At 72.4% G+C, this 115343-nt stretch carries 88 protein-coding genes and 1 tRNA gene (2 of these 89 only partly in view); 47 read left to right on the top strand and 42 right to left on the bottom strand.

Going from position 1 to position 115343, the window contains the following annotated elements:
• Together FH608_RS10275 and FH608_RS10280 are read left to right on the top strand one after the other, a co-directional pair.
• Positions 1–312, top strand: the final stretch of a protein-coding gene (locus FH608_RS10275; RefSeq protein ID WP_193318333.1) for an amylo-alpha-1,6-glucosidase. 963 nt of this gene lie to the left of the window's left edge; only the last 312 of its 1275 coding nucleotides appear in the window; its start codon lies beyond the left edge, outside the window; it ends in the stop codon at positions 310–312.
• A complete protein-coding gene (locus FH608_RS10280; RefSeq protein WP_139630191.1) occupies positions 309–785 on the top strand; it encodes a hypothetical protein in 477 nt (158 codons plus the stop codon). Before FH608_RS10275 ends, FH608_RS10280 begins: the two co-directional genes overlap by 4 nt.
• A 189-nt stretch (positions 786–974) precedes the next feature.
• On the opposite strand, the gene FH608_RS10285 is transcribed toward FH608_RS10280, so the two are convergent.
• On the bottom strand, positions 975–1292 hold the full coding sequence (locus FH608_RS10285) for a YtxH domain-containing protein (protein WP_139630428.1): 318 nt from the start codon (positions 1290–1292) through the stop codon (positions 975–977).
• 125 nt (positions 1293–1417) lie between these two features.
• Here FH608_RS10285 and FH608_RS10290 point away from each other — a divergent pair.
• A tRNA-Asn gene (locus FH608_RS10290) sits at positions 1418–1489 on the top strand.
• Positions 1490–2066: 577 nt separating this feature from the next.
• On the opposite strand, the gene FH608_RS10295 is transcribed toward FH608_RS10290, so the two are convergent.
• Together FH608_RS10295 and FH608_RS51365 are read right to left on the bottom strand one after the other, a co-directional pair.
• Complete coding sequence (locus FH608_RS10295; RefSeq protein WP_139630192.1) at positions 2067–2564, bottom strand: hypothetical protein; 498 nt, start codon at positions 2562–2564, stop codon at positions 2067–2069.
• A 232-nt stretch (positions 2565–2796) separates the two neighbouring features.
• Positions 2797–2979 (bottom strand): hypothetical protein, encoded by a 183-nt coding sequence (locus FH608_RS51365; protein ID WP_153261696.1) that lies wholly within the window; start codon positions 2977–2979, stop codon positions 2797–2799.
• Positions 2980–3055: 76 nt separating this feature from the next.
• Between FH608_RS51365 and FH608_RS10305 the strand changes: the two genes are divergently transcribed.
• The 4 genes from FH608_RS10305 to FH608_RS10320 all read left to right on the top strand — a co-directional run bounded on the left by FH608_RS10305 (position 3056) and on the right by FH608_RS10320 (position 6942).
• Positions 3056–4195 carry a sensor histidine kinase gene (locus FH608_RS10305; RefSeq protein ID WP_193318334.1) on the top strand — a complete coding sequence of 380 codons (1140 nt, stop codon included), beginning with the start codon at positions 3056–3058 and terminating at the stop codon, positions 4193–4195.
• A complete protein-coding gene (locus tag FH608_RS10310) occupies positions 4183–4794 on the top strand; it encodes a response regulator transcription factor (protein WP_139630194.1) in 612 nt (203 codons plus the stop codon). Before FH608_RS10305 ends, FH608_RS10310 begins: the two co-directional genes overlap by 13 nt.
• A gap of 251 nt (positions 4795–5045) precedes the next feature.
• Entirely contained in the window at positions 5046–6125 is a 1080-nt protein-coding gene (locus FH608_RS10315; protein WP_226899246.1) for a nitric oxide synthase oxygenase, read from the top strand.
• Between the two features lie 43 nt (positions 6126–6168).
• On the top strand, positions 6169–6942 hold the full coding sequence (locus FH608_RS10320) for an enoyl-CoA hydratase-related protein (protein WP_139630196.1): 774 nt from the start codon (positions 6169–6171) through the stop codon (positions 6940–6942).
• Between the two features lie 40 nt (positions 6943–6982).
• On the opposite strand, the gene galK is transcribed toward FH608_RS10320, so the two are convergent.
• Positions 6983–8095: a galactokinase gene (gene galK / locus FH608_RS10325; RefSeq protein WP_139630197.1), complete on the bottom strand. Its 1113-nt coding sequence runs from the start codon at positions 8093–8095 to the stop codon at positions 6983–6985.
• Positions 8096–8140: 45 nt separating this feature from the next.
• Between galK and FH608_RS10330 the strand changes: the two genes are divergently transcribed.
• Entirely contained in the window at positions 8141–8980 is an 840-nt protein-coding gene (locus FH608_RS10330; RefSeq protein WP_139630198.1) for a 1-aminocyclopropane-1-carboxylate deaminase/D-cysteine desulfhydrase, read from the top strand.
• Here FH608_RS10330 and FH608_RS10335 read toward each other — a convergent pair.
• The 3 genes from FH608_RS10335 to FH608_RS10345 form a co-directional block, all read right to left on the bottom strand.
• Positions 8914–9585, bottom strand: a complete 672-nt coding sequence (locus FH608_RS10335; RefSeq protein ID WP_139630199.1) for a DUF6766 family protein — start codon at positions 9583–9585, stop codon at positions 8914–8916. The two genes, FH608_RS10330 and FH608_RS10335, sit on opposite strands and share 67 nt — an antisense overlap.
• 79 nt (positions 9586–9664) lie before the next feature.
• Positions 9665–10045: a hypothetical protein gene (locus tag FH608_RS10340; protein WP_139630200.1), complete on the bottom strand. Its 381-nt coding sequence runs from the start codon at positions 10043–10045 to the stop codon at positions 9665–9667.
• A 33-nt stretch (positions 10046–10078) separates the two neighbouring features.
• Positions 10079–10627 (bottom strand): hypothetical protein, encoded by a 549-nt coding sequence (locus tag FH608_RS10345; RefSeq protein ID WP_139630201.1) that lies wholly within the window; start codon positions 10625–10627, stop codon positions 10079–10081.
• A gap of 157 nt (positions 10628–10784) precedes the next feature.
• On the opposite strand from FH608_RS10345, the gene FH608_RS10350 reads away from it, so the two are divergent.
• The 3 genes from FH608_RS10350 to FH608_RS10360 are packed head-to-tail and all read left to right on the top strand — an operon-like array spanning position 10785 to position 19045.
• Positions 10785–15797, top strand: coding sequence for a tetratricopeptide repeat protein (locus tag FH608_RS10350; protein ID WP_226899317.1), 5013 nt, complete (start codon positions 10785–10787; stop codon positions 15795–15797).
• Positions 15798–15842: 45 nt separating this feature from the next.
• The gene (locus tag FH608_RS10355; protein WP_139630203.1) at positions 15843–16568 is read left to right on the top strand and encodes a TetR/AcrR family transcriptional regulator; all 726 of its coding nucleotides are present in this window, start codon (positions 15843–15845) and stop codon (positions 16566–16568) included.
• Positions 16565–19045, top strand: a complete 2481-nt coding sequence (locus tag FH608_RS10360; RefSeq protein WP_139630204.1) for a PEP/pyruvate-binding domain-containing protein — start codon at positions 16565–16567, stop codon at positions 19043–19045. The genes FH608_RS10355 and FH608_RS10360 overlap by 4 nt, the downstream gene beginning before the upstream one ends.
• Positions 19046–19331: 286 nt before the next feature.
• Here the strand turns inward: FH608_RS10360 and FH608_RS10365 are convergent, their stop codons facing one another.
• Together FH608_RS10365 and FH608_RS10370 are read right to left on the bottom strand one after the other, a co-directional pair.
• Positions 19332–19808, bottom strand: a complete 477-nt coding sequence (locus tag FH608_RS10365) for a nitroreductase family deazaflavin-dependent oxidoreductase (RefSeq protein WP_139630205.1) — start codon at positions 19806–19808, stop codon at positions 19332–19334.
• 13 nt (positions 19809–19821) lie between these two features.
• Positions 19822–20391: a TetR/AcrR family transcriptional regulator gene (locus FH608_RS10370; protein ID WP_139630206.1), complete on the bottom strand. Its 570-nt coding sequence runs from the start codon at positions 20389–20391 to the stop codon at positions 19822–19824.
• 172 nt (positions 20392–20563) lie between these two features.
• Here FH608_RS10370 and FH608_RS10375 point away from each other — a divergent pair, with 172 nt between their 5' ends.
• On the top strand, positions 20564–21016 hold the full coding sequence (locus FH608_RS10375) for a hypothetical protein (protein ID WP_226899247.1): 453 nt from the start codon (positions 20564–20566) through the stop codon (positions 21014–21016).
• Between the two features lie 63 nt (positions 21017–21079).
• Here the strand turns inward: FH608_RS10375 and FH608_RS10380 are convergent, their stop codons facing one another.
• Positions 21080–23062, bottom strand: a complete 1983-nt coding sequence (locus tag FH608_RS10380) for an APC family permease (RefSeq protein ID WP_139630207.1) — start codon at positions 23060–23062, stop codon at positions 21080–21082.
• Between the two features lie 333 nt (positions 23063–23395).
• Between FH608_RS10380 and FH608_RS51370 the strand changes: the two genes are divergently transcribed.
• From FH608_RS51370 to FH608_RS10405, 5 genes are all read left to right on the top strand, one after another.
• Positions 23396–24436: a hypothetical protein gene (locus FH608_RS51370; RefSeq protein WP_193318335.1), complete on the top strand. Its 1041-nt coding sequence runs from the start codon at positions 23396–23398 to the stop codon at positions 24434–24436.
• 179 nt (positions 24437–24615) lie between these two features.
• A complete protein-coding gene (locus FH608_RS10390) occupies positions 24616–24864 on the top strand; it encodes a hypothetical protein (RefSeq protein ID WP_139630208.1) in 249 nt (82 codons plus the stop codon).
• Positions 24865–25018: 154 nt separating this feature from the next.
• Positions 25019–27175, top strand: coding sequence for an elongation factor G (locus tag FH608_RS10395; RefSeq protein WP_226899249.1), 2157 nt, complete (start codon positions 25019–25021; stop codon positions 27173–27175).
• Between the two features lie 266 nt (positions 27176–27441).
• Complete coding sequence (locus FH608_RS10400; RefSeq protein WP_139630209.1) at positions 27442–28830, top strand: glycoside hydrolase family 43 protein; 1389 nt, start codon at positions 27442–27444, stop codon at positions 28828–28830.
• Positions 28827–32051: a discoidin domain-containing protein gene (locus FH608_RS10405; protein WP_226899250.1), complete on the top strand. Its 3225-nt coding sequence runs from the start codon at positions 28827–28829 to the stop codon at positions 32049–32051. The genes FH608_RS10400 and FH608_RS10405 overlap by 4 nt, the downstream gene beginning before the upstream one ends.
• Positions 32052–32109: 58 nt before the next feature.
• Here FH608_RS10405 and FH608_RS51375 read toward each other — a convergent pair whose 3' ends face one another.
• Positions 32110–34380 (bottom strand): pectinesterase family protein, encoded by a 2271-nt coding sequence (locus FH608_RS51375; protein ID WP_193318336.1) that lies wholly within the window; start codon positions 34378–34380, stop codon positions 32110–32112.
• Between the two features lie 213 nt (positions 34381–34593).
• Between FH608_RS51375 and FH608_RS10415 the strand changes: the two genes are divergently transcribed.
• The gene (locus tag FH608_RS10415) at positions 34594–37545 is read left to right on the top strand and encodes an endo-1,4-beta-xylanase (RefSeq protein ID WP_193318337.1); all 2952 of its coding nucleotides are present in this window, start codon (positions 34594–34596) and stop codon (positions 37543–37545) included.
• Positions 37546–37576: 31 nt separating this feature from the next.
• Here the strand turns inward: FH608_RS10415 and FH608_RS10420 are convergent, their stop codons facing one another.
• The 8 genes from FH608_RS10420 to FH608_RS10455 form a co-directional block, all read right to left on the bottom strand.
• Positions 37577–37771, bottom strand: a complete 195-nt coding sequence (locus FH608_RS10420) for a hypothetical protein (protein WP_139630212.1) — start codon at positions 37769–37771, stop codon at positions 37577–37579.
• 80 nt (positions 37772–37851) lie between these two features.
• Positions 37852–39780: an AfsR/SARP family transcriptional regulator gene (locus FH608_RS10425; protein ID WP_139630213.1), complete on the bottom strand. Its 1929-nt coding sequence runs from the start codon at positions 39778–39780 to the stop codon at positions 37852–37854.
• A 28-nt stretch (positions 39781–39808) separates the two neighbouring features.
• Complete coding sequence (locus FH608_RS10430; RefSeq protein ID WP_139630214.1) at positions 39809–40273, bottom strand: S26 family signal peptidase; 465 nt, start codon at positions 40271–40273, stop codon at positions 39809–39811.
• Between the two features lie 80 nt (positions 40274–40353).
• Positions 40354–42210, bottom strand: coding sequence for an ABC transporter ATP-binding protein (locus FH608_RS10435; protein WP_139630215.1), 1857 nt, complete (start codon positions 42208–42210; stop codon positions 40354–40356).
• Complete coding sequence (locus FH608_RS10440) at positions 42207–42716, bottom strand: hypothetical protein (protein ID WP_139630216.1); 510 nt, start codon at positions 42714–42716, stop codon at positions 42207–42209. Before FH608_RS10440 ends, FH608_RS10435 begins: the two co-directional genes overlap by 4 nt.
• Positions 42717–42724: 8 nt before the next feature.
• Positions 42725–43273, bottom strand: coding sequence for a MauE/DoxX family redox-associated membrane protein (locus FH608_RS10445; protein WP_139630217.1), 549 nt, complete (start codon positions 43271–43273; stop codon positions 42725–42727).
• Positions 43274–43355: 82 nt separating this feature from the next.
• A complete protein-coding gene (locus FH608_RS10450) occupies positions 43356–43559 on the bottom strand; it encodes a hypothetical protein (RefSeq protein WP_139630218.1) in 204 nt (67 codons plus the stop codon).
• Between the two features lie 53 nt (positions 43560–43612).
• Entirely contained in the window at positions 43613–45571 is a 1959-nt protein-coding gene (locus tag FH608_RS10455) for an AfsR/SARP family transcriptional regulator (protein WP_139630219.1), read from the bottom strand.
• A gap of 91 nt (positions 45572–45662) precedes the next feature.
• Between FH608_RS10455 and FH608_RS10460 the strand changes: the two genes are divergently transcribed.
• Positions 45663–46688 carry a LacI family DNA-binding transcriptional regulator gene (locus FH608_RS10460; RefSeq protein WP_226899252.1) on the top strand — a complete coding sequence of 342 codons (1026 nt, stop codon included), beginning with the start codon at positions 45663–45665 and terminating at the stop codon, positions 46686–46688.
• A gap of 771 nt (positions 46689–47459) precedes the next feature.
• Positions 47460–48470: a selenide, water dikinase SelD gene (gene selD, locus FH608_RS10465; RefSeq protein ID WP_139630220.1), complete on the top strand. Its 1011-nt coding sequence runs from the start codon at positions 47460–47462 to the stop codon at positions 48468–48470.
• Positions 48471–48636: 166 nt separating this feature from the next.
• On the opposite strand, the gene FH608_RS10470 is transcribed toward selD, so the two are convergent.
• From FH608_RS10470 to FH608_RS10480, 3 genes are all read right to left on the bottom strand, one after another.
• Positions 48637–48969 carry a hypothetical protein gene (locus tag FH608_RS10470; protein ID WP_139630221.1) on the bottom strand — a complete coding sequence of 111 codons (333 nt, stop codon included), beginning with the start codon at positions 48967–48969 and terminating at the stop codon, positions 48637–48639.
• Between the two features lie 93 nt (positions 48970–49062).
• On the bottom strand, positions 49063–50313 hold the full coding sequence (locus FH608_RS10475) for a C39 family peptidase (protein WP_139630222.1): 1251 nt from the start codon (positions 50311–50313) through the stop codon (positions 49063–49065).
• 104 nt (positions 50314–50417) lie between these two features.
• Entirely contained in the window at positions 50418–51122 is a 705-nt protein-coding gene (locus FH608_RS10480) for a class I SAM-dependent methyltransferase (protein WP_139630223.1), read from the bottom strand.
• Positions 51123–51335: 213 nt separating this feature from the next.
• On the opposite strand from FH608_RS10480, the gene FH608_RS10485 reads away from it, so the two are divergent.
• Positions 51336–52550 carry a DUF11 domain-containing protein gene (locus FH608_RS10485; protein WP_193318338.1) on the top strand — a complete coding sequence of 405 codons (1215 nt, stop codon included), beginning with the start codon at positions 51336–51338 and terminating at the stop codon, positions 52548–52550.
• A gap of 76 nt (positions 52551–52626) precedes the next feature.
• Here FH608_RS10485 and FH608_RS10490 read toward each other — a convergent pair whose 3' ends face one another.
• Complete coding sequence (locus FH608_RS10490) at positions 52627–53079, bottom strand: Lrp/AsnC family transcriptional regulator (protein ID WP_139630225.1); 453 nt, start codon at positions 53077–53079, stop codon at positions 52627–52629.
• A gap of 172 nt (positions 53080–53251) precedes the next feature.
• Here FH608_RS10490 and FH608_RS10495 point away from each other — a divergent pair, with 172 nt between their 5' ends.
• Both FH608_RS10495 and FH608_RS10500 read left to right on the top strand, forming a co-directional pair.
• The gene (locus FH608_RS10495) at positions 53252–56611 is read left to right on the top strand and encodes an indolepyruvate ferredoxin oxidoreductase family protein (protein ID WP_193318339.1); all 3360 of its coding nucleotides are present in this window, start codon (positions 53252–53254) and stop codon (positions 56609–56611) included.
• On the top strand, positions 56608–57747 hold the full coding sequence (locus FH608_RS10500; protein ID WP_139630226.1) for an acyl-CoA dehydrogenase family protein: 1140 nt from the start codon (positions 56608–56610) through the stop codon (positions 57745–57747). Before FH608_RS10495 ends, FH608_RS10500 begins: the two co-directional genes overlap by 4 nt.
• Positions 57748–57768: 21 nt before the next feature.
• Here FH608_RS10500 and FH608_RS10505 read toward each other — a convergent pair whose 3' ends face one another.
• Positions 57769–58350, bottom strand: coding sequence for a TetR/AcrR family transcriptional regulator (locus tag FH608_RS10505; protein ID WP_139630227.1), 582 nt, complete (start codon positions 58348–58350; stop codon positions 57769–57771).
• 274 nt (positions 58351–58624) lie between these two features.
• Between FH608_RS10505 and FH608_RS10510 the strand changes: the two genes are divergently transcribed.
• From FH608_RS10510 to FH608_RS10525, 5 genes are read left to right on the top strand one after another with little or no spacing between them, the layout of a single operon-like run.
• Complete coding sequence (locus tag FH608_RS10510) at positions 58625–59656, top strand: saccharopine dehydrogenase NADP-binding domain-containing protein (protein ID WP_226899256.1); 1032 nt, start codon at positions 58625–58627, stop codon at positions 59654–59656.
• 19 nt (positions 59657–59675) lie between these two features.
• Positions 59676–60332: a hypothetical protein gene (locus FH608_RS10515; protein ID WP_139630228.1), complete on the top strand. Its 657-nt coding sequence runs from the start codon at positions 59676–59678 to the stop codon at positions 60330–60332.
• A gap of 8 nt (positions 60333–60340) precedes the next feature.
• Positions 60341–61480, top strand: a complete 1140-nt coding sequence (locus tag FH608_RS10520) for a flavin-containing monooxygenase (RefSeq protein WP_139630229.1) — start codon at positions 60341–60343, stop codon at positions 61478–61480.
• Positions 61477–61644 carry a hypothetical protein gene (locus FH608_RS51380; RefSeq protein ID WP_193318340.1) on the top strand — a complete coding sequence of 56 codons (168 nt, stop codon included), beginning with the start codon at positions 61477–61479 and terminating at the stop codon, positions 61642–61644. Before FH608_RS10520 ends, FH608_RS51380 begins: the two co-directional genes overlap by 4 nt.
• A 50-nt stretch (positions 61645–61694) precedes the next feature.
• Positions 61695–62552 (top strand): aminoglycoside phosphotransferase family protein, encoded by an 858-nt coding sequence (locus tag FH608_RS10525; RefSeq protein ID WP_226899258.1) that lies wholly within the window; start codon positions 61695–61697, stop codon positions 62550–62552.
• 51 nt (positions 62553–62603) lie between these two features.
• Here the strand turns inward: FH608_RS10525 and FH608_RS10530 are convergent, their stop codons facing one another.
• Positions 62604–62894 carry an antibiotic biosynthesis monooxygenase gene (locus tag FH608_RS10530; RefSeq protein WP_139630230.1) on the bottom strand — a complete coding sequence of 97 codons (291 nt, stop codon included), beginning with the start codon at positions 62892–62894 and terminating at the stop codon, positions 62604–62606.
• A 234-nt stretch (positions 62895–63128) separates the two neighbouring features.
• On the opposite strand from FH608_RS10530, the gene FH608_RS10535 reads away from it, so the two are divergent.
• The 3 genes from FH608_RS10535 (at position 63129) to FH608_RS10545 (ending at position 78164) form a co-directional block, all read left to right on the top strand.
• A complete protein-coding gene (locus FH608_RS10535) occupies positions 63129–63683 on the top strand; it encodes a carboxymuconolactone decarboxylase family protein (RefSeq protein ID WP_139630231.1) in 555 nt (184 codons plus the stop codon).
• A gap of 199 nt (positions 63684–63882) precedes the next feature.
• Entirely contained in the window at positions 63883–68562 is a 4680-nt protein-coding gene (locus FH608_RS10540; protein WP_193318341.1) for a non-ribosomal peptide synthetase, read from the top strand.
• A complete protein-coding gene (locus FH608_RS10545; protein WP_139630233.1) occupies positions 68559–78164 on the top strand; it encodes a non-ribosomal peptide synthetase/type I polyketide synthase in 9606 nt (3201 codons plus the stop codon). Before FH608_RS10540 ends, FH608_RS10545 begins: the two co-directional genes overlap by 4 nt.
• Positions 78165–78210: 46 nt before the next feature.
• Here the strand turns inward: FH608_RS10545 and FH608_RS10550 are convergent, their stop codons facing one another.
• The 4 genes from FH608_RS10550 to FH608_RS10565 all read right to left on the bottom strand — a co-directional run bounded on the left by FH608_RS10550 (position 78211) and on the right by FH608_RS10565 (position 81433).
• The gene (locus tag FH608_RS10550; RefSeq protein ID WP_139630234.1) at positions 78211–78822 is read right to left on the bottom strand and encodes a YHS domain-containing protein; all 612 of its coding nucleotides are present in this window, start codon (positions 78820–78822) and stop codon (positions 78211–78213) included.
• Positions 78823–78986: 164 nt separating this feature from the next.
• Positions 78987–79364 carry a BlaI/MecI/CopY family transcriptional regulator gene (locus FH608_RS10555; RefSeq protein ID WP_139630235.1) on the bottom strand — a complete coding sequence of 126 codons (378 nt, stop codon included), beginning with the start codon at positions 79362–79364 and terminating at the stop codon, positions 78987–78989.
• 24 nt (positions 79365–79388) lie between these two features.
• Positions 79389–80561: a glycosyltransferase family 4 protein gene (locus FH608_RS10560; protein ID WP_139630236.1), complete on the bottom strand. Its 1173-nt coding sequence runs from the start codon at positions 80559–80561 to the stop codon at positions 79389–79391.
• The gene (locus FH608_RS10565; protein ID WP_139630237.1) at positions 80558–81433 is read right to left on the bottom strand and encodes a sulfotransferase family protein; all 876 of its coding nucleotides are present in this window, start codon (positions 81431–81433) and stop codon (positions 80558–80560) included. Before FH608_RS10565 ends, FH608_RS10560 begins: the two co-directional genes overlap by 4 nt.
• 108 nt (positions 81434–81541) lie before the next feature.
• Between FH608_RS10565 and FH608_RS10570 the strand changes: the two genes are divergently transcribed.
• Complete coding sequence (locus tag FH608_RS10570; protein WP_139630238.1) at positions 81542–82750, top strand: acyltransferase family protein; 1209 nt, start codon at positions 81542–81544, stop codon at positions 82748–82750.
• A 21-nt stretch (positions 82751–82771) separates the two neighbouring features.
• On the opposite strand, the gene FH608_RS10575 is transcribed toward FH608_RS10570, so the two are convergent.
• The 5 genes from FH608_RS10575 to FH608_RS10595 are packed head-to-tail and all read right to left on the bottom strand — an operon-like array spanning position 82772 to position 87202.
• Positions 82772–83743 (bottom strand): branched-chain amino acid ABC transporter permease, encoded by a 972-nt coding sequence (locus FH608_RS10575; protein WP_226899260.1) that lies wholly within the window; start codon positions 83741–83743, stop codon positions 82772–82774.
• Positions 83740–84600 carry a branched-chain amino acid ABC transporter permease gene (locus FH608_RS10580; protein WP_139630239.1) on the bottom strand — a complete coding sequence of 287 codons (861 nt, stop codon included), beginning with the start codon at positions 84598–84600 and terminating at the stop codon, positions 83740–83742. The genes FH608_RS10575 and FH608_RS10580 overlap by 4 nt, the downstream gene beginning before the upstream one ends.
• Positions 84597–85256, bottom strand: a complete 660-nt coding sequence (locus FH608_RS10585; RefSeq protein ID WP_139630240.1) for an ABC transporter ATP-binding protein — start codon at positions 85254–85256, stop codon at positions 84597–84599. The genes FH608_RS10580 and FH608_RS10585 overlap by 4 nt, the downstream gene beginning before the upstream one ends.
• Entirely contained in the window at positions 85253–86008 is a 756-nt protein-coding gene (locus FH608_RS10590; protein WP_139630241.1) for an ABC transporter ATP-binding protein, read from the bottom strand. Before FH608_RS10590 ends, FH608_RS10585 begins: the two co-directional genes overlap by 4 nt.
• A gap of 3 nt (positions 86009–86011) precedes the next feature.
• Positions 86012–87202, bottom strand: coding sequence for an ABC transporter substrate-binding protein (locus FH608_RS10595; protein ID WP_139630242.1), 1191 nt, complete (start codon positions 87200–87202; stop codon positions 86012–86014).
• A gap of 84 nt (positions 87203–87286) precedes the next feature.
• On the opposite strand from FH608_RS10595, the gene FH608_RS10600 reads away from it, so the two are divergent.
• The 3 genes from FH608_RS10600 to FH608_RS10610 are packed head-to-tail and all read left to right on the top strand — an operon-like array spanning position 87287 to position 90752.
• The gene (locus tag FH608_RS10600) at positions 87287–88093 is read left to right on the top strand and encodes a PaaX family transcriptional regulator (RefSeq protein ID WP_139630243.1); all 807 of its coding nucleotides are present in this window, start codon (positions 87287–87289) and stop codon (positions 88091–88093) included.
• Positions 88094–88148: 55 nt separating this feature from the next.
• Positions 88149–89633 (top strand): acyl-CoA synthetase, encoded by a 1485-nt coding sequence (locus FH608_RS10605; RefSeq protein ID WP_139630244.1) that lies wholly within the window; start codon positions 88149–88151, stop codon positions 89631–89633.
• 6 nt (positions 89634–89639) lie between these two features.
• Positions 89640–90752 carry a 5-methyltetrahydropteroyltriglutamate--homocysteine S-methyltransferase gene (locus FH608_RS10610; RefSeq protein ID WP_139630245.1) on the top strand — a complete coding sequence of 371 codons (1113 nt, stop codon included), beginning with the start codon at positions 89640–89642 and terminating at the stop codon, positions 90750–90752.
• Positions 90753–90799: 47 nt separating this feature from the next.
• Here FH608_RS10610 and FH608_RS10615 read toward each other — a convergent pair whose 3' ends face one another.
• The 3 genes from FH608_RS10615 to FH608_RS10625 all read right to left on the bottom strand — a co-directional run bounded on the left by FH608_RS10615 (position 90800) and on the right by FH608_RS10625 (position 95105).
• On the bottom strand, positions 90800–92122 hold the full coding sequence (locus FH608_RS10615; protein WP_139630246.1) for a glycoside hydrolase family 30 protein: 1323 nt from the start codon (positions 92120–92122) through the stop codon (positions 90800–90802).
• Positions 92123–92250: 128 nt separating this feature from the next.
• Positions 92251–93714, bottom strand: coding sequence for a multicopper oxidase family protein (locus FH608_RS10620; RefSeq protein ID WP_226899262.1), 1464 nt, complete (start codon positions 93712–93714; stop codon positions 92251–92253).
• A gap of 269 nt (positions 93715–93983) precedes the next feature.
• Positions 93984–95105, bottom strand: coding sequence for a hypothetical protein (locus tag FH608_RS10625; protein WP_139630247.1), 1122 nt, complete (start codon positions 95103–95105; stop codon positions 93984–93986).
• A 368-nt stretch (positions 95106–95473) separates the two neighbouring features.
• Between FH608_RS10625 and FH608_RS10630 the strand changes: the two genes are divergently transcribed.
• The 6 genes from FH608_RS10630 (at position 95474) to FH608_RS10655 (ending at position 101734) form a co-directional block, all read left to right on the top strand.
• Positions 95474–96475, top strand: a complete 1002-nt coding sequence (locus tag FH608_RS10630; protein ID WP_139630248.1) for a LacI family DNA-binding transcriptional regulator — start codon at positions 95474–95476, stop codon at positions 96473–96475.
• A gap of 14 nt (positions 96476–96489) precedes the next feature.
• Entirely contained in the window at positions 96490–97755 is a 1266-nt protein-coding gene (locus FH608_RS10635) for a sugar ABC transporter substrate-binding protein (protein ID WP_139630249.1), read from the top strand.
• On the top strand, positions 97752–98624 hold the full coding sequence (locus FH608_RS10640; protein WP_139630250.1) for a carbohydrate ABC transporter permease: 873 nt from the start codon (positions 97752–97754) through the stop codon (positions 98622–98624). The genes FH608_RS10635 and FH608_RS10640 overlap by 4 nt, the downstream gene beginning before the upstream one ends.
• Complete coding sequence (locus FH608_RS10645) at positions 98624–99430, top strand: carbohydrate ABC transporter permease (protein ID WP_139630251.1); 807 nt, start codon at positions 98624–98626, stop codon at positions 99428–99430. The genes FH608_RS10640 and FH608_RS10645 overlap by 1 nt, the downstream gene beginning before the upstream one ends.
• A gap of 24 nt (positions 99431–99454) precedes the next feature.
• Positions 99455–100822, top strand: coding sequence for a sulfatase-like hydrolase/transferase (locus FH608_RS10650; RefSeq protein ID WP_193318342.1), 1368 nt, complete (start codon positions 99455–99457; stop codon positions 100820–100822).
• 66 nt (positions 100823–100888) lie between these two features.
• Positions 100889–101734 carry an aldo/keto reductase gene (locus tag FH608_RS10655; protein ID WP_139630252.1) on the top strand — a complete coding sequence of 282 codons (846 nt, stop codon included), beginning with the start codon at positions 100889–100891 and terminating at the stop codon, positions 101732–101734.
• A gap of 76 nt (positions 101735–101810) precedes the next feature.
• Here FH608_RS10655 and FH608_RS10660 read toward each other — a convergent pair whose 3' ends face one another.
• Complete coding sequence (locus FH608_RS10660; protein WP_139630253.1) at positions 101811–103757, bottom strand: glycosyl hydrolase family 18 protein; 1947 nt, start codon at positions 103755–103757, stop codon at positions 101811–101813.
• A 70-nt stretch (positions 103758–103827) separates the two neighbouring features.
• Entirely contained in the window at positions 103828–104148 is a 321-nt protein-coding gene (locus FH608_RS52550) for a VOC family protein (protein WP_226899263.1), read from the bottom strand.
• Positions 104149–104345: 197 nt separating this feature from the next.
• Between FH608_RS52550 and FH608_RS10670 the strand changes: the two genes are divergently transcribed.
• The 6 genes from FH608_RS10670 (at position 104346) to FH608_RS10695 (ending at position 112379) form a co-directional block, all read left to right on the top strand.
• Complete coding sequence (locus tag FH608_RS10670; RefSeq protein WP_139630254.1) at positions 104346–104837, top strand: hypothetical protein; 492 nt, start codon at positions 104346–104348, stop codon at positions 104835–104837.
• Between the two features lie 166 nt (positions 104838–105003).
• Complete coding sequence (locus tag FH608_RS10675; RefSeq protein WP_139630439.1) at positions 105004–106386, top strand: hypothetical protein; 1383 nt, start codon at positions 105004–105006, stop codon at positions 106384–106386.
• Positions 106383–107813 (top strand): VWA domain-containing protein, encoded by a 1431-nt coding sequence (locus FH608_RS10680; RefSeq protein WP_139630255.1) that lies wholly within the window; start codon positions 106383–106385, stop codon positions 107811–107813. The genes FH608_RS10675 and FH608_RS10680 overlap by 4 nt, the downstream gene beginning before the upstream one ends.
• 12 nt (positions 107814–107825) lie before the next feature.
• Complete coding sequence (locus FH608_RS10685) at positions 107826–108941, top strand: ATP-binding protein (protein WP_139630256.1); 1116 nt, start codon at positions 107826–107828, stop codon at positions 108939–108941.
• Between the two features lie 74 nt (positions 108942–109015).
• Positions 109016–111859 carry a DUF5682 family protein gene (locus tag FH608_RS10690; protein WP_139630440.1) on the top strand — a complete coding sequence of 948 codons (2844 nt, stop codon included), beginning with the start codon at positions 109016–109018 and terminating at the stop codon, positions 111857–111859.
• A 274-nt stretch (positions 111860–112133) separates the two neighbouring features.
• Positions 112134–112379 (top strand): hypothetical protein, encoded by a 246-nt coding sequence (locus tag FH608_RS10695; protein WP_139630257.1) that lies wholly within the window; start codon positions 112134–112136, stop codon positions 112377–112379.
• Between the two features lie 231 nt (positions 112380–112610).
• On the opposite strand, the gene FH608_RS10700 is transcribed toward FH608_RS10695, so the two are convergent.
• The 3 genes from FH608_RS10700 to qcrB all read right to left on the bottom strand — a co-directional run.
• Positions 112611–113804: an RNA-guided endonuclease InsQ/TnpB family protein gene (locus tag FH608_RS10700; RefSeq protein ID WP_139630258.1), complete on the bottom strand. Its 1194-nt coding sequence runs from the start codon at positions 113802–113804 to the stop codon at positions 112611–112613.
• A 394-nt stretch (positions 113805–114198) separates the two neighbouring features.
• Positions 114199–115125, bottom strand: coding sequence for a polysaccharide deacetylase family protein (locus FH608_RS10705; protein WP_226899265.1), 927 nt, complete (start codon positions 115123–115125; stop codon positions 114199–114201).
• Positions 115126–115261: 136 nt separating this feature from the next.
• Positions 115262–115343 carry the 3' portion of a cytochrome bc1 complex cytochrome b subunit gene (gene qcrB, locus FH608_RS10710; RefSeq protein ID WP_226899267.1) on the bottom strand. 1430 nt of this gene lie beyond the right edge of the window, so the window shows 82 of its 1512 coding nt (coding positions 1431–1512); the start codon falls outside the window, past its right edge; its stop codon occupies positions 115262–115264.

A 115343-nucleotide genomic window follows, 5' to 3' on the forward strand; every position in this document is an offset into this window, starting at 1 on the left:
TCGGCCAGGTTCATGGGGGCGACCGGCTATCCCGTGCCGAGCTGCGAGATCCGCGCCGCCCAGTTCGACCGCACCCGCTACTGGCGCGGACCCTCCTGGGTCAACACCAACTGGCTGCTGCGCAGGGCCGCCGCCGTGCACTCGCTCGACCACCTCGGGCGGCAGCTCGCCAACGGCACCCTGCGCCTGGTCCGGCAGGCCGGCTTCCGCGAGTGCTTCGACCCGTTCGACGGCAGCGGGCGCGGCTGCCGCGACTTCTCGTGGAGTGCGGCGCTCACCCTCGACCTGCTCGCCGATACCGTGGGGGAATGAGCATCTTCCACCGCCTGCCCGCCGACGTGCGCAAGGCCCTGCCCACCGAGCGCGGGGAGCGGGTGCTGACCTTCGCCGCCGGCGCCGACTCCGGCTACGTCGTGGCCACGAACCTCGCCCTCTACCTCACCGACGGCACGCGGCTGCCGTACGAGGAGATCGACAGGGCGTCGTGGGACGAGGACGGCGTGAAGGTGCTCACCACCGACGGCCTCTGGCACGCCGCGAAGGTCACCGAGCCGCGGCTCGTGCCCGAGACCGTGCGCGAGCGCGTCAACTCCACCATCGTGGTCAACAAGCACGTCAAGCTGCCCGGAAGGGGCGGCGTGCGACTGGTGGCCCGGCGGCGGCCCGGCGGCGAGGTGCTCGGCTGGACCCTCGTCTTCGACGACGGCCTCGACCCCGAGGACCCCGGCCTGCGCGCGCAGGCCGAACAGGCCCTGGAGGGACTGCGGCGCAGCATGGGCGTCTGACACGCCCGGCCGCACCATGGGCGTCTGACACGCCCGGGCGGGGGAATGGGCATCTGACACGCCCGGACCGCACTATAGGCATCTGACATACCCCGGAAGGGGGATGGGCGTCCGACATGCCCGGACGCACGCACACCGACGAGCGACGCCACGCCCGGGACGCGCGCGCCCATGCCCGTGCTCAGGCGGTCAGTACGGAATGCCGCTCTCGCGCGCCTTCTTCTCCACGACCTCCTCGTCCGGCCAGCCGGTGCCCGTGTCGGGCTCGGACCGCTCGGCCCCCAGGAACGGGACGCGCTGCTGGAACGTGCCGCCCACCTTCGTCCTGGCCATCTCCGCCAGCTTCGAGGCCTGCGCGCCCATGGCCCCCGCGAACTCCTGAGCCCTCGGGTTGTCGGCCACGCGCTGCGCCGCCCGCTTGATCTGCTCGTACCGCTCGCGCCCCGCCCGGCTGCCCAGCACGTAGCCGACCGCCAGACCGACAGCGAACGTCATCCGATAACGCATCATGCACCTCCGCTGTCTCCGGCCCTACCCCACATACGATGCGACACGCACTCCAGGAGTGCGCTAATCTATTCCTGCGCGCGACAACGGGGCCCAACAGCCCCGGCGAAGTGCGCAGACGCCGATCCCGCGTAGCTCAACGGCAGAGCAGCCGGCTGTTAACCGGCAGGTTATAGGTTCGAGTCCTATCGCGGGAGCTGTGATCAACTAAGAGGTTGGTAGCTCGGGCCCTCTCACCGGCAACAGGTGGGAGGGCCTGAGTCGTTCCGGGAGCCAACAGGGGAGCCACTACCCGGCCTGGCCGCCGTTCCCGAAGACCGCGTCCATGGCTTCGGCTCCGTGGACAAGAACCGGCCTGATCTGGTGCCGGTAGACGGTTCGCGTGGTGGTGGGGTGTCGAGTGTCCGACGAGATCAGCGATACGTTCCACGGAGAAGCGATGTGATGACGTACGCGCCGAATTTCTCGCCCTCGCACACTCTCAGGACGGCCACGCCCTGCTCCAGTGTGAGCGACCTACTCGGCTGTCCCTCTTGCCCGGACGGTGTCTCACAGGGCTGAGACGTTGCGGCCGATGAGTTCGCGCTTCTCGGCCATGCGGATCGCGCGCGTCAGCAACCCCTGTATCGATGGAGTAGCCGTGCGACGTGTGAGCGGCCCTGATGGGCCGCACGCGCCGCCAAGCTGAGAAGGCGCGCAATTCAGGTCACGGGCTCACGTTGCTGAGGCGGAAGGGGGCCTGCCCGCCTGCCGCGTCCAGACCGGCGACCGTGGTCACCCCTCACCGCCGTTCGCGGCCTCCGTGTTCCTGGCCGCCATCAAAGTCTGGCCGTCTCCCGTCCGGTCGAAGTCAGTGGTCAGATCCGCGGGGGTGCCGGACAGCGCGCTCATGAAGGCCTGGTAAGGACCCCGTCCGAGCCCCTCGCACATCGGGCCCGGCCTGGCAGCGATCTCGGCCGACTCGAGATGGGTCAGGACGACGGCGCCGGCGAGCACCAGCACGGCCAGCCCGCCCACCATCGCGAACCCGCCGGCCAGCCGCCCCTGCCACGTGGCACCTGGATCCCGGCCGCGCGCCCGCGCCCACCGCCACAGGGCGATCCACAGCACGACGGCTCCCAGCGCCGCCAGGAGCCCGCCGTAGCTGGTGGCCCATATGGTCCACGGCAGCGGGATCCAGCGGCACGCGTGCGACTCGTGGTGGGTGTGGGCGTTCGACAGCGAGACGTGCACGGCGAACAGCGCGTACGCGAGCACCGCGAGTGGCGGCACCGCCAACGCGGCACGCCGCCACCGGCGTGAGGGCGCTGTCCGGCCGCGACGGTGCGGCTGATCGGGTGCCGTATCCGTGTCTTCCATGTCCTCGGGGCGAATGCCTCAACTATCGCAGAGCGTCACACCTCCGTGATCGACAGGCCCATGCCGCGTCCGGGGTACGGCTGGGCACGCCGTCACCGCCCGCCTGGGTCAGGGGTACGGCTGGGCACGTCACCGCCCGCCTGGGTCAGGTGGTGGGGTCGCGCTTGGCCAGGACGCCGGTGAGCGCCCAGCCGAGGCCGACGATGATCCCGCCGACGATGGCCACGACCCCGATGCCGCCCACCCCGAACATCGCGAGCAGCGCGATCAGCACCCCGTAGGCCACGGTGACGACGAGCATCATGCGGAGATACGCCTTCTGGTTCATACCTCTACGATCACGTCACCGAATGCCCCGGTGTATCCACTGATCGGTGGACATGTCCGTGGGTAAAATGCCGATCATGGGTGGCCCCGTCGCCGCGCGGGCGGACAACGCCTGGTCGCGTTCCTACCCCTTCTGGGACGCGTACTTCGCGATGGTGCTGGTGGCGACCATCATCGCCATCGTCCTCGACGGCGGGTCACCGGTCGCCATCGTGCTCCTGCTCGGGATCACCGTCTCCTACGCGGCGTGGGGCCGCAGGGCGGTGCGGGCGCCGGTCGCGCCCATCAGGGAGAGCTGGTGGCTCGTCGCCGTGGTGCTCGTCCTGTTCACCGCCGCCGACCTGCTCGCGTCGGCGTCGTCCGTCGCACTGTCCGCGCTCGTCCCCATGACGTTCATGGCGCTGCGGGCGGCGCGGGCGGTGGCGGCGATGATCGCGCTGTTCATCGGCCCCACCATCCACCTCATGTCGGAGCTCGGCACGCATCCCCTGATGATCATCATGGCGATCGTGCTGGGGCTGTCCGTCAGCTCGCTGCTGGGGGTGTTCATCGACCGGCTCGGGCGCCAGAACACCGAGCGGGCCCGCCTGATCGAGGAGCTCGACCGCACCCGAGAGGAGCTGGCCGAGGTGAGCCAGGAGGCGGGGCGGTTGGCCGAGCGCGAGCGCCTGGCCGGGGACATCCACGACACGCTGGCGCAGGGGTTCGCGAGCATCCTCATGGTGCTGCAGGCCGCGGGGGACCGCGACCCGCGCGTCACGCGGGCCATGCAGATCTCCCGGGACAACCTCGCCGAGACCCGGGCGCTCATCGCCGCCCTCGCGCCGCCCGCGCTGGAGGGTGCCTCGCTGGAGGAGGCGCTGGAGCGGCTGGCCAGGGGGTTCGAGCTGCCCGTGGAGGTCAGCGTCGCGGGCGCCGCCGACGTGCCGGGCGCCGTGGCGGAGGCGCTGGTACGGGCCGCGCAGGAGGGGCTGGCCAACGTCCGCAAGCACGCAGGAGCGCGGAGCGTACGGCTGGCGCTCCAGCACGACCCCGGCTCCTCCGTACGCATGTCGATCAGCGACGACGGCCGCGGCTTCGACCCCGAGGCCGTCGCCGACGGCTACGGCCTGCGCGCGATGCGCGGACGGGTGACCCGGCTCGGCGGGACGGTCGCGATCATCGGCCGTCCCGGCGGGGGCACCACGATCGCGGTGGAGCTGCCGTGCTCAGGGTGATGATCGTGGACGACCACCCCGTCGTGCGCGAGGGGCTGCGCGGCATGCTCCAGGCCGAGCCCGACATCGAGGTCGTCGGCGAGGCCGGGTGCGGGGACGAGGCCGTGGCGGTCGAGCCCCGGCTGCGGCCCGACGTGATCCTCATGGACCTGCGCATGCCCGGCGGCGACGGGGTGAGCGCCATCGAACGGCTCGGCCCCGGCCGGCGGGTTGTCGTCCTGACGACGTACGAGGAGGACGGGGAGATCCTGCGGGCCGTGTCGGCGGGGGCGGCCGGCTACCTGCTGAAGGACGTGTCCAGGGCCGACCTGGCGCGGGCCGTGCGGGCGGCGGCGCGCGGCGAGACGGTGCTCTCGCCCTCCGTCGCGGCGCGGCTGGCCCACCGGCAGGCCGCGCCGGTGCTGTCGGCGCGCGAGCGGGAGGTCCTGGAACTGGTGGCCGAGGGGCTGACGAACGCGGAGATCGGCAGGCGGCTGTACATCGGGGAGGCCACGGTGAAGACGTATCTGCTGCGGGTGTACGGCAAGCTGGGCGTCTCCGACCGCACCTCGGCGGTGCTGGCCGCCCTCGACCTCGGCCTCGTACGCCGCCGCCCCTGATCCCAGCCTCCTACCGGCATTTCATCGTTTGGCGGGACAAACGTGGGGGCGGCGGGGAAAGATGGGGCCACCGGTCCTCAGGGGCCGTAGCCGCGGGTAGGTCGTGACGGTGGTGAGGAGAGGGCGCCGCCGGAAGGACGTGCCGCCGACCCGGAACCGGCGGGGCGATCCGATGACGGAGAAATGTTGATTGCCGCGTGCGTACCTGGATGACGACCCTGCGTCCCTTCGATGCCCTCGCCGTGCAGAGGGTGATCGAGCGAACCACCGACCTCCGCGAGGCGGAGCGTTTCATCAGGCTCTTCCACACCGAGAACCCCAAGGCCGGGGGCCTGGCGGCCCGCCTGCGCGACGTCACGAGAGACGTGGCCCGCCACGGCACCTACACGCACACCTACGAGGAGCTCGAGTTCGGCGCCCGGGTGGCCTGGCGCAACAGCAACCGGTGCATCGGCCGGCTCTACTGGCACTCGCTGAAGGTCCGCGACCGCAGGCAGGTGACCACGGCCGAGGGGGTGGCCCTCGAATGCGTGGCCCACCTGCGCGAGGCCACCGGGAACGGCAAGATTAGGCCCACCGTCACGGTGCTGCCGCCCGACACACCCGCGCTGCCCGGCCCCCGGGTCCTCAACGACCAGCTCATCCGGTACGCCGGACACCGCGTCCCCGGCGGCGGCGTCGTGGGCGACCCGCGCAACGTGCGGCTCACCGAGCTGGCCGAGTCGATGGGCTGGCGCGGCAGGGGCGAGCGGTTCGAGGTGCTGCCGCTGGTCATCCAGCCGAGCCTGGGCGAGCCGATCCTGTGCAACGTGCCGGGGGACGCCGTGCTGGAGGTGCCGCTGGTCCATCCCGAGTACGCCTGGTTCGCGGAGCTGGGGCTGCGCTGGCACGCCGTACCGGCCATCTCGGACATGTGCCTGGAGATCGGCGGCATCTGCTACCCGTGCGCGCCCTTCAATGGCTGGTACATGGGCACCGAGATCGGCGCCCGCAACCTCGCGGACGGCGACAGGTACGACCAGCTCAAGGTGGTCGCGGACCGGCTGGGGCTGGACACCTCGACCGAGCGGTCCCTGTGGCGCGACCACGCGCTGGTGGAGCTGAACGTGGCGGTGCTGCACTCGTTCGAGCGGGCGGGGGTGACGATGACCGACCACCACACCGAGTCGCGCCGGTTCCTGACCCACCTGTCGAAGGAGGAGAAGGCCGGGCGGGTGTGCCCGGCGGACTGGTCGTGGATCGTGCCCCCGCTGTCGGGCAGCGCGACCCCCGTCTTCCACCGCTACTACGACACCCGCGTCCTGACCCCGGCGTTCGTCCACCACCGCTAGGCGCTCCTTGCGCTCCGCGGCTAGAACATGGTTCGGTTGGGGCATGGTGGAACTCGTGCTCTCATCGGTCGACCAGGGCGTGCTCACCCTGACCTTCAACCGTCCCGACACGCTGAACGCGTGGACGCCGGCCATGGGGCGGCGCTACTTCGACCTGCTGGCCGAGGCGGAGAAGGATCCGGAGGTGCGGGCCGTGGTGGTCACGGGCGCCGGCAAGGGATTCTGCTCGGGGGCGGACCTCAAGGCGCTGGCCGCCATCCAGAGCGGCACCTACGCCGAGAAGCCCGACCCGCGGCCCAACACGTTCCCGACGACCGTCGGCAAGCCGATCGTGGCCGCCGTCAACGGCGCCTGCGCGGGGCTGGGCATGGTGCACGCGCTCGTCTGCGACCTGGTCCTCACGGCCGCGGACGCGAAGTGGACCACGGCCTTCTCGCGCCGGGGGCTGGTCGCCGAGTACGGGCTGTCCTGGATCCTGCCCCGGATCATGGGGCAGCAGCGGGCCATGGACGTGCTGCTGTCGGGGCGGGTGTTCACCGGGTCCGAGGCGTACGAGCTGGGGCTGGTCAACCGGGTGGTCGCGGGGGAGTCGGTGCTGGCGGAGGCTCAGGCGTACGCGCGGGAACTGGCGGCCTCCAGCTCCCCGGCGTCGATGGCGGTGATCAAGCGGCAGGTGTGGCGCGACTGGGACGCCACCCTGGAGGCGTCGTCGGCGGCGGCCGTCGAGGAGATGATGGCCTCCTTCCGGCGCCCCGACTTCGCCGAGGGGGTCGCGAGCTTCCTGGAGCGCCGGCCGCCCCGCTTCCCGCCGCTCTAAGCGCGCCCGCCCCGCCGTGCCGTAGGCGGTCCCGCAGGGGTCACGCCAGCCGGTGGGCGCCCGGGGCCGCGGTGGCGGGCAGGAAGCGGGGAGCCTGGAAGCCGTGCTCCGCGAAGGCGTCCGACACCGTCTTCTCCACCTCGGGCAGGCGCTCCACCGGCACCAGCGCGATGGCCGAGCCGCCGAAGCCGCCGCCCGTCATGCGGGCGCCGCGGGCCCCGCCCTTGACGGCGGCCTCCACGGCCACGTCGAGCTCCGGCGACGTCACCTCGTACTGGTCGCGCAGCGACAGGTGCGAGGCGTTCATGAGCGCGCCGATCTCGGTGACGGCTCCCGCGCGCAGCAGGCCGACGAGGGCCTCCACGCGGTGGTTCTCGGTGACGACGTGCATGGTGCGCTTGCGCTCGTCGCCCTGCAGCTGCTCCAGGGCCGCCGCCAGGTCGGTGACGTCGCGCAGGGCCGGGACGCCGAGCTTGCGGGCGGCCGACTCGCACTCGGCGCGGCGCTTGGCGTACTCGCCGTTCGCGTGCTCGTGGTGGACCTGCGTGTCGATGATGAGCATGCTCAGCCCGTGGGAGGCCAGGTCGAGCGGGATGTTGCGGGAGCCGAGCGAGCGGCAGTCGAGGAACAGCGCGTGCCCCTCCTCGCACAGCGCCGAGGCGGCCTGGTCCATGATGCCGCAGGGCATGCCGACGAAGTCGTTCTCGGCCTTCTGGCTGAGCAGGGCGAGCTCCATGGGCGTCATGCCGAGGTCGTGGAGGTCGTTGAGCGCGGAGGCGACGGAGACCTCGAGGGCGGCGCTGGAGCTGAGGCCCGCGCCGGCCGGGACGTCGCCGTCGATGGCGACGTCGGCCCCGGCGACCCGGTCGCCGAGCATCTCGAAGACGCCGACGACGTAGCGGGCCCAGCCCCGCGCCTCGTCGTGGCCGGCCAGCGTGAGGGTCTCGCCGGGGGACTGGAGGGACAGCAGCCGGATCGTACGGTCCGCGCGCGGGGTGACGGCGGCCGTGACGCCCCACGGCACGGCGAAGGGGAGGACGAAGCCGTCGTTGTAGTCGGTGTGCTCGCCGATCAGGTTGACCCGGCCCGGCGCGCGCCAGACCGCTTCGGGGGACGCGCCAAAGGCGGCACGAAAAGCTTCAACAACGCGCATAATCCAACACTCCTCAACAGGGGCCCGACCGTAGACTAGCGCGCCATGGAGGAGTTCCTGGATCCAGGGCTCGGGGACGTCCGGGTGTTCCTGATGCACGACGACAACAAGCCGCGCAAGCTCAAGTACAACCTCGGCCACTCCCGGCTGCTGACCTTCGGCGGCGCCTACTCCAACCACATCAGGGCCGTGGCGGAAGCGGGCCGGCGCCACGGGATCGACACCATCGGGGTGATCCGGGGCGAGGAGCACCTCCCGCTGAACCCGTCGCTCGCCTACGCGAAGGCGTGCGGGATGACCCTGACCTACCTCGACCGGGCGACGTACCGGCGCAAGCACACCGAGGAGGTGCTGGCGCGGCTGCGGGCGCGCTGGGGGCACGACGTGGCGATCCTGCCCGAGGGCGGGAGCAACGCGGCGGCCGTACGGGGCTGCGCCGAGCTGCCGGGGGAGATCGCCGGGGAGTACGACGTCGTCTGCTGCCCGGCCGGGACCGGCGGGACGCTGGCCGGGATCGCGGCGGGGCTGCCGCCGGGCAGGCGGGCGATCGGGTTCGCGGTGCTGAAGGGGGCGGGGTTCCTCGCCGGTGAGGTGGCGAGGCTCCAGCGCGAGGCGTACGGGCGCACGTGGTCGAACTGGGAGATCAACCTCGACTACCACTTCGGCGGATACGCGAAGTCAACGCCCGCCCTGGACCGCTTCATCGGGAAATATCGTGTCGAGGGCGTGTACGTGGCCAAGATGCTCTACGGCATCCTCGACCTGGCCCGGCGCGGCGCGTTCGCCCCGGGCACCCGCGTCGTCGCCGTGATCACCGGTCAGCCCTGCACGCCCGTGGCCGCGTGGGGAGTTCCGACCGGCTTCGACTCGGGCGAGCCCCGCTGACGCAGGTAGATCGAGAGCACCACCATCGACAGCACGGCGAGCAGCTCCGACTGCCAGTTCTGCAGGCTGCGGTCCCAGAAGTCGGGCGAGGTCACGTACGAGCTCCAGGAGACCGGGTCGCGCAGGTCGCCGAGCCGGTCGGAGTTGTAGGAGGCCTGGCCCGCCACCGACTGCGCCAGCCAGGACAGCAGGAAGATGGTCCCCATCACGAGCCCGAGGGAGTTGCTGAACAGCCAGAGCCGAGGCCCCTTGGCGCGCGCCCACCGGGGCGAGTCGGGGCCGGCGTAGGGGCCGATCCTCTGCTGTTCCTCGGACTCCGCGCCCGCCTCGTCCACCTTCTTGGACTCGGGCGAGCCCTTCTGCACGAGCCAGACGGTCATCACGATGAACAGGAAGAACTGCAGGTATTCGGACTGCCAGTTCTCCGCCACGTCGACCGCGAACGAGCTGGACGCCACATAGTGCGCGAACGACACCGGCTCGGCGCCCTCGGCGAGCTGGCGGTCGTTGTAGTCGAGCATGCCGGCCAGCGCCTGCCCGCCCAGCGCCAGGAAGAACATGATCAGGAAGGCCAGGGCCAGGGAGTTCTCCTTGAGCCACCTCACAGTCGCGACCACCCCATCGCGAAGAACCACGCCAGGCCGACCACGATCACGAGCGCGGTCAGCGTGAACATCACCCGCATCAGTCCTCCACCTCGCAGTCGTAGGGGAGGTCGCGTACCGGCCGGCACCCGGCGGCCTTGATCCGCCAGCCGTCGGAGAACCGGTGCAGGAAGAGCGTGTCGCCGGCCAGCCGCACCTGCGCGGCCTCGCCCCACACGCTGACCGCCGTGACGGCGCCGCCGGGGCCGAGCTTCACCTCGCGCAGCGCCTCGGCGCAGGTCTGGCCAGGGTCGGGGAGTTTCTCTGCGGTCTTGCGCGTGAGCATCGAGCACGCGGCGTCCTCGCGGTGGGCGGAGACAGCCTCGTGGAACCGTTCGGCCGCCCGCGCCGGGGCGGCCGTGTCGGGGGCGCAGCCGGCGACGGCCAGTGCCAGCGCCGCTACGATGAGCAGGGTCCTCATGGGGCACTGCTACCCGCAGATCATCCGCGTATGCTATGCGCCCAGCTGGTCGAGCACCGGCGACACCAGCGCGTTGAGCTCCCTGACCAGCACCGTCACCGCCCGGTGCGCGCTCTGCTCGACCTCGTCATGCGGCCCCTCGGGCTCGGGCGGCAGGTCGTCGAGCGGCACCGGCACCTCCAGGAGCAGCGAGGCCCGCAGGAACGGGTGCCTGGCGAGGTCCTGCTGGGTCGGCTCGACGTACTGGCCGAAGATCTCCTGCCAGCCCAGCCAGCCCCGGTCGCGCCACCAGGCCCGCGACCGCGTCAACTGCTCGGGCAGCGGCGAGACCACCCTGACGCGGGCGTAGAGAGAGCCGTCCCAGGTGTTGCGGTCGCAGGTGGCGTCGAGGACGCGCCGGTCCCACCGCACGTAGCCGGGGTCCAGCGACGGCGGCGTGGCCAGTCGCCACGCCGCGCACGCGAACCTGACGGGGGCGATGTCGCCCCAGTCGAACTCTTCAAGGTTCTTGCGCACGTGTACGGCATAGCGCCCGTCACGGTCCCTGTCGAACTCCTGATCGATCCAGAACGCTCTGCCCATGGACCCTACGCTACGACGCTCCCCCGGCTTCGTGGCGCGAGGGCGCGAGTTCAGCGAGCCAGGGGATCCCGGAATGAACCGTGATTTCGGAATGCACTGTGACGGAGGTGACGGATGTGTAGTTTTTTCACATTGTTGGATGACATTGGGGTGAGTGATGGCGTCAGAGCAGCTCGACGTGGCCATGAGTCACTGGAAGGCGGGAGACCTCGACGCGGCGGCCGCGCTGTTCAGGCAGATCGCGGCCACGGGGGACCCGGAGGCGTCCCATCTCCTGGCCGGGCTGCTGCAGGAACAGGGCGACCTGGACGGCGCCGAGGCGGCGCACCGGTCGGTGATCCAGTCGGGCGACCCGGTGTTCGGGCAGCGCTCGGCCATCGCCATGGGCATGATGCTGGTCAACGCCACGGAGTGGCCGGCCGCGCACCGGGTGCTGACGATCGCCTCGGACGGCGCCGACTTCGAGGTGGCCGCGCTCGCCGACACGGCGCTGGTGCTGGTCTGCACCCAACTCGGCGACGCGGAGGGCGCGCAGGAGGCGCTGGAACGGGCCCGCAGGTGTGACAGCCCGGCGGTGGCGGAGCTGGCCGCGCGGCTGGAGCTGCCCGAGTTCGAGCAGGACCCGGCCTCCGCCCGCGACCTCTACGAGCAGGCGGAGGACGAGGACGACTACCGCGCCCTGCTGACCTGCGGCGATCCCGATGTCGTGTCGCTGTCGGCGTTCCGCCTCTACCAGATTTACGCCGAGGAGGAGGAGTTCGAGCAGGCGAGGCAGGTGTGCGAGCACGCCATCGCCGTCGGGCACCCCGACCACCTGGCCATGGCGCACAAGCTGCTCGGCGCCGTGCTGGTGGACCTCGGCGAGTACGCCGAGTCCGCCGCCGCCTACCGCGTGGCCGCCGAGGACCCCAGGCCGGAGCTGCGGCTGCCGTCGCTGATCGAGCTGGCCAAGGTGACCGCCTCGCTCGGCGACGAGGAGGAGACGAAGGCGATCTTCCGCCGGGTGATCGCCAGCGGCCACCGCGAGTACGTCGTGGAGGCCCAGGCCTGCCTGGCCCAGATGCACACCGAGGCGGGCGAGACGGCCGAGGCGCTGGCCGCGCTGCGGGCCGTGCTGGAGGCGGGGGAGGACGAGTGGGCGTCGGTCTGCGTCACGCTGCTCGGCCTGCTGCTCGAACAGCACCCGGAGGCGTACGACGACGTCATGGAGCTGGCCCGGTTCGCGACCGGGCACGACGACCCCGACGCCGCGTTCAAGGCGTCGCTGCTGCTGGAGCACGCCGCCCGGCAGCAGCCGCTCGCCGACCCCGTCGAGGAGCAGGCGCTCCAGGACACCGACGCCGGGCTGGCCCGCCTGCGGGAGGGCGACCTGGACGGGGCCAGGCGGCTGCTGCGCGCCGCCGCCGACTCGGGCGCGCCCACGCAGTCGCTCAGGGCCATGGTGACGCTGGCCGAGCTGGAGATCGGCGCGGGCGACCTGGAGCAGGCGGACGAACTGCTGGCGTACGTGGCCGAGGGCGACGACGTGCTCCAGGGCTTCAACGCGGAGTTCCTGCTGCACCTGCTGCGCGAGTCCGGCGAGCGGCTCCATCCCGTGCTGGCGGCGATGCTGGACCACCAGCGGCTCGGCAGGGAGGAGGGGCTGGCCCGCTACCGCGCGACCATGGACCACGCTGACCCGGCCGTCGCCGCGATCGGCACCGCCGTGTTCGCCCAGGTGCTGGCCTCCATCGGCTACGACCTGTCAGACGTGGCCGGCCTGTTCCAGCAGGCCGCCGAATCCGGGGATCCGCTGGCGCTGTCGTACACGGCGGTGATCTGCAAGGACGTGCTGTCCGACGCGAACGAGGCGGCCGAGCTGCTGCGCCGGGCGCGGACCGAGGGCCACCCCGCGCTGGCGCCCTGGGTGGGGGGCGCGCTGGGCGGGCTCGTGGCGGAGCGCGACCCTAGTGAGGCGCGGGCCTCGTACACGGTGGCCCTGGAGAGCCGCAACCACGGGCTGCGCGCCGAGGCGGCGGGCGCCCTGGCGGCGGTGTACGAGCAGCAGGGCGACCTGCTGGCCGCGTGCCGGCTGAACGAGCGGCTCATGCGGGATGAGCCCTCCGAGGACGACCGCCGGCGCAACGCCTGGCTGCTCGGGCTGCACCGGGTCAGGCTCGACGACCTGGCCGCGGCGAGGACGGCCTTCGAGTCGGCGGGCGGCGCGATGGGCCGCTTCGGCCGGTGCCTGCTGGACCAGGACTTCGGCGGCGCAGCGGAGTCGATCGAGGCCGCCGGCGAGGACGGCCTCGACGTGCTGGTGAGCATGCTCGCCATGGAGAGCGCGCACGCCTGGCAGCGGCTGGGCGAGACGGCCGCCGCCGACGCGGCGCTCTCGCTGGTGCTGGCCGCCGGGCATCCCGGCTACCGGCAGGAGGCCGGCTGCTACCTGGGCGCGCTGCGCGACGACGCGGGCGACAGGCCCGGTGCGCTGGAGGCGTGGGAACGGGTCGCGGACGGCGGCGACGAGCGGCTGGCCGCGCTGACGCTGCTCGACATCGGGCGGGCGCGGCAGGCGCTCGGGAGGCACGCGGAGGCGGCCGGCGCCTACCGGGCGGCGCTCGGTCACGAGGCGCTCGACCCGGGGCGCAGGGAGGGCGTGGCCATGCGGCTCGCCGAGGCTCTGGTGGCCGGCGGGGACGCCGAGGGGGCCGCGGAGGTCCTGGCCGAGGAGGTGGGTGACGCCTGGCCCGTCCGGCTGGCCCGCCTGCTGCACGACTCGGGCGACCTGGCGGGCGCCCTGACCCTCCTGTCACCCGCCCTCGACACGCCCGGCCCCGGCCCCGGATCCGGCTCAGAAGCCGCCGACGATCCGGCCGTCTCGGGCGCGGAGGAGGCGGCGTTGCTCGGCGAGCTGCTCGCCAGGACCGGCGACGTGCCCGGGGCGCGGGCCGCTTTCGAGCGGGCCGTCGCCGCGGCCCCCGAGCTCGCGTCCGGGACGCTCGTCACCGCCGGCAGGGCGCTGGCGGAGGCGGGCGACCACGAGTACGCCCGCGCCGCCTACGAGCGGGTCGCCGCCCTGGACGACGACGAATGGTGCGCCGCCGTCGCCCGCGTCCGGCTCGGCGCCGCCTCGGCCAAGGAGCGCGGCTGGGTGCTGGCCGACGAAGGCGACAGGGAGGGCGCGGTCGCGGCGCTGGCCGAGTTCGCCGGGTCGGAGCTGATGGCCGAGGTGCTGCTGGCGCTCGACGGCGACGACGCCGGAGCCGTACGCCGCCTGCTGACCCCCGTGGACCAGGAGGCCAGGGCCGAACCCCTCGCCGAGACCCTCGACCGGGCCCGCGGGCTGGACGACCACCACGCCGCCGCCGCGCTCTGCCAGGTGGCCGCCGACCTGGGCGACCCCGGCCTCGCCGCGCAGGCCGCCGTGGACCTCGGCGCCATCCACGCGGAGGCCGGCCACCACTGCCGGGCCGAGCTGGCCACCCTGCCCGCCACCCGGCACGCGGAGACGGCCGCGACCGCGTGGCGCAACATCGCCGTCGTCCGCCACCGCCGCGGCGACCTCGACGGGGCGGTCGAGGCCGCCCGCGCCGCGATGCCCGGCACCGCCGTCGTGCTGGCGGACCTGCTCGGCGCCCGGGGCGACGCCGAGGGCGTGCGCGAGGCGCTGACCGCCGGGGCGGCGGCCGGCGACCTGGAGAGCCTGCGCCACCTGCTCGCCCATCTGCTCATGGAGCGCGACCACGACGCGGTGGCGCGGGAGGCCGAGCGGGCGGTCGCCACCGGCGACCCCGAGACCGTGTCGATGGGCTACTGGGCGTGGGGCGACGCGTACAGGGCCGGGGGAGACCTGGACGGCGCCGCGCTCATGTACCGGCGGGGCGTGGAGACCGGCTTCCCCGGGACGGAGGCCGGCATCCGCGTGGACCTGGCCAGAACCATGCGGGAGCTGGGCGACCCGGCCGGTGCCGTGCGGGAGGTACGGCGGGCCGTCGAGTCCGGCGCCCCCGACGCGGTGGAACGGGGCGGCGTGCACCTCGGTGTCTGGCTCCACGAGGAGGGCGACCATTTGGGAGCGGCCGAGGCGTTCGCCGCCGCCGCGCTCGCCGGCTCCGAGACGGCGCTGAACAACCTGCGCGTCCTCGCCCACCAGGCGGCCGGGCGCGGCGAGCACGAGCAGGCCCTGCGCGTCCTGCGGCTGATGGGGGACGAGGCCGGGGAGACGGCGCGCGAGCTGGCCGGGGAGTGCGACGACCCGGCGGCCGTGCGGGCGTACCACGAGCTGGTCGGGCGCGGGCCGTTCGACGAGGTGGAGCTCGCCGACCGCCTGGCCGGGCTGGGCGACCACGCCGGGGCGCGGGCGATCTACGAACGGCTCAGCGGGCACGACGACGCGGACGTGCGGTTCGTCGCCGGCGGCCGGCTGCTGCAGCTGCTCGACGGCGAGGGCGAGGACGAGGCGTTCTTCGACGTCGCGCGGCGGGCGGCGGCCGACGCCGACAGCCCGGTGCCCGGGGTGTTCGGGAGCCTGCTCGGGATGCTGCAGGGCGGCCGCGGTGACACCGAGGCGTCGCTGGACACGCTCAGGGAGGCGGCCGCGGGCGGCGAGCCCATCGCGCTGTCCACGCTGGCGCAGACGCTGGTCGCGGCCGGGCAGGTGGACGAGGGCCGGGAGGCGTACCTGCGGGTGCTCGACGCCGGTGACGCCGACCTCGCCGCGCGGGCCATGATCGCGCTCGGGCAGACGTACCACGAGGAGGACGAGCGTCAGGCGCGGGAGTGGTACCTGCGCGGCGTCGAGCAGGGCGAGGGGCACATCGGCGCGCTCGCGGCGATGTACCTGGGCGCGCTGGCCAAGCGGAACCGGGACTTCCCCGAGGCACTCACCTGGTACCAGCGGGTCATCGACTCCGGGGACCCGGAGTCGGGCCTGGCGGCGGCGCACCTGGGCGAGCTGTGCTACTGGCTCGGCGACCGCGACGGCGCCCTGCGCTACTACGACCTGACACTGGGGCTGACCGAGCAGGCCGACCTGGTGGCCGAGGCCGCCTTCCGGCTCGGGGAGATCCGGTACGAGCGGGGCGACCTGGAGCCTGCCAGGCGGCTGCTGACGACCGCCGTCGCGACCGGCGACCCGTCGTTCGGGCCGTCGGCCGAGGCGCTGCTCTCCAAACTTGCCCAACATTAAATGACCAATTAGTCTCATCTAGTCAAACAAATGAGGTGAGACGGGATGGCCAGGGCCGGACGGCCGCCGCAGGACCCGGCGCGCAGGCTGGAGCGGGCGCACGAGATCCTCGATGCCGCCGCGGAGCTGATCCTGCGGTGGGGCTACGACAAGACCACGATCGACGACGTGGCCAAGCGGGCGGGGGTCGCCAAGGGCACCATCTACCTGCACTGGAAGACGCGTGACGAGCTGTTCGCCGCGCTGCTGCGCCGCGAGCGCGTCCTCCTGCTCGAGGAGATCCGGGCGGGCGCGCCGGCCACGGTGAGCGAGCTGTTCGGGCGGTTCGCCGGCACGGCGCTGCGCCGGCCGCTGCTGCGCGCGGTCCTGCTCGGCGACTCCGAGGTGCTCGGCAAGCTCACCCGCATGAAGCGGCACAGCACGACCGGGCTGGAGCTGGGCGGCGCCTTCGGCGACTACATCGGGCGGCTGATCAAGCACGGCGCCGTGCGCGAGGAGCCGGGCGACCACGTGATGGTGATCACTTCCATCGTGTACGGGTTCGTCCACCTGCCCGACATGCTGCCCGACGAGGCCCGCCTGTCCGACGACCGGATCGCCGAGCTGGTGGCCGACACGGTGGAGCGGGCCATGAGCACGGGCCGCTCGCTGCCGGCGGAGGACGCGCGGGCCGTGGCGCGGGCGACCCTGGACTTCCTCGACGCCATGGAGGAGGTCGCCCGCGGCAAGCTCGCGGTCTCCCTGGGTACCGCGAAGGAGCGTGTGCGGTGAAACTGGTGCTGCCTCTCGACGACGCCGCGGCCGATCTGGACACCGTGGGCGGCAAGGGCGCCTCGCTGGCCCGGCTCGTCCGGGCGGGGCTGCCGGTGCCGGGCGGGTTCCACGTCACGACCGAGGCGTACCGCGCCTTCGTGGCGGCCTTCCGCGGCGAGATCGACGCGGGCGATCCCGAGCGCACGGCGGAGCTGTTCGCCCGCCACGAAATGCCCGGGGCCGTCGCCGAGGAGATCCTGCGGGCCTACCGGGCGCTCGGCGAGGAGGTCGCGGTGGCGGTACGCTCGTCGGCGACCGCCGAGGACCTGCCGGAGATGTCGTTCGCCGGGCAGCAGGACACCTACCTCAACGTGCGGGGCGACGGCCTGCTCGACGCGGTCAGGCGCTGCTGGGCCTCGCTGTGGAACGCCCGCGCCATCGCCTACCGCGAGCGGAACGGCGTGCCGCACGACGGCGTGGCGCTGGCGGTGGTGGTGCAGGAGTTGGTGGACGCGGACGCGGCCGGCGTCATGTTCACCGCCGATCCGGTCACCGGCGCTCGCGACCAGACGGTCGTCAACGCCGCCTGGGGGCTGGGCGAGGCGGTGGTCGGCGGCCAGGTCACCCCGGACACGGTCGTGGTCTCGGGCGGCGCGGTCATCCGCTCCCAGACGGGCGACAAGACGGTCATGACCGTACGCACCCCCACTGGCACCGAGGAGCGGCCCGTCCCCGACGAGCTGCGCCGCGCGCCCGTGCTGGACGAGGCGCAGGCGGTGGAGCTGGCCGCGATCGGCGCCCGGGTGCGGGAGCTGTACGGCGTGCCGATGGACGTGGAGTGGGCCAGGCACGACGGCGCGTTCGCCGTGCTGCAGGCCCGCCCGATCACCGGCCTCAAGGCGCAGGTCGAGGAGTGGAACGACAGCCTCAAGGGCGACTACCTGTGGACCGGCGGCAACCTGGGCGAGGCCATCCCCGACGTGATGACGCCGATGACGTGGTCGTTCGTGCGCCTGTTCATCAACGAGGCCATGTCGGCGGCCGCCCTGCCCGGGTTCGACCTCGTGGGCAACATCGGCGGCCGGTTCTACATGAACCTCAGCGTCGTCCACTCCATCGCCGTGGCCATGGGCATGCGCGGCAGGCTCAGCGCGGTCGACCAGGTCTTCGGCAAGCTGCCGCCGGGGCTCGACGTCCCGATGCTGCCGGTGTCACGCTGGGAGATCATCAAGCGGACCCTGCCCATGGCGATCGGCATCCAGCGCCGCGTGCGCCGAAACCTCAAGGACATGCACGCGTTCCTGGCCACCGCGCGGCGCCGCTGCGAGGAACTGCACGCCGCGATCGCCGCCACCGGCTCCGGCCCCGAGCTGGCCGCCCTGTACGAGCGCGAGATCGAGCCCCACATGGTCACCTCGTCCCGCATGCTGGAGGCCGCCGGCCGGCAGGGCGGCGCGACCCTGGTGTGGACCCGCGACAAGCTGCGCAAGTTGATGGGCCCCGTGGACGCCGAGGCCATGCTCACCGGCGTCAACGCCGACGGCGAGCTGGCCAGCATGGGCCTGCTCATGGGCCTGTCCAGGCTCGCCCGTGGCGAGATCACCCGCGACGAGTTCGCCCGCGCGTACGGGCATCGCGGCCCCCACGAGTTCGAGGTGTCGATCCCGCGCCCCGGCGAGGACCCCGGCTGGATCGACGCCCAGCTCGCCGGCCTGCGCGACCTGACGGCCGGCACCGAGGCGCTGCTGGCGCGGCAGGAGAAAGCCAGGGAGGCAGCCTGGGTGCGCTTCGCCGAGCGCTACCCGGGCAAGGAGGCCACGATGCGGGACAGGGTCCGGCGGTGGAACGCGGTCGTGCGCGACCGCGAGTCCGCCCGCTCGGAGAACATCCGCGTCTTCTGGGTCCTGCGGGCGTACGTCCAGCGCGCGGGAGAGCTCACCGGCCACGGCGGCGACCTGTTCCACCTCCACCACGACGAGCTGCTCGACCTGCTGCGCGGCGATCCGTCCGCGCTGGAGCGGGTGCCGGTGCGGCGGGCCACCTACGAGCAGTACGCCGCGCTGCCGCCCTACCCCACGCTGATCGTCGGCCGCTTCGACCCCGTGCGCTGGGCCGCCGACCCCGGCCGGCGGGCCGACCTGTACGACGCCCGGGGAACCACGGTCCCGCTCTCCGACACCGTGACCGGCTTCCCCGGCGCGCCCGGCGTCGTGGAGGGCACCGTCCGCGTGATCGGCGGACCGGAGGACGGCGACCGCCTCCAGGAGGGCGAGATCCTGGTCACGACGCTGACGAACGTCGGCTGGACCCCGATGTTCCCGCGCGCCGCCGCCGTGGTGACCGACATGGGCGCCCCGCTCTCGCACGCCTCCATCGTGGCGCGCGAGCTCGGCATCCCGGCCGTGGTCGGCACCGGCAACGCGACCATGCGGCTGCATGACGGCGACCGGATCAGGGTGGACGGCGAGCGGGGCACGGTCGAGTTGCTTCGGTGAAAAGACTCCGCCAAGTCGATCGCCTCGCCGGGTGGCGTGCGATGACCTTGATGTCCATGATCGAATGGTGGACTTCGGAGAACGAACGCGAGCTCGAAGCGCGCTGCGCCCGCTTCAGGATCGCCAAACTGGCCCTGGACCGCGGTGACATCGAGCCGCCCGGCCCGATGCCCGGCCCGGTGAACGGCTCGATGCCCGGCCCGGTGAACGGCTCGGTGAACGGCCCTCTCAACGGCCCTGTCGGCGGCGCGGTCGAGCCCGATCCGGCGGGCCGGCCTCGACCGGCTCAGTGGCCGGTGGGAGTGAAGAGCACGAACGGTATGCGCAGGCCCACCTCGCGGTAGTCCGCCAGGCTGCCGTCCACCCCGAAGCCCATGATCTTGCAGAGCCGGCGGGCGGCGGCCGGGTGGCGCGGCGCGTAGCGGGCCATGAGCTCGGCGCCCTCCTCGCTCTCCAGCGGCACGGCCGTCACCTGCACGGTCCGGCCTCCGACCTGGATGGTGACCTCGGGGGTCTTCATGACGTTCTGGTACCAGTCGGCGCGCCTGCCGAAGCCGGAGGCCGCGATGTAGCCGCGCGCGGTGCGCTCGACGACCTCGATGACGGCCTGGCGCGGCTTGCCGGAGACGCGGCCGACGTGGTTGAGCAGCATGACACGGCTGCCCATCAGCCTGCCGAGGCCCACGCGGTAGAGGTGGATGGGCAGCCGCCAGAGCAGCCGGCTGATCCCGGTGGGCGGATCGGGCTTCTTGATGATCTCCACGGGGTCGGTCCTTTCAGAGTCCGAGCATGGTCCGCAGTGGCCCGGCCATCGCCGCCAGGTCGAAGTCGGGGTCGAGCGCGCGGTGGAGCAGCATGCCGTCGACAGACGCCGCCAGCATCGTGGCCGCCCCCAGCGCGTCCTCGCCCCGGTAGCCCCGCTCCGTCAGCCACGACGCCACCCGCGCCCGGAACGTGACGAGCTGCTCCCGCAGCCGCACGCGCAGCTCGGGCACCCGCGTCGAGGCCAGGAACATCTCGACGACCAGCAGCGACGCCGGGTCCGTGCCGCTGTAGCGGGACAGCTCGCCGAGCATCCAGTCGACGCCCTCGCCGATCTCGGCCCGCGCGGCCAGCTCCGCGGCGAAGCCGTCGAGCAGGTCGCCGGTGAAGCCGAGCCCGGCGGCGACGAGCAGGTCGGTCACGGAGGGGAAGTGGTAGTGCACGACACCGGGCGCCACCCCGGCCCGCTCGGCGACCAGCCGCGTGCTGACGCCGCCCCAACCGACCTCGGACACGAGGGCCACGGCTGCGTCGAGCAGCCGCTGTCTGGTCGCCTTCCCGCGCTGGGCGGAGGCATGTGCCATGGCCGGCAGCCTTTCTGGACGATCGACTTGGGCAACTGTCCAAATAGTACACCACCTCGTGCTCGTGACCGGGCATCGCGGCTGGGCACGTGAACGGGGGGAGGCAGCCGAGTGCTTGACGTACCAGGTCAAGCGCTTGATGCCGAACGTCAAGCAGTCGCGAGGAGCACCGTTGAACACCAGGACGCATCTCACCGACCTCGTCGAGGACCTCAAGCGGGTCGTCGGCGCGCGCCTGCTCGACCCGCTCGACATCCTGTTCGGGACGGGGGCGGAGCTGCGCGAGCGGCTGGACGTGTACGCGCGGCAGTGGGCCGAGAGCCTGCTGGGCGAGGACGACCAGGCCGCCGCGTTCACCGCGGTCCGTTTGGTGCGCGCGCTCTACCCGAGCGACACGCCGTTCGACCCGCCGGTCGCGTGGTGGGGCACGCCGTTCGGGCGGGCCGTCTTCAGGAGGGCGGGCCATCCGTCCGCGTCGGCCGTGCCGCTGTCCGTGGCGGCGGCCGTGCTCGGCATCACCCGCCAGGGCGTGCACGATCTGACCGTACGCGGCAAGCTCATGCGCGATCCGGCCGGCGGTGTCACCGTCGATTCCGTACGCGCCCGGCTCGCCTCGCGCACCTGACACCCCGGCCCGAGAGGACCCGCACGGCCGGCCGTCGGGTATGGCGCGAGGCGACGTCCCGGGTCAGCCGCCGACGTGGATGCCCGGCCGCCGCGCCGGGTCGGGCTCGCTCTGGCGGATGATCTCGCGCGTGACCGGCGCCGTGTCGCCGCGCCCCAGGATGAGGTAGCGGAACAGGTGCACGAGCGGCGAGCCCTCCGCCCACGCGAAGTAGCAGTGCGGCCGGACCCCGGTGGCGTCGCGCAGGGCCAGCAGGATGGCGGCGATGGCGTTGGGCACGGCCGGGCTCTCCGCGCGCAGCACGCGATGGCCTCCCACCGACACGCCGCTCACGCGCAGCACGTTGCTGAACTCGGACGGGTCGATGACCGAGACCTCCAGGAAGAGCACGTCGGCCCGCCCGGGAACCGGGTTCGTGCCGCGCTGCTCGGCCTCCTTGGCGGCGTACTCGGCCTGGTCGCCGGCCTGGCGGCGGTTGGCGATGATGTTGAGCGCGCCGTCGAACGCGATGGAGTCGGTGACGAACCGGCGCGCCGCCTCGTCGAACTCGATCCGGTCGGCCCGCAGTTCGGTCGTACGGGAGACGCGGGAGATCAGCGAGATGACCACGATGCCCAGGATGAACAGGCCGGAGATGGCGATGCCGTCCGGTTTCTCCCTGATGTTCTCCACCAGCGCGTAGAGCAGCACCACGGTGAGCACGGAGAAGCCGGTGGCAGCAGGCGCCCGGCCCGCGCGCAGCGACGCGATCGTCACCGCGACCGCGCCCGAGACCATCATGGCGAGGATGCCGGTGGCGTACGCGCCTGCCTGGGCGTTCACGTCGGCGTCGAAGGCGATGGTGAGCGCGACGGAGATGCCCGTGTAGACCAGCACCACGGGCCGCACCGCGCGGCCCCAGTCGGGCGCCATGCCGTAGGCGGGCAGGTAGCGCGGCACGATGTTGATCAGGCCGGCCATCGCCGACGCCCCGGCGAACCACAGGATGAGGATCGTGCTGATGTCGTACGCCGTGCCGAACACCTCGCCGAGCCGGACGTGCGCGAGGTAGGCCAGCGCCCTGCCGTTGGCCGCGCCGCCCGGCCTGAACTCCTCAGCCGGGATGAGCACCGTGGTCACGAAGCTGGTCGCGATCAGGTAGCCGCTCATGATCAGCGCGGCGGAGGTCAGCAGCTTGCGCGTGTTGGCGATGCGCGCGGCCAGCCGCAGCTCGCGGGTCTCGCCCCGGGCGGCCACCAGCGGCATCATGCTGACGCCCGTCTCGAACCCCGACAGTCCCAGCACCAGCAGCGGGAACGCCAGGACCGCCGGCCCGAGGACGCCGGTGAACCCGCCCGTCCCGCTTGTCAGCGCCTCCGTCCACCGGGACCACGCCTCCGGGGACGAGACGACGTCCGCCAGCCCGACGGCGACGACGACCGCGTTCAGGATCAGGAAGACCGCGACGAGCGGGACCGCCACGCCGACCGCCTCCCTGAAGCCGAGCAGGAACACCCCGCCCAGCACCAGCAGCAGCACCACGGTCAGGAGCACCTCGTGGCCGTGCAGGAAGGCCGGGAAGTACGGGTTCTCGACGACGTGCACGGACGCGTCCGCGCCCGAGAGGGTGATCGTGATGATCCAGGACGTCGCCACGAACCCCAGCAGCACGAGGACGAACAGCTTGCCCCACCAGAACGGCAGCAGCCGCTCCAGCATCGCCACGGACCCCTGCCCGTGCGGGCTCTCCCTGGCCACCCGCCGGTACATCGGCAGCATGCCGAGCAGCGTCAGCGCGACGATGAGCAGCGTGGCCAGCGGAGACAGCGCGCCGGCCGCCAGCGCGGCGATGCCGGGCAGGTAGGCCAGCGTCGAGAAGTAGTCGACGCCGGTCAGGCACATGACCTTCCACCACGGCTGCGGCTCGGCGTCCGCCTCCGTCGTCTCCGGCCCGGTCGGCTGCACCCGCAGCCGCAGCAGCCAGCGCGCCAGGGCGTTGGACGGAGGCACCGGACGGGTGGGGCTGTCCACGGACGCCGGGATCGCGAGCCCACCGCTACCGCTCACGGGCCCATCCTCTCTCCTCGAGAACGGGCACCACCCTAGAGGGTCTGTGCAGCTGAGCCCGCGACCCCCCTTGGCGATCCCTTTTATAGTGTTTTGGGCGGTTTCACTATCCTGTGAGGAAGGGATCCGGACGGAAACCGAGGCACTCTCATGCCCGACCGCATATGGAAGAAATCCCGTCGATACCGGTACCGGAACCGAGACGACAAGAACGGCGGCCGGACCTCCGGCCGACAGGAGCGGAACCCGTCGCCGGAGCAGCACCCGTCGCCGGAGCGGCGCCCGTCGCCGGCACCGGAACAGCATGACGAGGCGGCGCTGAGCCAGGAGCCGTTGAGCTCCGAGCCGGACGTCTACCTGGACGTTCCCATCGTCAAGGTGGACGAGATCCACCTGGAGGTGAACGACCTGCGGGCGCGGGTGTCGCTGAGCGCCGAGGTGCTCGACCTGCTCCGGCTCAACGTCGGCGCCGACGTGGTGCTCGGGCGCGTGGCCCTGGACATCAAAGGGGTCGAGGCACAGGCGCAGCTCAAGGTACGGCTCCACAACGTCGCTCTGATCCTCGACCGGGTGCTGAGGACCATCGACCGGAACCCGCAGATACTCGAGCACGTGACGCGCGGCCTGGAGTCCACCCTCCGCGACGTCGGAAGCGGCGCCGGCCAGGCGGTCGGCGACATCGGCCGGGGCACCGGGGAAGCCGTGGAACGGGTCGGCGCGGGCGCCGAGGGCGCCGTCCAGGACCTCGGCAGGGGCGCCGGACGAGCGGTGGAGGACCTCGGCCATGGCACGGGGGAGGCCGTGGGTGAAGTGGGTCGCGGGACAGGAGCGGCGGCCCGCGAACTCGGGAAGGGAACCGGCCGGGCCGTGGAGGACGTCGGCGCGGGGGCCGGTCAGGTCGTGCAGGATGTCGGCGCGGGGGCCGGTCGGGCTGTGGAGGACGTCGGCGAAGAGGCCGGGCAGGCTGTGGGCGATGTCGGCGAGGAGACCGGCCGGGCCGTGGGCGATGTCGGCGAGGGGGCCGGTGAGGTCATGGAGGACGTCGGCGAGGAAGTGGGGGAGACGGCGGGCGCCGCCGGTGGCGCAGTCCGGGGTACGGCCCGGCGCACGGCAGGCGGTGCTGAGGAGGCACCCGAGCGCGTGCGGAGAAGGGAACCCGAGCGCGTGCCGAAGAGGACGACGGGACGAGCCGAACGACCCGAGCGTGGCGAGCGGGCGGAACGGGGCGAGCGAGCTGGGCGCGGCGAGGGCGGCGAGCGGGCGGAACGGGCCGAGCGGGGCGAGCGAGAGGGCAGGCCGGTCCGGCGCCGCACCGAAGAGGACCGTTACGACCGGCCGAAGCGCCCGGTGCGCCGATCGGACAGCCCCCGATGAGCGCCCGCAGCCCAGCGCCCCGAGACCCGGCGGCTCAGGAAGAGGCGCGCCGTGAGACAGCACCCGGTGAGTCGACGCATCGTAAGTCCACGGCTCGCAAGCCGCCGTCTCGCAAGACGGCTCCTCCCAAGCCGGCGCCCGACGAACCGATGGCCCCTGAACCGATGGCCCCTGAACCGATGGCCCACGAATCGGTGCCTCCTGAGCCGGTCGACATCGAGCTGACCGCCACCGTGCGGGCCGATGAGATGTGCTTCGGGGAGGAGCCCAGGACGCACGTCGGGTTCGACGGCCATCCCGGCCACGAGTCCCGGTCCGGCAGCGACCGGGTCAACCTGCCGGACCGCGTGGCGAAGGGCGTGACCTACCGGCAGGTCCAGGTCCACTACGCGCTCGAGTCCAGGCTCACCCTTCCCGGCGACGACTGAGCCACGCGACCGGCACGCCGCAAAATCGGTTGCCCGCCATGGCGGCGCTCTGGTGTGCTGGCCGGGAGATTTGGGCGACCAGAGGAGCAAGGAATGCGAACGACGTTCATGTCCCAGCAGGAAGGAAGAGACGGTCAACCAAAGGACATGACGTTTGTTGCGCACGCTCAACTTGGGAATTCTGGCTCATGTAGACGCGGGTAAGACCAGCCTGACCGAGCGGCTCCTCTATGCCGCCGGGGTCATCGACGAGGTCGGCAGCGTCGATGACGGTAACACCCAGACCGACTCGCTGGCCCTGGAGCGCCGGCGCGGCATCACGATCAAGTCGGCGGTGGTGTCGTTCGTCATCGGGGAGACGACGGTCAACCTGATCGACACGCCCGGCCATCCCGACTTCATCGCCGAGGTCGAGCGGGTGCTCGGCGTGCTCGACGGAGCCGTGCTGGTCGTCTCGGCCGTGGAGGGCGTACAGGCCCAGACCCGCGTGCTCATGCGCACGTTGCGGCGGCTCGGCATCCCCACCCTCGTCTTCGTGAACAAGATCGACCGCAGTGGCGCCCGCTATGACGGGATATTGCGGGAGATGTCGGCGAAGTTGCCCGTTGCCCCCGTCGCCATGGGGTCCACCACCGGGCTCGGCACGAGCACCGCCGACTTCCGGCCGTTCGACGGCGAGCCCGGCTTCGCCGAGAAGCTCCTGGACGTGCTGGCCGAGCACGATGACGAGCTGCTGGCCGCGTACGTGGCCGGCGACGAGATCCCGTACCCCCGGATCCGCGCCGAGCTGGTGGCGCAGACGGGCCGGTCGCTGGCGCACCCGGTGTTCTTCGGCTCGGCGATCACCGGGGCGGGCGTGGACGCGCTCATGGCCGGGATCGAGCGGCTGCTCCCGTCCGCCCAGGGTGACCCGGACGGGCCGGTCTCGGGGACCGTCTTCAAGGTCGAGCGCGGCCAGGCGGGGGAGAAGATCGCGTACGTGCGGATGTTCTCCGGCACGCTGCGCACCCGCGAGAGCCTGGGCTTCGGCGACGGCCGCGACGGCCGCGACGGCCGCGAGGGCCGCGAGGGCCGCGAGGGCCGCGAGGGGAAGGTCACGGCGATCAGCGTGTTCGAGAGGGGCACGGCGGTACGCGCGCCGCAGGTCGTCGCGGGCCGGATCGCCCGGATCTGGGGCCTGACCGACGTCCGCATCGGCGACACCATCGCCCCGCCCGGCGGCACCACCGCTCGGCCAGGCGGCGCCATCGCCCGGTCCGGAGGGCGGTCCGACGCCGACATCGTCCGGGCCGAAGGGCCCCCCGGCCCCGACATCGTCCGGGCCGGCGGGCGGTCCGGTGGCAGCGTCGGCCGGGCCGGCCGGGCCGGGTCGGGCGGGCACTTCGCGCCGCCGACTCTGGAGACGGTCGTGGTGCCGCGCCGCCCCTCCGACAAGGGCGCGCTGCACCTGGCGCTCGCCCAGCTCGCCGAGCAGGACCCGCTGATCGGCCTGCGCCAGGACGACCTGCGGCAGGAGGTCTCGGTCTCCCTCTACGGCGAGGTGCAGAAGGAGGTCGTCCAGGACACGCTCATGAACGACTTCGGCCTCGACGTCACCTTCCGCGAGACCACCACGATCTACGTCGAGCGCCCCATCGGCACGGGCGCGGCGTTCGAGCTGATCGCCAAGGATCCCAACCCGTTCCTCGCGACCGTGGGCCTGCGCGTCGAGCCGGGCCCGGCGGGCGGCGGGACGGAGTTCCGGCTGGAGGTGGAGCTGGGCTCGCTGCCGTACGCGTTCATGCGGACCATCGAGGAGACCGTGCGCGAGACGCTCGGACAGGGCCTGTACGGCTGGCAGGTCGAGGACTGCGCGGTCACGCTGACCCATTCGGGGTACTTCGCCAGGCAGAGCCACTCGGGCGGCGTGTTCGACAAGAGCATGTCGAGCACGGCCGGCGACTTCCGCAACCTCACCCCGCTGGTCCTGATGAGCGCGCTGCGGCGGGCCGGGACCAGGGTGTTCGAGCCGATGCACCGCTTCCGGCTGGAGCTGCCCGCCGACGCGCTCGGTCCGGTGCTGCCCGTGCTGGCCCGGCTGGGCGCGGTCCCGTGGAGCCGGACGCCGGGCCTGGTGGAGGGCGAGATCCCGGCGGCGCGGGTGCGCGAGCTGGAGCTGCGGCTGCCCGGCCTGACGCGCGGGGAGGGCGTGCTGGAGTACGAGTTCCACCGCTACCAGCCCGTACGCGGCCCGGCGCCGGAGCGGCCGCGCACCGACCACAACCCGCTCAACAGGAAGGAGTACCTCCTGCACGTGGTGCGCAGGGTCTAGGCGTGGACGGGACGGAGGGCGTGATGAACGTTTCATGCCCTCCGAAATCCTTTTCGATGAGATCAAACTGTAATCAGACACTCACGGGCTGATCAGCGTGGGCGTGTCCGGAGAGAAGCAGGTCGGAGGCGTTGTAAGCCGACGCCGTAGCCGATTGACAGGCCCGCCCGGCCGGTTTACGGTCCCGAAAACCTTTTAGGTAGGCGGCGTCTCTGCCTGTTAACGCTAACAAGAGGACGCCGCCGGACTGCAAGGAGCGGACCCCCATGAGACGACGCTGGGCGGCGGCCCTCACCGCGGCACTCGTGCTCATCCTCGGCACCGCCGCGCCCGCACTGGCGGGCGCGCCGATCACCACCGCGATCTACACGGCCGACCCGGCCGCGCTGGTCGTGGGCGACACCCTGTACCTCTACACCGGCCACGACGAGGCCCCGCCTGGCGGCACGAACTTCGTCATGCGCGACTGGCACGTCTTCACCTCCACCGACGCCACCACGTTCACCGACCAGGGCGCCAAGCTCTCGATCTCGAACTTCTCCTGGGCGGGCGCCGACGCCTGGGCGGGCGAGGTCGAGCGCGGCGCCGACGGCAGGTACTACTGGTACGTCCCCGTCAACGGCAACGGCCCCGGCTGGATGGACATCGGCGTGGCCGTCGGCGACAGCCCGCTCGGCCCGTTCCACGACGCCAGGGGCGGGCCGCTGATCAGCGACAGCACCCCCAACTCCTCGCCGCTCAACATCGACCCGACCGTCTTCACCGACGACGACGGCCAGGTCTACATGTACTGGGGCTCCTACTACGGCCTGCGCGCCGTCAGGCTCAACGCCGACATGACCTCCACCCAGGGCTCGGTCATCACCCCGAGCGGCGTGTCGAACTTCTGGGAGGCGCCCTGGATGTTCAAGCGCGACGGCGTCTACTACCTCGCCTACGCGGCCAACGACTCGGCCTGCTCCTCGCCCGGCCACGCCTGCATCCGCTACGCCACCGCGAGCAACCCGCTCGGCCCGTGGACGCACCGCGGTGTCGTGCTCGACGAGGTCAGCTCGACCACCAACCACCCGGCGATCATCGAGTACAAGGGCCAGTGGTACATGGTCTACCACAACGCCGCGGCTCCCGGCGGGGGCGACTTCCGCCGCTCGGTGACCATCGACAAGCTCTCCTTCAACGCCGACGGCACCATGCGGAAGGTCGTCCAGACCGGCGGCCCCACCACGCCGGGCAACCTGGCCACGAGCGCGACGCCGTACACCTCCTACGTCTCGCCGTGGGAGACGCTCGCCGCGATCAACGACGGCTACACCCCGGCGAGCTCGGCCGACCACAGCCACGGCGCCTACGGCAACTGGGACCACCAGGGCACCGAGTGGATCGAGTACCGCTGGCCGAGCGCGCAGACGGTCTCCAGGTCCGAGGTGTACTGGTTCGACGACGACCTCGGCATCGACCTTCCGGCCTCGTGCCGGGTGCAGTACTGGAACGGCGGCGCGTACGTCGACGTGCCCGGCCAGTCCGGCTGCGGCACGGCGGCCGGCAGGTTCAACGCCACGACGTTCACCCCGGTCAGCACGACCCGGCTGCGTCTGTCCATCACCTCGAAGTCCGGCTACTCGACCGGCGTGCTCGAATGGAGGGCCTTCTCGTGAAACGCGTCCTGGCCGCCCTGCTCCTCGTCATGGGGCTGGTGGCGTTACCCGCCCACGCCGACCAGACCATCGGCTATCCCACGTTCTCCGGACCCGCCGTCCCGGCGCCTCCCGCGTCGTACACGACCGGCGACATGATGCGGGCCATCTACGACGCCGAGAGCTCCGGCACCGACTTCTGGATGGACCGGCTGCTGGCCCGCTCGGGCAACGACCCGGCCGGCACGTGGCTCATGTCGCGCGGGCGGGCGCTGTTCATGAAGACGCACAACCCGGGGACGCTCGGCTTCGCGGGGCAGGTGGCGTACTGGGAGAGCATCAGCAACAACAACGCCTTTACCGTCTCGGTCAGCCCCGGCAGCTTCACCGAGCAGGTCGGCTCGCGCTGGCAGGCGCCCAGCCACTGGAAGAGCCGGCACACCAGCGGCTCGATCACCATCAACCAGACGAAGTTCATCACCGAGAACAACGTGGCCGTGGCCAACCTCGCCATCACCAACGGCGGCTCCGGCTCCACCACGCTGCAGCTGCGGGTCACCTCGCCGTACGCCACCTCCGGCAGCGGCGACGAGCTGACCGGCCAGGTGAACGCCTACAACAACCTCACCACGATCTACCCGAGGCTCACCGGCGACGGGTTCACGGCCTCCAGCGGCGGCCTCAACCGGTCCGTCACGGTCGGCGCCGGGGCGACGGTCACCGTGAAGGTCGTCATGGGCTTCGTCACGAACGAGATCCCGGCCTCCCGCACCGAGTACGACGCCTACGCCGGCTACAGCCCGGCCACCGCGTTCGCCACGCACGTGCGCGCCTACAACAAGTGGTGGGCCGACAACGTCCCCTACATCGACGTGCCCGAGCCGGCCATCAAGAAGAACATCTACTACCGCTGGTGGCTGATGCGCTTCAACCACCTCGACGCGGACATCCCCGGGCAGACGTTCCAGTTCCCCACCTCCGTCGAGGGCGCTCTGGGCTACAACAACGCGATCGCGCTGACCCAGCCCATGCACATCGACGACCTCAAGTACCTGCGTGACCCGATCTACGCCTACGGCGACTGGCTGAGCGTCGGCCAGATCTCCAAGAACGGCCGCTTCCTCGACAACCCGGGCGATCCGGAAAACTGGTCGAACAGCTACACGCAGTACATCGCCGAGGCGGCCTGGAAGAGCTACCAGATCCACGGCGGCCAGCCGGCCATCGCCGCGAACCTGGCCCATTACGCCGAGCAGGACGTCAAGGGCCAGCTCTCCTACTACGACACGGACAACAACAAGCTCATCGAGTACGACTGGGGCGCCCTGACCGGCAACGACGCCGACGCGGTGTCGTTCCACTGGAAGCCGGGGCGCATGGACCGGGCCGAGTCCGCCTACCAGTACAGCGGGGCGCTGGCCGCCGCGCAGGCGTACGAGGCGAGCGGCAACACCGCCAAGGCCAACGAGATGCGCACGCTGGCCACGCAGATCAAGAACGCCATCGTGGACGTGCTGTGGAACCCGAACCGGCAGCTGTTCGAGCACCGGCTGAAGTCCACCAACGAATGGGTGCCGTGGAAGGAGATCAACAACTACTACCCGTTCGCCGTCGGCGCGATCCCGAACACGTCCACGTACAAGCAGGCCCTGCGTCTCTTCGACGATCCGGCGCAGTACCCGATCTTCCCCTTCTACACCGCCAACCAGGCCGACAAGGCGGCCTCGGGCACCGGCAGCAACAACTTCTCCACGATCAACTCCACCGTGCAGTTCCGCCTGCTCTCCTCGGTGCTGCGGAACTACCCCAACGAGTGGATCGACGCGACCTGGTACAAGAAGCTGCTCTACTGGAACGCCTGGGCGCAGTACGTCAACGGCAACACGCAGTGGCCGGACGCCAACGAGTTCTGGGCCGACTGGAACGGCTCCTCGATCACCTACCGCTCGTGGATCCACCACAACATCCTCGGCAGCTCCAACTGGACCGTGATCGAGGACGTCGCCGGGCTGCGGCCGCGCGACGACGCCAAGGTGGAGCTCTCGCCGATCGACATCGGCTGGTCCCACTTCACCGTCAACAACCTGCGCTACCGCGACGCCGACCTGACCATCGTCTGGGACGACCCGGACGACGGCGTCGTGCGCTACCCCGGAGTGCCCCAGGGCTACTCCATCTACGTCAACGGCAGCCGGGCGGCCACGGTGTCGTCGCTGGTGCCGTTCACCTGGGACCCGGCCACCGGCAACGTCACCACCAGCGGGAGCGTCACGTACCACGTGGCCGTGCCGGGGCTGAAGTCGCCCACGCAGGTCACGCAGGACAGCGATCGCATGGTCGACATGCTGGCCAAGGCGGGCGTCGACCTGACCGCCGACCTGACGAACCTGGCCTCCGGTGCCACCGCGACGGCCTCCAGCACCGCCTCGGGCAGCTCCACGTCGGGCGCCAAGGACGGGTTCCCGACCAACGAGCCGTTCTGGGGCGGCACCTCCACGGGCCAGGACTGGTACGAGCTGAACTTCGGCACCGCGCGGACGCTCAACGAGGTGCGGCTCTACTTCAAGGACAGCCGGCCGGCCAGCGGCACCTACCGCGCGCCCGCGTCGTACGACATCCAGTACCACAACGGCAGCTCCTGGGTGAGCGTGCCGAGCCAGGCGAGGACGCCGTCCGCGCCGCGGGCCAACTACAACCTGGTGCGCTTCCCCGCGATCACCGCGCAGCGGGTGCGGGTGCTGGCCACCGCCTCCGGCGCCAGGACGGGGCTCACCGAGATCAAGGTCTACAACCGGGGCGGCGTGCAGCCGCCTGACAACCTGGCGTCGTCGGCCACGCCGTCGGCGTCCTACACCTCGCCGTGGGAGAGCGTGGCCGCGGTCAACGACGGGATCGACCCGCCGTCGTCCAACGACACGGTCAACCCGCGCTGGGGCTGCTGGCCGGAGACCGGGCAGCAGTGGGTGGACCTGACCTGGTCCTCGGCGCGGACGCTGAACCGGGCCGAGGTGTACTTCTTCGACGACGACCAGGGCATCGACATGCCGGCGTCGTGGAAGCTGCAGTATTGGAACGGCAGCGCGTACGTGGACGTGCCGGGCGCGTCGGCGTACACGCTGACCAAGAACGCCTACAACGCGGTGACCTTCACCGCCACGAGCACCACGCGACTGCGGGTGGTGCTCAACGGGAACGGCGGCAGTTCCGTCGGCCTCCTGGAGGTCAGGGCCTACGGAACCTGACGCCCGGGCCGGGGGCGCGCCGCGCGGCGCGCCCCCGGCCGCTCAGCCGGCATGAGGCTCAGCGCAGGCGTCCCGCTCCGGCCCGCGCCGGGACGAGGGCGTGCAGCGCCTGGGGCGGCTGGACGCGGGTGAACAGCGACGGCGTCCAGCCGGCGTCCGAGCCGATGGAGGCGCCGTTCGCGGCGTTGTACGCGGCCACCAGGTCGGCCGGGGCGCCGTCCACCAGGTTGTTCCTCGCGGTGATCGCGGTGCCCTTGAACACCGACAGGACCTTCGACGCCTCGATGCCCTCGAAGGCGTTGCTCTCGGCGTAGACCTGGGAGCCGAAACCGACGCCGATGCTGTACCCGTGGGTGTCGCCGCCCGTGTAGTAGTTGTTGTAGACGTGCACCTGGCCGAAGCGCACCCGCGGCGTGCGCTGGCCGAGCCCCTCGAAATAGTTGTGGTGCACGGTGACCTTGAGCTTGTCCTGCTCGCCGTACCTCGCCGGGTCGTCGGTGTTGCCGATCAGGGTCACCTTGTCGTGCTCGCTGAGGTGGTTCCAGGAGAGCGTCACGTAGTTGGAGCCGCGGACCACGTCCAGCAGGCCGTCGTGCACCTGGTACGGGCGGCCGAAGTAGCTGGGCTGACCCGAGTCCGGGCTGTCGCCGTCGTTGAGCGTGTTGTGGTCGAGCCAGACGTGCGTGGACCCGGAGACCTCGACGTTGTCGAAGGAGGCGTTCCAGTTGCCGTCCGCGCCGTCGGTCGGGTCCCACTGCGGGAAGCAGTCGGAGGTGTCGGTGATGGTGAGGTTGCGCACGATGACGTTGTCGGCGTCGCTGACGCGCACGCCGAAGCTCTTCAGCGCCGCGTCGCGGCCGAGCCCGATGAGCGTGACGTTGGAGCCGACCCTGATCGTGACGTGCTCGGCCATCTTCGCGTACGACGCCTTGCGGGCCTCTTCCAGGGGCCCTGAGGGGACGCTGGTCCTGCCCCAGACGGCGGGGTCGTAGGCGGCCAGGTACGCGGGCGCACTGTAGCCGTCGACGGCGTAGTCGTCGCAGGTCAGCGGCGTGCCGTCGTCGTCGGTGTGCGCGTCGATGGCGCCCTTCACGTACACGATCCTGGGGGTGTTGTCGGCCGGGTCGCCGAGCGCCGCCACCAGCTCGGCCCTGGTCCTGACGACGTGCACGTCCTCGGGGCGGGCGGCCGAGCCGCCGGTGGTGCCGGTGGTGGCGGAGGCCCAGCCGTCGTCGCGGGGCAGCACCTCGCGGCCGGTCTCGCGCGGGGTGTCGCGGTGCCCGCGGACGGGGTTCCAGCCGTCGGAGCCCGCCAGGTACCTGCGCGGGGTGAAGGCGGCGGCCTCGCGGCGGCCGAGCTGCGGGCGGTCGTCGTTGACGGCCGCGCCGGGGCCGTGGTTCAGGTACTCCGACAGGCGGGCGTCGCGCCAGTTCAGGCCCGACATGTCGGTCCACGGCGCGTCCTTGATCTGCTGGCCCAGCCACGACTCGCGTACCAGCACCTGGCCGCGCGCCGTGGCGGAGCCGCCGGCGGGCCACGGGCGGCCCAGGTGGAACGTGCGCGCGGGCGCGTCGCTGGTGAGGTGGCTGCGGTAGATCAGGAATCCGTACGGGTTGCCCAGCTCGGTGCTGGCGGCGGTCACGTAGCCGTTGTTGTCGGCGCTGCCGCGCGTCTTCCCCTTGATCAGGCAGTGGTCGAAGACGGCGGTGGCCCGGCCGAAGATGAAGTCGACGTCGCCCTCGACGTAGCAGTCGGTGAAGTACTGGCGGGCGGTCGTCTCGGCCGTGGCGGTGTTGGCGTACAGCGTGTCCTGGTCGCCGATGAAGCGCACGTTGTCGTACACCTGCCGGTCGCCCGCCGTCTTCACGGCCACGGCCTGGCTGTTGCCGTGGGCGGCCTCGTCGTAAGCGTTCTCGAAGGTGAGGTTGCGGGCGGTGAAGTCGGGGGCGTTGATCGTGTACGAGGCGCTGCCGGAGGTGCCGTACGTGCCGGAGCCGTCCGGCTTCTGCGTGGACGCCGAGGCGTCGAACGTGAGCACCACCTCGCGCGGGTCCCGCGTGTCGCCGACCAGGGAGATGTGCGGCTTGTCGGCCGGGATGACGACCTGCTGCCGGTAGGTGCCCTTGCGGACCAGGATGGTGACCGGCCGTCTGTTGCCGGAGGGGACGGCGTCGACCGCCTCCTGCACGGTCGCGTGGTCGCCGGTGCCGTCCGCCGCGACGACGATCGTGGTGGTGCGGGTGGCGCCACGGGTGGCGGCCGTCGCGGGCGGCGCCGTCGCGGCGACCGCCAGGGCGATGATCAATGGGGGGAGTAACAGGGAACGCATGCCCAACCTCGCAGGGGGGTGCTGCTGCGGCAATCGGTTGCATAGAACGCTCGCCCAGGACCGCATGTCGCGTCAATGGATGCAGTGAAATTGCACATTTGCTGCAACAAGCGGTTGCAGTCGAACGGCGCGATCTTGACCGGCCGATCGCGCCGATCTACAGTCCGCCTGATATTTATCGGCGTTTGGCTGAAACTTTCATCGGGAGCATTCGTGCGCACCCTTCGAGCCCTGGTGGCCGCCGCCCTGTTATGCCTCGTGCCCGTGCTGCCCGCGCACGCGGACGACGGTTCGGGCGGTTCAACGGGTGGTTCGACCGCGGGCTTCACGTACGACTTCGAGGACGGCACCACCCAGGGATGGGGGCCACGCGGCGACGGCGTGTCCGTCACGGTGACGGCCGACGCCGCCCACGGCGGCACGAGCGGCCTGCTGACCACCGGCAGGACCGCCACGTGGCACGGCGCGTCCATCGCCGCACCGTTCGTCAGGGGCACCGGCTACACCGTGACCGCGTACGCGCGGCTGGTCACCGGACAGCCCGCCGGCACGCTCGCGCTGACCGTGCAGCGCACCCCGGCCGGCGGCGAGACCACGTACGAGCGGGTCGCGGCGGCCACCGTGACCGACGGCGCGTGGGTGCGGCTGTCCGGCAGCTACCAGTTCACCGCCGAGTCCACCGACGTGCTCCTGTACGCCGAGAGCTCCGACGCCACCACGGAGTTCTCCCTGGACGACATCGTCATCACCCCGCTCGGCGACCCCACGCGCGAGCCGGTCACCAGCGACTTCGAGGACGGCACCGCACAGGGCTGGGCGCCCAGGGCCGCCGCCGTGCTGGAGTCCAGCGCGGACGCCGCCCACGCCGGCGGCCGCGCGCTCGCCGTGAGCGGCCGCTCGGCCTCCTGGGACGGCCCCGCCCTGAACGTGCTCGGCCGCATGGCCAAGGGCGACAAGTACGCGCTGTCGGTGTGGGTGCGGCTCGGCCCGGACACCCCGTCGGGCAGGCTGGGGCTGTCGGTCGAGCGGAGGAGCGGCGACACCCCGAGCTACGAGCGCATCGCCTCGCCGAAGGACGTGCCGGCGGGGGAGTGGGTGCAGCTGTCGGGGACGTACACGCTCGCGTACGACGTCGACTTCCTCAGCCTGTACGTCGAGTCCGACAGCGGCACGTTCCCCTTCTACCTGGACGACTTCTCCATGACCTACGTCCAGCCCAAGCCGATCCAGACCGACATCCCGGCGCTGAAGGACGAGGTGCCGTTCGTCATGGGGTCGGCCATCAGCAGGCCCGACACGCTCGGCGTGCACGGCGAGCTGCTGGCCAGGCACTTCAACGGCGTCACCCCCGGCAACGCGCTCAAGTGGGACGCCACCGAGCCGAGCGAGGGCGAGTTCGACTTCACCGACGGCGACTACCTGGTGGACTTCGCGACCCGGCACGGCATGACGATCCGCGGCCACACGCTCGCCTGGCACAGCCAGACCCCGGACTGGGTGTTCGCGGGAGCCGACAAGGAGACGCTGCTCAAGCGCCTGGAGACGCACGTGCGCACGCTCGTGTCGCGGTACAAGGGCAAGATCGCCGTCTGGGACGTGGTCAACGAGGTCGTGGACGAGAACCAGCCCGACGGGCTGCGCCGCTCCCCGTGGTACGAGATCGCCGGCCTCGACTTCATCCGCACGGCCTTCCGCGTCGCCCACGAGGCCGACCCGGACGCCAAGCTCTTCATCAACGACTACAACACCGAGTTCCCGCGCAAGCGGGAGGCCCTGTACGCGCTGGTCAAGCGGCTCAAGGGCGAGGGGGTGCCGATCGACGGCGTGGGCCACCAGCTCCACCTCAACATCGAGCAGCCGCCCGCCTCCGCCGTCGAGGCCACCATCGAGCGCTTCGCCTCGCTCGGCGTGGAGCAGCAGGTCACCGAGCTCGACGTCAGCATTTATACCGACTTCGTCTCCTCGTACGACGCGATCCCGCCCGAACTCCTCGTCGAGCAGGGCCACCGCTACAAGGAGCTCTTCGACGTCTTCCGGCGGCAGGCCGCCGAGCTCAGCTCGGTCACGGTGTGGGGCGAGTCGGACGACGTGAGCTGGCTGCAGTCGTGGCCCATCACCCGGCTGAACGCGCCGCTGCTCTTCGACGACGAGCTGCAGGCCAAGCCCGCGTACTGGGGCGTCGTGGACCCGTCCCGGCTCGCGCCGCCGGTGCGGAGGCTTGAGGCGCCGGCCGGGACGCCGATGGTGGACGGCGGGCGCGACCTCCAGTGGGACCTGCTGCCGGACGCGCCGATCGCCAGGGTGGGCGACGTGTCCGCCGGGTTCCAGGCGCGGTCGTCGGCCAAGGGGCTCTACCTGCTCGCCGAGGTCACCGACCCGACCGCCGGGCGGGAGGATCGGGTGACGTTCACGGTCGACGGCACCCGGCACGTCGTCACGCGGCACGGCGGCCACAAGGCGGCGGCGCGGCGCACCAGGACCGGCTACCGCGTCGAGGCGCTCGTCCCGGCCGGCAAGGACGTGACGGTGACCGTGCACGACACCACCGGCGAGGCCACCTGGATCGGTGAGATCACGCCGGTCGCCGCCGTCAAGCTCACCTCCGCCGCCCGCCGCGTCCCCGTGCTCGACGGCGTCGTGGACCGCGCCTGGTCGGCCGCGCCGGAGATCCGCACCGCCACCTGGCTCCAGGGCACCTCGGGCGCGACCGCGAAGGTGCGCTCGCTGTGGAGCGGGTCCACCCTGTACGTGCTGGCCCAGGTCGCCGACCCGGTGCTCAGCGAGGAGTCCCCGAACGCCTGGGAACAGGACTCCGTGGAGATCTTCGTCGACCCGGACAACGGCAAGACCAAGGGCTACGGGGACGACGACGGGCAGTACCGCGTCGGTTTCACGGGCCGGATCACGGTCGGCGGGACGTTCGACGCGGCCGGCGTCAAGGACAACGTGCGCGCGGTGGCCAAGCAGGTGCCGGGCGGGTACGTCGTGGAGGCGGCGATCGACCTGCCCACCGTCACGCTGCGGCCGGGCACGCTGCTGGGCTTCGACGTCCAGGTCAACGACGCGACGGGCGCCGCCCGTACGAGTGCGGTGACCTGGAACGACGTGACGGACCGCGCCTACCTCGACACCAGCCACTGGGGCGTCCTCCGGCTGGCGCGCTAGGGCGCGAGTGTCTGTCTCGTGTGATGGGAGGTCAGCAGACCCAGACGTCGACGTAGATGCAGCCGGTGCACCCGGTGATGCCGCCGACGACGTGGCACAGCTTCTTCTTGCGGACCATGCCCGAGCAGGAGCAGGTCACGTAAAAGGAGGTGTCGGCCTTCGCGGTCGCCTTCGGCACCAGCTTCTCGAGCACCCGGTCACCGAGCCGTTCCAGTACGCCTGTCATGGCGATTCGCTCCTTCCGCGGAGGGGTGTATCGTGATCATGAAGGTATCCGGCGGGCGTACATCCGCCCGTACATCTGCGCTACAGCCCCTCCACCGGCGGCCCGGCCCGCCGCACGGCGCGGGCGCGCTCCTCCGGCGGGTCATGGGCGGCCGAGAGCTCCGCCGCCACCAATCGGACGAGGTCGTGCATCCGGAAGCGCGCGCCGGCCGCCGGTTCCACCAGGCGGCAGTCGGCCAGCTCGTCCAGCGCGGCCTCGGCCCGCCCGGGGTCCACGCCGAGCAGCGCGGCGGCGCGGGCGATGCCGACCTCGGGAGCGTCGAGCACGCCCAGCAGCCGGAAGGCCCGCGCGGCGGCCGTGCCCGCGCGGGCGGCCAGCAGGTCGTAGCTGACCCGGAAACAGGACCGGACGCTCAGACCCGCCACCTGCAGGGCGTCCAGCCGCCGGCGCCGGTCGCGCAGGCGCTCGCCGAACGCTCTCAGGGACCGGCCCGGACGGCTCGCCAGCCGGGTGCCCGCGATGTGCAACGCCAGCGGATGGTAGCCGCACCAGCGGGCCACGTCCGCCGCCGCCCCCGGCTCGGCGGCCACCCGCGCCTCGCCCGCCAGCAGCGCGAGCAGGCGCACCGCGTCCGCCTCGCCGAGCATGCCGACCGCCACCGGCACCGCGTCGACGGTCGCCGGCATGGTGCGGCTGGTGATCAGCGCGGCGCACCCGTCGCCCGCCGGGAGCAGCGGAGTCACCTGCGCGGCGTCGGCCGCGTTGTCGAGGATCACCAGGATCCGCCGCCCGGCCAGCAGCGACCGGTAGGCGGCCGCCGCCTCCGCCGCCGTCACGGGCACCTCGTCCGCGGGGACGCCGAGGGCGCGCAGGAAACCGCCGAGCACGTCGGCGGGCCGCAGCGGCGATCCGCCGGGGCTCGACCCCCGCAGGTCCACGTAGAGGCGGCCGTCGGCGTAACGGCCGGCCAGGCTGTGCGCCAGGCGCAGCGCCAGCGCCGACTTGCCGGTCCCGCCCGTGCCGTGCAGCGCGACGACCCTCGCCCCCGTGCCCGGCGGTGCGCTCCTATGGAGCACGTCGTGCGCGCGCCCGAACTCGGCTTGCCGGCCGACGAACGTCGATGGTTCCGAGGGCAGCCGGCGCCCGCCGTCGCCCCGGGAGCTCGCGTCGCTGCCGGAGGTCGGGTCGCCTCCGGAGGTCGCGTGGCCTCCGGCGGTCGCTACGCCGCCGACCGCCGAGAGCGTGCCCGTGCGAGCCGGATCGGCGTCCCCGTTCAGGATCGCCCGGTGCAGGCCGCGCAGCTCGGCGCCCGGGTCGAGCCCGAGCTCGTCCGCCAGCGCCAGGCGGGCCGCCGCGAACGCCTCCAGCGCGCCCGCCACGTCCCCGCAGCGGCACAGCGCCACCATCAACTGGCCGTGCAGGCGCTCGCGCAGCGGATGTCGCCGGGTCAGATCGCGGAGCCGGTCGACCGCCGCCCGGTGCGAGCCGAGCGCGAGCTGGACGTCGACGTGCTCCTCCACCGTGGTCAGGTACCGGTCCGTCAGATGGGCGACCACGTTCCGGAGCGCCGGCCCCAGCGGCACGTCCTCCGCGGGCGATCCCCGCCAGATCCCGAGCGCCCGGCCGTACGCGTCCTCCGCGCCGCGGAGGTCCCGCCTGGCGTGGGCTCTCCTGGCGTACGTCACAAGCCCCTCGAACAGGAACAGGTCCAGCTCGGGCGGTTCGACCAGCAGGAGGTAGCCGCCGTCGGAGGTGACCAGCCGGTCGCGGGCCCGGGGGTCGGCGGCGGACAGCAGGTGGCGCAGCTGCATGGCGTACGTGTGCAGGTTCGCCACCGCCGAACGGGGAGGTCGCTCGTCCCACACCTCCGCCACCAGGGACCGGATCGGTACGGTGCGCCCGGCGTGCGCGAGCAGCATGGCGACCATGGTGCGCTGCTTGTGCGCCGAGATCCGGATGGGCGTGCCCCCGGGCTGCACGCGCAGGGGGCCGAGAATGCGGAACCTCATCTTCTGCTCCTCGCCGGCCTGGCGCCGCCTATGCGGCCGGCCCGCCCAGCTTGCGCAACGCCACCCCGAGAAGGTGATCCGCGGGGAAGAGCCCGCGATGCCGGGAGTCGATGCTGTCCGGATTGTCGCCGAAGACCACCATCGTCCCGGCGGGTACGCGTTCCAGGCCGTCATGCCCCGCCACCCCCGCCGGCAACGGGTCGCCGGGAAGCGCGGCGGCCCGTTTGATGTTCCAGCGCCGGCCGTCAGGCGCGGGCGGTCCCGGCTGGTACGGGCCCGACGGATCCAGCGGGGGTTCGAGCACGACGATGTCGCCGCGGCGCACCTGGTGGATCCGCCGCCGCCGTACCAGGACCCGGTCGCCGTCGGCCAGCGCCGGCTCCATGCTCGCCCCCTCCACGGTGACCACCACGTACCTGCGGCGAGCGCGCCCGAGGCCCGCGACCAGCGCGAGCCCGGCTGCGGCGGCGACCATCCATATGACCGTGTTCATGACCCCTTTTCCGATCATCAGCCGCAGGGAGCACCGCCCGCCGGAACGCGGACCGGGCAGGCGGGCAGGCGGTGGGAAGGTCAGGTCTCGGCCTCGGCCAGGTAGTCCCTCGCCTGCAGGTCGAACAGCTCGGCGTATCCGCCGCCGGCGGCCATCAGGTCGTCGTGCGTGCCCCGCTCGACGACCTCGCCGTCCTGGACGACCACGATCAGATCCGCGGCGCGGACCGTGCCGAGCCGGTGCGACACGAGCAGGCTGGTGCGTCCGGCGCGGAGCTCGACCAGCCGGGTGTGGATCTCGTGCTCGGCGCGGGCGTCCAGGCCCGCACTCGGCTCGTCGAGGATGAGCAGGTCGCGTCCCTCGCGGAGGAGGGCGCGGGCCAGCGCCAGGCGCTGCCACTGGCCGCCGGAGAGCACCACTCCGGCCTGCGGGTCGCCCTCGTCCTCCGGGCCGAAGAAGATCCGGCTCAGCAGGGTGTCGTAGCCTCGCGGCAGCGCCCGGACGATGTCGTGCACGCCCGCCAGCCGGGCCGCCGACGCGATGCGGGACCGGTCGTGCAGGGCTTCGATCTCGCCCATGGCGATGTTCTCGGCCGCGGTGAGGTCGTAGCACATGTAGTCCTGGAAGAGCACGCCCATCCTGCGGCGCAGCTCGCCCGGCGGCACGTCGCGGATGTCCACGCCGTCCCAGTGGATCGAGCCGCGCGACGGATCGTAGAAGCGGCAGAGCAGTTTGATCAGCGTGCTCTTCCCCGCCCCGTTGAGTCCCACCAGCGCGACGGAGGCGCCGTGCGGGATGGTCAGGTCGACTCCGCGCAGCACCCACGGATGGTCGTCGTCGTACCGGAACCACACGTCGCGCAGCTCGATGCCGTGCCGCAGCGCGGGCAGCACGGCGGTCTCTCCATGCGGCGCCGGCAGGTCGTCGGGGAGCGACGTCACCTCGGCGTGGTACGAGAAGAGCAGCAGCGCGTGATGGGCTCCCGCCACGGTCTCCACCAGCCCGACCAGCGCGGCCTGCGTCCCCGCGACGGCCGCGGCGAACGCCGTCACGTCGCCGAGTGTCAGCGCTCCGCTCAGGGCGGCCGGCACCACCCAGAGCAGGCCCGCGCCGGCGACCGCCGCGGAGAGCAGGGCGAGCAGCGACTGGGTGAGCGACTCCCGCCGGTCCAGCCGCCGCTCGCCGGCCTGCAGCGTGGCGAGCTCGCCGAGCACCCGGCTCTTGAGGAAGCCGCCGAGCCCGAACAGCCGCACCTCTTTGGCCGCCCGGACGTCGGTGATGAGCGACGAGTAGAGGATCTGGCGCCGCGCCGTGGCCGAGAGCCCGGCCAGCATCCCCACGCGCCGCCTGACCATGGCCATCCTCGCGATCAGGGCGGGCACGGCCGCCGCCGTCACGAGGCCCGCCATGACCGGGCTGAGCACGGTCAGGCTCGCCAGCAGGCTGACCAGCGTGATCACGTTGCGCGCGGCGTCGAACAGCCCGGAGGTCACCGGTGTGAGGGCACCGCCGGTCGCCTCCGCCGCCATCCGCAGGCGGTCGAGGAACGCCGGGTTCTCGAAGCGCGACAGGCCCTGGAAGCCGGTGACCGAGGCATAGAGCTCGTCCTGGAGCAGCCGGTCCAGCCGCCGGTCCAGCTCCGCCCGCAGGTACCTGGTCAGATGCGGCAGGACCCCTGCGGCGAGGCCGAGGAGGGCGAGGACGCCGGCCGCCTGAAACGCCTGATCCGGATCGCCGGCGGTGAGCCCGTCGACGAGGATCTTCGTCCCCCACACGCTGCCGGTCGGCAGCAGGCCGGCGACGACCGTGACGGCGAGCTGGCACGCCACCAGGCCGGGCCCGGCCCGCCAGGACAGCAGGCCCACCGCGACGGCGTGCCGCAGCGGCCTTCGCGGCGAGCCCTCGCCCGGTACGCCGCCGGCCGGCGCCGCGCTCATACCGTCGCGGCCATCTCGGCCAGGCGGTCCGCGTCCATGTCCGCCCGCACGATCCGGCCTTCCCCGTCCACCTGCAGGAACATCGGGAACGCCCGGATGCCCAGGTCCGCCGCCACGGACGCCGCCTCCTCCGCCACGACGACGGCCGACACCCCGCCGACCACGTCGACGAGGTTCTGGACCTGCCGGCCCGCGCCGGTGACGAACGCCAGCGACGTGCCGGGGCGGGCCGCGGCCGCGAACTTCGGAGCGTGCTCGTGACACGAACCGCAGTCGGCGTCGAAGAACGCCACGAGCCGCGGCTGGGGCAGGGCCCGCGTGGCGGAGCCGGGCAGCGTACGCCCGACCAGGGGCGAGGGATCGTAGGGAAGCGTCCTCGGCTCACTGGCGAGACGCGCCAGCTCCGCGGTGTGCTCGCGCAGGCGGCGCAGCACCGCGAAGGTGAGCACCAGGTCGAACAGGCAGAGCGCGCCGACCAGGACGACGGCGGCGATCAGGAAGGTCATCGGCGATCTCACTTCCGGTCACGGGACGGGGCGATGAAGAGGTCCGCGAGGTCGTCGAGCCGTACGACGATCAGGACCCCCACGGCGGCGACGACCGCCGCCAGGGCGAGGCCGGCCGGGTGGGCGGGAGATCCCGCGCCGGCGGGAGCGAGCCCGGCCACGAGCCCGGCGGCGGCGCCGCCGATCAGAAGCAGGTTGCGCACCACGTGCACCGGGCCGAGCGGAGCGTCGGAGGCCCCGAAGCACCGGCACGGCCCGCGCCGGCCGCGGCGCAGCGCGGCGAGGATCCCGGCGGTCATGACGGTGAGGGTCGCGCCCGCCGCCGCCAGACCCGCGAGCACGGTGGGCGGGAACACCAGCAGGAGCACCACCGACGCTTCGGCTCCCACCAGCGCGTACGCCGCCACCGCCGATCCGGCGCCCGAGAGCAGCCCGAGCGCCCTGATCGAGGCGGCGAACGCCTCGAAGGAGGCACGCCCGCGGACCTTGCTCGCGAGCGCCAGCACGAAGACGCCAGCCAGCAGCACCCGGCAGGTCATCAGCAGATAGAGCGTCATCCGGCCAGTTCGTTCCATTCCTGCGGGGCCGGCGGCGACGCCACGGCCGCCGCCGAACCGCACCAGAGCCGTCAGTTGACCCTCAAGAGCAGGGCCTCAGGAAGTAGAAGTCGCACCCGGTGCACCCCGACGTGCCGCCGACCACGTGGCAGAGCTTCATGACCTCGACAGGCGGGTCGCTGTAGCAGGCGCAGCGCTTGTAGTAGCTGACGTCCGCCTTCGCGGTGGCCTTCGGCACCAGCCGCTCGAGCACCCGATCGCCGAACCCGCGTAATAACGTGGTCATCCGGAATCACCCCTTTCCGCGAACGTGTTGGATCATGACGCTAGCCAGCGCGCCTACAGGGCCCGTACATCCGGCCTACAGCGGGCGGCGAGCTCCGCGGCGAACAGCCGCGGCAACTCGTGCACGCGGAACCGGTCGGCGCCGATCGGTTCCAGCAGGCGCACCTTCATCAGCTCGTCGAGCGCGGCGTCGGCGACCTTCACCTCGACGCCGAGCAGCTCGGCGGCACGCTCGACGCTGATCTCAAGACCGCGGTCCGGGGCGACCTGAAGACCGCGGTCCGGGGCGACCTCAAGACCGCGGTCCGGGGCGGTCTCAGGGCCGCGCTCCGGGCCGATGCCCGGGCGGAAATCCGGGGCGACGTCCGGGCCGCCGGCTGGGGCGATCTCGGGCAGGTCGATCGTGCCGAGCAGCCGGAAGGCGCGCAGGGCCAGCTCCTTGGCGGGGCTCGCGCCGCCCTCCAGCGCCGCGAGGCTCGCCTCGAAGCCGGCGCGCACGCTCAGGCCGGCCGTCTGGAGCTCGTCCAGCCTCCGGCTCCGGTCCCGCAGCCGCTCGCCGAAGCGTCCGAGCGACCAGTCGGGGCGGCCGGCGAGGCGGGCGCCGGCGACGCGCAGCGCCAGCGGCTGGTGACCGCAGAGCCCCGCGATGCCGGCCGCCGCCCCGGGCTCGGCGGCCACCCGCGCCTCGCCCGCGAGCATCGCCAGCAGCCGCACCGAGTCCGCCGAATCCAGCAGGCCGACGGAGATCTGCGCGGCGTCCAGGGTCGGCAGCAGGGGCCGGCTGGTGACGAGCGCCGCGCACCCGTCGCCGGCCGGCAGCAGCTGCGCCACCTGGGCCGCGTCGGCGGCGTTGTCGAGCAGCACGAGGACGCGCCGGTCGGCCAGCAGCGACTGGTAGGCGGCCGCGGCCTCGGCCTGCGTGCCGGGCACGTCCTCGTGCGGCACCCCCAGCGCCCGGAGGAACCGGCCGAGCACCTCCACGGGCCGCAGCGGCGGCAGGCCCGGGGCGCAGCCCTGCATGTCGGCATAGAGCCCGCCGTCGGCATAGTGATCGGCGGCCAGGTACGCCGCCCGCAGGGCCAGGGCCGACTTCCCGGCCCCGGCGGGACCGTGCAGCGCGAGCACGCGCGATCGGGAGCCCGCCCCGGCCCCGGGGCACAGCACGTCGAGCGCCCGGGAGAGCTCGGCCGACCGGCCCACGAACACCGCGGGCTCCCGCGGGAGCTGGCGCGGCCGGGGGTGACCGTTCCGCACCCGTACGGCGACCGGCCTGCCCGGCAGCTCCACCTCCGGCTCCCGGCGCAGGATCGCCTGGTGCAACCGGCGCAGCTCCGCACCGGGCTCGACGCCGAGCTCGTCGGCCAAAACCTGGCGGGCCGCCCTGAACGCGTCCAGCGCCCCGGCCACGTCGCCGCACCGGTACAGGGCGACCATGATCCGGGCGCGCAACCCCTCTCTCAGCGGGTGACGCACCGCCAGCGCGCGTAACCGCTCGGCCGCCGCGGCGTGCCTGCCGAGCGCGAACTCGACCTCGGTGAAGTCCTCGACGGTGTTCAGGTACAGGGCGGTCAGGTGGGCGGAGACCCCGCGCAGGGCAGGTCCGAGCGGCACGTCCTCGACCGCCGTCCCCCGCCACAGCGCGAGGGCCCTGGCGTACTCGCCGTGCGCCGTTTCGAGGTCGCCCCGCTCCTTCGAGCGGCGAGCGCGGGCGGACAGCGTCTCGAACTGGAACAGGTCGAACTCGGCCGGCTCGATCTTGAGCAGGTAACCGCCGTCCGAGGTGACCAGCCGCTCGCTGTCCGGGCGGCCGGTGGAGGAGAGCAGGTGGCGCAGCCGCATGAGGTACGTGCGCAGGTTCGCCACCGCCGAGGCGGGAGGTCGCTGGTCCCACACCTCGGACACCAGCGAGGAAACCGGCACGGCGTGTCCGGCGTGGGTGAGCAGCATGGCGAGGAGGGTGCGCTGCTTGGGCGCCGCGATCCGCAGGGGCGCGCCGCCGGACTGGATCCGCATCGGGCCAAGGAGTTGAAACCGCAACAGTCCCGCCTTTCACACCGACCTGCTTCTGACCGGGGCCTCCACCGGGGCCGACTACCATGTGATCGTGAACGCGAGTCCCCGACATGTCCGGAAAGGGGCCGCCCCGAGCATCCGAGACGTCGCCGCCGAGGCCGGCGTCTCGCACCAGACCGTTTCGCGCGTGCTGAACGACTCTCCCCGGGTGCGGCCCGACACGCGCGCCGCCGTGCTGGCCGCGATCGAGCGGCTGGGCTTTCGCCCCAACCGGGCCGCCCGGACGCTGGGCCTCGGCCGGGCCAGCGGCGTCACGGTCGTCACCTCCAACACCATGCTGTACGGCTACGCCGCCACGCTGCAGGGCATCGAGGAGGCGGCCAGGAACGAGGGCGTGGCCCTGGGGATCAGGGTCGTGGAGTCGGCCGAGGTGCGCCAGACGGTCGACTACGTGAGCGACCCGAGCGCGGGCGGGCTGATCGTGATCGCGTTCGATCCGCTGGGCACGGCCGTGGCCGAGGCGCTGCCGCCGCACATCCCGGCGGTCATCGTCACCGAGCCGGTCGCGCCCGACCTGGGCCGGGTGGCGATCGCGCTCGACGAGCGCCGGGCCGCCGCCGACGCCACCCAGCACCTGCTCGATCTCGGGCACCGCACGGTGCACCACGTGGCCATCCCGTCCGAGGGCCGCGCCGGTGGACGGCACGCGGGCTGGCGCGACGCGCTGCGCCGGGCCGGGGCCGAGATCCCGTCGGTGCTGGCCTGCGGGTGGGACATCGAGTCGGCGTACGCGGCGGGCAGGCGGCTGGCCGGGTCGCCTGACGTGACGGCCATCCTGTGCGGGAACGACGACATCGCGCAGGGCGTGCGCCGGGCGCTGTACGACGCGGGCAAGGACGTTCCCGGGGACGTCAGCATCGTGGGCTTCGACGACATCCCCGGCTCGGCCTTCTGGACCCCGGCGCTGACCACCGTACGGATGGACTTCGCGGGGCTGGGGCGGGCCTGCTTCCACGCGGCGCTGGCCGAACTGGGCGGCAACCCGCAACCGGCCATCTCGCTGGTGCCGCCACGCCTCATCGTCCGCGAGTCCACCACCCACCCACGCCCCACCTGATCCACCGCGCGTCCCGGCCCCGCCTGATCCAGCGCTCACCCACCCGCCGCCCGATCCGCCGCGCCTCTTCGCCGCGGTCGGCGCTGTGCCGGGGCCGGTGGGCGGCTCCCTTCGCGCGGATGCCACCCGCCCGTCCCTCGGCACGAGATCGTCGGCGGTGATCACGTTCCTACAGGCAGTCGCGGCCGAGCGACGCGGACAGCCCGGCGGCCTCACGCTCAGGAAACCGAGGCGGACGAGACGGTCCCGGCACCCTCCGGCCATCCCCTCCTCGAGTCACCGGCCCGCCGCGTGATCGCCACCCTGCGCCCGCCACGGAAGGGGAGCCGTAGCTGTGATCACTTCATCGCGGATCGAGGTCGGATCGGGGCTCACGGCGGAACGCTCTACAGCCAACGGAACACCACTTTCCGCATGACTTCTTCACGCCGTACCCGGCGCAGAGAAAAGTCTCGCCAGAGGGTCTCGGACAAGTTTCGAGCGGCCGCGGTCAACCCGAGCGCAAATGTACCTGGGACACTCTTCATGATCAAGCCCATACCAGAAGTTTCATCCGTTGTCGGGACTCACCTGGGCTCGGCCTCGGCGTCGCCGACCTCGAAAGCGAACAAGATGGAGGAGCGCGCCGCAGAAGTGGATGAATTTCCCGTTTAGCTCAGCCCTTTCATGTCAAGTTTCGGAAATCACCATTTCACGGGACCGGCGGTGATGGCGCCGAGCAACTCGGCGCGGCCGGTTCCTTGCCCGTCCGGCCTCCACTTCTCGCCCCTTATGGATCATGATGGGGCGGTGCAGAGACTGACCCAATACGCCGCCGGTGGTGGCTGCGCGTGCAAGATTCCCGCGGGTGAGCTGGAGGAGTTGCTGGCCGGCGCCGGGTTCGCCACCCCCGGCGCCCCGGCGGCGGACCTGCTGGTGGGCCTGGAGACCGGTGACGACGCCGCCGTGGTGCGCGTCGACGGCGGCACCGCGCTCGTCAGCACCGCCGACTTCTTCACCCCGGTCGTCGACGATCCCCGCGACTGGGGCAGGATCGCCGCCGCCAACGCCCTCTCCGACGTCTACGCCATGGGCGGCCTGCCCGTCCTGGCGCTCAACCTGCTGTGCTGGCCGCGGGACGTCCTGCCGTACGACCTGGCCCGCGAGGTGCTGCGCGGCGGCGCGGAGGTCGCCGCGCGGGCGGGCTGCCACCTCGCCGGCGGGCACAGCGTCACCAGCCCGGAGCCCAAGTACGGCATGGCCGTGACCGGGCTGGCCGACCCCGACCGGCTGATGCGCAACGACTCCGGCCGTGCCGGTCTGCCGCTCTCGCTCACCAAGCCGCTGGGCCTCGGCGTGCTGAACAACCGGCACAAGACGACAGGGGACGTGTTCCCGCAGGCCATCGCCACCATGACCGCGCTCAACGCGGAAGCCGCCGACGCGGCGCTCGCGGCCGGCGTGCGGTGCGCGACGGACGTCACCGGCTTCGGCCTGCTGGGCCACGCCTACAAGCTCGCCAGGGCGTCCGGGGTGACCGCGGTCATCGACGCGGCGGCCGTACCGGTGCTGGAAGGGGCGCGCGAGGCGGTACGGGCCGGCTTCGTGCCGGGCGGCTCGCGGCGGAACCTGGAGTGGGTGATGCCGCAGGCCCACGTGGCGGGTGTCGACGAGGACACGATGATCCTGCTGGCGGATGCCCAGACCTCGGGAGGGCTGCTGATCGCGGGAGAGATCCCCGGCGCACCCGTCATCGGCGAACTGGTCGCCCGCGGCCCCCATTCGGTCGTCGTCCGCGCCTGACGCGCCCCGCCCACCGTCGCCTGTTGGTCCGGGCGAACCACGTGGACATCACGAAGGGCTTCCTGTCACCGGGGGAAGCCCTTCACCCGCTCGTCCGCGCCGGCCTGAGAGGCTCGTGATCGTCGGACTCGTCGAGGGCGATCGCGGACGCGGACCTGGTGTCGGGCTACAGGTTGTTCACCAGGGAGCCCCAGACATAGGTGATCGACCCCATGAACAGGCATACGCCGCCTATCGCCGCGCCCGCCCAACCGGCGGTGATGCGACTGACATGCGGCCGTCCCGCCACGACGACCCGCCCCAGTACGGCGCCGGCGACGGGAAGGGCCACCGCCGCGAGGCCGCCCACCGTAGCCATGCTCGTGGTCATCCACCCCAGCTTCCACAGGCTCCAAGCGAGGACGCCGAGCCCGGCGAAGGCCAGCGCGAACATCAGAACCCAGCCTGCGGAAGCTGCCTTGCTGGTGCGTTGTTCAGGGGAGGAGATCACGGCGCTCATGATCGCACCTTCTGGCACCCGTACCCAGGGCTCGGAGCCGGCGGAGGACGGCATGATCCGCACACCGCGCCCTGGGTCAGGGCTCGGAGGTGGTCACCAGTTGGCGGGCAGGCCGGGGGTGGTGGCGGGCAGGGGATGCCCAGGCGGGTGGATCACGTACGTGATGCCGCCGCTGCTGGAGCTGCGCAACCAGACGTTCTCGAAGTCGGCCCGCGGGTAGACGTGCCGCACGGCGGCGTTGCCGGACGACGCGGGATCGTTGGCGATCACGTCACCCGAGGCGGTGAAGCCGACGATCGCCATGAGGTGGCCGTTGGTGCCGTATCCGGCGCCCGGCAGCTCGTTCTTCTTGAACGACTGCGACGTGACGACCGGGATGCCGGCCTTGATCAGCTGCTCCAGCTCCGTCAGCGACCGCAGCCGCGTGACGAACCCGTCCATCCCGAAGCGCCCCGCGTAGGCGGTGTTGAACGGCCAGTTGCCCGCACCCTCATACGCGTGGTCGTAGGTGTAGCGGGCGGCGTAGTCGACCTCGGGGTTGGGGTCGGAGGGATCGACCCAGGAGGTGTCGGCCGCGCTCGGCCACCTGTCCCAGTAGCCGAGGATCATGGTGGTCGAGGTGGGGCTGCACCACGCCTCGCCGCCGCCGTCCCACTCGGGGTAGTGGCCCTGGTGGACGTTCTGCGAGCGGCGCGGCACGGCCAGCTCCGTGCCCCACGCGCCGCCGCCGGGGCTGACCGGAACGGTCTTGCGCTCGGGCACGTTGGAGGCCATGACGCCGGACGTGCGCACGCGCGGCGTCACCGAGGAGCCGGGCAGGCGGTAGAGGGTGAGGCGGAGCTGGTAGGCGCTGACGGGCTTGCCCGCCGCCGCGACCAGCGTGTCCACGGCGACGCTCGCGTCCGCGTCGCCCTGCCCCGGCACGGAGGTGCGCAGGATGTCGCCTTCCGCGTATGACCAGCGGCCGAGGGAGTACCACTTGGTCAGCCCCTCGGCGTTTCTGGCCCGGGTCTCGACCTGCATCCAGCTGCCCGGCGGCACGTCGGCGGTCCAGGAGGCGATCAGCTCGGTCGCCGCGAAGCCGATGGCCCGCTCGGGGCCGGTCCAGCGGGCGTACTCCCAGGTCTTCGTGCCGAGCGCGTCGGTGTAGCGGACGGTGCCGGCGGCCTGGCCGAACGCGAGGCCGTCGCCGGTGGTGGTGCCTTCGTAGGTGCCGGACGCGAAGTCGGCCCGCTGGAAGACGACGTCAGGAGTGGCGGCGCCGGGCTTCGTCACCGCTCCGGCGGGGGCCGAGAGGGTCGTGACGAGCAGGACGCCGGACAGGAGCACGGTCAGCGCACGCATGTACCCACCTTCCAGGAGGGCGCTTGTCGCGGCTGACAGTAGGCGCAACGGGGAGGTAAGGCATCCGGAAATATACGTATCGAGTGGTCCGCGGCGGCAGCGCATCAGCGCCTCACGCATCTCATGACGAGGAACACGGGGAACCTCGCGGCGTCCGGCCGCGTCGCCGCCCAGGCCGCGTCGGGCTCGGGCTCGGCCAGCTCGTCCAGCCACAGGCCGTGGCGGCGGAACGTGGTGACGTACGTCGAGAGCGTGCGGTGGTTGGCGCCGACCTGGCGGCGCAGCGAGGACAGCTCGCCGTCGGCGCGCCACCAGCCCTCCGCGTGGTAGGTCGCGTCGCCCGGCCAGGAACCGGAGACGTTTCGGCCGCCGGGGAAGCAGGGGTGCACGATCGAGCAGGCGAAGACACCGCCGGGGTGGAGCGCGCCCGCGGCGGTCGCGACGGCGCCTTCGAGGTCGTCGATGTCGGACAGCCCGAAGTTGCACACCACCGCGTCGAACGAGCCCAGGGGCTCCCGGGGGTGGGCGACGTCCTCGTGGACGTAGCGGATGCCGAGGGGCGCCTCGCGCTCGGCCGCTCTCGCCTTGTCGATCAGCGCTCGGGAGATGTCGGCGCCGACCACTTCGGCGCCGCGCCGGGCCAGCTCGCGGCTGACGCGGCCGTGGCCGCAGGCGATCTCCAGCACCCGCCTGCCCGCGACCGCGCCGAGCAGGTCGAGCAGGCGGACCGAGGCAGGGTCCTCGATCGCGTCGGTCCAGCCCGCCGCGTAGAAGTCGGCTATGTCGTCGTAGCGGGCGGCGCCTGGCATGGTCTCGACGGTACGCGCCGCCGATGCGGGGCGGGCGCGTGTTCGTCCAGCGCGGAAAGCCGGCGCGGCGGGCGGTACGGGGGCCGGCGTGACCTGAGGTAAAGGCTCTGCCAGGGCGGTGCATGGTTCCGGTCGGGGGCTGCTCGCCGGTTCCGCGGGTGGGAGGAGGATCGTCCCTGGTCAGGCAGGTTCGGGCGGGGGGACGAGATGGGCATGCGCGCGGTTGCGGGGATCATCGCGTTCGTCGCGTCGGCCGGGTGGAGCGTGCCGGGCCCGGCCGCCGGTGCGCAGTTGCGCATCACCGGGACCGTCACGCCGGAGCCGATGGTCATCGGCGCGCCGTCCGTCTACACGGTGACCGTCAGGAACACCGGAGACCGGGCGGCCCAGGACGTGACGATCCTCAACACCCTCGACCCGAGCGCCGCACCCGGCGCCGTGCCGCCCGGCTGCGCCGTCGTCGACCGGGGTGGCGCCGTCTCGTGCGGGGGAGCGGGGCTGGCGATCCCGCCGGGGCGGAGCGTGACGTACGAGATCCCGGTCACGATCGATTCCGCCGTCCCTGACGGCACGCGGGTCACCCATCGCGTCGAGGTCTCGGCGGGGGGAGCGGGCGAGCGCTCGGCGCGAATGATCAGCCCGGCCCGGGCCCCCGGCACCGTCGGGTCACTCGGGAAGGCTCACTCGCCCGGGAAGGTCCGTCCGGGGGTCAAGGTCGGTCCGCAGGTCGATGCCCGTCCGGGGGCCAAGGCCGGTCCACAGGTCGATGCCCGTCCGGGGGCCAAGGCCGGTCCGCAGGTCGATGCCGGTCCGCCCGCCGCTCCGGAGGCTCCCGACGCCGTGGCTCCCGGTAATGGCGGTCCCGGTAACGGCGGCGCCGGTGACAGTGGTGCCGGTGACGGTGGGCCCGGCAACGGCGGGGGCTGCGCCGCCGGTCACGGTACGAAAGGTATCGGAGCGTGCGCGCCGGACATCCCCGAGCCCGTCCAGCCCCCGCGCCCCACGCCCAGCGCCGGCCCGGCCGCGTCCCCCGCCCAGACCGCAGGCCCCGCGCCGGCGGACGGCGCGGAGGCGGAGCCGTCCACCGGTCCCACCGTGCCGGAGATCGGGCCGGAACCCCCGCCGGTGGAGAATGTGGGCATCGCCGAGATCCTCCCCGGCGACGGGCAGGCCGGCGAGGAGCAGGGCCGTCCCGGCGCCGGGCCCGGTTCGTACGAGCAGCCGGCCACCGACGTGGGCTCCGGCCGGCGCCACCCCCGGCCGGATGACGGCGGCGGCGACTCCGAGCCGGCGGGTGACGACGGCGCCGTGTTCCCCCTGGCCGCCGTGTCGGTGTGGGTGCTGGGGCTGGGCGCGCCCATGATCCTCATGCTCGCCCTGCTGGTCTGGCACTTCTCCCGCCGCGACCACCCCGGCGGGACACCATGAGCGGGACACCATGAGCGGGACACCATGAGCGGGACACCGTGAGCGGGACACCGTGAGCCCGGCCGCGAGCGAGGGGTCAGGGTGAGGCCAGGGCGTCCCTGGTCCACGATCCGAGCACGAGCAGCGTCTTGGTCCCGGTCACGTCACCGGCCCGGCGCAGCCGGTCGATCACCTGCTGCAGATGCCCGAGGTCGCGTACCCGTACATGGATCAGCGCGTCGGGGTCGCCCGCGATCGTGAAGACGGCCTGCACCTCCGGCACGTCCGCCGCCGTGCGGACGATCTCCCCGACGGGCGTCGTGCCCGGGTAGCGCAGCTCGGTGAACGCCTCGATGCCCCACCCGAGCTTGCCGTAGTCGATCTGCACGGTGAACCCGGTGATCACGCCGATCTCCCTGAGCCGGTCGACCCGCCGTTTCACCGCCGCCACCGACAGCCCCACCAGCTGTGCCATCTCCGAGAACGTCCGGCGCCCGTCCTCGCGCAGCAGCCGCAGCACCCGGTGATCGATGTCATCCACGTCAGCCATGCGAGAGAACCCTCCATCTGGCGCAAAGAACATCAGACAAGGCGGTCTGGTCCTCACATAGTTTGCGTCTTCGGCATGCTTTCTCGTCTAATACTTGCGCATATCATGCCCGCGTTGCTGTGCTGGGAATCACAGGGGCATCCCGTACGAGGTAGGAAGCCAGGAGGTTCGCGTGAGCGTGAGCGAGACTCCCGTGTCACTGGACGACAAGTACACGGCTCTCGACGGCCGGGTGCTCATCTCCGGCATCCAGGCCCTGGTCCGCCTGACGCTGGAGCAGCGCCGCCTGGACGAGGAGCGCGGGCTGGACACGCGCGTGTTCGTGTCGGGTTACCAGGGCTCGCCGCTGGCGGGCGTGGACCTGGAGATGGGGCGGGCCGCGCGGTTCCTGGACCCGGCGGGCGTGGTGTTCCAGCCGGGGCTGAACGAGGAGCTCGCCGCCACGTCGGTGGCGGGCACGCAGCTGCTCGACCAGGTGCCGGGCCGGCGGCACGACGGCGTGACCGGCTTCTGGTACGGCAAGAACCCCGGCCTCGACCGGGCCGCCGACGCCATCAGGCACGCGAACGTGGCCGGCACGGCGCCGCTCGGCGGCGCGGTGGCCTGGATCGGCGACGACCCCGGCTGCAAGTCGTCCACGCTGCCCAGCGCGTGCGAGCCCATGTGCCAGAGCCTGTCCATGCCGCTGCTCGCGCCCGGCTCGGTGGCGGAGATCGTCGAGTTCGGGCTGCACGCGGTGGCCCTGTCACGTGCCACCGGCCTGTGGGCGGGGCTGAAGATCGTCGCGGACATCGCCGACGCGTCGGCCACCGTGGACCTCGGGCCGCTGCGGGAGGGCATCCCGGTGCCGGACAAGCGCGAGCGCGGCCCCGCCCCCATCCTGCTCGGCCCGGCCGCGCTGGACGCCGAGCACGACATGCTCACCCGGCGCCTCGACCTGGCCCGCGAGTACGCCCGCGCGCACGGGCTCAACCGGGTGATGTCGGGCGAGAGGAACACCGCGCTCGGCATCCTGGCCTCCGGCACGACGTACGCGGTGGTCCTGCGGGCGCTGGCGGACCTCGGTCTCGACCAGGCGGCGTTGGACGAGCGCGGGATCCGGCTGATCAGGCTCGCGATGCCGTTCCCGCTCGCGTACGACGACCTGGCCGCGATGACGTCCGACCTGGACAAGGTGCTGGTGGTCGAGGACAAGGTGCCGTTCCTGGAGGGGCAGCTCAAGCAGGCCCTGTACGGCGGCGAGCGGGCGCCGGCCGTCGTCGGGCGGGAGCTGCTCACCGCGCGCGGCACGCTGGGCGCCGAGGACGTGGCCAGGGCCGTCGCCACCTGCCTGGGCATGAAGGCCCCTGAGCGTCCGCGTAAGAAGGGGCGGGTGATGCTGCCGCTGGTGGCCGCGCGCACCCCCTACTTCTGCTCCGGCTGCCCCCACAACACCTCGACCCGCACGGCCGAGGGGACGCTGGTCGGCGTCGGCATCGGCTGCCACGCCATGATCGCCCTGGACGGGCACGGCCGCGGCACCCAGGTCGGCATCACGCAGATGGGCGGCGAGGGCGCCCAGTGGATCGGGCTGGCGCCGTTCACCGGTGACCGGCACTTCGTGCAGAACCTCGGCGACGGCACCTTCCACCACTCCGGGTCCCTGGCGATCAGGGCCGCCGTCGCGGCCGGGGTGCGGATGACGTACAAGCTGCTCTACAACGACGCCGTCGCCATGACCGGCGGGCAGCGCGCCGAGGGCCGGCTCGACGTGCCCGCGCTGACGCACGAGCTGGCCCTGGAGGGCGTGCGGCGGATCGTGGTGACCACGCCGGAGCCGGAGACGTACCGGGGGGTGCGGCTGGCGGCGATCGCGTCGGTGCGGCACCGCGACGACCTGCCCGAGGTGGAGCGGGAGCTGGCCGAGCTCGACGGCGTGACCGTGCTCATCCACGACGACCGGTGCGCCGCCGAGGAGCGGCGGCTGCGCAAGCGCGGCAAGCTGCCCGTGCCCACGCAGCGGGTCGTGATCAACGAGCGGGTCTGCGAGGGCTGCGGCGACTGCGGCGAGGCGTCCACCTGTCTGTCGGTGCAGCCGGTCGAGACCGAGTACGGCCGCAAGACCCGCATCCATCAGGCCTCCTGCAACACGGACCTGAGCTGCCTCAAGGGCGACTGCCCGTCGTTCCTCCTGGTCGAGCCGGGGACGAAGCCGCGCAGGCAGGCGCCGCCGCCCGCCCCCGAGGTGCCGGAACCGGCGAGCAGGCCGTCGGAGGCGCTGGTCAGGATGCCGGGCATCGGCGGCACCGGCGTCGTCACCGTCTCGCAGATCCTGCAGATGGCCGCCCACCTCGACGGGCTGCACGCGGCCGGGCTGGAGCAGACCGGGCTGGCGCAGAAGGGCGGCCCGGTGGTCAGCGACGTGCGGATCTCGGCGGCGCCCGTGGCGGGCTCGCTGCGGGCCTCGCAGGGGAGCGCGGACGTGCTCATCGGGTTCGACCTGCTGGGAGCGGCGTCCGAGGCGAACCTGGCCGTCGCCGCGCCCGACCGCACCGTCGCGGTCCTGAACACCGCCGTCGTCCCGACCGCCGCCATGGTGACCGGCCGGGTGGCCGTCCCGGGGCACGCCGACGCGGTGGCGCGCGTCGCCTCCGCCGCGCGGCGCGTCGAGTGCCTGGACGCCCAGGGGCTGGCGGAGTCGCTGTTCGGCGACCACATGCCGGCCAACCTGCTGATGCTCGGCGCCGCCTACCAGCACGGCTGCCTGCCGGTCTCCGCCGCGTCCGTCGAGCGGGCCATCGCGCTGAACGGCGCCGCCGTCGAGCAGAACCTGGCGGCCTTCCGCTGGGGCCGCGCCGCCGTCGCCTCGCCCCCTGAGCCGCAGGAGACCGTCCCCGAGGGTCTGGACGAGGTGCTGGCCACGCGGGTCGCCGACCTGACCGGCTACCAGAACGCCGCCTACGCCCGTACGTACGAGGAGGACGTGCGGCGGGTGGCGGCCGACGCCGTGCGGCGGGCCGGCGAGGAGGCCGGGATCAGGATCGCGCTCGCGTACGCCCGCTCCTTGCACAAGCTCATGGCCTACAAGGACGAGTACGAGGTCGCCCGCCTGCACCTCGACCCGGCCGAGAAGGAGCGCAGGGAGCAGGAGTTCGGGCCGGACGCGGTCGTGTCGGTGCTGCTGCACCCGCCGCTGCTGCGCGCCATGGGGCTCAACCGCAAGATCAAGGTACGCCGCTCCGCCGGGGTCCTGTTCCGCGGCCTGCGGGCCGCCAGGGTGCTGAGGGGCACCGCGTTCGACCTGTTCGGCCACGCGCGGGTGCGGCGGGTCGAGCGCGAGCTGGTCACCGAGTACCGCGACCTGATGCGTACCGCGCTGGACAAGCTCACCCCCGACAGCGCCGGGGCCGTCGAGGAGATCGCCGGCCTGCCCGACCTGATCCGGGGGTACGAGGACATCAAGCTCGCCCGGGTGGCCGACTACCGCGAGCGTGCCGGCGCGGCGCTCGCCCGGCTGGGGGACGAGCCCGCCATGAGCTGGGAGGGATCGTGACCGTGGAACGACTGCTGCCAGGCCAGGACGCCAGGGACCTGATCGAGCTGACCCGCGAGATCGCCGGCAAGGAGCTCGCCCGCCGGGTCGACGAGCACGAGCGGGCCGAGACCTACCCGGAGGGGCTGTTCGCCACGCTCGGCGCGGCCGGGCTGCTCGGCCTGCCCTACCCGGAGGAGCTGGGGGGCGGCGGGCAGCCGTACGAGGTGTACCTGCAGGTGATCGAGGAGCTGGCCATGCGGTGGGCCTCCGTCGCGGTCGCCACCAGCGTGCACACCCTCGCCTGCTTCCCCGTCGCCACGTACGGCACCGACGCGCAGCGGGAGCGGTGGCTGCCCGACATGCTGGCCGGCCGCCTGATCGGCGGCTACAGCCTGTCCGAGCCGCAGGCCGGCTCCGACGCGGGAGCGATCGCCTGCAAGGCCGAACGCGTCGAGGACGGCTACCGGGTCACCGGCAACAAGGCGTGGATCACCCACGGCGGCATCGCCGACTTCTACGCCCTGTTCGCCCGCACGGGCGAGGGCTCGCGAGGCGTCTCCTGCTTTATCGCGCCGGGCGCGGCCGACGGGCTGACGTTCGGGCGGCCCGAGGAGAAGATGGGCCTGCACGCCGTGCCGACCACCGCCGCCCACTGGGACGGCGCGCTCCTGGAGCGGGACCGGCTGATCGGCGAGGAGGGCCAGGGCCTCCGGATCGCCTTCGCCGCCCTCGACTCGGGGCGGCTCGGCATCGCCGCCTGCGCCACCGGGCTCGCGCAGGCCGCGCTCGACGAGGCGGTGGCGTACGCCAAGGAGCGGCAGACGTTCGGCAAGCGCATCATCGACCACCAGGGGCTCGGGTTCCTGCTGGCGGACATGGCGGCGGGGGTGGAGAGCGCGCGGGCCACCTACCTCGACGCGGCCCGCCGCCGCGACGCCGGCCTGCCGTACGGCAAGCACGCCTGCATCGCCAAGCTGGTCGCCACGGACACGGCGATGAAGGTGACGACGGACGCGGTGCAGGTCTTCGGCGGGTACGGGTACACGCGCGAGTTCCGGGTCGAGCGGTACATGCGCGAGGCCAAGGTCATGCAGATCTTCGAGGGCACCAACCAGATCCAGCGCCTGGTGATCAGCCGGCACCTGGCTCGGTAGCCGCGGGGCCTCGCCCGGGCCTCAGGAGGTGTCCGGGTCGGGGAGGAGCTGGCGGGTGAGGGCGTCGACGGCCCAGCTCTCCCAGCGCTCCTCGCTCCAGTGCCGCTCCTTGATGAGCAGGTGATAGACCTCGGGCGCCAGGACCGCCAGCATGATGTCGGTGGCCTGCAGGACGTCGATCCCGGCCCGGAACGGGGTCTTGGCGGCCAGGGCTCCCGCGAAGGTGGCGAGGACGGTGCGCCGTTGGTGGATGTTGGTCCGCCAGAGCTCGGCGATCTCGGGGTCCACCGGGGCGGCCGAACGGACCGCCTCCAGGATCGGGCTGACCCGGGCCATGATCTGCGCGGTCGCTGACACGAGGAGCCGGATCTGCTCGTGCGCGGGCGCCGCCAGCGCCTGGGCGACCCAGGGCCGGTCCAGGGTCGCGACGGGCGCGGTGTCGCCGGCGATCTCCACGTCCAGGAGCTCTTTGAGGATGGCCCGCTTCGTGGCGAACGTGAAGTAGAGCGTCTGTACGGCGACGCCCGCCTGTTTCGCGATGGCCTGCATGGTGGTCGACGCGTAGCCGTGCGTCGCGAACAGCTCTCCTGCCGCTGCCAGCATGCGTGCTCGCGTCGCGGCGGCCTTCGCCGCCCGCACTCCCGTTTTGGGTTGTTGCGGTTTGGATGTCGCCACCGGCTCCCCTTCATGGCGAGGCTGCACTGCGGCGACTATACCGCTGAAGCCCGACTCTGGCGGACGTACGGGGATTTCCTAGGGGAGAACTCCAGTGACGTGCGCATCACCACTTCGTGGAGACCTAAAATTGACTAGAGTGACAGTCTAGTGCTCTTATTGGAGCGTGTCTCAGTCACTGCCATCGCCCCAAGGCGTCCTCGTGATCGGCGGATACGGCGCCGTCGGAGCGGTCGTCTGCCGCACCCTGGCCACCTGGTTCCCCGGCCGGGTGGTCCCCGCGGGTCGTGACCTGGAGCGGGCGCGGCGGCTGGCCGCCGAGATCGGTTCGGACGAGGCCGTCGGAGTGGACGTCACGGACGCCGGAGACTTCGGCGACGTCCTGGCGCGCCACCGGATCGGCGCGGTCGTCCTTTGCGTGGAGCCCTTGGACGATCGGATCGCCCGCGCCTGCCTGACCCGTGGCATCCATCTCGTCGACATCGGGGCGTCACATCACCTGCTGGCCCAGGTCGAGGCGCTCGACAGCGCCGCCGCGGCGACAGGTGCGGCGGCCGTGCTCAGCGTCGGAGTGGCACCCGGGCTGACGAACCTGCTGGCCCGCCGCGCCCATCTCGCCGTCGGCGGCGCCGATCAGGTGGATCTCACGGTGCTGCTGGGCGCCGGTGAGCGCCACGGCGCCGACGCCGTCCGCTGGACCGTCAGCCGGTTGGCCGCCCCATCGCCCGGGGCCGCCCGTCCGCGCAGGGCCTGGCTGCCCGGCTACGGGCTCCGCACCGCGCACCCCTTTCCCTTCTCCGACCAGTACACCCTTCGCCGGACCCTCGGCGTGCGCCGCGTCACGACCCGGCTGTGCCTGGACTCCCGGGCCTTGACCGCGGCGCTGTTCGGGCTGCGCCGGGCGGGTGCCTTCCGGGCCGCCCGGCGTCCCGACGTCGAGCGGGCGGTCACCGCGGCCTTCTCCATGGCGCACCTCGGCGGTGACGGCTGGGCGGTGCGCGCCGACGCCCGCAAGGGCGATGAACGCGCCTCCTCCGTCATGACCGGCAAGGCGCAGAGCCGTGCCACGGCGCTGGTGGCCGCCCACGTGACCCGCGGGCTGCTCGCCGACCCCGAATGCCTGATTCCGGGCGTCCGCCACATCGACGAGGTTCCCGCGCTGGCCTCTCTTCCCGAAGACCTCTGCGCGTACGACATCGACCTCCACGAGACCAGAGATCTCCTGATCACATGATTGCCGAGGCAAGGACACCATGACCCTTTCCGACTCACAGATGACCAGGCCCGCCGCTCGTCCGCTCGGCACGGTCGCGGCGGCGACCGCGTTCATCGGCGGGCCGGTGTTCCTGATCGGCACCGTGCTGCATCCGGACCGCGACGGGTACAGCATCGCTGCGGTCGGCCAGCTCTACGGAGTGACCCATGACGTGCAGGCCATCGGCCTGCTGTTCCAGGTGGTCAGCCTGGCCGGCGTCCTCGCCTCCGGCGGCCTGGGCCTGGGGAGGCGCGAGGCGCTGGGGCTGTACGCGGCCATCGCCGGCACGCTGGCCTGGTTCGGTCTCATCGTCTTCGACGGATCCCACAATCCGGTGATGGCGCGCTACGCCCCGCAACTCGTCCACACGCCGGCCGATCTCGACGCGGGCGGGGCGATCCTGGTGCTGCCCGCGCTCCTCCTGTTCCCGCTCGGGTACGTGCTCGCGGCCTTCCTCCTCGCCCGTCACGGCCGGAGGTGGGCCGGATGGCTGCTGGGCACCGGCGCGGTGGTGTACACCGCCGGAGGCCTGGTCATCTTCGTCGCGGGGCCCCGCTCGCCGCTCATCCAGACACTCGAGGTCGCCGGCGCCGCCCTGTACGGGCTCGGATTCGTCCTGCTCGGGCGGGCGGTCCGGGGTGATCGCGGCCGGTGAGGCGGCGCATGAGACCTGGGCCGGTCGTGGTCGTGGGCGCCGGCTCGGCGGGCCTGGCCACCGCCGCCGCGCTCCAGCGGGCCGGCGTCGAAGCCGTCGTCCTCGAGCAGGGGGACGGAGTGGCCGCCTCCTGGCGCTCCCGCCACGAGGATCTGCGGCTGAACACCATCCGCTGGATGTCCGGCCTGCCGGGCCTGCGCCTGCCGCGCTCCGCGGGGCGGTGGGTGAGCCGCGACGACTACGTGGCCTACCTCGACAGGTTCGCCCGGAGCCGGCGCCTGCACGTCAGGTTCGGCGTACGAGTGCGGCGGGTCGACGGCGCGCCGGGCGGATGGCGGGTCACGACCTCGGCGGGCGAGCGGGAGAGCGACCACGTCGTCGTCGCGGGCGGGCACGACAGGCTGCCGTGGCTGCCCGACTGGCCGGGCCGGGACCGGTTCGGCGGGCCCGTGATGCATGTCGCCGCGCTCCGGCGGGCCGCGGACCTCCGAGGACGGCGCGTCCTGCTGGTGGGTGCGGGGAACTCGGCGGTGGAGATCGCGGGTCACCTCGTGGAGGCAGGGGTGAAGGCCCTGTGGGTGTCGGTCCGCACGCCGCCGAACATCCTGCCCCGCGAGCTCGCCGGCCTGCCGCTGCACCCCTTGGCGGCCCTTTCGCGGGTCCTCCCCGAGGGCGTGCGGGACGCGGGCGCTCGCGCGCTGTCCAGGCTGGCCTTCGGCGACCTCTCCTCGTACGGGCTGCCTCTTCCGCCGCAGGGCCCGTTCGAGCGGATGCGGACCACCGGGGTCACCGTGGCCGTCGACCAGGGCTTCGTCGGGCACCTCAAGGCCGGGCGCCTGGAGATCGTCGCCGCGGTCGCCGGGTTCGACGGCGAGGAAGTGGTGCTGCGTGGTGGCCGTCGCCTCCGCCCCGACGTCGTCCTCGCCGCCACGGGATACCGCTCCGGCCTGGAGCCGCTGGTCGGCCACCTCGGTGTGCTCGACGCCGGGGGACGGCCGCACGGCGGCCCGGGATCCGCCGCGGCTCCCGGCCTGTGGTTCGTCGGCTATCACAGCGCGATCGAGGGCACGTTACGCCGCCATCCCGCCGAGGCCGCCCGCGTGGCCCGCGCCGTCGCACGGGCACGCCGGCGGGCGCCGGCGGCGTGACCACCGAGCAGCGGCTGGAGGGTGTCGGCGGCGTGACCACCGAGCAGCGGCCGGAGGGTGTCGGCGGCGTGACCACCGAGCAGCGGCCGGAGGCGTCGGCGGCGGCCCCGCGCGAGGAAACGACTTGCCGTCGCGGATCGGGACACGGGAGGCTCCCGGTGTGAAAATGCATGCCGACCAGCTGACAGTGTCCCCTGATACCGTGCGCGCGTTGGTGGGTGAGCAGTTTCCCGAGTGGCACGGCCTGCCCGTCCGGGGCGTCCCCGGCCAGGGGACGGTCAACGCCATCTTCCGCATCGGCGACGGCCTCGCGGCCCGCTTCCCGCTGCAGCCCGGCGACGTCGAGGCGATGCGGAGCCTGCTGAAGGCCGAGGCGGAGGCAGCCCAGGGGCTGGTGGGGCGCACACGTTTCCGCACTCCCGAGCCGGTCGCGCTGGGCGACCCCGGCGCGGGCTACCCGCTGCCGTGGTCGGTGCAGACCTGGCTGCCCGGCGTCGTCGCCACCGACCGGGATCCCGGCGGATCCGCCGCGTTCGCGCACGACCTGGCCGCTCTCATCAGCGACCTGCGCGCGATCGACACCCGAGGCCGCACCTTCGCGGGCACCGGCCGGACCGGGCGTGGCGGAGAGCTGCGATCCCACGACGCGTGGATGGAGACCTGTTTCCTGCACAGCGAACGGCTTCTGGACGTCCCCCTGCTTCGCGGCATGTGGGCACGCATGCGTACGCTTCCGCGCACCGCCGGCGACGTGATGACCCACGGCGACCTCATTCCCGGCAACGTGCTGGTGTCGGGCGAGCGCCTGGCCGGGATCCTCGACGTCGGCGGCTTCGGGCCCGCCGATCCCGCGCTCGATCTGGTCGGTGCCTGGCATCTGCTCGAGGCCGGGCCGCGGCGGGTGCTCCGCGAGGATCTCGGCTGCGAGGACCTCGAATGGGAGCGGGGCAAGGCCTGGGCCTTCCAGCAGGCGATGGGACTGGTCTGGTACTACCTCGACAGCAACCCCGCGATGAGCGCGATGGGCCGGCGCACCCTGGGACGCATCCTCGCGGACGGGCCGCCCGCCTGAGCCGGGCACGGGGGAAGCCCGGCCCCGGACCCCGGGCCCGGGGCCGGGCGGTCAGAGCTCGTCGACCACCTCGATGTCCTCCGCGGTGACGTCGCGGGCCATCGAGAACGCCGCGGCCGCCGCGGGTGTGCCGGGCGCCGCCTGGCGAGCGGCCTGCAGATCGGCGGCGGAATCCCAGCGCCAGAAGCCGACCCACGTCTCGTCGTCGATCCGGCCGAGGCGCGCCTCGGCGAGCCCGGCGTGCGCGGATCTGATCGCGGAGACCAGCGCGGCGTGCCGGACCTGAACCTGCTCGGCGTCGGCGGGATCGGCCTGGAATCGGGTGACTCTGATGACCGGCATGGCGGAAACCTCTTCTCTCTCAATAGTGGATGACTCTAGTTGTAGTTATGTCGAGCTGTCGGCCAAGCGGGGCGGGGAGAGCCAGATAGCCAGCCCCTTACCTGTTGGTTCGTGCATCACTTGACCTCTTACCAGATGGACACTACAGCCATCATTTGGCTAGAGTCCAACACTAGTCAAGCGGCGCGGAACGGAAGCGGTTCGCGCCGGACCGTTCGAGTGCAAGGAGCCACGATGGCCCGCGTTCCCCTCATCGACCCGGCGACCGCCACCGGTGCCGCCGCCGAGCAGCTCGCCGCCACCCGGCACACGATGGGCGCCACCCCCAATACGACCAGGGCGCTGGCCAACAGCCCCGCCGCTCTCAAGGGCTTCCTCGGGCTCTACGGCGCGCTGAAGGACGGCGTGCTGCCGGCGGCGCTGCGGGAGCGCATCGCGCTGGCCGTGTCCGAGCTCAACGGGTGCACGTACTGCCTGTCGACGCACGTGTACGTCTGCCGCCAGTTCCTGAGGCTGCCCGAGGAGGAGATCCTCGCCGCCCGCCGCGGCCGGAGCGCCGACCCCAGGGCGGACGCCGCGCTGCGCCTGGCGGTGGCCGTCACCACCGGCCGCGGTCCGGTGGATGACGCTCAGTTCGTCTCGGCCCGTGAGGCCGGCCTGACGGACGAAGAGATCGTCGAGGTCATCGCCAACGTCGCCCACAACGTCTTCGCCAACTACGCCAGCGAGGCCCTGGAAGTGGACCTCGAACTCCCGCTCGTGCCCCTGCGCTCCCAGGCCACCGCCTGAGCCCGATCGCCGGTCCTTGAGGGCCGTGGTGCCCGTGTGGCGACGCCCTGCTGAAGTGCGATCTCCTCTCCGTGACCAAGATCGTGCTTGGGTTGACACAGGTCACACGACAAGGTCATCCTGATCCGCGGCGCGCCCAAAAGGGCCCATAAAACTCAACAATCGGCAGGCGTGGACAATGACGTCAGATGCGGCACCCTTGGCATCTGTTCTGCGGCGTTACGAGGATCAGCTGCGGGAGACCCCTGACAGGGTCGCCGTTTCAGCCGGTCAGGAGCATCTCACCTATCAGGAGTTAGACCGTCTCGCCAATGGCGTCGCCGCGCAGTTACGTCCGTTCAGGCAGGCCGGGCAGCGGTGGGCGGCCGTGCTCGCGGGCCGCTCGATCCGGCTGGTCGCGGGCCAGCTCGGCGCGATGAAGGCGGGCCTCGCCTTCGCGCCGATCGACCCGGCCACGCCCGCCGACCGGATCCGGGCCATGCTGGCGGGCGCCGCGGCCGTGGTCACGGCCCCCGAGTGGAGGTCCCTGGTCCCCGACGGCGTCCCCGTGATCGACACGGCCTCGGAGGCGGACGGCCACGTCGCCCCGCCGTCGATCGAGCCCGGCGACCTCGCCTACGTCATCCACACCTCCGGCTCGACGGGGACCCCCAAGGGCGTGCTCGTCCCGCACCGCGCGCTGGCCAACCTGATCAGCTGGTCCCACGAGACCTTCGGGCGGGGCGGCCGTGCGCCGCTGCTCACCAGCCCCAACTTCGACCCGTCGGTCTGGGAGATCTGGATGTACCTGACCGCGGGTACGACCATGGTCATCCCCGACGAGCGGACCAGGCTCTCGCTGCCCGCCCTGCGCGACTGGATCGTGGAGCAGGAGCTGACCACCTGCTACGCGCCCACGCCCATCGCCGAGGGGCTGCTCGGCCTCTCATGGCCGGAACGTGCCAATCTCGTGACGCTGAGCACCGGCGGCGACCGGCTCACCACCTATCCGAGGCCCGGGCTGCCCTTCCGGCTGATCAACCTCTACGGCCCGGCCGAATGCGCCGTCAACGCCATCGCCGGCGAGGTGCCGGTCCACGACGGCCAGAGCCGCCCGCCCGCGCTCGGCGAGCCCCTGCCCGGCGTCACCGTCCACCTCCTGGACGAGGAGATGCGGCCGGTCGAGGAGGGCGAGATCCACCTCGGCGGCGTGTGCGTCGGCCTGGGCTACCTCGACCAGCCCGAGCTCACGGCCGAGCGCTTCGTCCGCGACGGCGACGGCAACCTCCTCTACCGCACCGGCGACCTGGCCAGGCGGCGATCCGACGGGGCCGTCGAGTTCCTGGGACGGCTCGACGACCAGGTCAAGATCCGCGGCAACCGGGTGGAGCTCGGCGAGATCGAGACCGTGCTCGGCCGCCACCAGCGGGTCAGGGCCGCCACCACCGCCGTCCGCGGCCACGACCTGGTCGCCTACGTCGTGGGCACGGCGACCGATCAGGAGCTGCGCACCCACCTGCGCAGGTTCCTGCCCGACTACATGATCCCGACCGCCTGGGTCTTCCTGGACGAGCTCCCGCTGACCGCCAATGGCAAGGTGGATCGCGCCGCGCTGCCCGACCCGGTCCGCGAGTCCCGCCCGATCACGCCGCCCGCCACCCCGACCGAGGAACTGCTCGCCGGCCTCTGGCAGGACGTCCTCGACGCCGGCCCGGTCGGCGCCGACGACGACTTCCTGGCGCTGGGCGGCCAGTCGCTGCTCGCGATGCGCGTCGCCGCCCGTGCCTGCGAGAGGCTGGGCAAGCCGGTCGAGCCCCGGATGCTCTTCGAGCACCCCGCGCTCGCCGCGCTCGCCCGCGCGATCGACGACCTGCCCGAGGCGGCGGCGGAGGCCCCGGCCGGGAGCGGGATCACGCCGGCGCAGCGCCGGCTCTGGTTCATCGACCAGGTGGCGCCGGGCGCGCAGTACAACGTGCCCATCCTGTACGCCCTGGACGGCCCCCTCGACACCGGGCGCCTGGAGGACGCGATCAACGAGATCGTGCGCCGGCACCCGACCCTGCGCACCCGCTACGAGGAGCTCGACGGCGAGCCGGTGCCCGTGGTCGATCCGGAGACGCGGATCGCGATGAAGGTCATGGACGCCACCCCGCGCGGCGCGGAGGCGCTGGCCAAGCACGCCGCCCGCGACCGTTTCGACCTGCGGAACGGCCCGCTGCTGCGGGCCCTGCTGCTCCGGCTCGCCGACGACCGGCACCGGCTGCTGGTGACCGTCCACCACATCGCCTTCGACGGCTGGTCGGCCGGGGTCCTCCTGGACGAGCTGGCGCGGCTCTACGCGGGGGAGAGCCTGCCCGAGCCGGCCGGGCCGTACCGGCGCAGGCAGGGGCTCGACGGCCTGCCGTACTGGAGGAAGGTCCTGGAGTCGCCGCCCGAGCGGCTGGCGCTGCCGGCCGACGGCCCGGGGTCGAAGGAGCCGACGCGGCGCGGCGCCCGGGTCAGGGCCACGCTGCCGGACGGGCTGCTCGCCGAGCTGGAGTCGCTGGGCAGGCGCGCCCAGGCGAGCCCGTTCATGGTGCTGTTCGCGGCCTTCCAGGCGCTGCTGCACCGCTACAGCGGCCAGGACGACATCGTGACGGGCGTGCCGTTCTCCGGCAGGGAGGCGCCCGGCGCCGACTCCATGATCGGCTTCTTCGTGGAGACGCTGCCCATCAGGACCGGCCTGGCGGGCGACCCGACGTTCGAGCGCCTGCTGTCGCAGGTGCGGGCGGCGGTGCTGGCCACGCCCGGGGACGTGCCGCTGGAGGAGATCGTCCGGGAGCTCTGCCCCGACGGCCGGTCGCCCTTCGACGTGATGTTCGCGATGCAGGACCCGCCGGACGCCAGGCGCGGCGGCGGGGTGGGCTTCCGGATGCTGGAAGAGGTGGAGAACGGCGGGGCCAAGGCCGACCTCGTGCTCTACGCCGAAGGCCAGGAGATGAGCCTGGAGTTCGCCACCGACCTGTTCGAGCGCCCCACCGCCGAGCGCCTGCTGCGGCACTACGTACGCGTCCTGGAACAGGTGGCGGCCGACCCGTCCGCGCCGGTCTCCGCGCTGCTCGCCCGCGAGCACGAGCCCGCTGGCCGCGGCCCCGACCAGTGCCTGCACCGGCTCTTCGAGGAGCAGGCCGACAGGACGCCCGACGCGGTCGCCGTCGAGTTCGACGGCGCCGCCCTCACCTACGCCGAGCTCGACCGGCGGGCCAATCGGCTGGCCCACCTGCTGCGCGGGCTCGGAGTAGGGCCCGAGGTGCCGGTCGCCCTGCACGTGCGGCGCTCGCTCGACCTGCCCGTCGCGCTGCTCGGCATCCTGAAGTCGGGCGGCGCCTACGTCCCGCTCGACCCCTCCTATCCCGAAGGCCGCCTCACCCAGGTGCTCGGCCGCGTCGACACCCCGGTCCTCGTGACGCACCAGGCGCTCGCGGGCAGCCTGCCGCACGCGCGGCCCGTCCACGTCGACACCGACCTCGACGGCCTGCCGGACCACCGCCAGGACAGCGGCGTCACGCCGGACAACCTGGCCTACATCCTGTTCACCTCGGGCTCGACCGGCCAGCCGAAGGGCGTGGCGATGCCGCACCGCCCGGTCGCCAACCTCATGGCCTGGCACGAGGGCGCGTACCGCAGCCTGCAGTTCACCGCCCTCGGCTTCGACGTCTCGGTGCAGGAGATCTTCAGCACCTGGGCGTACGGCGGGACGCTGGTCATGGTCGGCGACGACGTGCGGCGCGACCCCGCCGCCCTGCTCGACCACATCGCCAGGAACCGGGTGGAGCGCATCTTCCTGCCGTTCGTGGCGCTGCAGACGCTGGCCGGCGCCGGGGTCGAGCCGCCCGCCACGCTCCGCGAGGTGATCACCGCCGGGGAGCAGCTCCAGGTCACCCCGCAGCTCGAACGGTTTGTCCGGCCGTGGATGACGCTGCACAACCAGTACGGACCCACCGAGGGCGCGATCATCGACATCGCCCACACGCTCACCGGCCCCCCGGAGGACTGGCCGCGGCTGCCGCCCATCGGCAGGCCGGTCACCGGCGTCCAGGCGCTCATCCTCAACCGCCTGGGCCACGAGACGCCCGACGGCGTCCCCGGCGAGCTGCACCTCGGCGGCGCCTGCCTCGCCCGGGGCTACCACGGCCAGCCCGAGCTGACACAGGAGCGCTTCATCACCTGGCGTGACGGGCGCAGGCTCTACCGGACCGGCGACCTGGCCCGCCGCGACGAGGCGGGGGAGATCGAGTTCCTGGGCCGCGCCGACGACCAGGTCAAGATCCGCGGCTACCGGGTGGAGCCCGGCGAGATCGCCGCGGTGCTGGCCGGGCACCCCGCCGTGCGCGAGGCGTTCGTCATGGCCAGGGAGGGCGCGCTGGTGGCGTACGTGGCCGCCGACGGCACCCCCGAGCTACGGCCCTACCTCGCCGAACGCCTGCCCGAGTACATGGTGCCGAGCACGTTCGTCGCCCTGGCCTCCCTGCCGGTGAACCCGTCGGGCAAGGTGGACCGGCACGCCCTGCCGGAGCCCGGCCAGAGCGCGCGGACGGTCGCCGCGCCCGCCACCCCGGTGGAGCAGGCCGTCGCCGCCATCTGGCAAGAGGTGCTGGGCGGGCAGGTCGGGCGGCACGACAACCTCTTCGAGCTGGGCGGCCACTCGCTCAACGCCACCCAGATCGCCTCCCGGTTGCGCGAGGCGCTCGACGTACGGGTGCCGATCCGGACGATCTTCGCCCACCCGACCGTCGCCGAACTCGCCGCGCAGCTCACGTCGCCGGACGTGGAGGCGGCCGCCGAGCTCTATCTCATGGTCGCCGCGTATTCGGACGAAGAGGCCGAGGCCCTGCTGCGGTCGATGGAAGGTGAACAATGAGCCTGTCAGCCCAGCAGCGCCAGCTCCTGGACGCGTTACGGAAGAAGAAGCAGCAGCAGGCCGCGCGGACGCGGCCCGAGCGGCTGCCGATGTCCTTCACCCAGCTGCGCGCGTGGTACCTCGACCGGATGGCGCCGGGCGCCGCCCACTACCTGATCCCGCTCGCCTTCCGCATCGAGGGCCCGCTCGACCGCGAGGCCCTGCACCGCGCGCTGAACGCCCTGGTGGCCAGGCATGAGAGCCTGCGCACCACGTTCGCCATGGACGCGGACGGCCCCTACCAGATCGTGGCCGACTCGCTCGCGATCGACCTGGCGGACACCGCGGACACCACGCCGATGGACCTGACCGCCGGCCCGCTCATCCGCGCGCACCTGCTGCGCGAGGGCCCGGAGCGGCACGTCCTGCACCTCACGCTCCACCACATCGTCGCCGACGCCTGGTCCCTGGACGTGCTGCGCCGGGAGCTGAGCGCCCTCTACAACGGCGAGGAGCTGCCGCCGCTCGCCCAGCAGTACCCCGACCACGCGATCTGGCAGCGGGAGCAGGACTTCGGCCGGGAGCTCGGCTACTGGCGCGAGACGCTGGCGGGCGCGCCGCCCGTAACCGAGCTGCCGGCGGACCTGCCCAGGCCGGCCGTCCAGACGTACGCGGGCGCCGAGCTGCCCTTCTCCCTGGACCTGCCGCGCGAGGAGTTCGCTGCGTACTGCCGGAGCCTCGGCGCCACGCCGTACATGGTGCTGTTCGCGGCCTACCTGGTGGTGCTCTCCCGGCGCTCCGGTCAGCGGGACCTGGTGGTGGGCACGCCCATCGCCAACCGGGACAGGGTCGAGTCCGAGGGACTGATCGGGTTCTTCACCAACACCCTGGCCATCCGCGCCGACCTGTCGGGCGAGCCGCCGTTCGCCGAGGTGGTCGAGCGGGTCAAGGAGGCGGTGCTCGACGCGTACGACCACCAGGGGATGCCGTTCGAGCGGCTGGTCGAGGAGCTCAACCCCGAGCGCCGCCTGGACCGCAGCCCGGTCTTCCAGACGATGTTCAACATGCTGCCCGAGGCCACGGCGGCGCTGGAGCTGGACGGCCTGACCGTCACGCCCGTCGAGATCCCCGAGCACACCGCCAAGTTCGACCTGACCGTGGGCGTCCGCGAGACCCTGGACGGGCTCGTCGAGTACAACACGGACCTGTTCCGCGAGGCGACGGTCCGCGCCCTGGTGGGCGAGCTCCAGCAGGTGCTCGCCGCCGCGATGGGCGGGGACGAGGCCCCCCGGGAGCTGCCGCGCCGCGAGATCACCCGGATCGTCACCCGGGCCTGGCGCGAGGCGCTGGGCGGCGCCGCCTTCGGCCCCGACGACAACTTCTTCGAGGTGGGCGGCCACTCGCTGCTGGTCCTGCAGGTGCACGAGCGGCTGCGCGAGCGGTTCGACCTGACGGTCACCGACCTGTTCAGGTATCCGACGATCGCCTCGCTGACCGCCTACCTGAGCCCTGGCGCGCCCGCGCCCGAGACGGTCACGGCCACCGCGCCCGCGAGTGGGGCGCTCGCCATCGTCGGCATGGCCTGCCGCTTCCCGGGCGCCACGGGGCCCGAGGAGTTCTGGGCGGCGATCCGCGACGGGGTCGAAGCCGTGCAGGACTTCACCGACGAGGAGCTGCTGGCCGACGGCGAGGACCCCGACCGGCTGGCCGACCCCGCCTACGTCAGGTCGGGGACGGTGCTGGACGGCATCGACCTGTTCGACGCCACGCTGTTCGAGTTCACCCCGCGCGAGGCCGAGATCCTCGACCCGCAGCAGCGGCTCTTCCTGGAGACCGCCTGGGCGGCGCTGGAGGACTCCGGCTGCGACCCCGCCCGCCATCCGGGGCAGATCGGCGTCTTCGCCGGCTCGGCGATGAGCAGCTACTACATCGAGAACCTGCTGGCCGCGCCCGACGTGCTCAGGGCGGTGGGCGACTACCAGGTCATGCTCGGCAACGACAAGGACTCCCTGCCCACGCGCACGTCGTACAAGCTGGACCTGCGCGGGCCGAGCGTCAGCGTCAACACCGCCTGCTCCACCTCGCTGGTCGCGCTCCACCTGGCCAGGCAGAGCCTGATCGCGGGCGACTGCGACCTCGCGCTGGCCGGGGCGGTGCGGGTCAACGCCTGGACCCGCCGCGGCTATGTGTACCAGAGCGGCGGGATCGGGTCGCCGGACGGCCACTGCCGACCCTTCGACGCCGCGGCCCAGGGCACGATCGGCGCCAGCGGCGTGGGCGTCGTCGTGCTCAAGCGGCTGGAGGACGCCCTCGCCGCGGGCGACACCATCCACGCCGTCGTGCGCGGCTCCGCGGTCAACAACGACGGCACCAGGAAGGTCGGCTACACCGCGCCCGCCGTGGACGGCCAGGCCGAGGTCATCACCGCGGCGCTCGCCTCGGCCGGCGTCGACCCCGGCACGATCGGGTACGTCGAGGCGCACGGCACGGGCACCGCGCTCGGCGACCCCATCGAGGTCGCGGCGCTCTCCCAGGTCTTCCCCGCCGACAGGCCGGTCGCGCTGGGCTCGGTCAAGTCCAACATCGGCCACGCCGACGCCGCCGCCGGGATGGCCGGGCTGATCAAGACCGTGATGGCGCTCAAGCACCGCACGCTGCCGCCCACCGTCAACTTCGCGACGCCCAACCCGCGCGTCGACTTCCGCCCCTTCTACGTGCCCACCGCCGGAGCGGACTGGCCCCAGGGCGAAGCGCCGCGCAGGGCGGGCGTCAGCGCCTTCGGCATGGGCGGCACCAACGCCCACGTCGTGCTGGAGGAGGCCCCCGCGCGCCCCGCCGCCCCGCCGGCGACCGGCCCGCAGCTGCTCGTCCTGTCGGCCGCCACCGGCTCGGCGCTGGCCGGGATGGACACCCGGCTCCGCGCCCACCTGCGCGAGCACCCGGACGCGGACCTGGGCGACGTCGCCGCCACCCTGCGGCACGGCCGCCGCCAGCTGCGGCACCGCGGCGTCCTGGTCGCCGGGGACCGCACGTCGGCGCTGGACGCCGAGCTCATCACGGGCGAGGCGCAGCCGCGCGAGATCGCCTTCCTCTTCCCCGGCCAGGGCGCGCAGCGCCGGGGGATGGGCGCGAGCCTGTACGCCACGGAGAGCGCCTTCCGCGCCGCCGTCGACACCTGCTCCGAGATCCTGCGGCCGCACCTCGGGCTCGACCTGCGCCAGGCCCTGTACGGCGAGGCCGGCGACCTCGACCAGACCTGGCTCACCCAGCCCGCGCTCTTCGTCACCGAGTACGCCTTCGCCCGTACCCTCATCGAGCGGGGCGTCCGGCCGGCGATGATGGCCGGGCACAGCATCGGCGAGTACGTCGCCGCCTGCCTGGCCGGGGTCTTCACCCTGGAGGACGCCCTGCGCCTGGTCGCCGCGCGGGGCCGCCTCGTGCAGGGCCTGCCGCCCGGTTCGATGCTGGCCGTGCCGCTGCCCGAAGCGGAGGTGGCCGGGCTGCTCGGCGCGGACCTCTCGCTGGCGGCGGTCAACACCCCCGAGCTGTGCGTGCTGGCCGGCCCCGAGGAGGCCGTCGCGGAGGTGGAGCGGCGGCTGGAGCGGCAGGGCGTCGCCTGCCGCGCGCTGCGCACCTCCCACGCCTTCCACTCCGCCATGCTGGACCCGGTGCTCGACGCCTTCGCCGCCGAGCTCGGCTCCGTACGGCTGGGCACGCCCGACCTGCCGTACCTGTCCAACGTCACGGGCGGCTGGGCGACCGGCGCAGAGACCAAGGACCCCGCCTACTGGGTGCGCCACCTGCGCGAGACCGTGCGGTTCTCCGACTGCGCCGGTGCCCTGGTGGCGGCCGGCGCCGCCGTGGTCGAGGCCGGTCCCGGCCGCACGCTGACCACCCTGGTGCGCCGCCAGGGGGGCCAGGCGACGGCCGCCCCGCTGGTCCGGCCGGACGCCGGGCAGTCCGCCCTGCTGGAGGGCATCGGGCGGCTCTGGGCGGCCGGCGCCGAGGTCGACTGGGCGGCGTTCGGGCCGGCGGGCCGGCGGGTGCCGCTGCCCACGTACCCGTTCGAGCGGCGCCGCTACTGGGTGGAGCCGCGCGCCCGGCGCTTCGAGCTCGCGGCAGGGGCGCCCGCGCGGGCGGCGGCCCTGCCCGTGGCGGAAGCGGAGGCGGAGGCGGGCCAGGCGCTCGACGCCGTGGCCGCCGCCTGGCAGGACGTGCTCGGCATCGCGCCGGCCGGCGCGGGGGACGACTTCTTCGAGCTGGGCGGCGACTCCCTCGTGGCCACCCAGCTCGCCTCCCGCCTCGGCCTGCCCATCGAGGCGATCTTCGACCACCCCACGCTGGGCGGCCAGCGCGCCCTCCTCACGTCGGCCGGAGCCACCCAGGAAGCCTCCCCGGAAGCCTCGTCCGAAGCTCGGGCCGAAGCCGTGCCCGCCGCCCCGGTGGGCGTCCCCGTGGCGGGCGCGCGCGAGGTGATCCCGGTCGTCGACGACCCCGGTCCCGCGCCGGTCTCGTTCATCCAGCGCCGCATGTGGTTCATCGACCAGGTGCACGGCTCGGCCGCCTACGCCGTGGCCACCGCCCTCGACCTGCGGGGCGAGGTGGACGAGGAGCGCCTGCACGGCGCCGTGCGGGAGCTGGTGCGGCGGCACGAGTCGCTGCGGACCGTCTTCCGCGCCCCCGACGGCGAGCCGGTGCAGCTGGTGCTGCCCCCGGGGGAGGTGCCGCTGCCGGTCGAGGACTGCGACGACGCCGAGCGGGCGCTGAGCGCGGCCGCCACCGAGCCGTTCGACCTGGAGCACGGGCCGCTGTTCCGGGCCCGGCTGCTGCGGCTCGCCCCCGACCACCACGTCCTGTCGCTCGCCTTCCACCACATCGTCGTGGACGGCTGGTCGATCACCCTGCTGAGGAGCGAGCTCGCCGCCCTGTACAACGGCGAGGTGCTCCCCGAGCCGAAGGTGAGGTACCGCGACTACGCGCGCTGGCAGCGCGAGCAGGCCGTCGACCTGGACTTCTGGACCGAGCGGCTGCGCGGGATCCCGCACGGCCTCGACCTGCCCACCGACCGGCCGCGCCCGCCGATGCAGACCTTCGAGGGCGCGGTCGCCACGCACGTCATCCCGGCGGAGCTGGCCGGGGGCCTGCGGGCCCTGAGCCAGGAACGCGGCGCCACGCTCTACATGACCCTGCTGGCCGCGCTCCACACGCTGCTGTACCGCTACAGCGGCCAGGAGGACGTCTGCGTCGGCTCGCCCGTGGCCGGGCGCACCCGCCCCGAGCTGGAGGGCATCGCGGGGTGCTTCATCAACACCCTGGTCATGCGGGCCACGATGGACGGCGGCCTGCCGTACACGGAGCTGCTGGCCCGGGTGCGCGAGTACGCGCTCGGCGCGTACGCCCACCAGGACGTGCCGTTCGAGCGGCTCGTGGAGGAGCTCGACCCGCCCAGGGACCTGTCGCGCAACCCGCTCTTCCAGGTGCTGTTCAACCTGCTCAACCTGCCCAAGAGCGACCTGGGCCTGGCCGGGCTGGAGGTGGAGGAGCTGTCCGTGGAGGCCGGCACCGCCCAGGTCGACCTGGTGCTCTACGTGTACGAGCAGGGCGACGAGCTGGAGTGCCGGCTGGAGTACAACACCGCGCTCTACGACGCGGGGACGGCCGGGCGGCTGCTGCGGCACTACGAGACCCTGCTGTCCGCGATCGTCGCGGCACCCGAGACCACGCTGTCGGACCTGGTCTTCCTCACCGGCGAGGAGCTGGCGGAGCACCTGGACGGCCAGGACGTCGAGGTGCCCGATCTCTGCGTCCACGAGCTGGTGGAAGCCCAGGTCGACCGGACGCCCGACGCGGTGGCCGTCACCTACGAGGGCGTCTCGCTGACGTACCGGGAGCTGGACGAGCAGGCCGGCAGGGTCGCCCGGCGGCTGCGCGAGGCGGGGGTCGGGCCGGAGACGCTGGTGGGCGTCGCGATGGAGCGGTCGGCCACGATGCTGGCCGCCCTGCTCGGCGTGCTGAAGGCGGGCGGCGCGTACGTGCCGCTCGACCCGATGTACCCGCAAGACCGCCAGGACTACATCCTGGACCACTCCGGCATCCGCGTCCTGGTCACCGAGCGCGAGCTGGCCGGGCGCTACACCGGCTACCAGGGGGAGATCGTCCTCGCCGACGAGGAGGTGCTGCCGAAGGCGGGCGACGGGCACGACAGCCCGGGACGCCCGGACGTGCGGGTCACCCAGGAGAACCCCTGCTACGTCCTGTACACCTCCGGCTCGACCGGGCGCCCCAAGGGCGTGCGCGTCCAGCACTCCTCGGTGGTCAACTTCCTCGCCTCGATGAGCCGCGAGCCCGGCCTGACCGGCGAGGACACCCTGCTGGCCGTCACCACGTTCGCGTTCGACATCTCGGTGCTGGAGCTGTTCCTGCCGCTGACGGTCGGCGGCCACGTGCTGATCGCGAGCCGCGAGGCCGCCTACGACCCGGTACGGCTGGCCGCCCTGCTGGACGGCGCGACCGTCATGCAGGCCACCCCGGCGACCTGGCGGCTGCTGCTGTCGGCGGGCTGGCAGGGCGCGCCGGGGCTGAAGGCGCTCTGCGGCGGCGAGGCGCTCCCCGCCGACCTGGCCACCGACCTGCGCGGCCGGGTGGCCGAGCTGTGGAACATGTACGGGCCGACCGAGACCACGATCTGGTCCACCCTCGCCCGGGTCGGCGACGGGCCGATCACGATCGGCCACCCGATCGCCAACACCCGGATCCTCCTGCTCGACCCCGCGATGCAGCTGGTCCCCACCGGCGTGGTCGGCGAGCTCTACATCGGCGGCAAGGGTCTGGCCCGCGACTACCTCCACCAGCCCGAGCTGACGGCGGAGCGCTTCGTCACCTGGCGGGACGGCAGCAGGCTGTACCGCACCGGCGACCTGGCCTGCCGCCGCGCCGATGGCACGATCGAGTTCCTCGGCCGGGCCGACGGTCAGGTGAAGGTGCGCGGCTACCGGATCGAGCTGGGCGAGATCGAGACGCTCCTGCTGGCCCATCCCGCCGTCCGCGAGGCGGCCGCGGTGGTGCGCGGCTCGGACGCGGACAAGAGCATCGCCGCCTACCTGGTCACCGACGGGGTCACCGACGGGGACTCGGGGCACGACTGGCGCGAGTACCTGCGCAGCAAGCTGCCCGACTACATGATCCCCTCGTCGTTCACGGCGCTGGACGCGCTGCCGCTCACCCCGAACGGCAAGGTGGACCGCAAGGCGCTGCCCGAGCCGGTGAGCGAGGTGCGCGCCGCGGGCGCGCCACCGCGGACGCCGGCCGAGGCCGGGCTGGTCGAGCTCTGGTCGGCGATCCTGGGCGTCCAGGGGATCGGGATCGACGACGACTTCTTCGGGCTGGGCGGCGACTCGTTCAAGGCCGTGCGCGCGGTGAGGGACTCGGGGATCCAGGCCACCGTGCTGGACCTGTTCAAGAACCCCACGATCCGCGCGTTCGCCGCACTCGGAGACCCGTCACGGGACCTCGACGCGCCGCGGGACGCCGGGCTGCTGCACGAGCTGACCCCGCCGCGGTCCGCGGCCTCCCTGACCCTGGTCTGCGTGCCCTTCGCGGGCGGCGGCGCGATCACGTACCAGTCGCTGGCGACGGCCCTGCCCGAGCACATCACCATGCTCGCGCTGCAGCCGCCGGGCCACGACACCGGCAACCCCGGCGAGCCCGTGCTGCCCTTCCACGAGCTCGTCGAGGGCTGCGTCAAGGAGATCAAGGAGAAGGTCGACGGGCCCCTCGCGCTCTACGGCCACTGCATGGGCGGCGCGCTCACCGTCCAGCTGGCCCGCAGGCTGGAGGAGGAGGGCGTCCACCTGGAGAAGGTGGTCATCGGCGGGCACTTCCCCGCGCCCCGCCTGCCGGGCAAGACCTTCGCCTGGTTCCGCCGGATCTTCCCGATGGAGCGATGGACCTCCAAGCGGCAGGCGCTGGAGTTCCTGCGGGCCATGGGCTTCTTCACCGAGGACCTGGCCCCTCGCGAGCGAGACTTCATCATGGGCGTCTTCCTCCACGACACGCAGGAGGGCGAGGACTACTACACCGACCTCTACCAGGCGCCCATCAAGAAGCTGTCAGCGCCGCTGGTGTGCGTGGTCGGCGAGAACGACCGCGCCACCGAGCTGTACGAGGAGCGCTTCCGCGAGTGGGAGCCCTTCTCCGACGCGGTGTCTCTGGAGGTCATCCCCAAGGCCGGGCACTACTTCCAGAAGCACCAGGCGCCCGAGCTGGCCGAGATCCTCGCCGAGGACGACCGGCCCGCCGCGCCGCTGCCGCCCCGCTACCAGCAGAGCAGCCTGGCGACGTTCTTCCTGGTGGCCTTCGGCCAGCTGGTGTCGCTGATCGGCACCGGGCTGACGACGTTCGGCCTGGGCCTGTGGGTCTACCAGCAGACGCAGTCGATCTCGATGTTCGCCATCGTCTCGGTCATGGCGCTGCTGCCGGCCGTGGTGCTGGCGCCGATCGCCGGAGCCGTGGCGGACCGCTGGAACCGCAGGCTGATCATGATCACCGCCGACTCGGCGGCGGGCTGCGCCTCCGCGGCGCTGGCCGCCCTGCTCTGGACGGGCAGCCTCCAGCTCTGGCACGTGTACGTCATCGTCGCCGTCGGGGCCGTCTCGACGGCCTTCCACCAGCCCGCCTACATAGCGGCCGTGGCCCAGCTGGTGCCCAAACGCTATTACGGCAGGGCCAACGGGCTGGCCCAGCTGGGGGAGGCGGCAGGGACCGTGCTGGCGCCGCTGCTGGGCGGCGCGCTCATGGCCGTCATCGGGCTGAACGGCATCATCGTCATCGACCTGACCACCTTCGCCTTCGCGGCCACCGTGACGCTGGCGGTCCGCTTCCCCGACACGCTCTTCAAGAAGCGGGAGGAGTCGTTCTGGCGGGAGGTGACCGGCGGCTGGCGCTACATCAGCCGCAGGCACGGGCTGCTGGCGATCATCCTGTTCACCTCGTTCCTGAACTTCCCCTTCGCCATGGTCGAGGTGCTGGCCACGCCGCTGCTGCTCGACCTCACCGACACGCGCGGCCTGGGCGTGGCGCTCGCGATGACCGGCGTCGGCCTCCTGGTGGGCAGCGTGATCATGACGGTGACCGGCGGCCTGGCCCGCCGCACCCACGGCATCCTCGGCTCCTTCATGGCCCTGGGCGTCTCCTTCGCGATCATCGGCCTCGCGCCTCACCCGGCGCTGCCCGCGATCGGGCTGTTCTGCGTCGGTCTGTTCACCGCGCTGCTGAACGCGCACTGGTTCTCGATCGTGCAGCAGAAGGTGGGGCTCGACCTCCAGGGGCGGGTCATCGCCACCAACCTGATGCTCAGCTGGGCCATGGTCCCGATCGGCTTCCTGCTGGCGGGGCCGCTGGTCGAGCACGTCTTCGACCCCATCGCGGGGGCCGCGCAGGGCAGGGGGATCGCCCTGCTCACGCTCGTCGCGGGCGCGGTGACCGTGCTGATCGGCCTGGTGGCCTTCCGTTACCGGCCGGTCCGCTACCTGGAGGACGACCTGCCCGACGCGCTGCCCGACGCGGTGATCATCACCGACAAGGACGAGATCCAGCAGCTCGCCGACAAGCAGCTCGTCTCCTGATCCACCCCCTGTCCCGGTACGGCGGCGCCGTACCGGGACAGGGGTGTCAGGACGCCTGCGCGGCGTCGAGCTGCTTGACGAAGTGGCCGCGGCAGTGGGGGCAGCAGAAGCCGTAGGTCCGCCCGTCACGCTCCAGCAGGACGGCCTCCTCCAGCGGTATGGTCGCGCCGCAGACCGGGTCGACGACCATGCCCTCGGGGGCCGGCGCCGCCGAACCGGTCTTGGCCTCCTCGATCAGCCGCAGGACGTCGGCCGAGCGCTGGGCGTGCCCGCGCAGGCCGTAACCGCCCTCGGCGAGGCTGATCACGTTCACCACGGCCCGGGGCTCCGGGTTGTCCTCCGCCTCGGCCAGCTCCGCGGTGACGCGGGAGATGAGGTGCTCGCTCATCTCCTTGCCCCACATCCCGACGGTCACGTTCGCCACGTACCAGGGGCCCTGTGACGGGTCGAGCAGCGTCCCGCCCGCGCTCCAGACCTCCTCCTCGCGCACCACGACGTGGCTGAGCGACTCGAACAGCTCGATCACGCCGGGGTCCGCCGCGGGCGTCGCGCCGTCCCCGGCCGAGAGCAGGCGCCGCGCCGCCAGCCGACCGGCGAGCTCGCGGCGCTCCCGCTCGTCGAAGACGCCCTTCGGCACCAGCAGCTCGATGAAGAGCATCGTGATCCGTCCTTTCCGGGAGGGTGACCTTCCGGAGATAATCGCTCATCGGGCGCCGCGCGGTCGTCGGCCCGGGGACGGCTTTCCCGGCTACGGCGCCGGGTGTAGCGGGCGGGTGGCGTACGACGTGGGGAGTAGCCGCCCCGCCCCGCAGGGGCGACCGGTCACGTCCGGCCGCTGCGGTGCGGGAACACGCGCAGCGCCGTCTCCAGCGCGGCGGCCTCCTCGGGGCTGAGCCGTTCGAGGAAGTGCACCAGCGTGGCGGCCTGGTTGTCGCTGGAGGCCAGCATGGCGCGCATGCGGTCGGCCGTGTAGGACTCCTTGGAGGAGACGGGCTCGTAGATGTAGGCGCGGCCGACGGGCTCGCGCTTGAGCAGGCCCTTGGCGTGCAGCTTGTCCATCACGGTCATCACCGTCGTGTAGGCGATGGTGCGTTCCTGGACGAGCTCCTCCAGCACGTCACGCACGGACGCGGGCCGGCGCCTGGCCCACATGCGGTCCATGATGGTGGATTCGAGCTCTCCAAGGCCGCGCGGCGTCATGCGCTCGATGCTACCGGCGGCCTCTCAGCGGCGGGCTCGGGAGTCGACGGGCCTGCCGGCCGTCAGGGAGGCGAACAGGTCCTCCCACATCGGCATGACCACCTCGGGCGTGTAGTTGTGGGCGGTCTCGGCCGCGGCGGCGCCCAGGCGCAGCCGGAGCTCCCTGTCGCCCATCAGCCGCGCCAGCGCCTCGGCCAGCGCGTCGACGTCGCGCGGGGGCACCAGCAGGCCGTCCTTGCCGGGCGTCAGCAGGTCCGCGGGGCCCGTCGGGCAGTCGAAGGCGGCCAGCGCCAGCGCGTGCCCCATCGCCTCGATCATGGCCATCGGCAGGCCCTCGATCCGCGAGCTGAGCGCGTAGATCGAGGACTGGGCGAGCTCCTCGTGGATCCGGTCGCTGCGGCCCATCAGCCGCATCCGGTCGCCCAGGTCGTGGCTTTCGAGCCGCTGCTGCAGCCGGTCCTTGGACGGCCCCGTGCCGAAGATCCGCAGCCGCCACTCGGGGAAGCGGTCCGACACCTTGGCGAAGGCGTCGAGGAGCATGTCGTACCCCTTCTGGGGCACGAGCCGGCCCGCGGCGATCACCACGGGGTTCGACTGGTCGGAGTGCTCGCGGTGCCCCATGTGCACGGCGTTGGGGATGCGCACGATGGGCGGGTCGTGCAGCAGGGCGTGGTACTCGTTCCTGCTGGTCTCGGTGAGCACCGCGATCGCGTCGAAGACGCCGTAGTGGCGGGCGATCTGCTCGCGCACGGCCGGGTGGTAGGCGGCCAGGTTCATGTGCTCCTGCGCCACCCTGATCACGCCCTTGCCGCCGCGGCGGGCGGAGATCAGGTTGAGGGCGGGGCGGGTGGTGACGAGGATGCCGTCGCTGAGGGAGGACACGTAGTCCATCACGGCGCCCTCCACCCGTTCGGTGAAGTACTCGGCGGCGAACTCGCCGTACGGCACGATCTTGCCGCGTGCCCGCCGCCACACCTTGCGGGCCAGCGAGTCGGACGCGACGCCGTCACGCTGGTCCACCAGTGCCGACACCCGCACCCGCTTGTCGATGTCGAACTGGGGCTTGGTGCGGCGGCGTACCGTGCTGACGATCTCGACGTCGTGGCCGGCCTCGGCCATCGCGTTGGCCTGGTTGACCACCGTGCGGATGGTGCCGCCCATGCCGTAGGCGTGCAGCAGCATGTAACGGATCTTCACGGCAGGTACTCCCAGGTCCGGCACATGTCTCTCAGCACTTCGGGGATCTCTTCAGGTGAGGGCAGGTCGCGGCCCTGCTGCACGCTGCCCGAGCGGATCTTGTCCTTCCAGTCGCCGAGCCCCTTGGTCACCACGTCAGGCGTGCCGTAGGAGAGCATCTGGGGCGCCCACTCCAGGCCCAGGAACTCGCAGATCTGGCGGCAGATCCGCTCCGGCTCGGCGGTCAGGTCCTCGTAGCGGACGGTCAGGCCGTTCAGCGCCTTCCTGGCGCGCTCCACCGCCTTCATGTAGCGCAGCGCGTCGGCCGCGGCCTCGTCCGGCGTGCGCTTGTCGGGGCTGGCCTCGTGCCACGAGGTCGCGATCGAGGCCGGATGGCGCAGCAGGAACACGAACCGCGCGTCGGGCCAGCACGCCGCGATCCGGTCGTAGGCGAACGCGTTGGCCGGCGTCTTGTCCACGATGTACTTCTTGCCGCTGCGGACCAGTTCGCGGTGGAGCACCCTGTCCCACAGCAGGTGCTCGAGGTCCGAGCGGTCGTGCCCGAGCGCCTCCATCGCCTTCTGCGCCAGCCCCGTGCCGAACTCCACCCTCAGGCGGCGTACGTGCAGCTCGTGGGGGGCGTGCAGATCCGGGTGGGCGTTCAGGACGGACCGCAACAGCGTGGAGCCGGACCTGACCGGGGAGAGCACGAACACCGGGGCCGTCAGCAGGCGGTCGAGGTGAGGGTCGGCCGGCGGCCGGAACGGGGCTTCCGGAGCCTTCTTCGGCTGCGGTTGCTTCGACGGCTGCGGTTGCCCCCCTTTCCCTACTCGTTCGATTCGGAATCCCGCATACCTGGCCAGCGCCGTGCTGAGCCTGCGCTGCCACATCATGGTGGGGGAGGTTACCGGGTTTTTCTGCAAGTTCACTGTGAACCACACAGGGCCACGATGTCGTCACTCCAGGCCGTCCCGGATCCTGGCTCCGATAGGTTGGGACATATGTCGCCCGTCCCCCCCGAATGCCCCCAAGTCGTACGGACGGCGCCTTCCAGACTCGCCTGGCTGGACGCCCTGCGCGGCATCGGCGCCCTCGCGGTCGTGGGCGAGCACCTGTCGACCTGGGCCATGCCGTGGCTGCGGCCCACCTCGTTCAACCTCGGCATCTACGGCGTGCTGGTGTTCTTCCTGGTCAGCGGGTACATCATCCCGACCTCGCTGGAGCGGCACGGCGACGTGCGGGCCTTCTGGATCGGCCGCATCTTCCGCCTCTACCCGCTCTACCTCACGATGATCGGGCTCGTCCTGGCCCTGTCGTGGTGGATCCCGGTCCGCCAGGAGGTGCCCAGGGACGGCTCCGCGGTGGCCGCGCACGCCACGATGCTGATGGACGCCGTCGGCTCGGCCGGGGTGCTGAACACCATGTGGACGCTCTCGTATGAGATGATCTTCTACCTGCTGGCCGCCGCGCTGTTCGTCGTCGGCGTGCGCGACCGGCGCGGCCTGCTCCCCGTCGGCTTCGCGGTGGTCTGCGCCGTCGTGGCGTTCGTCCTGTCCGGGCCGGCGTGGTCGGGCGGCTGGCTGTCCTGGGTGTCGTTCGGCGCGTTCGCCGCCGGCCTGACGTGCGTGATCGCGGGATACGGGCGCACGGCCGCGGCCTGCCTCCTGGGGCTCATGGCGCTGGTGCTGGTCGTGATGAGCAGCCGCGTGCCGTGGTTCGCCGCGGGCATCCTCGCGGTCATGTTCGCCGGCACGGCCATCCGCCGGTGGGAGCGCGGCGAGGGCCCGCTGTGGCCGGTGGCCGTCGCCGCGGCGCTGGTGGCCTCGACCCCGCTGTGGGCGATCAACGCCGGCTGGTGGTGGGTGCGGCCGGACGTGTGGACCCTCACCATCCTCCTGGCGGGCGCCACGTTCGCGGGCGCCATGGCCTGGCGTGCCCGCCGCGTGCCCGCCTTCCTCGTCTGGCTCGGCGCCATCAGCTACTCGCTGTACCTCGTGCACCTGCCTATCCTGCTCGTCGTCATGCGGCTGGCGGGGGAGATGCGCTGGTCGCCGCTGCTCCTGCAGATCGGCGTCAGCGCGGCCTTCCTCGGCGTGCTGGTGCCGGCCAGCTGGCTGAGCCACCGGTTCCTGGAGCGGCCGCTGCAGCGCGCCGGCCGCCGCCTGGCCCTCCGCCACCCCGGCGGGCCTGCCGAGGTGGCACGCGCGTGACCCCGACCGGCCCGCATGCCGTCAGCGGGTCTCCACGGGCGGGCGGTCCCGCCGGAGGCGCCCGGTGACGGCGGGCAGCAGGCCGCGCGGCAGGAAGAGCACGACCAGGACGAGCACCAGCGCGTACACGGCGTACGACAGCACGCCGGGCGCGTAGGACGGCATCCCCGGCAGCGCGGCCAGGCTGTTGAGCCCCTGCACCAGCAGGGTGATCGCGGCCGCCCCCGCCACGGCGCCCCAGATCGTGCCCAGCCCGCCGACGACGGCCATCACGATGTACTGGATCGAGATGAGCACGGGGAACGAGCCCGGGGCCACGTACCCGGTGTAGAAGCAGTAGATGCCGCCCGCGAGCCCCGCGAAGGCCGCCGACAGCGCGAACACCACCAGCTTGTAACGCCCGACCGGGATCCCCGAGGACGCGGCGGCGGTCTCGCTGGTGGCCAGCGCGCGCAGCGCGCGGCCCGGCCGGGAGCGGATGACGTTGCGGGTCACCAGCATCACCAGCGCCAGCCCGGCCCACGTCAGGTACGCGTACGCGAGCGCCGAGCCCGCCTCGAACGAGCCGGCCGAGAACTGCGGGATGGCCTGCAGCCCGATGTCCCCGCCGGTGAACTCCAGCTGCCCGGCCAGCGAGAGCAGGATGAGCTGCATGGCCAGCGTGGCGAACGCCAGGTGGTGGCCGCGCAGCCGCAGCAGCGGCACCCCGATCACCAGCGCGAACCCGGCCGCCGCCACCGGGGCGGCGACCAGCCCGATCACGGGCGGCACGCCGTGCAGCGCCAGCAGCGCGGCGGTGTAGGCGCCGATCGCGTAGAAGGCGCCCTGGCCGAGCGAGACCTGCCCGGCGTACCCCATGAGCAGCGACACCCCGACCGTGACCATCGCGGCCAGCCCCAGCAGGATGTACACGGCCAGCGCGCTGTCGGCGAGCACGGCCGGCAGCGCCAGCGTCACGACGGCGACCAGCGCGCCCGCCACCCGCCCGATCACGTCTGCTCCTGGGAGATGGCCGGGCGCCGGCCCGCCTGCACGATCATGACGACGATCATGAGACCCAGCGCCACCTCCAGCTGGTGCGAGCCGTAGCCGTAGCCCGCGGCCATGGTCTCGGCCACGCCGAGCAGCAGCGCGCCGGCCAGCGTCACCACCGGCCTGGTCAGCGCGCCGAAGACGGCCGCGGCGAAGGCGTTCACGATGAGCGTGACGTCCGTGTCGAACGAGATCGGCCGCAGCGGCGTCACCAGCACCCCGGCGATCCCGCCGAGCAGCCCGCCCAGCGCGAAGGCCAGCAGCCCCATCAGCCGCGTGTCGATGCCCACCACGCGGGCGGCGTACGGGTTGGACGCGCACGCCGTCAGCGCCTTGCCCAGGTAGGTGCGCCCGAAGAAGAGCGCCAGCAGCGCGAACACCGCCGCCGTGACCCCGATGACCAGCAGGTGCTGCGTCTGGATGCGCGCGCCCGCCAGCGTCACCGCGCCGGCCAGGCCGGGCGCCGAGCGCGGCTGGTCGCCCCACAGGACGATCTCGACGGCGTACGCCAGCACGCCCACGCCGAGCGTGACGATCAGGGACGACAGCGGCGTCGTGCCGCGCCGGCCGACGGCGGCCAGCCCGGTCAGCAGGCCCGCCAGCGCCGCGACCAGGACCGCGGCCACCTCGCTGACCCCGTGCGGGAGCCCCAGCCCGAGCAGCGACGACACGCACAGTCCCGCCACGACCGCGAACGTGCCCTGCGCGAAGTTCACCACGCCCGTGACCCTGTGGATGACGACGAGGCCGCCGGCGATGAGCGCGATGGCGCACCCGACCGCGAGCCCGTTCAGCAGGTACGTCAGGAAGGCGCTCATGTGATCGCCCCGCCCAGGTAGGCGCCGGCCACGCGCGGGTCGCCGGCCAGCTCCGCGCACTCGCCCTCGGTCACGACCCGCCCGGACTCCAGCACGTACGCCCGCCGGCACAGGTCGAACGCCAGCCGCGCGTTCTGCTCGATGAGCAGCACGGTCAGCCCCCGCTCCCGGTTCAGCCCGGCGAGGTGCCCGGCCAGGTCGGCGGTCACGTTCGGCGCCAGGCCCAGGGAGAGCTCGTCCACCACGAGCACCGCGGGACGCGACATGAGCGCCCGCCCGAACGCCACCATCTGCTGCTCCCCGCCCGACAGCACGCCGGCCCGCCGGCGCGACAGCTCGGCCAGCCGGGGCAGGAGGTCGTAGGCGTACGACGGGTCGCGCTCGCCCGAGCGCCAGCCGCCCAGCGCCAGGTTGTCCGCGACCGACATGTCGGGAAACAGCTGGCGGCCCTCGGGGATGAGCGCCAGCCGGCCCCCGATCTCCACCGTCCCCGAGGCGGGCGTGAGCAGCCCGGCGAGCGTGTTGGCCAGCGTCGACTTGCCCGCGCCGTTCGGGCCGAGCAGGGCCACCATCTCGCCCGCCTCGACCGTGAGCGTGACGTGGTCGAGCGCGGTCGCGGTGCCGTACGAGACGACCAGGTCCCTGACGCCGATCATGAGGGCTGCCCGAGGTAGGCGGCCAGCACCAGCGGGTCGGAGCGCACCTCGGCCGGCGGCCCGTCGGCGATGACCCGGCCCAGGTCGAGCACCACCACCCGGTCGGCCAGCCGGGTCACGAACGCCACGTCGTGCTCGATGAGCAGGATCGTCAGCCCGTCCGCGCGCAGCTCCTCCACCAGAGCCGCCAGCCGCTCGCGCTCCTGGCCGCGCAGCCCGGACGCGGGCTCGTCGAGCAGCAGCAGCCGGGGCCGCGCGCACAGGGCGCGGGCGAGCTGGAGCGCCCGCTGCTGGCCGATGGGCAGCAGCTCGGCGGGCCGGTCCGCCCACTCGGCCAGCCCCACCCGGCCCAGCACGGCGTCCGTCTCGGCCGTGATCTCCCGCTCGTCGCGCCGGTGCCGCGGCAGCCGCAGCGCCGCCGAGACGAACCCGGCGCCGGTACGCCCGTGCATGCCGACCATGACGTTCTCCCTGACCGTCATGCCGCGGAACACCCGGGCCGCCTGGAACACGATCGACATGCCGAGCCCGGCCCGCCGGTGCGGCGCGAGCCGGTCCACGCGCTGCCCGAGGAACGAGATCCGGCCGTGGTCGGCCGGCAGGTGCCCGGTGATCAGGTTGAACAGCGTGGACTTGCCCGCGCCGTTCGGCCCGATGACGCCGCAGACCTCGCCGTCCGCGACGGTCAGGGACACGTCGCGGACGGCGTAGACGCCCCCGAAGGAGCGGGACACCCCGCTGAGCTCCAGCACCGGCTACCCCGCACCGACGGTCTTGGCGAGCTGCTCCTTGGCCCAGTCGGTGGGGACGAACTCCCCGCCCTTGACCGTGTTGACCGAGATGTACTCGGGGGAGAGCCCGGAGTGGTCGGTGGCGGTGTAGCGGAAGCGGCCGTTCGGCGTGACCAGATCCATGCTCTCCAGCGCCTTCTGCACCCTGGCCTTGTCGGTGCTGTTCGCCTTCCTGATCGCCTCGAACAGCAGCAGGCACGCGCTGTAGCCGTCCTGCGCGAACTGCGGCGGCGGATAGCCGTGCGCCTGCTCGTACGGCTTGGCCATCTGCTCGATGACCTGTTTCTGCTTCCCGTCGGGCAGGTGCTCGCCGACGACCCCGATGGCGCTCTGCACCGTCATGCCCTCGGCCGCGGCGCCCATCGGCTCCAGCCACAGCTTGCTGGCCTGCGACGCGGTCAGGAACAGCGGCGTCTTCAGCCCCGCGGACGCGTACTGCTTCGCCGCCGTCACGCCCGGCGCGCCCGAGCCCCAGAACACCAGCGCCTCGGCGTCGGAGCCGCGCACGTGGGTGAAGAGCGGGCTGAAGTCGGAGGTGGTGGTCTCGTACGCCTCGTCCACGGCGATCCGCACGCCGTACTTGGGCGCGAGGGCGACCATGGACTCGTGGCCGGAGACCGAGTAGGCGCTCTTGGAGTCCCAGGCCACCGCGATGGTCTTGATGCCCTCGGCCTGGATGTACTGCAGGTAGCGCTCGGCGTACATGCTGGACAGGGCCGGCGTGACGAAGATGTACGACTTGATCGGCTCGACCTGCTCCTGCGCCGGGGCCAGCGACAGGTACGGCATCTTGTCGCGCTGCGCGAGCGGCTCGACCGCCAGCGCCGAGTTGGAGAACACCGGCCCGATCAGCGCGTCGATCTCGCCCTTGATCTGGTTGTAGGCCACGATCCCCTGGTCGGGGGCGGTCTTGTCGTCGCGCGTGACGAGCTCGACCGTGCGGCCGAGCAGCCCGCCCTGGTCGTTGACCTGCTTGACCGCGAGCTCCACGGCCTTCTTGTCCTCGCTGCCCAGCGGCGTGTAGTTGCCGGTCAGGGAGACGATCAGGCCCACCTTGATCGGCTCTTGGGCGCCGCCGCCACCGCCATCACCGCCGCCGCCACACGCGGCGACGGCCAGTACGAGACAAACCAGGGACGGGAGCAGCCTGCGCATCAGGACCTCCTGGGATGTGGCCCTGAATGTAGGCAGATACATTACGGCTGTCAATAGTGTGCCCAATATGGGGGAGAGCCTGTGATGCGGCCTCAGTCGGTGATGCTGACGTTCCTCGGAGACCATGTCTACGGCCGCGGCGTCTGCGTGTCCTCCGGCAGTTTCATCGAGGCGTTCGCCAAGGTCGGCATCTCGGAGGAGGCCACGCGCTCGACGCTGACCCGGATGGTCCGCCGCGGCCTGCTGCGCCGCCGGCGTTCGGGCCGCCGGATGTATTTCGGCCTCACCCCGACGAGCGCCGAGGTGCTCAAGGATGGCGAGCGGCGCATCTGGCACAGCGGCGTGGTCAACGACGCGGACGAGGACCGCTGGACGCTGATCGGCTTCTCGCTGCCCGAGTCGTGGCAGCGCCAGCGGCACGAGCTGCGCTCGCGGCTGGTCTGGGCCGGGTTCGGGCCGCTGCAGAACGGCCTGTGGATGGCGCCGGGCGAGGTGGACGTGGCGCACGTGATCGAGGACCTCGGCGCGAACGTCAAGGTCTTCTCCGCCGAGCCCCGGTGCCCGACCGACATGCAGGCCCTGGTCAGGGACGCCTACGACCTCGCGGACCTGGGCGAGCGCTACCGGGCCTTCCTGCGCCGCTGGGACCGGGCCGACCCGGCGCCGGACGCGCCCGACGACCTCGCGCGCTCGCTGACGCTGCTGACCGAGTGGCTGCAGATCATCAGGACCGACCCGCGGCTGCCGCTGCGGCACCTGCCGCACGACTGGCCGGCCGGGAAGGCGCAGCAGGTCTGCCACGCGCTGCACGAGCGGTTCGGGCCGGAGGCGGCGCGGATCGCGGGACGGCTCCTCGACGTCGTGCCCGACGAAACTTGGGCAGAACGGTGACAGCGATCGCATAGTGGCCTAACTTGAGGGCTTGAGCGTCCGTGGAGGAGTGCCGATGCGGAATCAGGGGATCGGCTCGTGGCCGGCACGCCGGGCACGCATGACGCCCGAGCGGGTGGCGCTGACGTACCTCGGACGCGACCGCACCTATCGCGAGCTGCGCGACCGCGCGTACCGGCTGGCCTCGGCGCTGGGCGTGGGGCGCGGCGACCGGGTCGCCTTCCTCGGGGCGAACCAGCCCTCGCTGGTGGAGACGTTCTTCGCGGCGGGGCTGGCGGGCGCGGCGTTCGTCCCGCTGAACACCCGGCTGGCCGAGCCCGAGCTGCGCTACATCCTGGAGGACGCGCGACCCTCCGTGCTCGTGCTGGGCGAGGAGCGGGACGGTGGCGGCCTGCCGGGCCGCCACGTCGAGGCCGGCGCGTACGAGGCGCTGCTCGCCTCCGGCTCGCCGGAGCCGATCGACGAGCCGGTGCGCCAGGACGACGTCTGCCTGATCATGTACACGTCGGGGACCACGGGTCGCCCCAAGGGCGCCATGCTGACCCACGCCAACCTGACCTGGAACACCTTCAACCTGCTGGTCGACGTGCCGCTCGCGCATGACGAGGTCGCGCTGGTCAGCGCGCCGCTGTTCCACATCGCGGCGCTGGCCCAGACGCTGCTGCCGGCCGTGCTCAAGGGCGGCCGGGTCATCCTGGAGCCCTCGTTCGACGTGGAGCGCACGTTCGACCTGATCGAGAGGGAGCGGGTGACGGTCATGTTCGGCGTGCCGTCGATGTTCGGCTTCCTCGCGCGGTCGCCGCGCTGGGCGGGGGCCGACCTGTCGAGCCTGCGGCACCTGCTGTGCGGGGGCGCGCCGGTGCCCGAGCCACTGATCCGGACATATCAGGATCGGGGGTTGACGTTCCTGCAGGGGTACGGCATGACCGAGACGGCGCCCGGCGCCCTCTTCCTCGCGGCGGAGCACTCGATCGCGAAGGCGGGCTCGGCCGGGGTGCCGTGCTTCTTCTCCGACGTGCGGCTGGTCGCGCCCGACGGGTCGTACGCCGCCCCCGGAGAGCCCGGCGAGGTGTACGTCCAGGGCCCCAACGTCATGCCCGGCTACTGGGGGCTGCCCGAGGAGAGCGCGAAGGTCCTGTCGGCGGACGGCTGGTTCCGCTCGGGGGACATCGGCGTCGCGGACGAGGACGGCTACGTGCGCATCTCCGACCGGATGAAGGACGTGATCATCTCAGGCGGCGAGAACATCTACCCCGCCGAGGTGGAGAGCGTGCTGTACGAGCACGCGGCGGTCGCCGAGTGCGCGGTGATCGGCGTGCCGGACGAGAAGTGGGGCGAGGTGGGCAAGGCCCTGGTCGTGCTGAGGAACGGTGGCGAGCCCCCTGACCTGCTGGCGTACCTGGACGGGAGGCTGGCCCGTTACAAGATCCCGAAATATCTGCAGTTCGTCCCCGAATTACCCAAGAACGCGGCGGGCAAGCTGCTCAAAGCCCCCCTCAGAACGCTCTACGGGTCCGACCTCCATGACCAGAGGAGATGATCGTCCATGCGTACCTCGCCGCCGTTCCGCGCGGACCACGTCGGCAGCCTGCTCCGCCCACCCGCCCTGCTGCGCGCCCGCGAGACCCTCACGGGTGACGCGCTGCGCGAGGCCGAGGACGAGGCCATCAGAGAGGTGGTGCGCCGGCAGGAGGAGATCGGGCTGCGGGGCGCCTCCGACGGCGAGTTCCGGCGCGCGTCCTGGCACATGGACTTCATCTACCGGCTCGGCGGCATCAGCCCGGCCACCGACGAGAACATCGAGGTCCGCTTCCACAACGAGCAGGGGGACATCTCGTTCACCCCTGCCGCGCTGCGCGTGCACGACCGGATCAGGCTGGACGAGCCGATCTTCGCCGACGACTTCGCGTTCCTGCGCGACACGGTGGCCGCGCGCGGCAGCGGGGTCGTGCCCAAGCTGACCATCCCCTCACCGAGCATGGTCCACTACCGGGGCGGCCCGGCGGCCATCGACCCCAAGGTCTACCCGGACATCGAGGAGTTCTGGCGCGACCTCAGCGCGGCCTACGCCGAGCAGGTGCGCGCGATCGGCGCGATGGGCTGCACCTACCTGCAGTTCGACGACACCAGCCTGGCGTACCTGAACGACCCGTCCCAGCGGGCGGAGCTGCGCACCCGGGGCGACGACGCCGAGCACATGCACCTGCGCTACATCAAGCAGATCAACGCCGCCCTGGCCGCCAAGCCCGCCGGGATGACGATCACCACGCACATGTGCCGCGGCAACTTCCGCTCGTCCTGGGCCGCGTCGGGCGGCTACGACTTCGTGGCGGAGGCGCTGTTCGGCGAGCTGAAGGTGGACGGGTTCTTCCTCGAGTACGACGACGAGCGGTCAGGAGGCTTCGAGCCGCTGCGGTTCGTGCCGCCGGGGAAGATGGTGGTGCTGGGGCTGGTCACGACCAAGCGCGGGGAGCTGGAGTCGAAGGACGCGCTCAAGCGGCGCATCGACGAGGCCGCCAAGTTCGTCGACCTCGACCAGCTCTGCCTGTCGCCGCAGTGCGGCTTCTCCTCGACGGTGGAGGGCAACCAGCTCACGCAGGAGCAGCAGTTCGCCAAGCTCCGCCTGATCGCCGAGACGGCCCAGGAGGTCTGGGGCTGACGCGCGGAGCCCGGGCCGGCGAGGCCCGGGCTCCTGGTGCGGCGCTTTCAGCGCATGACGATCGTCGTGAGCGCCCTGGGCGGCAGGGTGACGGTGCGCCCCCTGACCCGGGACGGCGTCAGCGAGTTGGCCTCGTCCGTGACGTACGCGGTCGCTCGTCCCCGCACGCCCTGCCACGTCACGGGAGCGGTGCCGGTGTTGAGCACCTCGACGACGCGGGAGCCGTCGGCGTTGCGGAACGCGGAGACCTTCAGCGCCGGGTCGGCCGCGCCCGCCTCCAGCCGGACCGCGCCCGGCCGGATGAACCTGCTGTACGCCGCCAGCGCCCACAGCCGCTTGGCCACCCGGTACGTCTTCGCCTGGTCGTCGATCTGCATCAGCGCCCTGGTCGCGCCGCGCGAGCCGCCCAGCCAGTAGACGTAGCCGCTGACGTTCCCGAGCGTGAGCGCGTCGTGCACGGCCGAGGCGATCGTCATGCCGTCCTGGCCGCTGCCGTCGTCCCAGCTCTCGTCCCAGGTGCTGCCGTTCGGGTTCCACTCCGACATCCAGGTGTGCCGGTCCGTCGGCAGCGGGCCGTCCACGGGGCTGGCGTACGTGTGCCCGGTGTGGGTCTTCACCCAGCGGCGCGCCTCCGGGTCGGCCTCGATCGCGGCGCTGTACGCCTTGGCCTGGTCCCAGCCGAACGAGTCGCAGCAGACGACGTCGACGCCCCTCGCGATCGGGCCGAGCACCTTGGCGAACTGGGCGGCCTGCTCGGGGGTGAAGCGCATGGAGGCGTACGAGGCCGTCCAGTCGGGCTCGTTCGTGAACCCGAGATCGGTGATCCTGATGCCCTCCTTGGCGTAGAACCTCGTGTACTGCACGAGGTACTCGGCGTAGGCCCGCTGCCACTCCGGCTTGAGCGTGCCGCCGTTCTTGTCGTCGCCGTTGTCCTTCATGTAGCCGGGCGCGCTCCAGGCGTCGGCGTAGAAGCGCCGCACCCCGTACGCCTTGGCCGCCTTGGCGACCCACACCTGGCTGTTGTCGTCGCCGTCCCAGACGTACTTGGGCGGCGCGTCGGGGCCGCCCGGGTCCTCGGGCTGGATCGAGACCATGTGGTCGTACGGGCTGCCGGCGGGGGAGGAGCCGATGCCGAGCCGCAGGATGCTGAAGCCCGCCCCCTTCCGGCGGTCGAACCAGAGATCCAGGATCTCCCGCTGCTGCGTCTCCGACAGCGCCTCCAGCAGCTCGTTGCGCCGGAACGCCTGGGAGATGCCGAAGCCGTCGATCTGCTGGTGCCTGACGTGCTCGTTCACGGTGATGGCCGGTGGTTGGGAGGGGTTCACCGCGGGGACGCCGAGCAGGGCGACCGCGACAACTCCACGAAGCATCACGCCTCCGAAAGTTTTCGGAAAAATGTCGATATATTTCATCGACCGCCGTGACCGTAAGCTGCCGGGGCGCCCCCCGTCAATGGGCTCGTCAATGGGCTCGTCAATGGCTGTGCACCACCCCCCGGTCAGCGGCGGTGGTCCTTGTCGTGATGGTCCTTGCGGTAGCGGGCGGGGCCGTAGCCGATGGCGCCCATCATGCCCTGCTCCTGGTGATACAGGTTGTGGCAGTGGAACATCCACTCGCCGGGGTTGTCGGCGAGCAGGTCGAGGTGGAGGCGCTCGCGCGGCTTGATGTTCACGGTGTCCTTGCGCGGGCCGTGCCCATTGGCCAGGCGCAGCTGGAACGTGTGGCCGTGCAGGTGCATCGGGTGCCACATGGGCGACGTGTTGTGCAGGGCCAGCCGCACCGTCTCGCCCTCGTCCACGCGCAGCCGCAGGTGGTCGCCGGCGACCTTGCCGTTCATCGTCCACTCGTTGCCGGAGGGGCGCATGCCGAGCGTCACGGTGATGGTCCTGGACGGCCGGGGCAGGTTGTCGACCCGCCGCGCCTCCAGGTCCTGATATTTCAGCATCCGTCCGTTGAGCTGCGGCACCTTGGCACCCTTCGCCGGCGTGCGGGCCCCGGGCGAGGTGCGCACCACGGCGAACGCCCTGCCGCGCTTGCCCTCGGCCACCGCCACCAGCGGGAACGCCCCGGAATCGAGGCGCACGACGACGTCGTAGCGCTCGCCCATGCCGATGATGAACGTGTCGACGGTGACCGGCCGGCACGGGAACCCGTCGGCGTGGGTGACGGTCATCCGGTGCCCGCCGATCGCCACCCGGAAGGCGGAGTCGGCGGCCGCGTTGATCACCCGGAACCTGACGAGGCGCCCGGCGCCGGACCTGAACGTCACGGGCGCGCCCGGCGTGCGGCCGTTGACCAGGTAGTACGGGTGGCGCATCTCGGCGCTCACCCCGCCGAGCGCCGTGCTGCGCAGGGTGTCGTCGTGGCCGGGGGAGGAGTTGAGCCGCCGCAGGGCGTCGTCGGGCGTGCCCTTGACACCGTCGAGCCAGTCGTCGAGCACGACCGTGAACTCCTCGTCGTACCGCAGCGGCTCGTGCGGGTCGGCGACGATCAGCGGGCCGTACAGGCCGCGGTCGGGCTGGGTGCCGACGTGCGAGTGGTAGAAGTAGGTGCCGGGGTCGGGGACGGTGAAGACGTAGTCGAACGTGTGGCCGGGCCGGGTGGCCGGCTGGCTGAAGCCGGGCGCGCCGTCCATGGGGAAGGCCAGCCGGATGCCGTGCCAGTGCACGGTGGTGGGCGCGGGCAGGTCGTTCACCAGCCGGACGGCGACCGTCTCGCCCGCCCTGGCCTGGATCTGCGGCCCGGGGACGAGCCCGTCGTACGCCCAGGTGCGCACGGTGCGGCTGCCCAGGGAGACGCTCGCCGGGTGGGCCCGCAGCACCCGTCTCCGGGCACCGGCCGACGCCGACGCCGGCCCGGTCGCCACGACCGGCAGCGCCGCGGCGCCGGCGAAGGCGCCGACGATGAACAGCCGGCGGGAAACCCGCCCGCCCGGACCCCACGAACGCGACAAAGCGCCCACGTGTACTCTCCTCCCACTCACCTCGCAAGATAACGGAGAGTAACAGAAGAATCGCTCATCGCCACCTTTGGTGCGCGCGGGGCGGAACCTGGAGCCGCGACCGCACGGACCGTCGCCGGATCTTCCTGGAAGTGGGCTCGCCAATTGTCCGTAACCGGCTATTTACCGCTAGCAACCACTAGTCGTAAGAATCCGTTGAAAATCGTACGAAATAGCGCCGCGCTAATTTCGTCGCCGGCGTAAATCCGGCCTCGACGGATAATTGTCCGTCAGGCGGCTCGCAAAGCGCCGTGGTCGACCAGGAACCGGGCCAGCTCCACGGCGTCGCCGGGCACGGCGTGCTCGGCCCCGATGGGCAGGCCCGCGAGACCGGCGAGCCAGGGGAGCACCGCGGCGGGGAACGCGCGGCTCGCCCCGTGCGTGGCGACCAGCGCCTCGCCCTCCGACGCGTGCCAGAGCCGGGGCGCGTGGCTGCTGACCGCCACCCGGCTCAGGTCGCCGGCCGGCTCCCGCCGGGGCTCGGGTCCTTCCAGGCCGTAGGCGGAGGCGCGGGCCAGGGCCGACGCCGCGCTCGCCGGGCCGCCCAGGAAGGCGCGGTAGCCCTCCAGCCACGCCGCGCCCACCCGGCCGTCGGGCTCCGCGGCGAAGGGGTAGGAGCGCTCGCCGGGCACGGACGAGCCGGTGCGGCGCGCGACGGTGAAGGCGAAGGCCGGGCCGATCGTCTCGGCCACGTGCCAGACGCCCGGCTCCCAGGTCAGGCACTCGCCCGCCGACACGACCACCGACCTGGCGCGATCGGCCACCGAGGAGACCGACAGCGAGGGCAGGCGCTCCTCGGAGCGGGCACCGCCCGCGCGCCGCTCGGCGGACGGCGGGATCCAGTCGTCGCCGTCCCAGAAGCGCAGGCATTCGCGGCCCTGGAGCACGAAGTGGCTGTTGCCGCACCGCTGCCGGTGGATGGCGCCGGGGGTCGCGCGGTACTCGCCCAGGAACGCCTCGACGCCGGCGGTCCCGCGGGTCAGCCCGTGCTCCTCGAACGCCGGGCGAAGCCCCGACAGCAGCACCTCGAACAGGTCCCGGTCGTGCAGCGACAGGTCGCGCGCGTGCAGCATGGCGGAGGTGTCGGCGCCGAACTTCTCCTGCATCCGGCCCAGCCACTGCTCGGGCGTCTCGGTCCCGTCCCAGGCCGGCACCAGCGCGACGTCGGACATCACCCGGCGGCCCACCTTGACCGTGATCAGCTCGCGACGGCCGGCCCCGTGCAGCAGCGACCGCGCCGCGCCCGTGACCCCCCGCCAGACCGCCTCGGGGGTGACCGCCGCGCGCTCCCACCTCGTGACGCGGGCACCGGAGAATGCCGGACGGCCCGCGGAAAAATGCTTCGATCCCAAAAGAATGCCCCGCCCCCGGGTCGTAAGACGAATAATCGGCTTCGACGTTCCTGCCCCTTTTCGAGAGGTTAGAGGGAGGCCCGGCGTCACGCAAGGAGTCATGACAATTCAGCGTAATTCGTCATATTTCGTGATGTCGCGCGGCCGTGTCCCGGCGCGCCGCCGGGACGGGGTCGGCCGGGCCTGATCGCGAGAAGCCGGGCCGCCGGGGGGTTGAACTGGCGGAGTGCTGAGGTCTACCGTGCTAAACGATTAACACGCTGGACCCTCGAGGCGTGAGCACCCCCACACTCATGACCTCTCTCCCGACATCAGAGGCCGATGATTCCCCTCTCTCCCCATAGGGAATGCTAGGTTATTCGACTAACATGAGACCAACAGCGCGACAAGTGGCCGAGCTGGCGAACGTGTCAGTGGCGACCGTCTCCTACGTGCTCAGCGGCCGGGACCGCCCGGTGGCCGCCGAGACGAGGCAGCGGGTGCTCGACGCCGCCAGGCAGCTCGGCTACACCCCCAACCAGGCCGCCAGGAGCCTGCGCAAGCGCCGCACCCAGCGGGTGTGCCTCGTGCTGAGCTCGCTCGGCGGCGTCCCGAGCGACGAGCGCCTGGCCACCGACCTGCACGAGATGGCCGACGCGCGGGGCTACTCCGTGGTGACGCTCGCCGTCTACTCCGAGGCCCGCGCGAAGGCGGCCGTCGACGTGCTGCGCGGCGGGATCGCCGACGGCGCGCTCGTCAACGTCGTCGGCGACCACCTCACCCACGACCTGCTCAGCGGGCTGGCCGCCACCGGGCTGCCGATGGTGGTGCTGAGCAACGAGAGCGGACTGGAAGGCTGCGACGTCGTCCGCACCCCGGAGGCGGAGGCGTGCGCGGAGGCCGTCGAGCACCTGCTGGCGCAGGGCAGGCGGCGCATCGCGTTCCTGGCGCACCGCCACGAGCTCTACCGGGAGACGGCCGGCGACCGGCTGCTCGGTTACACGACCGCCCTGGAGCGGCACGGCGTGACCGAGCGGATCATCACCTCGGGCGCGGACGACCGCGTGTCCGCGTACCAGACCGCCGCCGAGCTGCTGCGCTCGCCCGACCGCCCCGACGCGATCTTCGCGGCCTCCGACCGGGCCGCGATCAGCGCGATCTGGGCGGCCAGGGACGCCGGGCTGAGCGTGCCCGGCGACGTCGCGATCATCGGCGTCGGCAACATCGACGAGGGCCTCATCAGCAATCCGCAGCTCAGCACCGTAGGACCGCTCCGGCACGACTACACCGACGTCGTGCGCCTGCTCTTCGACCGGCTCCAGGCCGAGGAACCACCCCCCGCCCGCGAGATCGTCCGCTCCTGGACCTTCCTGCCGCGGAGCTCTTCCTAGAAGGGAAAACCCAGATGTCCTCCCATCTGTCTCGACGTGACCTGCTCCGCCTCGCCGGCGCCGCCGCCGCCGTGCCCGTCCTGTCGTCGTGCGCCGGAGCACCCACCCAGCAGAGCGCCGCGCCGGGGACGTTCACCGTCTACTGGAACGCCGGCCACGACTACCAGGCCTACCGCAAGGTGATCGCCGAGTTCGAGCAGGCCAACAAGGTCAAGGTCAACTTCCAGAAGTACCAGTGGCCCGACCTGCGCACCCGGCTGCTCGCCGACTTCGCCTCCGGCACCGTGCCGGACCTGGTCGAGGAGCCGGGCGGCTGGGTGCAGGAGTTCGCCGTCTCCGGCAACGCCCGCTCGCTGCAGGACTACGTCGACCGCGACGGCGCCGCCATGGGCTTCCCCTCCGACTGGCAGCCCGTCACCGTCGAGCGCAACTCGTACCAGGGCAAGGTGTACGGCGTGCAGCTCCACCTGACCTGCAACACGCTCCTCTACAACAAGGGCATGCTCAGCGCCGCCGGGCTGGAGGCGCCCACCACCTGGGAGGAGTTCCTCGCCGCGGCCAAGAAGCTCACCAAGGACGGCGTGTACGGCGTCGCGCTCAACCAGGACTACACCTACGTGTGGCCGTGGCTGATGCAGGCCGGCGTCACCCCCTACGACCCGGAGACCGGCGCCATCATGGAGCCGGTGGCGGACGCGGTCGCCGCCCTGCAGTTCCAGGCCGACCTCATCCACAAGCACAAGGTGGCCCCGGTGCCGGTGTCGAGCACCGACTACTCGGGCCCGCAGAAGCTGTTCTCGGCCAAGCGCGCCGCGATGATCCTCACCGGCCCGTGGGACCTCGAACCGATCGGCAAGACCAGCCCCGACATCGACCTGGGCGTCGCGCCGCCGCTCAAGCACAAGGAGCAGGTCACGCAGGCGGCGGGCACCAGCATGCTGGTGCCCGCCAAGGCCACCAGGCCCGACCTGTCGTGGGACTTCATCAAGCGCATCACCGCCATCGAGGTCGAGCAGGCCGCCACCAAGGAGACCGGCATGCTCATGCCCCGCGTCTCCTGGGCCGAGCTGCCCGAGGTGCAGTCGAACGAGGCCACCAAGGTGTTCGCCGAGGCGCTGCCGACCGCCAAGGACTCCTCCCAGCAGGTGCGGCTCACCGGACAGTTCGGCAAGTGGGAGGAGCAGCTCAAGGTCATGTACCAGCAGGTGCTCATCCAGAACCAGCCGGCCGCCGAGGCCCTGGAGACGTTCACCAAGGCAGCGGAGGGCTTCCTGAAATGAGGCCGCGAACCCTCGCGGGCCGGTACGCCAGAACCGCCTACCTCTTCCTGCTGCCGGCGATCCTGTTCTTCGCGGCCTTCTTCTACCTGCCGATCGGCAACGTGGTCGCCACCAGCCTGCGCACCGGCCCGCAGGCCGACCAGTGGGCCGGTCTCGGCAACTACACGCAGGCCCTTGGTGACCCGGCGGTGCGGCACTCGTTCCTCGTCACGGTCGCCTTCGCGGTGGCCGTGGTGGTGGGCTCGATCGTGCTGGGGCTGGCCCTCGCGATGGCGCTCGACCAGCCGCTCAAGGGGCGGGTGGCGTTCCGGGTGCTGCTGCTGGTGCCGTACCTGACCTCCGTGGCGATCGTCGGCCTGCTGTGGCGCAACATCCTCGACCCCGAGCTGGGCGTGCTCAACCGGCTGCTGCTCGCGGCCGGGCTGCCCGCGCAGCACTGGCTCAACACCTCGCCGCTGCTCACGATCGCCGCCGTGACGCTCTGGCAGAGCGTCGGCTACACGATGGTGCTGTTCCTGGCCGGGCTGCAGGGCATCCCGGAGACGTACCACGAGGCCGCCAAGATCGACGGGGCGGACGCCTGGCTGCGATTCTGGCGCATCACGCTGCCGCTGCTCGCGCCCACGACGCTGTTCGTCTCGGTGATGGCGGTGATCTCGGGGCTGCAGGCGTTCGGGCAGGCGTACATCATCACCAACGGCGGTCCGGGCGACGCCACCGACCTGTCCGTCTTCCACATCTTCAACGTGGCCTTCCGCAGCAGGGACTTCGGCTACTCCTCGGCGCAGTCGGTGCTGCTGCTGATCGTGATCGTGGCGTTCACGCTGGTCCAGCTCCGGGCCGGGCGGCGCGGGGAGGTCGTGTACTGATGCGCAAGTGGCTGCTCTACACCGTGCTCGGGCTGGCCTCGCTGGTGACCGTGCTCCCGCTGCTCTACATGCTCTCGCTGTCGCTCCAGACCGAGGCCGAGACGCTGTCGGCCAGCGCCGTGCTCTGGCCCGAGTCGCCGCAGTGGGGCAACTACGCCGAGCTGTTCGCCCGCGCCCCGTTCGGCAACTTCATCGTCAACAGCCTCGTCGTGGCCGGGCTCATCACGCTGGCCCACCTCGTCTTCGACCCGCTCGTCGGGTACGTGTTCGCCAAGTTCCGCTTCCCGCTGCGCAACACGCTGTTCGTGGCGCTGCTGGCCACGCTCATGGTGCCGTTCTTCGTGCGGATGATCCCGCTGTACGTGCTGATGGCCAACATGGGGTGGCTCAACACGTACCAGGGGCTGATCACGCCGTTCCTCATGGACGCGTTCGGGATCTTCCTCATGCGGCAGTTCATCCAGCCCATCCCCGACGACCTGATCAGCGCGGCCCGCATCGACGGCGCCTCCGAACTGGGCATCTACCGGCGCATCATCCTGCCGCAGACGCGGCCCGCGCTCGCCGTGCTCGCGCTGTTCACCTTCGTCTTCCAGTGGAACGAGTTCCTCTGGCCGCTGGTCGCCACCACGACGCCCGAGATGCGCACCATCCCGGTCGGGCTCACCCTGTTCAACCAGGAGTACTTCACACTGTGGCACCTCACGGCGGCCGGCTCGGTGATCCTCTTCGTCCCCACCGCCGTCCTGTTCCTCCTCACCCAGCGATACTTCGTGCGGGGCATCGCCCTGACCGGTCTCCGCTAGCCGCCCCCGATAGGAGTAGTTTTCTTGCGTCCGAACGTGATCGTCGTCTTCACCGACCAGCAGCGGTGGGACACCGTCGGTCCCTTCACCCCCAACCTCGACCGGATGGCCAGGCACGGCACGCAGGCCACGGTCGCGATCACGCCGCAGCCGGTGTGCGCGCCCGCCCGTGCCGCCCTGCAGACGGGCCGCTACCCGACCACGACCGGCGTCCACCGCAACGGCAAGGTCCTGCCGCCCGAGGAGCGCACGCTGGCGCACCACTTCGGCGAGGCCGGCTACGCCACCGGCTACATCGGCAAGTGGCACCTGGCCGGCGGCGACCCCGTGCCCGCCGGCGAGCGCGGCGGGTACCGGTCGTGGCTGGCGGCCAACGCCCTGGAGCACACCTCGGACGCGTACCGCACGATCGTCTTCGACGAGGCGAACGACCCCGTGCTGCTGCCCGGCTACCGGTCCGACGCCCTCATGGACGCGGCCGTGCGGTTCGTCGCCGACCACCACGACGAGCCGTTCTTCCTCTTCCTGTCGCTCCTGGAGCCGCACCACCAGAACGAGGTGGACAACTACCCGGCGCCCGACGGCTACGAGGAGCGCTACCAGGGCCGCTGGATGCCCCCGGACCTGGCCGCGCTCGGCGGCACCTCGGCCCAGCACATGGGCGGCTACCTGGGGCAGGTCAAGCGCCTGGACGAGGGGCTGGGGCGGCTGCTCGACGCGTTGCGCAGCATGGACCTGCTGGACGACACGATCGTGGCCTACACCTCCGACCACGGCAACCACTTCAAGACCCGCAACGCCGAGTACAAGCGCTCCTGCCACGACGCCTCGCTGCGCGTGCCGCTGGCCCTGCGCGGCCCCGGCTTCGACGGCGGCGGCGCCATCTCCCGGCCGGTCAGCACGCTCGACCTGCCGCCCACCCTCCTGGAGGCCGCCGGGCTGCCGGTCCCCGAGACCATGCAGGGACGCTCGTTCCTGCCGCTGGTGCGCGACCCGCGCGCCGAGTGGCCGGAGGAGGTGTTCTTCCAGGTGAGCGAGTCGGAGGTGGGGCGCGGGATCCGCACGTCGCGGTGGAAGTACTACGCCGTCGCCGAGGACGCCCACCCCTGGGACGACGCGGCCGCCCCGGTCTACCGGGAGCAGGCGCTCTACGACCTGGAGAACGACCCGTACGAGCTGGTCAACCTGGCCGGGTTCGGCTCGCACGCCGAGGTGGCGGCGCGGCTGCGCGAGCGCCTGGCGCACCGGATCGTGGCGGCGGGCGAGGCCGAGCCGGTCGTCGAGCCCGCGGTCGAGCGGCCGGGCCGGCCGCAGGCGATGACCGACCCCGAGGTGCGCCTGCGCGGCCACAAACCGGTCCGCTTCGGCCACCAGCCCCCTGGCGGCGCCTGACCGGGCCGGGCACGTCATGATGCTGGTGGAAGAGTGGTCCTGAACATTGAGACGGAGTTGCCCCGCATGTCCATAGACATCCGGTCCACCGGCACGTTCACCATCGGCGACAAGACCGTCCACCGGCTCGGCTTCGGCGCCATGAGTCTCACCGGGCCCGGCGTCTGGGGGCCGCCCCGCGACCGCGACGAGGCCGTGCGGGTGCTGCGCCGGGCCGTCGAGCTGGGCGTCGACCTGATCGACACCGCCGACTCCTACGGGCCGTACGTCAGCGAGGAGATCATCAAGGAGGCGCTGCACCCGTACCCGGAGCAGCTGCTGATCGCGACCAAGGCCGGGTTCGTGCGCACGGGGCCGTCGCAGTGGGTGGTCGTGGGCCGGCCCGCGTACCTGCGGCAGGAGGTCGAGATGAGCCTGCGCCGGCTCGGAGTGGAGCGCCTGGACCTGCTCCAGCTGCACCGCATCGACCCCGAGGTGCCGCTGGAGGACCAGGTCGGCGAGCTCAAGGCCCTCCAGGACGAAGGCAAGATCGGCAGTGTCGGGCTGTCGGAGGTGAGCGTCGAGGAGCTGGAGCGGGCGCGGCGCGTCGTCGAGATCGTCACCGTCCAGAACCGCTACAACCTCACCAACCGGGTCTCCGAGGGCGTGCTGGCGCACTGCGCCGAGCAGGGCATCGGGTTCATCCCCTACAGCCCCATCGCCAAGGGCGCGCTGGCGGCGCCCGGCAGCCCCGTGGACCACGTCGCCAAGGCGCTCGGCGCCACGCCCGCGCAGGTCAGCCTGGCCTGGCTGCTGGCGCACTCGCCGGTGACCATGCCGATCCCCGGCACCTCCTCGGTGGCCCACCTGGAGGAGAACCTGGGGGCCTCGGCGGTGACGCTGACCGCCGAACAGGTCGCCGAGCTGAGCTGAGTCGAGCCGAACACGTCGCTGAGCTGAGCTGAGCCGAACGGGCCGGCCCCTTGCCGCGGGGCCGGCCCTTCGCTCGCTAGCCGAGGCCGTTCTTCATGGCCGTGATCAGCTCGCCGTTGGAGGTGTCGCCGCTGAGCTCCCAGAAGAACGCGCCGCCGAGGCCCTGGTCCTTCGAGTAGCCCATCTTGCCGCCGATCGTGCTCGGCGTGTCATAGCTCCACCACTGGTTGCCGCAGTACGCGTACGCCGTGCCCGCGACCGTGCCGGTGGCCGGGCAGCGGGTCTTGAGCACCTTGTAATCCTCGATGCCCTGCTCGTACGTGCCCGGCGCCGGCCCGCTGGCCGTGCCGCCCGGCGCGGCCTGCGTGACGCCGGTCCAGCCGCGGCCGTAGAAGCCGATGCCGAGCAGCAGCTTGCTCGCCGGCACGCCCTTGCTCTTGAGCTTCTGGATGGCCTGGTCGGAGTGGAAGCCGGCGATCGGGATGCCGCTGTAGGAGGTGAGCGGCGAGTGCGGGGCGGTCGGGCCCTGCGCGTCCCAGGCGCCGAAGAAGTCGTACGTCATGACGTTGTACCAGTCGACGTACTGGGCGGCGCCGGCGTAGTCGGCCGCGTCGATCTTGCCGCCGCTGGTGCCGTCGGCGGTGATGGCCGCGGTGACGAGGTTGCCGGAGCCGAAGCGGGCGCGCAGCGCCGACATGACGTTCCTGAACGCGGCCGGGCCGCTGGTGTCGCAGGTCAGGCCGCAGGCGTTCGGGTACTCCCAGTCGATGTCGATGCCGTCGAACACGTCCGCCCAGCGCGGGTCCTCGACCAGCCTGTAGCAGGAGTCGGCGAACGCGGCCGGGTTCTGCGCGGCCTGCGGGAAGCCGCCCGACCAGGTCCAGCCGCCGAAGGAGAACAGCACCTTCAGGTGCGGGTACTTCTTCTTCAGCTTGCGCAGCTGGTTGAAGTTGCCGCGCAGCGCGCCCGCGTCCCACGTGTCGGCCACGCCGTCCACGCTCTCGCCCGCCTGGTAGAAGCGGTCGTAGTCGGCGTAGCTGTCGCCGATCGTGCACTGGCCGTTCTGCACGTTGCCGAAGGCGTAGTTGATGTGGGTCAGCTTGGCCGCCGAGCCGCTCGTGTCGATGTTCTTGACGTGGTAGCCGCGCTGGTAGACGCCCCACTGCACGAAGTAGCCGAGCACCTTGTCACCCCCGCCGCCCCCGCCGCCGGTGGTCCTGGCGGTGATGCTGTCGCTGGTGGCGGAGCGGTTGCCGGCGGCGTCGCGGGCTCGGACGGTGTAGGTGTAGCCGGTGTCGGCGCTCAGTCCGGTGTCGGTGTGGGTGGTGCCGGTGACGGTGGTGATGAGGGTGCCGCCGCGGTAGATCTCGTAGCCGGTGACGGCGACGTTGTCGGTGGAGGCGTTCCAGGCCAGCGAGATGCTGCTGCTGGTGGAGCCGGTCGAGCGCAGGTTGCCCGGCACGGTCGGCGCGGTGGTGTCCGTGCCTCCGCCGCCGGAGGTCGTGGCGGTGATGCTGTCGCTGGTGGCGGAGCGGTTGCCGGCGGCGTCGCGGGCTCGGACGGTGTAGGTGTAGCCGGTGTCGGCGCTCAGTCCGGTGTCGGTGTGGGTGGTGCCGGTGACGGTGGTGATGAGGGTGCCGCCGCGGTAGATCTCGTAGCCGGTGACGGCGACGTTGTCGGTGGAGGCGTTCCAGGCCAGGGAGACGCTGGTGCTGGTGACGGCGGTGGAGCGCAGGTTGCCGGGGACCGACGGGGCCGTGGTGTCCGTGCCGCCGCCGCTCGACACCTTCCACAGGGCCGGGACGTTGGGCGGCTCCCAGCCGGGCTGGGAGGTGTGGCCCTGGACGCATTCGTACTCGGTGCCGTTGTACGTGACGTGCGCGCCGGTCGCGTACGCCGTCCACGGGGCCCACTCGGCCACGGCGGCCTGGACCGAGGCGGTGGCCTGTGGCGGCGCGGCGACCACGGCGGTGAGGGGCAGCAGTAACGCCACCAGGATCTTGCTCAGGGTGCTGTGTCTCATGACGCTCCGACATCCGGTTGGGGGGTTACAGGGGGATGGGAAGCCGAGGAAACTATTAGGAAAGTTTCCTTTAAGATATGAGACGACGGTAGCCCGTGCCTGCGCGGCCGTCAATGCGGAAATCGCCGGGATGCGCCGGCGGGCACGGTGACGCGCGGGGGCGGTTGCCGCCGGGCTCGTAGGCGTACAGGAAGAACGTCTGCTGGATGGCGTGCTTGTGCGGACCCGTCTCGATGAACACGACGTCGTACGACTTGTTCGCGAAGTGCAGCCACTGGGCCGAGATCCGGCCGCTGTCCATCTCGGTGAAGAACCACAAACTGCGCTCCGGCTCGGGAGTGAGCGGCTCGGTGTGGCCGAGGTGGGCGACGTCGTGCGGCAGGGCGTTCACGAAAGGGCGCTACGAGCCGTACGGACGATTGTCAACATTTTCGTGCGCGATCCTGAGGGCGTGTGGGCTTTGATCATTTGGCCGCGTTCTGTCAGTGGGCTCCGGTAAGTTCCCGGATCAATCGATCAGCCGGCCGCGTAGGCGCGGGCACTCCCGCCTGCGCCCGTGCGCCGGCGGGGGCGGGAGGTTCTGAGGTCGTGGACGCGGAGAAAACCGCGTGGGAGCAGCGCAGCGTGGTGCCGGTGGTGCCGCCTGTCCAGCCGCGCAAGCTGGCGAAGGTGCCCTTCGTCGAGCTGGCCGACGGGCGGCTGCAGGGGGTCGTGTCGAGCGGGTCCGACATCGAGCGGGTCTACGTCTCGTCGATCACCGCCGGCAGCCACGCGCTGAGCTGCAGCACCAACAACAACCGTCCGTGCGGCGCGCTGCACGGCTACGCCTGCAAGCACATCCGGCAGCTCGCCGACGAGGCGGTCGTGCAGTACGGCCTCGACCGGGTGGCCCGCTACCTGGGGGTGGAGGTGCCCGAGGGCGGCGACCTGATGAGCTGCATCGACGGGCACGTCGAGCGCACGCCCGCGGCCGTGGTGTTCAGCCGGTTCCTGCGCCACCTCGCCTACCTGGAGGTGCCCGACAGTACGGAGCCGCTGGCCGAGCTGCACTGGTTCCCGGCCACGGGGGCGGTGCGTTGATGCGCGAGGTCCCGGCGGAGGGCACGGCGGCCCGCCGCTGCCCGGCCCTGCGATGGGACGGGCGCGCGCCCGATGCCCGGCCGCGCGGCGGGGTGGACGGGTTATGGCGGGAAAGGCGATGGGGCGTCGACACGACGGCTCCAAGTGACGGGAAGGCGGTGCGGTGATGCTCGACGTACAGCTCGGTGAGCTGCTGGGCGACGGCCCGCCCGGGGTCGGCGAGGCGCTCGACCTGGTGGCGGGGTTCGACGGCGCGCTGACGCACGGGTTCGCCCGGGTGGGCGAGGAGGCGTCCGGGGCGCTGGCCGCCCTGGCGGGGGCGCTGGCCGCGAGCCCGCTGGGCGACCGCATGGCGGAGGCCGCCGAGAAGGTGGCCGCGGGATCCGTCGGCGACGAGCACCTCGCGGCGCTGGCCGGCGGCCGGGCGGCGCTGCTGGGCGCGGTGCACGACGCGCTGCTCGCCCGGCTCGACACCGCAGTGGGCCGCCCACGCGCGGCCTGGCAGGCGGCGGAGGGCCCGAGCCGGTCCGACAACGTGCTGGCCGGATGCCGGGGCTGGCTGCGCGAGCTGGCCATCACCGGCTGGCACGGCGTCGACCACGACCTCGTCACCTCCTCCGACCAGGCCATCGAGGCGCTGCTCGGCGAGCCCGAGCTGCGCGGCCTGGCCGTGCTGCTCGACGGCCTGGCGGCCGAGCTGCGCGCCTCGTGCCCGGTGGCCACGATGGACCTGCTGCCCGCCCGCCGGTGGGGCGACCTGTGGACGCGCGCCCTGCTGCTGTCCCAGAAGGGCACCTGGCACGGCGCCGCCGAGCCGGTCTCGGGCCGGCTGCTGATCCTCGGGGCGGACGTCCACGAGCACGCCACCGTCGTGCGCGTGCAGGTCCACGGCATCCTCGAACCGGCCGGCGGCGCCCCCTCCAGGCTGGTGCGCACGAGCGTGGCGGCCGCGAAGGTCGACACGATCTCGGGCCCGTCGGTGTGGCGGCTGATGGGCGCCTACCCCGTGCTCATGGGCGCGCTGGCCGGGCACCTGAGCCTCGACATCAGCGACATGCCGCTGCTGCCGGGCGGCGACCTGGTGTGGCACGACGACCGGGCGAGCGCGGGCGAGGAGGCCGACCCGTTCGCGACCGCGCGGGTCCAGCTGGCGGAGGCCGAGGCGCCGCCCGTCCCGCCCCTCGACCGCCATCCCGTGCGCATCGCGGAGCCCGTCCTCCTGGAGGGCTACACGATCGACGGCGAGACGCTCGGCCTGGGCGGCCACTCCCTGCCGCTGGCCCTCGACCGGCTGCCGTCCTGCGGTCCCCTGACGCCGCAGCTCGTGTCGGCCTCCACCGCGTGCATCGGCCTGATGCGCTGGGACGGCGGGCGATGGCTGGTGCAGCCCCTCGCCGTACAGGCCACGGTGAAGAAGAAGCCCGTCGCCGCCCACAACGGCGACTGGGCCACCGGCCCCACCGACCCCAAGGTGGTCAAGGCCGATGCCAAGGCCGGCGACGTGGTCGCCGTGCTACGCGAGCGGGCGGGGCGGTTGCTGCGGAAATGAACGACTCACAGACCACGGCGGGCACGGGCGGCATCCCGGAGCCCGGCCAAGGCACCGGGCCGGAGGCAGGCCGAGGCACCGGGCCGGAGGTAGGCGGGGGCGGTGCCCCGGAGTACGGCGGCGCCGGGGCGGCGCGGCGGCAGGTGCTCTACTGGCGCCTGCTGTCCCGCCTGTTCGCCCCCGACGAGCAGCCCGCACTGGAGCGGGCGAGCGTGGCCATCGTCGACGACCTCGGCCTCCCGCCCGCCCTGCTCGACCCCGGCATCTCCGTCGACAACCTCGTGCAGCGCTTCCCCGGCCTGGCCGCCGAGTTCGAGGGCCTGATGGAGGAGCGGGACCACGAGGAGGGAGGCGAGGTCCGCCGCGCGGCCCTGGTCTCCAAGCTGCTGCTCAACGTGTTCGCCACCGGCCAGGGCAACGTCAGCGCCGGCCAGCTCGCTGCGTGGAAGCAGGACGCCGGCTGGTTCGAGCGCGGCATGGGCTGCGAGCCGGGCGGGCTGCGGCACGGCCGGGGCAACGGCGGCGAGGGCAACGCCGAGCTGGCCCAACTGCTCGCCGGGCTGGAGGGCGACCTGGTCAGGCGCATGCACCTGCGCGAGGTGCTCGCCGACCCGGCGCTGGCCAGGCAGCTCACGCCCAGCATGTCGCTCATCGAGCAGCTGCTGCGCGACAAGTCCAACCTGTCGGGCGTCGCGCTGGCCAACGCCAAGGCGCTGATCCGCCGCTACGTCGACGAGGTCGCCGAGGTCCTGCGTACGCAGGTGGAGCAGACGAGCGCCGGCGTCATCGACCGGTCGGTGCCGCCCAAGCGGGTCTTCCGCAACCTCGACGTCGAGCGCACGATCTGGAAGAACCTCACCAACTGGAGCCCGGACGACGAGCGGCTCTACGTCGACCGGCTCTACTACAAGCAGACCGCCCGCCGCACCACCCCGGCCCGGCTGATCGTGGTCGTCGACCAGTCGGGGTCGATGGTCGACTCGATGGTCAACTGCACCATCCTGGCGTCGATCTTCGCCGGGCTGCCCAAGGTGGACGTGCACCTCATCGCGTACGACACCAGGGCACTCGACCTGACCCCGTGGGTGCACGACCCGTTCGAGGTGCTGCTGCGTACCAACCTCGGCGGCGGCAACGACGGGCCGGTCGCGATGGCCATGGCCCGCCCGAAGATCACCGATCCGCGCAACACCGTGATGGTGTGGATCTCCGACTTCTACGAGTTCGACCGCTCGCAGCCGCTCTACGACGGCATCGAGTCGGTCCACCGCTCCGGGGTGAAGTTCATCCCCGTCGGCTCGGTCAACAGCTCGGGCCAGGAGAACGTCGAGCCGTGGTTCCGCAAGAAATTCAAGGCCCTGGGCACCCCGGTGATCTCGGGCCACATCCGCAAGCTCGTCTTCGAGCTCAAGAACTTCCTCGCTTAGGAGACCCCTCATATGAGTGACGACATGCTGCGCGCCCCCGCAGAGGTGAAGTACGCCGAAGAGCTCGACTACCTCGAGTCGATCGACGACAGCCCCAAGCCGTTCTCGTGGCGGCTCAGCCCCCGCATGATCCGGCTGTTCGTCCTCGGCTCCGAGCGCTCCGACGGGCTGGACAGGGAGATCCCGCAGAAGTGGTTCGGCGACCGCAGCTTCGTCGAGCGCAGCATCGTGACCCTGGCCTCCGACCGGGGCCTGCTGCTGATCGGCGACCCGGGCACCGGCAAGAGCTGGCTGGCCGAGCTGCTGTCCGCGGCCATCTGCCGCAACTCCACGCTCGTGGTGCAGGGCACCGCCGGCACGACCGAGGACCACATCAAATACTCCTGGAACGTCTCCATGGTCATCGCGAAGGGGCAGTCCCGCGAGTCGATGATCCCCTCGCCGATCATGACGGCCATGGAGACGGGCGTGATCGGCCGCTTCGAGGAGCTGACCCGCTCCACCAGCGACGTGCAGGACGCGCTCATCTCGATCCTGTCCGAGAAGTACGTCTCCATCCCCGAGCTCGACGACGACAACATCGTCTTCGCGCAGCCCGGCTTCTCCATCATCGCCACCGCCAACAGCCGCGACCGGGGCGTCAACGACCTGTCGTCGGCCCTCAAGCGGCGCTTCAACTTCGTCCGCATCCCCGTCGTGACGAACAAGAAGAGCGAGGCGGAGATCGTCCGCTTCCGCACGGAGGAGCTGCTGCGCAGGCACCAGATCGAGCTCGACGTGCCGCCGACGCTGCTCGACATCCTGCTGCAGAGCTTCGCTGACCTGCGCTCGGCCGCCGCGTCGGCCACCAGCGACGACGAGAAGCTGGAGTCGGCGCTGTCCACGGCCGAGCAGATCGGCGTGCTGGAGGACGCCATCCTCCACAGCAACTTCTTCGGCGACCGCACGCTGCGCGCGCAGACCCTCGCCTCGTCGCTGGTCGGCTCGCTGGCCAGGCGCAGCCCCGAGGACCTGGCCATCCTGAACAAGTACTGGCACGGCGTCGTCGAGCCCCGCAGCAAGAAGGACGGCGGGGAGTGGCCGGAGTTCCTCGAGGGCGGCCGCTCGGCCATCGCCACCCTGTCATGAGCACCCCCAAGAGCAAGCCCAAGGGGACGGGCACACCCACGGCCCCGGGTACGGGCACGGACACGGCCACGGTCATGGGGGCGTTCGACCCGCTTCGCGACCAGCTCACGCAGGCGGCGCGGGAGTTCGGCGGCGACGTCGTGTCCGGCGTCCTGACCGGGCTGGTCGACGACGTGGATCGGGCGCTGCGCGAGGAGCTGGAGATCTTCCCGGTCTGCCACCACTCACCCGCCTCGGCGCTGGCGATGGTGCGCAGGCTGCGGGAGAAGCAGCCCAAGGTCATCTATCTGGAGCTCTGCGAGGACCTCCAGCCGCTCCTGACCGAGCTGCGCAACTGCCGGCTGCCGGTGGCGGTGCAGGCGTTCGCGACCGAGATCGACGGGTTCCCCGCCTCGTGGGCGCCGCTCAGCGTCGTGGCGCCCATCACCGAGGCGTCCGCCGAGTACCAGGCCATCTCGTACGCGCTGGAGACCCCGGGCGTCGAGCTGGTGCTGGTCGACAGGTCGACGGACCACGTCTTCCAGTGGGCGCCCAAGGAGGAGCCCGCGAAGAAGGAGCACGCGGAGGAGCCCGGCCTGCACGGCGACGCCGTCGGCGTGGAGATCGGCGACCTGCGCCCGCGCTTCGCCGAGCTGGAGGAGCACCTGCTGCACCACGGCAAGGTGCGCCACTGGTCCGAGTGGTGGGACCAGTACGTCGAGCAGCCGCTCGCCGGGGCGGACTACGACACGTACCGCCAGGTCATGGTGCTGATCGGCAGCCTGTTCCGGCACCTCGACCGCGACGCGGACCGGCTGGCCGTGGACGAGGACCGCGAGCGCTACATGTGGACCAGGATGCGCGAGCACCTGTCCGCCTCGGGCGCCGACCCCGCCGACTGCCTGTACGTGTGCGGCGCCTTCCACGCGGCCAGCCGCGTCGAGCAGTTCGGGCTGGCGTCCACGGCCACCTACGAGATCAGCCCCCGTACGGGGACGAAATGGCTGTACGGGCTCATCCCGTCCAGCCACTCGGCCATCGAGGCGCAGTTCGGGCTGGCCTCGGGCTCGGTGTCGATCGCGGCGGCGTCCTGGGCCAAGTCGCTGACCCGCGGCCGGCTCACCCCGTTCCGCCTGACCGGCCAGAAGGGCGCACCGGCCGGACGCAAGGGCGGAGCGCCGGGCAAGAAAGGCGGCGCGGCCGGCCGGAAGGGTGGCGAGCCGGCGGGCTCGGTTCCCCCGGACGATGAGCTGGTGGGGCCGGATCTGCGAAGGGACGCGCCCCGAGGTGAGGTGACCGACCGGCTGAGCGGGTTCCTGTCGAAGCCGCCCGCGCTCGACGAGATGGACGAGGCCGAGCTGCTCGGCTGGAGCGTCGACATCGTCCGGCTGGCCCGCCGCAACGGCTACCTGGCCAGCACCGCCGACGCCATCGCCGTGTTCGAGACCTCGATCCTGCTCGCCGGCATGCGCAACCGGGCCAGGCCCACCCCGTACGACTTCCAGGACGCGGCCGTCACGTGCATCGAGAAGGACTCCGTGCCGGGCCGGCGCGACGTGCGGCGGTTGTGCGAGATCCTGCTCGGCGGCGACCGCGTGGGCGAGGTCGGCTACGACGCGCTGCCGCCGCTGGCCCGCGACGTCTACGACCGGCTCGAGCCGCTCGGCCTCGACCTGGAGAAGCGGACGATCCAGCGGGCGCTGCTCGACCTCAACGCCGACCCGCACCTGGCGCCCTGCTCCGACCTGCTGTGGATGCTGCGCTACCTGCTGCCGTCGGACGCCGTACGGCCCATCATGGGCGAGCGCCGGCTGGGGGAGCGCTCGATCCAGGAGAGCTGGGACGTGGCGTTCGGCAAGCACCAGCGCTCGATCATCGAGCTGGGCTACGAGGGCGTCACCATCGAGCAGGTGCTGGAGCAGCGGCTGCGCCGTGCCGCCTGGGATCCGAAGGCCACCGCGGCCGTCGCGCTCGCGGCGGTCGAGGACGCGGTGCTCTTCCTCGGCAGCTGGCGCTTCGCCGACGAGCTGGGGCAGCGGGCCGTCGAGTTGCTCGCCTCGGAGCGCTCCGTGGACGACGCGCCCGAGGTGCTGCGCAGGATCCGGCGGCTGATGGCCTACTACCGCGCCCACGAGCCGGAGCTGCCGGCCTGGTGCGAGGAGTTCGCCACCTCCGGATACGCGCAGTACTGCACCCTCCTGCCGACCGCCTTCGTGGCGGACGACGCCGGGGTGCGGCAGGTCGCGGCCATGCTGGGGTTCCTGTTCTCGATGGAGAGCCTGGCGATCTCGCTGGGCTGCGACCGGGCGCAGCTGGAGCTGGCCGTGCAGCAGTCGCATCCCGAGGCGCCGTCCAAGGTGGCCCTGCTGTGGGCCGCGCGGTCCCACCTGGGGCTGCTGTCGCGGGCGGAGCTGCGGGAGCGGTGCGACGAGCTGCTGGCCAACCCGCTGGTCGTGCCGTCGTTCCCGCTCTACATCATCGGGTTCGTCCAGGCGATGGAGCCCGTGCCGGCCTTGACCGGGTTCGTCGTGGAGGTGATCTCCAAGGCGTTCGGGCGACTGCCGGACCGGGTGCTGCTGCCGTGGCTGCCGAAGCTGATCACGGTGCTGCGGGACCAGGCCGGAGAGCTGGTGCCGGTGCTCGTGCGCGAGGCCGGGCGGACGTTCCCCGGCACGCTGGACGCCGTGGACGCCTGGGTGCCGCCCTGGTCGGCCCGCCCCGCGCCCGCCGCCTCCGCGCCCGCCGCGGTGGCCGCGTCGGGGCCGGTGGCCGAGCTGCTCCTGGGGCATCCTGCCTCGTGCGACGCGGTGGCGGGGCTGCTCGGGTGCGAGGGCTCGTGGCAGGCGCCGTCGCCTGGCGGCTCCCTCCACCGGGAGGCGGCCGCCCTCCTGACCGCCCACCCCGATCCGGCCCTGGCGGTGGCGGCCCTGCTGACGTGACGGGCTGAGGACGGTCGCGCGGGGTCGCCCGGAATCGGCGGTGCGACCCCGCCGGCTGTTCCGCCCATGACGCCCGTGCGGCGCCGCCCGGCCCCGGCCGAGATGCGCGGACCTGCTCGGGTGCGCGGGCACCGGCCGACGTTCCCCGGGCGTGTGCTGCGGTTGCCCGGAGTGTGGCGCGGCTCGAGCGTGCGGCGCTGCCCGGGGGGCGGCCTTCGGGGCGGCGGCGGAGGGTGCGCGCCGCCGCTCCCCGAGGGCGGCGCGGACGGCGTCGATGTCACGGGCGACGGACGCCGAGTCGAGGTGGTCGAAGAACGTGGGGTCGCGCCGCCGGCACTCCTCGGCCCTCTTCCTGATGGCCCGCCCCAGCCGGGCGTATTCGCGCCGGTCGCCGGGCCTGGTGAGCCACGGCCCGGTGGCGAAGCACTCCTGCGGCAGGATCCCGTACGAGGTGGCGTTGCGCGGTTCGAGGCTGACCACGTCGAACCGGTCCCGCAGCGCCGTGAAGCTCGCGCGGTAGTGCGTGAGGTCGTCGATGCCCGACCCGCCCGGCCCGCCCGGGATGCTGAACACCGTGCCGGTGGCGCGCCCGGTGGCGGGCAGCCTGGCGACCCGGATGGTGATCTTCCGGCCGTCCGGCTCCGCCCAGTCGAGCGGCACCTCGACGAACGCGCACCGCATGTCCTTCGGCCGCGCTGATGACTGCGAGTTGACATCCTCCCCTCGTGAACGAGGGGGATTCCAACGGCAACTACCTCACGAGGAGGAGGTCGCGTTGAGGTTCGCGGTTCACCGGCCCGCGCAGCGGCGTGCCTCCCCGCGCAGACACGGCATGCCCTGCCGCGTGTGCGATGTTCCTGGCCGCGTTCACGTCGGCATTGCAGGCGTATCCGCAGGATCGGCAGCGGAAGTCGGCTTGGCTCTCGCGCGCCTTCCGGTCCACGACTCCGCACGCCGAGCAACGCTGACTCGTGTACGCGGGGTTGATCTTGACGATGCGGCCCGGCGCTTTGTGCTCCAGCCGCTCCACGAGCCGGCCCCAACCGGCGGTGAGGATGCCCCGGTTCAGGCCCGCTTTCTGGCGGACGTTGCGGCCGGGCTCGGCGATAGTGCCGCGCGCCGACCGGGTCATGCCGGAGATCTTCAGGTCTTCGACGGCGATCACGTCGAAACGCCGGGCCAGGCCGGTGCTGATCTTCTCCACCCAGTCCTTGCGCCGGTCCGTCTCGCGCGCCTTCAGCCGGGCGATGGCGGCCTTGACCTTGCCGCGCCGGTTCGACCCCCGCTCGGCTCTGGCCAGCTTCCGCAGCAGCCGCAAAAGCCGCGCCTTCTCGCTGTCGCGCAGGCCGGGCACGTTCAGCATCTGGCCGGTGGACAGGGCGGCGCTCACGGCGACGCCCCGGTCCACACCGACAGTCTCGCCCGTGCCCGATGCCGGGATCGGCTCAGGGACGGCGGCGAACGCCACATGCCAGCGGCCGGCACGGTCGCGGGTGATGCGGAAGGACTTGACGCCCTGCGGGACGGCACGGGACCAGCGGAACCGGACCAATCCCACCTTGGGGATCTTGATCTCGCCGACGTTGCGGGACAGGCGGCGCACATCGCCGGGCTTGACGGCGACGATCCGGAACCCCTCACCCTGCCCGCGCTTACGCCAAGACGGCCTGCGGTGGGTCCCGGCGAAGAAGTTCGACATGGCCTGCGCGAAGTCCTTCAACGCCTGCTGCTGAACGATGATCGACCCGGCGCGCAGCCACTCGTTCTCGGCGCGCGCCTCGGTGAGCTGGCGGCACTGCTCGGCGAACCCCGGCGCGCTCTTGCGGCCCGGCTTCCAATGCTCGTGCTGCTCAACCGAGAGATTCCACACGAACCGGGCATGCCCGCAATGCTCCAGCAGCGCCGCCTCTTGGGCAGGCGTGGGCTGAAGCCGGTAGCGGGACATGCCGATCAACCTACCGACCGCCACCGACAGAACCAGGAGGCCAGCATGCCCAGCCGTTCCACGTTTCCTCCCCGCCCTGAAGGACGAGGCATCCACGCTGCAGGTGCTTAGTGATGCATGGCTTCCACGCTCGCGTCCCGGGGGCCGGATCTCCATCGTGCTGCGACCCGTTCCGGAGGTGGTGCCGGCACTACCTCACCGATCAGTGCGTGACCGGCGCTACCTGGCCGGTCCGTGCGCTGCTGGAACCGCGTTCCCGGCCCGTGCGGGCCGGCAGCCCGGCCGGCCCGCGCGGTGTCCCTGTTGCCGGTGTCGCGTCCCCTTTCTCCTCGGCGCCCAAAGGCGATCACCGCTCACACCCGGAGATACGCGCCGTACGCGAGAAGGGTTCAGATCACGGCCGCTTCCGCGGGGCGGCGCCGTGGACGACGCGCGGCGGGTGGCCGCCGTACAGCTGGCTGATCGTGACGAACCGGTAGCCGCGCCTGGACAGGGTCCGCAGCACGCGCGGGATCGCCCGCACCGTCGTGGGGTGGATGTCGTGGAACAGGACGACGCTGCCGGGGCGCACTGACCGGAGCGCCCGGCGGGCCACCACGGCGCTGTCGCGGAACCGCCAGTCGAGGGTGTCCACGCTCCACAGCACGAAGGGACGGGAGGTCTGCGCGCGTACGACCCTGTCGAACGCCCCGTACGGCGGGCGGACCAGCCGTGGCACGACCCCGGTGGCCGCCTTGACCGCCACGTCGGTGCGCCCCAGCTGCGAGCGGATCCCGGCGGCGGACCGCCTGGTCAGGTCGGGGTGCGACCAGGTGTGGTTGCCGATCTCGTGCCCGGCCTCGACCGTGTGGCGCAGGACGCCGGGGTACGTGACGACGTTGAGCCCCACGACGAAGAACGTGGCGCGGGCGTGGTATTTCGCGAGATGGCGCAGCAGCGTGCCGGTGTAGGGGCCGGGACCGTCGTCGAACGTCAGCGCCACGCACTTGGCGTGGCGGCAGTCGACGGACGGCCGTGGCGGGGAGGCCGAGGCGGCGGCACCGGGTAGGGACACCGGCTCGAGGAACGCCCCCGACGGCGCGCCGGGCAGGACGGCGAGCGCCGTGGCGGTCGTGGAGACGGCCGCCGCCGGCCCGAACAGCGTTACGTCCCACTCCAGGGAGTGGGCGCCGGCCGGGGAAGGAGGGAAGGGGGTTTCGGCCGGTACGCCGACGGCCGGCCGGGGCGAGCCCGTGGCCGGGGCCGCCGTGCCGTACGTCGCCGCCGCCAGCATCACCGCGGTGAACACCCGGGCCGTGGCCCGCGTCGTACCGATGCCCATCGAACCCCCCTGCGCGCACCGCCCCCGGCGCGTCTCCCCACGCGTGACGGTCCCTGGCGGGGACCGTTCCAGGAGATTGGACAACCGCCGCCCGCACCTGGTTCGCGGACGGCGGAGATCCGGTCCGGTCCGGTGCTCAGCGCGACCAGGAGCGCTGGACGGCGTCGCGCACGCGGCGGCGGGACGGGGGAGGGACGTCGCCGTTGACCCGCGCCGGC

Source organism: Nonomuraea phyllanthi (genome assembly GCF_006334985.2).
In the GTDB taxonomy this organism is placed as follows: Bacteria; Actinomycetota; Actinomycetes; order Streptosporangiales; family Streptosporangiaceae; genus Nonomuraea; species Nonomuraea phyllanthi.

Excerpts from the sequence above, each read along its gene's own strand:
- FH608_RS10280 (WP_139630191.1), top strand. The coding sequence starts at position 309 with ATGAGCATCTTCCACCGCCTGCCCGCCGACGTGCGCAAGGCCCTGCCC.
- FH608_RS10285 (WP_139630428.1), bottom strand. The coding sequence starts at position 1,292 with ATGCGTTATCGGATGACGTTCGCTGTCGGTCTGGCGGTCGGCTACGTG.
- FH608_RS51365 (WP_153261696.1), bottom strand. The coding sequence starts at position 2,979 with ATGAACCAGAAGGCGTATCTCCGCATGATGCTCGTCGTCACCGTGGCC.
- FH608_RS10305 (WP_193318334.1), top strand. The coding sequence starts at position 3,056 with ATGGGTGGCCCCGTCGCCGCGCGGGCGGACAACGCCTGGTCGCGTTCC.
- FH608_RS10320 (WP_139630196.1), top strand. The coding sequence starts at position 6,169 with ATGGTGGAACTCGTGCTCTCATCGGTCGACCAGGGCGTGCTCACCCTG.
- galK (WP_139630197.1), bottom strand. The coding sequence starts at position 8,095 with ATGCGCGTTGTTGAAGCTTTTCGTGCCGCCTTTGGCGCGTCCCCCGAA.
- FH608_RS10330 (WP_139630198.1), top strand. The coding sequence starts at position 8,141 with ATGGAGGAGTTCCTGGATCCAGGGCTCGGGGACGTCCGGGTGTTCCTG.
- FH608_RS10340 (WP_139630200.1), bottom strand. The coding sequence starts at position 10,045 with ATGAGGACCCTGCTCATCGTAGCGGCGCTGGCACTGGCCGTCGCCGGC.
- FH608_RS10345 (WP_139630201.1), bottom strand. The coding sequence starts at position 10,627 with ATGGGCAGAGCGTTCTGGATCGATCAGGAGTTCGACAGGGACCGTGAC.
- FH608_RS10350 (WP_226899317.1), top strand. The coding sequence starts at position 10,785 with ATGGCGTCAGAGCAGCTCGACGTGGCCATGAGTCACTGGAAGGCGGGA.
- FH608_RS10355 (WP_139630203.1), top strand. The coding sequence starts at position 15,843 with ATGGCCAGGGCCGGACGGCCGCCGCAGGACCCGGCGCGCAGGCTGGAG.
- FH608_RS10370 (WP_139630206.1), bottom strand. The coding sequence starts at position 20,391 with ATGGCACATGCCTCCGCCCAGCGCGGGAAGGCGACCAGACAGCGGCTG.
- FH608_RS10390 (WP_139630208.1), top strand. The coding sequence starts at position 24,616 with ATGGCCCACGAATCGGTGCCTCCTGAGCCGGTCGACATCGAGCTGACC.
- FH608_RS10400 (WP_139630209.1), top strand. The coding sequence starts at position 27,442 with ATGAGACGACGCTGGGCGGCGGCCCTCACCGCGGCACTCGTGCTCATC.
- FH608_RS51375 (WP_193318336.1), bottom strand. The coding sequence starts at position 34,380 with ATGCGTTCCCTGTTACTCCCCCCATTGATCATCGCCCTGGCGGTCGCC.
- FH608_RS10420 (WP_139630212.1), bottom strand. The coding sequence starts at position 37,771 with ATGACAGGCGTACTGGAACGGCTCGGTGACCGGGTGCTCGAGAAGCTG.
- FH608_RS10425 (WP_139630213.1), bottom strand. The coding sequence starts at position 39,780 with ATGAGGTTCCGCATTCTCGGCCCCCTGCGCGTGCAGCCCGGGGGCACG.
- FH608_RS10430 (WP_139630214.1), bottom strand. The coding sequence starts at position 40,273 with ATGAACACGGTCATATGGATGGTCGCCGCCGCAGCCGGGCTCGCGCTG.
- FH608_RS10435 (WP_139630215.1), bottom strand. The coding sequence starts at position 42,210 with ATGAGCGCGGCGCCGGCCGGCGGCGTACCGGGCGAGGGCTCGCCGCGA.
- FH608_RS10440 (WP_139630216.1), bottom strand. The coding sequence starts at position 42,716 with ATGACCTTCCTGATCGCCGCCGTCGTCCTGGTCGGCGCGCTCTGCCTG.
- FH608_RS10445 (WP_139630217.1), bottom strand. The coding sequence starts at position 43,273 with ATGACGCTCTATCTGCTGATGACCTGCCGGGTGCTGCTGGCTGGCGTC.
- FH608_RS10450 (WP_139630218.1), bottom strand. The coding sequence starts at position 43,559 with ATGACCACGTTATTACGCGGGTTCGGCGATCGGGTGCTCGAGCGGCTG.
- FH608_RS10455 (WP_139630219.1), bottom strand. The coding sequence starts at position 45,571 with ATGCGGATCCAGTCCGGCGGCGCGCCCCTGCGGATCGCGGCGCCCAAG.
- selD (WP_139630220.1), top strand. The coding sequence starts at position 47,460 with ATGGATCATGATGGGGCGGTGCAGAGACTGACCCAATACGCCGCCGGT.
- FH608_RS10470 (WP_139630221.1), bottom strand. The coding sequence starts at position 48,969 with ATGAGCGCCGTGATCTCCTCCCCTGAACAACGCACCAGCAAGGCAGCT.
- FH608_RS10475 (WP_139630222.1), bottom strand. The coding sequence starts at position 50,313 with ATGCGTGCGCTGACCGTGCTCCTGTCCGGCGTCCTGCTCGTCACGACC.
- FH608_RS10480 (WP_139630223.1), bottom strand. The coding sequence starts at position 51,122 with ATGCCAGGCGCCGCCCGCTACGACGACATAGCCGACTTCTACGCGGCG.
- FH608_RS10485 (WP_193318338.1), top strand. The coding sequence starts at position 51,336 with ATGCGCGCGGTTGCGGGGATCATCGCGTTCGTCGCGTCGGCCGGGTGG.
- FH608_RS10490 (WP_139630225.1), bottom strand. The coding sequence starts at position 53,079 with ATGGCTGACGTGGATGACATCGATCACCGGGTGCTGCGGCTGCTGCGC.
- FH608_RS10505 (WP_139630227.1), bottom strand. The coding sequence starts at position 58,350 with ATGCTGGCAGCGGCAGGAGAGCTGTTCGCGACGCACGGCTACGCGTCG.
- FH608_RS10515 (WP_139630228.1), top strand. The coding sequence starts at position 59,676 with ATGACCCTTTCCGACTCACAGATGACCAGGCCCGCCGCTCGTCCGCTC.
- FH608_RS10520 (WP_139630229.1), top strand. The coding sequence starts at position 60,341 with ATGAGACCTGGGCCGGTCGTGGTCGTGGGCGCCGGCTCGGCGGGCCTG.
- FH608_RS10530 (WP_139630230.1), bottom strand. The coding sequence starts at position 62,894 with ATGCCGGTCATCAGAGTCACCCGATTCCAGGCCGATCCCGCCGACGCC.
- FH608_RS10535 (WP_139630231.1), top strand. The coding sequence starts at position 63,129 with ATGGCCCGCGTTCCCCTCATCGACCCGGCGACCGCCACCGGTGCCGCC.
- FH608_RS10545 (WP_139630233.1), top strand. The coding sequence starts at position 68,559 with ATGAGCCTGTCAGCCCAGCAGCGCCAGCTCCTGGACGCGTTACGGAAG.
- FH608_RS10550 (WP_139630234.1), bottom strand. The coding sequence starts at position 78,822 with ATGCTCTTCATCGAGCTGCTGGTGCCGAAGGGCGTCTTCGACGAGCGG.
- FH608_RS10555 (WP_139630235.1), bottom strand. The coding sequence starts at position 79,364 with ATGACGCCGCGCGGCCTTGGAGAGCTCGAATCCACCATCATGGACCGC.
- FH608_RS10565 (WP_139630237.1), bottom strand. The coding sequence starts at position 81,433 with ATGATGTGGCAGCGCAGGCTCAGCACGGCGCTGGCCAGGTATGCGGGA.
- FH608_RS10570 (WP_139630238.1), top strand. The coding sequence starts at position 81,542 with ATGTCGCCCGTCCCCCCCGAATGCCCCCAAGTCGTACGGACGGCGCCT.
- FH608_RS10580 (WP_139630239.1), bottom strand. The coding sequence starts at position 84,600 with ATGAGCGCCTTCCTGACGTACCTGCTGAACGGGCTCGCGGTCGGGTGC.
- FH608_RS10585 (WP_139630240.1), bottom strand. The coding sequence starts at position 85,256 with ATGATCGGCGTCAGGGACCTGGTCGTCTCGTACGGCACCGCGACCGCG.
- FH608_RS10595 (WP_139630242.1), bottom strand. The coding sequence starts at position 87,202 with ATGCGCAGGCTGCTCCCGTCCCTGGTTTGTCTCGTACTGGCCGTCGCC.
- FH608_RS10600 (WP_139630243.1), top strand. The coding sequence starts at position 87,287 with ATGCGGCCTCAGTCGGTGATGCTGACGTTCCTCGGAGACCATGTCTAC.
- FH608_RS10605 (WP_139630244.1), top strand. The coding sequence starts at position 88,149 with ATGCGGAATCAGGGGATCGGCTCGTGGCCGGCACGCCGGGCACGCATG.
- FH608_RS10610 (WP_139630245.1), top strand. The coding sequence starts at position 89,640 with ATGCGTACCTCGCCGCCGTTCCGCGCGGACCACGTCGGCAGCCTGCTC.
- FH608_RS10615 (WP_139630246.1), bottom strand. The coding sequence starts at position 92,122 with ATGCTTCGTGGAGTTGTCGCGGTCGCCCTGCTCGGCGTCCCCGCGGTG.
- FH608_RS10630 (WP_139630248.1), top strand. The coding sequence starts at position 95,474 with ATGAGACCAACAGCGCGACAAGTGGCCGAGCTGGCGAACGTGTCAGTG.
- FH608_RS10635 (WP_139630249.1), top strand. The coding sequence starts at position 96,490 with ATGTCCTCCCATCTGTCTCGACGTGACCTGCTCCGCCTCGCCGGCGCC.
- FH608_RS10640 (WP_139630250.1), top strand. The coding sequence starts at position 97,752 with ATGAGGCCGCGAACCCTCGCGGGCCGGTACGCCAGAACCGCCTACCTC.
- FH608_RS10645 (WP_139630251.1), top strand. The coding sequence starts at position 98,624 with ATGCGCAAGTGGCTGCTCTACACCGTGCTCGGGCTGGCCTCGCTGGTG.
- FH608_RS10655 (WP_139630252.1), top strand. The coding sequence starts at position 100,889 with ATGTCCATAGACATCCGGTCCACCGGCACGTTCACCATCGGCGACAAG.
- FH608_RS10660 (WP_139630253.1), bottom strand. The coding sequence starts at position 103,757 with ATGAGACACAGCACCCTGAGCAAGATCCTGGTGGCGTTACTGCTGCCC.
- FH608_RS10675 (WP_139630439.1), top strand. The coding sequence starts at position 105,004 with ATGCTCGACGTACAGCTCGGTGAGCTGCTGGGCGACGGCCCGCCCGGG.
- FH608_RS10680 (WP_139630255.1), top strand. The coding sequence starts at position 106,383 with ATGAACGACTCACAGACCACGGCGGGCACGGGCGGCATCCCGGAGCCC.
- FH608_RS10685 (WP_139630256.1), top strand. The coding sequence starts at position 107,826 with ATGAGTGACGACATGCTGCGCGCCCCCGCAGAGGTGAAGTACGCCGAA.
- FH608_RS10690 (WP_139630440.1), top strand. The coding sequence starts at position 109,016 with ATGGGGGCGTTCGACCCGCTTCGCGACCAGCTCACGCAGGCGGCGCGG.
- FH608_RS10695 (WP_139630257.1), top strand. The coding sequence starts at position 112,134 with ATGTCACGGGCGACGGACGCCGAGTCGAGGTGGTCGAAGAACGTGGGG.
- FH608_RS10700 (WP_139630258.1), bottom strand. The coding sequence starts at position 113,804 with ATGTCCCGCTACCGGCTTCAGCCCACGCCTGCCCAAGAGGCGGCGCTG.
- FH608_RS10705 (WP_226899265.1), bottom strand. The coding sequence starts at position 115,125 with ATGGGCATCGGTACGACGCGGGCCACGGCCCGGGTGTTCACCGCGGTG.